At 65.3% G+C, this 110,377-nt stretch carries 114 protein-coding genes and 1 riboswitch (2 of these 115 running past the window's edge); of the genes, 52 read left to right on the top strand and 62 right to left on the bottom strand.

Annotated elements, in window-relative coordinates:
- The 3 genes from CO675_RS09555 to CO675_RS09545 form a co-directional block, all read left to right on the top strand.
- Positions 1-975: the 3' portion of an FAD-linked oxidase C-terminal domain-containing protein gene (locus tag CO675_RS09555; protein ID WP_097671660.1), read on the top strand. 519 nt of this gene lie to the left of the window's left edge; 975 of the gene's 1,494 nt are visible here — the last part of the coding sequence; its start codon lies off the left edge, out of view; its stop codon occupies positions 973-975.
- Between the two features lie 188 nt (positions 976-1,163).
- Complete coding sequence (locus CO675_RS09550) at positions 1,164-2,336, top strand: acyltransferase family protein (protein WP_245452688.1); 1,173 nt, start codon at positions 1,164-1,166, stop codon at positions 2,334-2,336.
- 129 nt (positions 2,337-2,465) lie between these two features.
- A complete protein-coding gene (locus CO675_RS09545) occupies positions 2,466-3,620 on the top strand; it encodes an acyltransferase family protein (protein ID WP_245452687.1) in 1,155 nt (384 codons plus the stop codon).
- Positions 3,621-3,674: 54 nt separating this feature from the next.
- Here the strand turns inward: CO675_RS09545 and CO675_RS09540 are convergent, their stop codons facing one another.
- Positions 3,675-4,160: a putative quinol monooxygenase gene (locus tag CO675_RS09540; RefSeq protein ID WP_245452686.1), complete on the bottom strand. Its 486-nt coding sequence runs from the start codon at positions 4,158-4,160 to the stop codon at positions 3,675-3,677.
- Positions 4,161-4,475: 315 nt separating this feature from the next.
- Here CO675_RS09540 and CO675_RS09535 point away from each other — a divergent pair, with 315 nt between their 5' ends.
- The 4 genes from CO675_RS09535 to CO675_RS09520 all read left to right on the top strand — a co-directional run bounded on the left by CO675_RS09535 (position 4,476) and on the right by CO675_RS09520 (position 9,016).
- Complete coding sequence (locus CO675_RS09535) at positions 4,476-5,714, top strand: FAD-binding protein (RefSeq protein WP_097671656.1); 1,239 nt, start codon at positions 4,476-4,478, stop codon at positions 5,712-5,714.
- On the top strand, positions 5,711-7,027 hold the full coding sequence (gene glcF, locus CO675_RS09530) for a glycolate oxidase subunit GlcF (RefSeq protein ID WP_097671655.1): 1,317 nt from the start codon (positions 5,711-5,713) through the stop codon (positions 7,025-7,027). The genes CO675_RS09535 and glcF overlap by 4 nt, the downstream gene beginning before the upstream one ends.
- Positions 7,028-7,254: 227 nt before the next feature.
- On the top strand, positions 7,255-7,644 hold the full coding sequence (locus tag CO675_RS09525; RefSeq protein ID WP_097671654.1) for a histone: 390 nt from the start codon (positions 7,255-7,257) through the stop codon (positions 7,642-7,644).
- Between the two features lie 382 nt (positions 7,645-8,026).
- Positions 8,027-9,016: a TorF family putative porin gene (locus CO675_RS09520; RefSeq protein WP_097671653.1), complete on the top strand. Its 990-nt coding sequence runs from the start codon at positions 8,027-8,029 to the stop codon at positions 9,014-9,016.
- Positions 9,017-9,164: 148 nt separating this feature from the next.
- Here the strand turns inward: CO675_RS09520 and CO675_RS09515 are convergent, their stop codons facing one another.
- The gene (locus CO675_RS09515) at positions 9,165-10,907 is read right to left on the bottom strand and encodes an ABC transporter ATP-binding protein/permease (RefSeq protein WP_097671652.1); all 1,743 of its coding nucleotides are present in this window, start codon (positions 10,905-10,907) and stop codon (positions 9,165-9,167) included.
- 309 nt (positions 10,908-11,216) lie between these two features.
- On the opposite strand from CO675_RS09515, the gene CO675_RS09510 reads away from it, so the two are divergent.
- Both CO675_RS09510 and CO675_RS09505 read left to right on the top strand, forming a co-directional pair.
- The gene (locus CO675_RS09510; RefSeq protein ID WP_097671651.1) at positions 11,217-12,887 is read left to right on the top strand and encodes an L-lactate permease; all 1,671 of its coding nucleotides are present in this window, start codon (positions 11,217-11,219) and stop codon (positions 12,885-12,887) included.
- A gap of 198 nt (positions 12,888-13,085) precedes the next feature.
- On the top strand, positions 13,086-13,502 hold the full coding sequence (locus CO675_RS09505; RefSeq protein ID WP_198964561.1) for an META domain-containing protein: 417 nt from the start codon (positions 13,086-13,088) through the stop codon (positions 13,500-13,502).
- 19 nt (positions 13,503-13,521) lie between these two features.
- Here the strand turns inward: CO675_RS09505 and CO675_RS09500 are convergent, their stop codons facing one another.
- The gene (locus CO675_RS09500) at positions 13,522-14,142 is read right to left on the bottom strand and encodes a hypothetical protein (protein WP_143278927.1); all 621 of its coding nucleotides are present in this window, start codon (positions 14,140-14,142) and stop codon (positions 13,522-13,524) included.
- Positions 14,143-14,361: 219 nt separating this feature from the next.
- Between CO675_RS09500 and CO675_RS09495 the strand changes: the two genes are divergently transcribed.
- From CO675_RS09495 to CO675_RS09485, 3 genes are all read left to right on the top strand, one after another.
- A complete protein-coding gene (locus CO675_RS09495) occupies positions 14,362-14,826 on the top strand; it encodes a GNAT family N-acetyltransferase (protein WP_097671649.1) in 465 nt (154 codons plus the stop codon).
- A gap of 76 nt (positions 14,827-14,902) precedes the next feature.
- Positions 14,903-15,481, top strand: a complete 579-nt coding sequence (locus tag CO675_RS09490) for a bifunctional transcriptional activator/DNA repair enzyme AdaA (protein WP_097671648.1) — start codon at positions 14,903-14,905, stop codon at positions 15,479-15,481.
- An 18-nt stretch (positions 15,482-15,499) separates the two neighbouring features.
- Entirely contained in the window at positions 15,500-15,967 is a 468-nt protein-coding gene (locus CO675_RS09485; protein WP_097671647.1) for a PaaI family thioesterase, read from the top strand.
- Between the two features lie 193 nt (positions 15,968-16,160).
- Here CO675_RS09485 and CO675_RS09480 read toward each other — a convergent pair whose 3' ends face one another.
- Positions 16,161-16,625, bottom strand: a complete 465-nt coding sequence (locus CO675_RS09480) for an ester cyclase (protein WP_097671646.1) — start codon at positions 16,623-16,625, stop codon at positions 16,161-16,163.
- A 247-nt stretch (positions 16,626-16,872) separates the two neighbouring features.
- On the opposite strand from CO675_RS09480, the gene CO675_RS09475 reads away from it, so the two are divergent.
- The gene (locus CO675_RS09475; protein WP_097671645.1) at positions 16,873-17,070 is read left to right on the top strand and encodes a hypothetical protein; all 198 of its coding nucleotides are present in this window, start codon (positions 16,873-16,875) and stop codon (positions 17,068-17,070) included.
- A gap of 18 nt (positions 17,071-17,088) precedes the next feature.
- Here CO675_RS09475 and CO675_RS09470 read toward each other — a convergent pair whose 3' ends face one another.
- Both CO675_RS09470 and CO675_RS09465 read right to left on the bottom strand, forming a co-directional pair.
- Complete coding sequence (locus CO675_RS09470) at positions 17,089-18,288, bottom strand: hypothetical protein (RefSeq protein WP_097671644.1); 1,200 nt, start codon at positions 18,286-18,288, stop codon at positions 17,089-17,091.
- A gap of 106 nt (positions 18,289-18,394) precedes the next feature.
- Complete coding sequence (locus CO675_RS09465; protein ID WP_097671643.1) at positions 18,395-18,871, bottom strand: MarR family winged helix-turn-helix transcriptional regulator; 477 nt, start codon at positions 18,869-18,871, stop codon at positions 18,395-18,397.
- Between the two features lie 97 nt (positions 18,872-18,968).
- On the opposite strand from CO675_RS09465, the gene CO675_RS09460 reads away from it, so the two are divergent.
- On the top strand, positions 18,969-19,337 hold the full coding sequence (locus CO675_RS09460) for an antibiotic biosynthesis monooxygenase family protein (protein ID WP_097671642.1): 369 nt from the start codon (positions 18,969-18,971) through the stop codon (positions 19,335-19,337).
- A 47-nt stretch (positions 19,338-19,384) separates the two neighbouring features.
- On the opposite strand, the gene CO675_RS09455 is transcribed toward CO675_RS09460, so the two are convergent.
- The 3 genes from CO675_RS09455 to CO675_RS09445 all read right to left on the bottom strand — a co-directional run bounded on the left by CO675_RS09455 (position 19,385) and on the right by CO675_RS09445 (position 21,948).
- Positions 19,385-19,669, bottom strand: coding sequence for a hypothetical protein (locus CO675_RS09455; protein WP_097671641.1), 285 nt, complete (start codon positions 19,667-19,669; stop codon positions 19,385-19,387).
- Between the two features lie 92 nt (positions 19,670-19,761).
- Positions 19,762-21,408, bottom strand: coding sequence for a chaperonin GroEL (groL, locus tag CO675_RS09450; protein WP_097671640.1), 1,647 nt, complete (start codon positions 21,406-21,408; stop codon positions 19,762-19,764).
- 243 nt (positions 21,409-21,651) lie between these two features.
- Complete coding sequence (locus CO675_RS09445; RefSeq protein ID WP_018269780.1) at positions 21,652-21,948, bottom strand: co-chaperone GroES; 297 nt, start codon at positions 21,946-21,948, stop codon at positions 21,652-21,654.
- A gap of 319 nt (positions 21,949-22,267) precedes the next feature.
- Between CO675_RS09445 and CO675_RS09440 the strand changes: the two genes are divergently transcribed.
- Complete coding sequence (locus tag CO675_RS09440) at positions 22,268-22,786, top strand: hypothetical protein (protein WP_198964551.1); 519 nt, start codon at positions 22,268-22,270, stop codon at positions 22,784-22,786.
- A gap of 280 nt (positions 22,787-23,066) precedes the next feature.
- On the opposite strand, the gene CO675_RS09435 is transcribed toward CO675_RS09440, so the two are convergent.
- Positions 23,067-23,843 (bottom strand): protein phosphatase CheZ, encoded by a 777-nt coding sequence (locus CO675_RS09435; protein ID WP_097671638.1) that lies wholly within the window; start codon positions 23,841-23,843, stop codon positions 23,067-23,069.
- A gap of 310 nt (positions 23,844-24,153) precedes the next feature.
- On the opposite strand from CO675_RS09435, the gene CO675_RS09430 reads away from it, so the two are divergent.
- The gene (locus CO675_RS09430; RefSeq protein ID WP_097671637.1) at positions 24,154-24,963 is read left to right on the top strand and encodes a L,D-transpeptidase; all 810 of its coding nucleotides are present in this window, start codon (positions 24,154-24,156) and stop codon (positions 24,961-24,963) included.
- Positions 24,964-25,080: 117 nt separating this feature from the next.
- Here the strand turns inward: CO675_RS09430 and CO675_RS09425 are convergent, their stop codons facing one another.
- The 6 genes from CO675_RS09425 to CO675_RS09400 all read right to left on the bottom strand — a co-directional run bounded on the left by CO675_RS09425 (position 25,081) and on the right by CO675_RS09400 (position 31,161).
- Positions 25,081-25,929, bottom strand: a complete 849-nt coding sequence (locus CO675_RS09425; protein ID WP_097671825.1) for a DUF2076 domain-containing protein — start codon at positions 25,927-25,929, stop codon at positions 25,081-25,083.
- 129 nt (positions 25,930-26,058) lie between these two features.
- Positions 26,059-26,901, bottom strand: a complete 843-nt coding sequence (locus CO675_RS09420; protein ID WP_097671636.1) for a ChbG/HpnK family deacetylase — start codon at positions 26,899-26,901, stop codon at positions 26,059-26,061.
- A complete protein-coding gene (locus tag CO675_RS09415) occupies positions 26,898-27,944 on the bottom strand; it encodes a glycosyltransferase family 2 protein (RefSeq protein ID WP_097671635.1) in 1,047 nt (348 codons plus the stop codon). Before CO675_RS09415 ends, CO675_RS09420 begins: the two co-directional genes overlap by 4 nt.
- A gap of 139 nt (positions 27,945-28,083) precedes the next feature.
- Entirely contained in the window at positions 28,084-29,061 is a 978-nt protein-coding gene (hisG, locus tag CO675_RS09410) for an ATP phosphoribosyltransferase (RefSeq protein WP_097671634.1), read from the bottom strand.
- Complete coding sequence (locus tag CO675_RS09405; protein ID WP_097671824.1) at positions 29,058-30,224, bottom strand: ATP phosphoribosyltransferase regulatory subunit; 1,167 nt, start codon at positions 30,222-30,224, stop codon at positions 29,058-29,060. The genes hisG and CO675_RS09405 overlap by 4 nt, the downstream gene beginning before the upstream one ends.
- A gap of 187 nt (positions 30,225-30,411) precedes the next feature.
- Positions 30,412-31,161 (bottom strand): 16S rRNA (uracil(1498)-N(3))-methyltransferase, encoded by a 750-nt coding sequence (locus CO675_RS09400; protein ID WP_097671633.1) that lies wholly within the window; start codon positions 31,159-31,161, stop codon positions 30,412-30,414.
- Between the two features lie 561 nt (positions 31,162-31,722).
- Here CO675_RS09400 and CO675_RS09395 point away from each other — a divergent pair.
- Positions 31,723-32,463: a hypothetical protein gene (locus tag CO675_RS09395; protein WP_097671632.1), complete on the top strand. Its 741-nt coding sequence runs from the start codon at positions 31,723-31,725 to the stop codon at positions 32,461-32,463.
- Positions 32,464-32,503: 40 nt separating this feature from the next.
- The gene (ubiA, locus tag CO675_RS09390; protein WP_097671631.1) at positions 32,504-33,436 is read left to right on the top strand and encodes a 4-hydroxybenzoate octaprenyltransferase; all 933 of its coding nucleotides are present in this window, start codon (positions 32,504-32,506) and stop codon (positions 33,434-33,436) included.
- Between the two features lie 230 nt (positions 33,437-33,666).
- On the opposite strand, the gene CO675_RS09385 is transcribed toward ubiA, so the two are convergent.
- A complete protein-coding gene (locus CO675_RS09385; RefSeq protein WP_097671630.1) occupies positions 33,667-34,191 on the bottom strand; it encodes a DUF6101 family protein in 525 nt (174 codons plus the stop codon).
- A gap of 276 nt (positions 34,192-34,467) precedes the next feature.
- Here CO675_RS09385 and CO675_RS09380 point away from each other — a divergent pair, with 276 nt between their 5' ends.
- The 6 genes from CO675_RS09380 to lpxK all read left to right on the top strand — a co-directional run bounded on the left by CO675_RS09380 (position 34,468) and on the right by lpxK (position 40,065).
- Positions 34,468-35,856: a TldD/PmbA family protein gene (locus CO675_RS09380; RefSeq protein WP_097671629.1), complete on the top strand. Its 1,389-nt coding sequence runs from the start codon at positions 34,468-34,470 to the stop codon at positions 35,854-35,856.
- Positions 35,843-36,652: a 3'(2'),5'-bisphosphate nucleotidase CysQ gene (locus tag CO675_RS09375; protein WP_097671628.1), complete on the top strand. Its 810-nt coding sequence runs from the start codon at positions 35,843-35,845 to the stop codon at positions 36,650-36,652. The genes CO675_RS09380 and CO675_RS09375 overlap by 14 nt, the downstream gene beginning before the upstream one ends.
- 142 nt (positions 36,653-36,794) lie before the next feature.
- Positions 36,795-37,043, top strand: a complete 249-nt coding sequence (locus CO675_RS09370; RefSeq protein ID WP_050403683.1) for a DUF4170 domain-containing protein — start codon at positions 36,795-36,797, stop codon at positions 37,041-37,043.
- Positions 37,040-37,753 (top strand): lysophospholipid acyltransferase family protein, encoded by a 714-nt coding sequence (locus CO675_RS09365; RefSeq protein WP_097671627.1) that lies wholly within the window; start codon positions 37,040-37,042, stop codon positions 37,751-37,753. The genes CO675_RS09370 and CO675_RS09365 overlap by 4 nt, the downstream gene beginning before the upstream one ends.
- Positions 37,716-39,050 carry a 3-deoxy-D-manno-octulosonic acid transferase gene (locus CO675_RS09360; protein ID WP_097671626.1) on the top strand — a complete coding sequence of 445 codons (1,335 nt, stop codon included), beginning with the start codon at positions 37,716-37,718 and terminating at the stop codon, positions 39,048-39,050. Before CO675_RS09365 ends, CO675_RS09360 begins: the two co-directional genes overlap by 38 nt.
- Entirely contained in the window at positions 39,043-40,065 is a 1,023-nt protein-coding gene (gene lpxK, locus CO675_RS09355; RefSeq protein ID WP_097671625.1) for a tetraacyldisaccharide 4'-kinase, read from the top strand. Before CO675_RS09360 ends, lpxK begins: the two co-directional genes overlap by 8 nt.
- Positions 40,066-40,079: 14 nt before the next feature.
- On the opposite strand, the gene CO675_RS09350 is transcribed toward lpxK, so the two are convergent.
- Positions 40,080-40,307 carry a DUF2093 domain-containing protein gene (locus CO675_RS09350; protein ID WP_016848019.1) on the bottom strand — a complete coding sequence of 76 codons (228 nt, stop codon included), beginning with the start codon at positions 40,305-40,307 and terminating at the stop codon, positions 40,080-40,082.
- Between the two features lie 186 nt (positions 40,308-40,493).
- On the opposite strand from CO675_RS09350, the gene CO675_RS09345 reads away from it, so the two are divergent.
- The gene (locus CO675_RS09345; RefSeq protein ID WP_097671624.1) at positions 40,494-41,327 is read left to right on the top strand and encodes a dienelactone hydrolase family protein; all 834 of its coding nucleotides are present in this window, start codon (positions 40,494-40,496) and stop codon (positions 41,325-41,327) included.
- Here CO675_RS09345 and xseA read toward each other — a convergent pair.
- Positions 41,324-42,946, bottom strand: coding sequence for an exodeoxyribonuclease VII large subunit (gene xseA, locus CO675_RS09340; protein ID WP_097671623.1), 1,623 nt, complete (start codon positions 42,944-42,946; stop codon positions 41,324-41,326). The genes CO675_RS09345 and xseA overlap by 4 nt on opposite strands.
- A 149-nt stretch (positions 42,947-43,095) precedes the next feature.
- Between xseA and CO675_RS09335 the strand changes: the two genes are divergently transcribed.
- From CO675_RS09335 to purD, 4 genes are all read left to right on the top strand, one after another.
- The gene (locus CO675_RS09335; RefSeq protein ID WP_097671622.1) at positions 43,096-43,638 is read left to right on the top strand and encodes a DUF2306 domain-containing protein; all 543 of its coding nucleotides are present in this window, start codon (positions 43,096-43,098) and stop codon (positions 43,636-43,638) included.
- Positions 43,635-44,186 (top strand): hypothetical protein, encoded by a 552-nt coding sequence (locus CO675_RS09330; RefSeq protein ID WP_097671621.1) that lies wholly within the window; start codon positions 43,635-43,637, stop codon positions 44,184-44,186. Before CO675_RS09335 ends, CO675_RS09330 begins: the two co-directional genes overlap by 4 nt.
- A 3-nt stretch (positions 44,187-44,189) precedes the next feature.
- Positions 44,190-44,489, top strand: a complete 300-nt coding sequence (locus CO675_RS09325; protein WP_097671620.1) for a winged helix-turn-helix domain-containing protein — start codon at positions 44,190-44,192, stop codon at positions 44,487-44,489.
- A 97-nt stretch (positions 44,490-44,586) separates the two neighbouring features.
- On the top strand, positions 44,587-45,870 hold the full coding sequence (gene purD, locus CO675_RS09320) for a phosphoribosylamine--glycine ligase (protein WP_097671619.1): 1,284 nt from the start codon (positions 44,587-44,589) through the stop codon (positions 45,868-45,870).
- Positions 45,871-45,993: 123 nt separating this feature from the next.
- Here the strand turns inward: purD and CO675_RS09315 are convergent, their stop codons facing one another.
- On the bottom strand, positions 45,994-47,226 hold the full coding sequence (locus CO675_RS09315) for an acyl-CoA dehydrogenase family protein (RefSeq protein ID WP_097671618.1): 1,233 nt from the start codon (positions 47,224-47,226) through the stop codon (positions 45,994-45,996).
- A 119-nt stretch (positions 47,227-47,345) separates the two neighbouring features.
- Between CO675_RS09315 and CO675_RS09310 the strand changes: the two genes are divergently transcribed.
- Complete coding sequence (locus tag CO675_RS09310) at positions 47,346-48,251, top strand: alpha/beta fold hydrolase (RefSeq protein WP_097671617.1); 906 nt, start codon at positions 47,346-47,348, stop codon at positions 48,249-48,251.
- A gap of 125 nt (positions 48,252-48,376) precedes the next feature.
- On the opposite strand, the gene CO675_RS09305 is transcribed toward CO675_RS09310, so the two are convergent.
- Complete coding sequence (locus CO675_RS09305) at positions 48,377-48,823, bottom strand: nucleoside deaminase (RefSeq protein ID WP_245452685.1); 447 nt, start codon at positions 48,821-48,823, stop codon at positions 48,377-48,379.
- A gap of 141 nt (positions 48,824-48,964) precedes the next feature.
- Here CO675_RS09305 and CO675_RS09300 point away from each other — a divergent pair, with 141 nt between their 5' ends.
- The 3 genes from CO675_RS09300 (at position 48,965) to CO675_RS09290 (ending at position 52,576) form a co-directional block, all read left to right on the top strand.
- Positions 48,965-51,082: a pseudouridine synthase gene (locus CO675_RS09300; RefSeq protein ID WP_097671615.1), complete on the top strand. Its 2,118-nt coding sequence runs from the start codon at positions 48,965-48,967 to the stop codon at positions 51,080-51,082.
- Between the two features lie 201 nt (positions 51,083-51,283).
- Complete coding sequence (gene rsmD, locus CO675_RS09295; RefSeq protein WP_097671614.1) at positions 51,284-51,844, top strand: 16S rRNA (guanine(966)-N(2))-methyltransferase RsmD; 561 nt, start codon at positions 51,284-51,286, stop codon at positions 51,842-51,844.
- 111 nt (positions 51,845-51,955) lie between these two features.
- Entirely contained in the window at positions 51,956-52,576 is a 621-nt protein-coding gene (locus CO675_RS09290) for a hypothetical protein (RefSeq protein ID WP_097671613.1), read from the top strand.
- 88 nt (positions 52,577-52,664) lie between these two features.
- Here the strand turns inward: CO675_RS09290 and mutL are convergent, their stop codons facing one another.
- Positions 52,665-54,482, bottom strand: a complete 1,818-nt coding sequence (mutL, locus tag CO675_RS09285; protein ID WP_097671612.1) for a DNA mismatch repair endonuclease MutL — start codon at positions 54,480-54,482, stop codon at positions 52,665-52,667.
- Positions 54,483-54,715: 233 nt separating this feature from the next.
- Between mutL and CO675_RS09280 the strand changes: the two genes are divergently transcribed.
- On the top strand, positions 54,716-55,027 hold the full coding sequence (locus tag CO675_RS09280) for a ribbon-helix-helix domain-containing protein (RefSeq protein ID WP_097671611.1): 312 nt from the start codon (positions 54,716-54,718) through the stop codon (positions 55,025-55,027).
- Between the two features lie 173 nt (positions 55,028-55,200).
- Here CO675_RS09280 and CO675_RS09275 read toward each other — a convergent pair whose 3' ends face one another.
- The 4 genes from CO675_RS09275 to CO675_RS09260 all read right to left on the bottom strand — a co-directional run bounded on the left by CO675_RS09275 (position 55,201) and on the right by CO675_RS09260 (position 58,147).
- Positions 55,201-56,769: a GMC family oxidoreductase gene (locus CO675_RS09275; RefSeq protein ID WP_097671610.1), complete on the bottom strand. Its 1,569-nt coding sequence runs from the start codon at positions 56,767-56,769 to the stop codon at positions 55,201-55,203.
- 24 nt (positions 56,770-56,793) lie between these two features.
- Complete coding sequence (locus CO675_RS09270) at positions 56,794-57,342, bottom strand: Twin-arginine translocation pathway signal (protein WP_097671609.1); 549 nt, start codon at positions 57,340-57,342, stop codon at positions 56,794-56,796.
- Positions 57,343-57,430: 88 nt separating this feature from the next.
- A complete protein-coding gene (locus CO675_RS09265; RefSeq protein ID WP_097671608.1) occupies positions 57,431-57,826 on the bottom strand; it encodes a VOC family protein in 396 nt (131 codons plus the stop codon).
- Positions 57,827-58,147: a c-type cytochrome gene (locus CO675_RS09260; RefSeq protein ID WP_245452712.1), complete on the bottom strand. Its 321-nt coding sequence runs from the start codon at positions 58,145-58,147 to the stop codon at positions 57,827-57,829. It abuts the gene before it with no gap.
- A 401-nt stretch (positions 58,148-58,548) separates the two neighbouring features.
- On the opposite strand from CO675_RS09260, the gene CO675_RS09255 reads away from it, so the two are divergent.
- Positions 58,549-58,857, top strand: coding sequence for a hypothetical protein (locus CO675_RS09255; protein ID WP_097671607.1), 309 nt, complete (start codon positions 58,549-58,551; stop codon positions 58,855-58,857).
- A gap of 52 nt (positions 58,858-58,909) precedes the next feature.
- Here the strand turns inward: CO675_RS09255 and arfB are convergent, their stop codons facing one another.
- The 8 genes from arfB to CO675_RS09215 all read right to left on the bottom strand — a co-directional run bounded on the left by arfB (position 58,910) and on the right by CO675_RS09215 (position 68,505).
- Positions 58,910-59,329, bottom strand: coding sequence for an alternative ribosome rescue aminoacyl-tRNA hydrolase ArfB (gene arfB, locus CO675_RS09250; RefSeq protein WP_097671606.1), 420 nt, complete (start codon positions 59,327-59,329; stop codon positions 58,910-58,912).
- Positions 59,330-59,537: 208 nt separating this feature from the next.
- Positions 59,538-60,848 (bottom strand): M16 family metallopeptidase, encoded by a 1,311-nt coding sequence (locus tag CO675_RS09245; protein ID WP_245452711.1) that lies wholly within the window; start codon positions 60,846-60,848, stop codon positions 59,538-59,540.
- Between the two features lie 50 nt (positions 60,849-60,898).
- Positions 60,899-62,290 carry a M16 family metallopeptidase gene (locus CO675_RS09240; protein WP_198964549.1) on the bottom strand — a complete coding sequence of 464 codons (1,392 nt, stop codon included), beginning with the start codon at positions 62,288-62,290 and terminating at the stop codon, positions 60,899-60,901.
- 149 nt (positions 62,291-62,439) lie between these two features.
- On the bottom strand, positions 62,440-63,171 hold the full coding sequence (locus CO675_RS09235; protein ID WP_097671605.1) for a hypothetical protein: 732 nt from the start codon (positions 63,169-63,171) through the stop codon (positions 62,440-62,442).
- A 100-nt stretch (positions 63,172-63,271) separates the two neighbouring features.
- Entirely contained in the window at positions 63,272-63,769 is a 498-nt protein-coding gene (lspA, locus tag CO675_RS09230; protein WP_245452684.1) for a signal peptidase II, read from the bottom strand.
- Positions 63,766-66,765 (bottom strand): isoleucine--tRNA ligase, encoded by a 3,000-nt coding sequence (ileS, locus tag CO675_RS09225; RefSeq protein WP_097671603.1) that lies wholly within the window; start codon positions 66,763-66,765, stop codon positions 63,766-63,768. The genes lspA and ileS overlap by 4 nt, the downstream gene beginning before the upstream one ends.
- Before the next feature lie 211 nt (positions 66,766-66,976).
- Positions 66,977-67,504, bottom strand: coding sequence for a sugar O-acetyltransferase (locus tag CO675_RS09220; RefSeq protein ID WP_097671602.1), 528 nt, complete (start codon positions 67,502-67,504; stop codon positions 66,977-66,979).
- Positions 67,505-67,521: 17 nt separating this feature from the next.
- Positions 67,522-68,505 carry a bifunctional riboflavin kinase/FAD synthetase gene (locus CO675_RS09215; protein WP_097671601.1) on the bottom strand — a complete coding sequence of 328 codons (984 nt, stop codon included), beginning with the start codon at positions 68,503-68,505 and terminating at the stop codon, positions 67,522-67,524.
- Between the two features lie 214 nt (positions 68,506-68,719).
- Between CO675_RS09215 and CO675_RS09210 the strand changes: the two genes are divergently transcribed.
- Positions 68,720-69,115 (top strand): response regulator, encoded by a 396-nt coding sequence (locus tag CO675_RS09210; protein ID WP_016844467.1) that lies wholly within the window; start codon positions 68,720-68,722, stop codon positions 69,113-69,115.
- 241 nt (positions 69,116-69,356) lie between these two features.
- Here CO675_RS09210 and CO675_RS09205 read toward each other — a convergent pair whose 3' ends face one another.
- The 7 genes from CO675_RS09205 to uvrC form a co-directional block, all read right to left on the bottom strand.
- Positions 69,357-70,211, bottom strand: a complete 855-nt coding sequence (locus CO675_RS09205; protein ID WP_097671600.1) for a TIGR01459 family HAD-type hydrolase — start codon at positions 70,209-70,211, stop codon at positions 69,357-69,359.
- A gap of 15 nt (positions 70,212-70,226) precedes the next feature.
- On the bottom strand, positions 70,227-71,639 hold the full coding sequence (locus CO675_RS09200; RefSeq protein WP_097671599.1) for an EAL domain-containing protein: 1,413 nt from the start codon (positions 71,637-71,639) through the stop codon (positions 70,227-70,229).
- Between the two features lie 176 nt (positions 71,640-71,815).
- Positions 71,816-72,799, bottom strand: coding sequence for a 50S ribosomal protein L3 N(5)-glutamine methyltransferase (gene prmB, locus CO675_RS09195; protein WP_097671598.1), 984 nt, complete (start codon positions 72,797-72,799; stop codon positions 71,816-71,818).
- On the bottom strand, positions 72,799-73,266 hold the full coding sequence (locus CO675_RS09190; RefSeq protein ID WP_097671597.1) for a molybdenum cofactor biosynthesis protein MoaE: 468 nt from the start codon (positions 73,264-73,266) through the stop codon (positions 72,799-72,801). Before CO675_RS09190 ends, prmB begins: the two co-directional genes overlap by 1 nt.
- Before the next feature lie 8 nt (positions 73,267-73,274).
- The gene (moaD, locus tag CO675_RS09185; RefSeq protein ID WP_097671596.1) at positions 73,275-73,526 is read right to left on the bottom strand and encodes a molybdopterin converting factor subunit 1; all 252 of its coding nucleotides are present in this window, start codon (positions 73,524-73,526) and stop codon (positions 73,275-73,277) included.
- Complete coding sequence (gene pgsA / locus CO675_RS09180) at positions 73,523-74,137, bottom strand: CDP-diacylglycerol--glycerol-3-phosphate 3-phosphatidyltransferase (protein ID WP_097671595.1); 615 nt, start codon at positions 74,135-74,137, stop codon at positions 73,523-73,525. Before pgsA ends, moaD begins: the two co-directional genes overlap by 4 nt.
- Positions 74,138-74,329: 192 nt before the next feature.
- Complete coding sequence (uvrC, locus tag CO675_RS09175; RefSeq protein ID WP_097671594.1) at positions 74,330-76,453, bottom strand: excinuclease ABC subunit UvrC; 2,124 nt, start codon at positions 76,451-76,453, stop codon at positions 74,330-74,332.
- Positions 76,454-76,717: 264 nt separating this feature from the next.
- Here uvrC and CO675_RS09170 point away from each other — a divergent pair, with 264 nt between their 5' ends.
- Positions 76,718-77,341: an outer membrane protein gene (locus CO675_RS09170; RefSeq protein WP_097671593.1), complete on the top strand. Its 624-nt coding sequence runs from the start codon at positions 76,718-76,720 to the stop codon at positions 77,339-77,341.
- 274 nt (positions 77,342-77,615) lie between these two features.
- On the opposite strand, the gene CO675_RS09165 is transcribed toward CO675_RS09170, so the two are convergent.
- From CO675_RS09165 to CO675_RS09150, 4 genes are all read right to left on the bottom strand, one after another.
- Positions 77,616-77,828, bottom strand: a complete 213-nt coding sequence (locus tag CO675_RS09165; RefSeq protein ID WP_016844477.1) for a cold-shock protein — start codon at positions 77,826-77,828, stop codon at positions 77,616-77,618.
- Positions 77,829-78,088: 260 nt separating this feature from the next.
- On the bottom strand, positions 78,089-78,949 hold the full coding sequence (locus CO675_RS09160) for a 23S rRNA (adenine(2030)-N(6))-methyltransferase RlmJ (RefSeq protein WP_097671592.1): 861 nt from the start codon (positions 78,947-78,949) through the stop codon (positions 78,089-78,091).
- Between the two features lie 159 nt (positions 78,950-79,108).
- A complete protein-coding gene (locus CO675_RS09155; protein WP_097671591.1) occupies positions 79,109-79,795 on the bottom strand; it encodes a ribonuclease T2 family protein in 687 nt (228 codons plus the stop codon).
- Positions 79,796-79,910: 115 nt separating this feature from the next.
- Complete coding sequence (locus CO675_RS09150; protein ID WP_097671590.1) at positions 79,911-80,393, bottom strand: hypothetical protein; 483 nt, start codon at positions 80,391-80,393, stop codon at positions 79,911-79,913.
- A 167-nt stretch (positions 80,394-80,560) separates the two neighbouring features.
- Between CO675_RS09150 and CO675_RS09145 the strand changes: the two genes are divergently transcribed.
- A complete protein-coding gene (locus CO675_RS09145) occupies positions 80,561-80,860 on the top strand; it encodes a hypothetical protein (RefSeq protein WP_097671820.1) in 300 nt (99 codons plus the stop codon).
- A 42-nt stretch (positions 80,861-80,902) separates the two neighbouring features.
- Positions 80,903-81,433 (top strand): DUF3617 domain-containing protein, encoded by a 531-nt coding sequence (locus tag CO675_RS09140; RefSeq protein ID WP_097671589.1) that lies wholly within the window; start codon positions 80,903-80,905, stop codon positions 81,431-81,433.
- 301 nt (positions 81,434-81,734) lie between these two features.
- Here the strand turns inward: CO675_RS09140 and CO675_RS39845 are convergent, their stop codons facing one another.
- A complete protein-coding gene (locus CO675_RS39845) occupies positions 81,735-81,932 on the bottom strand; it encodes a hypothetical protein (protein WP_143278924.1) in 198 nt (65 codons plus the stop codon).
- A 172-nt stretch (positions 81,933-82,104) separates the two neighbouring features.
- Between CO675_RS39845 and CO675_RS09135 the strand changes: the two genes are divergently transcribed.
- Positions 82,105-84,405 (top strand): TonB-dependent siderophore receptor, encoded by a 2,301-nt coding sequence (locus CO675_RS09135; RefSeq protein WP_097671588.1) that lies wholly within the window; start codon positions 82,105-82,107, stop codon positions 84,403-84,405.
- On the opposite strand, the gene CO675_RS09130 is transcribed toward CO675_RS09135, so the two are convergent.
- Genes CO675_RS09130 through CO675_RS09120 form a run of 3 tightly spaced genes read right to left on the bottom strand, consistent with a single transcriptional unit; the run spans position 84,406 to position 87,074 of the window.
- Positions 84,406-85,791, bottom strand: a complete 1,386-nt coding sequence (locus CO675_RS09130) for an ATP-binding protein (RefSeq protein WP_097671587.1) — start codon at positions 85,789-85,791, stop codon at positions 84,406-84,408.
- Positions 85,792-85,800: 9 nt separating this feature from the next.
- Complete coding sequence (locus CO675_RS09125; RefSeq protein WP_171948219.1) at positions 85,801-86,523, bottom strand: response regulator; 723 nt, start codon at positions 86,521-86,523, stop codon at positions 85,801-85,803.
- A gap of 2 nt (positions 86,524-86,525) precedes the next feature.
- A complete protein-coding gene (locus tag CO675_RS09120; protein WP_097671586.1) occupies positions 86,526-87,074 on the bottom strand; it encodes a MarR family winged helix-turn-helix transcriptional regulator in 549 nt (182 codons plus the stop codon).
- 330 nt (positions 87,075-87,404) lie between these two features.
- On the opposite strand from CO675_RS09120, the gene CO675_RS09115 reads away from it, so the two are divergent.
- The 5 genes from CO675_RS09115 to CO675_RS09095 all read left to right on the top strand — a co-directional run bounded on the left by CO675_RS09115 (position 87,405) and on the right by CO675_RS09095 (position 91,670).
- Positions 87,405-88,484: a branched-chain amino acid aminotransferase gene (locus CO675_RS09115; protein WP_097671585.1), complete on the top strand. Its 1,080-nt coding sequence runs from the start codon at positions 87,405-87,407 to the stop codon at positions 88,482-88,484.
- 243 nt (positions 88,485-88,727) lie between these two features.
- Positions 88,728-89,198: a YegJ family protein gene (locus tag CO675_RS09110; RefSeq protein WP_245452710.1), complete on the top strand. Its 471-nt coding sequence runs from the start codon at positions 88,728-88,730 to the stop codon at positions 89,196-89,198.
- A gap of 73 nt (positions 89,199-89,271) precedes the next feature.
- Complete coding sequence (gene hisS / locus CO675_RS09105) at positions 89,272-90,786, top strand: histidine--tRNA ligase (protein ID WP_097671584.1); 1,515 nt, start codon at positions 89,272-89,274, stop codon at positions 90,784-90,786.
- A gap of 112 nt (positions 90,787-90,898) precedes the next feature.
- The gene (locus CO675_RS09100) at positions 90,899-91,102 is read left to right on the top strand and encodes a tautomerase family protein (protein WP_044538952.1); all 204 of its coding nucleotides are present in this window, start codon (positions 90,899-90,901) and stop codon (positions 91,100-91,102) included.
- A gap of 157 nt (positions 91,103-91,259) precedes the next feature.
- Positions 91,260-91,670, top strand: coding sequence for a thioesterase family protein (locus CO675_RS09095; RefSeq protein WP_097671583.1), 411 nt, complete (start codon positions 91,260-91,262; stop codon positions 91,668-91,670).
- 8 nt (positions 91,671-91,678) lie between these two features.
- Here the strand turns inward: CO675_RS09095 and proC are convergent, their stop codons facing one another.
- Together proC and CO675_RS09085 are read right to left on the bottom strand one after the other, a co-directional pair.
- Positions 91,679-92,443, bottom strand: coding sequence for a pyrroline-5-carboxylate reductase (gene proC, locus CO675_RS09090; protein ID WP_245452709.1), 765 nt, complete (start codon positions 92,441-92,443; stop codon positions 91,679-91,681).
- Positions 92,444-92,677: 234 nt separating this feature from the next.
- On the bottom strand, positions 92,678-93,178 hold the full coding sequence (locus tag CO675_RS09085; RefSeq protein ID WP_016844492.1) for a type III secretion system chaperone family protein: 501 nt from the start codon (positions 93,176-93,178) through the stop codon (positions 92,678-92,680).
- Positions 93,179-93,622: 444 nt separating this feature from the next.
- A riboswitch (FMN riboswitch) is annotated at positions 93,623-93,777 on the top strand.
- A 78-nt stretch (positions 93,778-93,855) separates the two neighbouring features.
- Between CO675_RS09085 and CO675_RS09080 the strand changes: the two genes are divergently transcribed.
- A complete protein-coding gene (locus CO675_RS09080) occupies positions 93,856-94,437 on the top strand; it encodes a 6,7-dimethyl-8-ribityllumazine synthase (RefSeq protein WP_097671581.1) in 582 nt (193 codons plus the stop codon).
- Between the two features lie 108 nt (positions 94,438-94,545).
- Positions 94,546-95,352 (top strand): SDR family NAD(P)-dependent oxidoreductase, encoded by an 807-nt coding sequence (locus CO675_RS09075; RefSeq protein WP_097671818.1) that lies wholly within the window; start codon positions 94,546-94,548, stop codon positions 95,350-95,352.
- A gap of 176 nt (positions 95,353-95,528) precedes the next feature.
- Here the strand turns inward: CO675_RS09075 and CO675_RS09070 are convergent, their stop codons facing one another.
- The 8 genes from CO675_RS09070 to CO675_RS09035 all read right to left on the bottom strand — a co-directional run bounded on the left by CO675_RS09070 (position 95,529) and on the right by CO675_RS09035 (position 102,244).
- Positions 95,529-96,482 carry a ribose-phosphate pyrophosphokinase gene (locus CO675_RS09070; RefSeq protein ID WP_171948021.1) on the bottom strand — a complete coding sequence of 318 codons (954 nt, stop codon included), beginning with the start codon at positions 96,480-96,482 and terminating at the stop codon, positions 95,529-95,531.
- A gap of 178 nt (positions 96,483-96,660) precedes the next feature.
- Positions 96,661-97,281, bottom strand: coding sequence for a hypothetical protein (locus CO675_RS09065; RefSeq protein WP_198964548.1), 621 nt, complete (start codon positions 97,279-97,281; stop codon positions 96,661-96,663).
- A gap of 107 nt (positions 97,282-97,388) precedes the next feature.
- A complete protein-coding gene (locus CO675_RS09060; protein WP_097671579.1) occupies positions 97,389-98,321 on the bottom strand; it encodes a MerR family transcriptional regulator in 933 nt (310 codons plus the stop codon).
- A 74-nt stretch (positions 98,322-98,395) separates the two neighbouring features.
- Entirely contained in the window at positions 98,396-99,163 is a 768-nt protein-coding gene (pgeF, locus tag CO675_RS09055; protein WP_198964547.1) for a peptidoglycan editing factor PgeF, read from the bottom strand.
- Positions 99,160-100,278 (bottom strand): class I SAM-dependent methyltransferase, encoded by a 1,119-nt coding sequence (locus CO675_RS09050; protein ID WP_097671578.1) that lies wholly within the window; start codon positions 100,276-100,278, stop codon positions 99,160-99,162. The genes pgeF and CO675_RS09050 overlap by 4 nt, the downstream gene beginning before the upstream one ends.
- Positions 100,279-100,302: 24 nt before the next feature.
- A complete protein-coding gene (gene lgt, locus CO675_RS09045; RefSeq protein ID WP_097671577.1) occupies positions 100,303-101,145 on the bottom strand; it encodes a prolipoprotein diacylglyceryl transferase in 843 nt (280 codons plus the stop codon).
- Between the two features lie 5 nt (positions 101,146-101,150).
- Positions 101,151-101,375, bottom strand: coding sequence for a GNAT family N-acetyltransferase (locus CO675_RS09040; protein ID WP_097671576.1), 225 nt, complete (start codon positions 101,373-101,375; stop codon positions 101,151-101,153).
- A 137-nt stretch (positions 101,376-101,512) separates the two neighbouring features.
- Positions 101,513-102,244 carry a dienelactone hydrolase family protein gene (locus tag CO675_RS09035; RefSeq protein WP_097671575.1) on the bottom strand — a complete coding sequence of 244 codons (732 nt, stop codon included), beginning with the start codon at positions 102,242-102,244 and terminating at the stop codon, positions 101,513-101,515.
- A 178-nt stretch (positions 102,245-102,422) separates the two neighbouring features.
- Here CO675_RS09035 and CO675_RS09030 point away from each other — a divergent pair, with 178 nt between their 5' ends.
- From CO675_RS09030 to ychF, 4 genes are all read left to right on the top strand, one after another.
- Positions 102,423-102,683: an accessory factor UbiK family protein gene (locus tag CO675_RS09030; RefSeq protein WP_038388183.1), complete on the top strand. Its 261-nt coding sequence runs from the start codon at positions 102,423-102,425 to the stop codon at positions 102,681-102,683.
- A gap of 182 nt (positions 102,684-102,865) precedes the next feature.
- Positions 102,866-103,585 (top strand): 50S ribosomal protein L25/general stress protein Ctc, encoded by a 720-nt coding sequence (locus CO675_RS09025; RefSeq protein WP_097671574.1) that lies wholly within the window; start codon positions 102,866-102,868, stop codon positions 103,583-103,585.
- Between the two features lie 55 nt (positions 103,586-103,640).
- A complete protein-coding gene (gene pth, locus CO675_RS09020) occupies positions 103,641-104,246 on the top strand; it encodes an aminoacyl-tRNA hydrolase (protein ID WP_097671573.1) in 606 nt (201 codons plus the stop codon).
- A gap of 126 nt (positions 104,247-104,372) precedes the next feature.
- Complete coding sequence (gene ychF, locus CO675_RS09015) at positions 104,373-105,470, top strand: redox-regulated ATPase YchF (protein ID WP_097671572.1); 1,098 nt, start codon at positions 104,373-104,375, stop codon at positions 105,468-105,470.
- Between the two features lie 229 nt (positions 105,471-105,699).
- Here ychF and CO675_RS09010 read toward each other — a convergent pair whose 3' ends face one another.
- On the bottom strand, positions 105,700-105,975 hold the full coding sequence (locus tag CO675_RS09010) for a metal-sensitive transcriptional regulator (protein WP_097671571.1): 276 nt from the start codon (positions 105,973-105,975) through the stop codon (positions 105,700-105,702).
- 65 nt (positions 105,976-106,040) lie between these two features.
- Between CO675_RS09010 and CO675_RS09005 the strand changes: the two genes are divergently transcribed.
- Positions 106,041-108,434 (top strand): heavy metal translocating P-type ATPase, encoded by a 2,394-nt coding sequence (locus CO675_RS09005; RefSeq protein ID WP_097671570.1) that lies wholly within the window; start codon positions 106,041-106,043, stop codon positions 108,432-108,434.
- 187 nt (positions 108,435-108,621) lie between these two features.
- On the opposite strand, the gene CO675_RS09000 is transcribed toward CO675_RS09005, so the two are convergent.
- Together CO675_RS09000 and CO675_RS08995 are read right to left on the bottom strand one after the other, a co-directional pair.
- Positions 108,622-109,536: a 4-hydroxy-tetrahydrodipicolinate synthase family protein gene (locus CO675_RS09000; protein WP_097671569.1), complete on the bottom strand. Its 915-nt coding sequence runs from the start codon at positions 109,534-109,536 to the stop codon at positions 108,622-108,624.
- A 516-nt stretch (positions 109,537-110,052) separates the two neighbouring features.
- Positions 110,053-110,377, bottom strand: partial view of a LysR family transcriptional regulator gene (locus tag CO675_RS08995; RefSeq protein WP_029081982.1) — the end only. Its footprint extends 596 nt past the window's final position; only the last 325 of its 921 coding nucleotides appear in the window; its start codon lies off the right edge, out of view — the gene reads right to left on this strand; it ends in the stop codon at positions 110,053-110,055.

The raw sequence follows: 110,377 nt of genomic DNA, 5'->3' as shown, positions 1-110,377 counted from the left end.
ACTAACAACGTGCTGGGCTGCGAGATCGTGCTGATGTCGGGCGAGATCCTGCGCATCGGCGGCAAGTCGGCCGAGAATGCCGGCTACGATCTGATGGGCATCATCACCGGTTCGGAGGGGCTGCTCGGCGTCATCACCGAGATCACGGTGCGCATTTTGCAGAAGCCCGAGACGGCGCGCGCGCTGATGGTCGGCTTCGCCGAGGTCGAGGCGGCCGGCGAATGCGTGGCCGCCATCATCGGCGCCGGCATCATCCCGGGCGGCATGGAGATGATGGACAAGCCGGCGATCCACGCCGCGGAAGCCTTCGTCCATGCCGGCTATCCGCTCGATGTCGAGGCGCTTCTGATCATCGAGCTCGACGGGCCCCAGGTCGAGGTCGATGAATTGATCAAGCGGGTCGAGGCGATCGCGCAAGGTTGCGGCTCGACCTCCTGCCAGATTTCGACCTCGGAGGCCGAACGCAATCTGTTCTGGGCCGGCCGCAAGGCGGCATTCCCGGCGGTCGGGCGGATCTCGCCGGACTATCTCTGCATGGACGGCACCATTCCCCGTGGCGCGTTGCCGAACGCGCTGGCGCGGATCCGCGAGCTCTCGGAGAAATATGGCCTCGGCGTCGCCAACGTGTTCCACGCCGGCGACGGCAATCTGCACCCCCTGATCCTCTACGATGCCAACAAGCCGGGCGAGATCGAGAAGGCGGAAGCGTTCGGCGCCGACATCCTGCGCTGCTGCGTCGAGCTCGGCGGCGTGCTCACCGGCGAGCATGGCGTCGGCATCGAGAAGCGCGACCTGATGCCGGAAATGTTCACCGAGATCGATCTCAACCAGCAGCAGCGGCTGAAATGCGCGTTCGATGCAGGGGGCCTGCTCAACCCCGGCAAGGTGTTTCCGACGCTACATCGCTGCGCCGAACTCGGCCGCGTCCATGTCCACGCCGGCAAGCTGGCATTTCCGGATATCCCGCGGTTCTAGGGCGATCGATACATTTCGATCGATCGTCCTAGCCGGCCGATAACCTTAACCGATGCTTGCCGTGATGGCCGTGGCAGGTCGTCACGGCTGCCGTTGCGCGTCGCTGCAACTGCGGCGGCCACCCGTTTACACGGCCTTCAACTGTTGCTCGGTATTTTCCCAGGATGCATGTCTTCGGGAACAGATCGATGCCCAGCCTGGCTGATCAGCTGGCGCTTTCGCGCAATCGGCCCGCCGGTTTCGACTACATGCGGATTGCGCTGGCGGTATCGATCATCGGCCTGCACAGCCTCAACGTGACGCTCGGGCTGGGCCGGGCGCTGGAAATATTGAGCTCGTTCCGCATCGGCATCGCGATGATCCTCGCGCTGTTCTTTGCGCTCAGCGGCTTCCTGGTGACGGCGAGCCTGCAGCGGTGCAAGAGCCTGATTTCCTTCCTCGGCCTGCGCGTGCTTCGGATCGGGCCCGCGCTGGCGGTCGAGACGACGCTGTCGGCGGTCATCATCGGCTCGGTCTTCACCGAACTGCCATTGGCGCAGTACGTCGCCGACCCGAAATTCCACAGCTATTTTCTCAATATCGTCGGCGACATCCATTACGAGCTGCCGGGCGTCTTCCTGCGCAATCCGATGCCGGACGTGGTGAATGCCCAGCTCTGGACGGTGCCGTATGAATTGTGGTGCTACGTCATTCTGGCGCTGCTCGCGGTGACCACGATCTGCTTCAACAGGGTGGCGTACCTCGTGTTCCTGGCGATCGTTCAGGTCGGGCTGGTGAGCTACGACGTCTACCGCTGGGAGGAGGTGCCGATCCAGCTGCACCCGCATCTTCTGGTGTTCTGCTTCCTTGCCGGTGTCGGCTTCTACCTGTGGCGTGACAAGGTGCCGTTCAACCGCACGGCGTGCCTGGTCGCGCTGTTGCTGTGCGCCGCCGGCATGGCCACGGGACGCGGCGACGCGCTGGCGCCGGTGCCGGCGGCCTATGTCGCGTGCTATCTCGGCCTGACGAATCCGCGGCGGAGCTGGATCGTGTCGTCAGGCGATTACTCCTACGGGCTGTATCTCTATGGGTTCGTTATCCAGCAGTGCGTTGCCGTGTTCGGCCCGTCGGTTCAGCACTGGTATCTGAATATCCTGATCAGCCTGCCGCTCGCCTTCGGCGTCGCCGTCGCGTCCTGGCATCTCGTCGAGAAACATGCGCTGCGGCTCCGCTGCCACGTCGAGACGTTCGAGGCCGCGGTGTTGTCGCGGATTTCGATCGTCGGCTTCTGGCGCAAGTCGCCTGAGCAGGCCGAACGACAGGCCGTCGTCCAGCCGGGGCCGATCAATTCAGTTCGACCGATCGCCCTTTCCGGTCGATAACCATTACCGGCTGTGAATTCGGTGGCGTGCCGCCAGGATTGCGTCTGCTCTGATATGCACGTTATGCATTCATCCCTTGTTAGTTTGTTGCTGGATAGTTTTCGATGATGTCGTTGTCCCGGAAGCGCAATGCAACCTATGTTTAGCCTGGCCGATCAGTTGGCCCTTTCGCGCAACCGGCCCGCAGGCTTCGACTATCTGCGGCTCGCGCTGGCGGCGACCATCATCTGCCTGCACAGCGCGAACGTCGTCTTTGGGGTCGACCGGGCGATGGAGCTCCTGGGCCATATCCGCATCGGGTGCGCAATGGTCCTTGCGCTCTTCTTCGCCTTGAGCGGGTTTCTGGTGACGGCGAGCTTGCTGAGGTGCAAGAGCCTGATTTCATTTCTCGGCCTGCGCGTGCTTCGCATTGTGCCTGCGCTTGCGGTCGAGACGACACTCTCGGCCATCATCATCGGTCCGATCTTCACCGCGCTTCCCCTCGCGCAGTATTTCGCGGATCCGAAATTCCATGCCTATTTTCACAATATCGTCGGCGACATCCACTATGAGCTTCCGGGCGTCTTCCTGCATAATCCGGTCCCTCTTGCGGTGAATGCGCAGCTGTGGACGGTCCCGTATGAGCTGTGGTGCTACGTGATCCTGGCGCTGCTCGCCGTGACCACGATCTGCTTCAACAGGGTGCTGTATCTGGCGTTTCTGGTGTTCGCCCAGATCGGTTTCGCCTGGCACGATATCTACAATTCGGACGTGCATTATCTTCACCTTCGTCCGCCGCTGCTCGTGTTCTGCTTCCTTGCAGGTGTCGGCCTCTATCTCTGGCGCGACAAGGTCCCGTTCAACCGCACGGCGTTCCTGCTCGCGCTGACGCTTTGCGCGGCCGGGATGGCCACTAGATGCACCGATGCGCTTGTTGTTGGACCCGCCGCGTATGTCGCGTGCTATCTGGGGCTCACGAACCCGCGGCGAAGCTGGATCGTGTCATCCGGCGACTACTCGTACGGGATGTATCTCTACGGGGTCGTCGTCCAGCAGAGCGTTGCGGCGTTGGGGCCCCCGGTTCAGCATTGGTATTTGAACATCCTGATCAGCCTGCCGATTGCCTTCGGCGTCGCGTTCGTGTCCTGGCATCTGGTCGAGAAGCATGCGCTTCGGCTGAGGGCGCAGGTCGAGCAGATCGAGGCAGCGGTGCTCTCCCGGATTTCGATCGCAGGCTTCTGGCGCAGATCGCCCGAGCCGATCGAGTTGGGTGCGACGCTTGGCGGCAGCCGCGCATCGGTCTGATATTGCAGCGGAGTGGGAGGACCTGCACCACAAGCCCTCCCACGGCGCTGTCGATCACAGCAGCACGTATTGCGTCCGCTCGCGCTTGGCCAGCAGCGGCAGTGCCTGCTCCGCGATGTAGGTCTTGAAGTAGGCGCTCTCCGCATGCGCCTTGAACGCCGCCTCGTCCTGGAACAATTCGTAGAACAGGAACTGCGCCGGATTGTCCTTGCCGCGGCCGATCAGGAACAGCTTGGTGCCGGGGTCCTTCTGCGCCTCGGGCAGGAAGCCGTCGAGAATTGCCGCGACCTTGTCGGCCTGGCCCTCCTTGGCTTCCCATTGCGCCACCACCAGAAGTCCTGACGTGTTGATCGCATCGCTGATGGTTCTCGTGCTCATCGCATAGTGCTTCATTTGCATTCCTCCGTTGCTTTGCTCCGATCGAGCTTGCGATCCGGCCCAGGGCGAGACGCCGGCGATCGTCATGATCGCGGCGAACGAGCCGATGGCCGATCGTCGGGTGAGCATCATCGTCGTGGTCGTGACTTCCGAACGTTTCATGATCGCCTCCGGATGATTTGCGCCAACCGTCTTGCCGGCCGAACCGCGATGCGACAGTTAGTGGTTCGTTCGATGCACTCGGTTAGGTGATGGTCGAAATGTCGATGTCGTGAAAATGGTTCGACATTGGTCGAAGTGTTGCGTCTCCGCCTCCGCACGGCGCGCGATGTGGCCAAAACCTCGAGCTGGGTGGCCCGACCGCCGTTCCCACCGTTGTCGGGCGGCAAGCCCCGCTCCCGGGCCATTCCGTCGGCGTTGCGACGATGGGATTCGTCGCATTTGATCTCGGAGCCAAATTTCGTTACCGACTAGCCTGTGGAAACGCTGAAAGTCAGAGACGTCCAGGACGTCGAAGAGGTGGTGCGCGCCGCTATCGCGAGCGAGCAGCCGCTTGAGGTCATTGGTCACGGATCGAAACGGGCCATCGGTCATCCGATGGCGACCAATGCGGTGCTCGACGTCTCGGTGCTGAACGCGGTCAGCGCCTATGAGCCGAACGAGCTGATCATCACCGTGCAGGCCGGTGCGCCGCTCGCCGACGTGCAATCGCTGATCGACGCCAAGAGCCAGCAATTCGCGTTCGAGCCGATGGACATGTCCGTGCTGCTCGGCGGCGCGGGAGCCGGCACGATCGGCGGCATGATCGGTGCCGGCCTTGCCGGTCCGCGCCGCATCAAGGCCGGCGGCGCCCGGGATCACCTGCTCGGGGCGCATGCGGTGTCCGGGTTCGGCGACAGTTTCAAGACCGGCGGGCGGGTGGTGAAGAACGTCACCGGCTACGATCTCTGCAAGCTGCTCACCGGTTCCTGGGGCACGCTCGCGGTCATGACCGAGGTGACGCTCAAGGTGATGCCGAAGCCGGAAGCCGAGCGGACGCTGGTGCTGCGCGGGCTCGATGACGTCGCCGCCAACAAGGCGATGACGGCAGCGCTGGGTTCGCCGTTCGACGTGTCGGGCGCTGCGCATCTGCCCGGTTCGGCATTGCGGTCCGGGACCGGCGCACTCGCCGGCCTTGCAGCCTTCGGCCAGCCGGTCACGCTGGTGCGGCTGGAGGGGATTTCGGCGTCGGCGGCGCACCGGGCGGCGTCGCTGAGCCAGACATTGTCGTCCTATGGACCGGTCGACAGCCTCGCTGACGACGCTTCGGCTTTGATCTGGAGCGCGCTGCGCGACGTGGTGCCGTTCGCGGCGAACGGCGCGCTCGGGGCCTTGCCGGTGTGGCGCATCGTTTGCCCGCCGGCCTCAGGCGGCGCGCTGGGCCAGGCGCTGTCGCGGGCCACCGGCGGCGAGGTGATCTACGATTGGGGCGGCGGTCTGATCTGGGCCGCGGTGCCGCAGAGCGCTGACGCGCAGGCCGCGCTGATCCGCGGCCAGGTCGAGGCGGTCGGCGGGCACGCCACCCTGATCCGCGCCACCGAGGACGTGCGCCGTGCGATCGACGTGTTCCAGCCGCAGCCGGCCGGGCTTGCCGCGCTCGGCGAACGGGTCCGGGCGAGTTTCGATCCGAGGTCGGTGCTCAACCGCGGCCGGATGATGCGAGGCGGGGCTGCATGAAGACCGAGTTTACCCTGGCGCAGCTTGCCGATCCCGACATCAAGGAAGCCGACCAGATCCTGCGCGCCTGCGTGCATTGCGGCTTCTGCACAGCGACCTGTCCGACCTATGTGCTGCTCGGCGACGAGCTCGATAGTCCGCGCGGCCGCATCTACCTGATCAAGGAGATGCTGGAGAAGGACAAGCCGCCGACGGCGGACGTGGTCAAGCATATCGACCGCTGCCTGTCGTGCCTCGCCTGCATGACCACCTGTCCGTCGGGCGTGAACTACATGCACCTCGTCGACCAGGCCCGGGTCAGGATCGAGCGGGATTATGAGCGGCCGCTGACGGAGCGGCTGCTGCGCTCGGTGCTCGCCTACGTGCTGCCGCGGCCGGGCCTGTTCCGGATCAGCATGATCCTGGCCGGGCTGGCCCGTCCGTTCACGGCTCTGCTGCCGACGCCTTCGGTCGGTGCGGCGAACCCCGGCCTGCTGCGGCGGATCAAGGCCATGCTGGCGCTGGCGCCGCGCGGCCTGCCGCCGGCGGGGCCGGCTGCGGGAACCGTGTTTGCGGCGACCGGCCGTCGGCGTGGCCGGGTCGCGCTGCTGCAGGGCTGCGCCCAGCAGGTGCTGGCGCCACGCATCAATCAGGCCGCGATCAACGTGCTGACCCGGCACGGCGTCGAGGTGGTGCTGGTCAAGGACGAGCAATGCTGCGGCGCGTTGACCCATCACATGGGACAAGACACCGACGCGCTGGCGCGTGCACGGGCCAACGTCACGGTGTGGCAAAGGGAAGCGGACCAGAACGGGCTCGACGCCATTCTGGTGACGACCTCGGGCTGTGGGACAGTTGTCAAGGACTACGGCTACCTGCTGCGCGAGGACAAAACATTTGCCGAGCCCGCCAAGCGAATCTCCACGCTGACAAAGGATATCACCGAGTATCTCTCAGCTCTCGAGCTCGCGCCTTCAACGCAGAAAGGCGACATCACCGTCGCCTATCACTCGGCTTGTTCGTTGCAGCATGGACAGAAAATCACTCAACTTCCGAAAGAATTGCTTTCCAAGAATGGATTCGTGGTGAAAGATGTGCCTGAGAGCCATTTGTGTTGCGGTTCGGCGGGGACCTACAACATTCTCCAGCCCGACATTGCGAGCAGATTGCGCGATCGCAAGGTCGCCAATATTGCGCTTGTCAAACCGGACATGATCGCTGCGGGCAATATTGGTTGCATGGTTCAGATTGCCGGCGGTACGTCAGTTCCTGTGGTGCACACGATTGAGCTTCTCGATTGGGCGACAGGAGGTCCCCGGCCAGGATTGAATTGATCGACTGCCATTCGAGCATGATCCGGACCCCAGCCTTGCCCCGACGCAAAGTGTCTGACGCAATGTGAAGGACCGGCGCTTCCCTGCCACAGACGCGAAGCGATCGCGCGGCCATCATGCCCGACAAGCGAAGTGGAGGGTGCCTCTCCCCGAGGTGCAGCTGCTGACCGGCAGGCGATCACTTCAATACGCGGTGGACTCAAATCAGCGGCAACAGGAGGACCACGATGGCGAAGTCGAAGAAGGCGAAGAAAAGCAAGAAGGCCAAAAAGGCCAAGAAGGCGGTAGCGGCGAAGAAGAAGTCCGCGAAGAAGTCGGCCAAGAAGGCTGCGAAGAAGTCTGCAAAGAAATCGGCGAAGAAGTCAGCCAAGAAGTCAGCCAAGAAAGCTGCGAAGAAGGCTGCTCCGAAGAAGGCCGCCCCCAAGAAGGCCGCGAAGCCGGCTGCGAAGAAGACCGCCAAGAAGGCCGCTCCGAAGAAGGCTGCTGCGCCGAAGCCAGCCGCCCCGGTCGCAGCACCCCCGGCGCCCGAGCCTGCGCCGCAGCCGGCCCCGAGCTGGGCCACGCCGAGCCACGAGCCGGCGCCGAGCTGGGGCACTTCCGACAGCGAGCACCACTAACCGAACCTGCGCCGGTTCACCTGATCGAAGCCGCAGCGGATGCCGCTGCGGCTTTTTCCGTATCTGCCGTCCGTAGTTTTGCGGATACGCGATTCGCGTCGGTGCTGACCGCAGCGTGTCGAACTGTTGCTCGAATCCGGTTTTGCGTGCCGCTCAACCGGGGCGAGAGCCCTGAGTCTTGTGGTGCAAATGCAACACCCGTCGACCAACATGTGGCGAAGCTGCCAGAACGCCTAAAAAGTCGGCAGATGCATGTCTTTTCGCCTTCACGGTACCGTGCACCGGCCTCAGATTGATCCCACGCGATTTAGTTGCAGTCCGTTATCGCGCGCCCTGGGGGCCACCGGAGCTGGGCTGTCTGGAAAAGTAGATGGGGATCGTCATGAAGAAACTGGCTTTGTTAGCAACGGCGCTAGCAATGATTTCGAGCTCGGCAATGGCAGCTGACATGGCGGTGAAGGCCGTCAAGGCGCCGCCGCCGGCTCCCTTCGATCCTTGGGACATCGCCTTCGGCGCCGGCATCATGAATGACTACATCTTCCGCGGCGTCACCCAGTCGAACCACAATCCGTCGGTCACCGCCTATTTCGAGCCGCGCTACAACGTCAACAAGGACCTGCAGCTCTACATCGGCACCTCGACCGAAAGCATCTCGTTCGCCAACCGCGCTGCGGCCGAAGTCGACGTCTACGGCGGTATTCGCCCGACCTTCGGCGCCTTCGCCTTCGACATCGGTGTCTGGGGTTATCTGTATCCGGGTGGAACCTGCTACTTCGGCGCACCCACCGACACCGCAGGCAAGCCGCTCGGCGCGGAGTGCGCCACCAACTTCCTGGCGAACGGCAACGTCATGAAGAAGGACGTCTCGTTCTTCGAAGTCTACGGCAAGGCGACCTGGACCATCAACGACAACTGGGCGTTCACCATCAACGAATACTACTCGCCGAACTTCCTCAACACCGGCGCTTGGGGCAACTACTCCTCGATCATCGGCAAGTACACCGCACCCAGCACCGTGTTCGGTTCGAGCGGCGTCGGCATGTACGTGTCGGGTGAGTTCGGCCGGCAGTGGCTCGGCACCTCCGACAGCTTCTATGGCGTCCCGGCGTTCCCGAACGGCATCAAGTATGCCGACTACAACACCTGGAACATCGGCATCGGCTTCACCTACAAGGTGTTCACGCTCGATCTGCGCTACTCCGACACCGACCTGTCGAAGGGCAATTGCAGCGCCTTCACCAGCGACTTCACCGCGGGCGGAACCACCAACGTCACCCCGATCAATCCGGGCGGCACGGGCTCCAACTGGTGCGGCGCGGCGGGTATCGCCAAGCTCTCGGTCGACCTGACCGCGATGTCCAATCTGAAGTAACTTCCTCGTCCGAGGATCGCAGGGGGCGGCAGAGCAATCTGCCGCCCCCTTTGTTTTGCGGGTACTGGTCGGTGCTTGGCTGGCCGCCTTCGCCTGTGGCTGACGCCGCGAGCCGCAGGTCGTACCCGTGGCTGCCTCCGTCACGCAGTTACGACGCGGCGGCCTCGACCTTGTCGCGCAGGGTGAAGCGGTCGCCGTCGCGGACCAGCGACACGTTGCGCTGGTGGAAGGCGTCGAGCGTCGCGCGGTGACCGATCGAAACCACCGTGGTGTCGGGCAGCTTGTCGGCGATCAGTCGGTAGAGCGCGGCCTCCGACGGCTCGTCGAGCGAGGCGGTCGCCTCGTCCAGGAACAGGAATTGCGGCGCATGTAGTAGCGCACGGGCGATGCCGAGCCGCTGCTGCTCGCCGAGCGACAGCATCCGGTTCCAGTGTGCCTGTTCCTCGAGCCGCGCCGCGAGCTGCGGCAGTCCGACAGCGGCGAGGACCTCGCGGACCCGTCCCGCATCGTAGCTCGCAGCCTGGCCTGGATAGACCACCGCATCATGCAGCGAGCCGATCGGCAGATAGGGACGTTGCGGCAACATCATCAGGCTGGCACTGGCCGGGATCTCGACCGCGCCGCGGCCGAACGGCCAGATGCCGGCCACCGCGCGGAACAGCGTGGACTTGCCGGCGCCGGAGGGACCGGTGACGAGGGTGCGTTCGTTGTCGCGAAGGCTGAAGCCGTCAGCCGCGAGCAGCGGCTTGCCGTCCGGCAGGGTGACCAGGAGATCGTCGAGATCGATAGCCTCGCCGCCGGAGGGCTTGACGCGGATGATGTCCTGCCGTTGCGCGAGCGCATCGCCGCCGCGGATCGAGTTCTCGAAGCCATCGAGACGTGCGACCACAGATTGCCATTCGGCCAGCGTCCGGTAGGCCGTGACGAAGAAGGATAGTGCATCCTGCACGCTGCTGAAGGCGGACGCGGTCTGCATCATGCCGCCGAGCTGGATCTTGTTGGCAAAATAGGCCGGTGCGATCAACACGTAGGGGAAGATCACGGCGGCTTGCGAATAGGTCGCGGTGAACGCGGTCAGCTTCTTGGTTCGTTGCATGATGTCGAGCCAGTTTCCGACCACGAAACCGAAGCGGTCGAGCAATCGCGTGCGCTCGGCCGGTTCACCGCGGAGCAGTGCGATCTGCTCGGCGTTCTCGCGGGTCCGCACCAGGTTGAAGCGGAAATCGGCTTCGAACCGTTGCTGCCGGAAGTTGAGGTCGACCAGCGGCCTGCCGATCAGATGGGTCAGGACCGTTCCGAGGATCGCGTAGATCAGCGCGCCCCACACCAGATAACCTGGAAGCGCGATCTCCTTGCCGTACAGATGCAGCGGCGCCTGGTTGGAAAGGCCCCAAAGGATGAAGACGAAGGAAGCCAGCGTTACGACGGAGCTCAACAGATTGATCCCGAGCGCCAGGGTCTGTTCGACAAAACGCTGGGTGTCGTCGGCGATGCGCTGGTCCGGGTTGTCGGCGGCGTCGCCGAGCAACTGCATGCGATAGTGGTTGGCATCGTGCAGCCAGCCGCCGAGATAGCGCGTGGTCATCCAGCGCCGCCAGCGGATCTGCAGCCATTGATTGAGATAGAGCTGGTAGACTTTCAGGCCGATCCAGAATGCCGCGAGCACGCAGAAGTAACCGATCTGATAGGTGAAGACCGCCTGATCACGCTCCTGCAGCGCGTTGTAGAAAACATTGTTCCAGCGGTTGAACAGCACGGTCAGAAAGACGGCTGCGAGCTCGAGTATCACCACCGCGGCCAACAGCCCGCGGCCTGCCCATTTGTCATCGGAGTTGAAATAGGGCGAGGCGATGCGCCACACCGTTGCGAGCGTCGAGCGAATGTTTTTCACAGATTATCGTCTCCGGGGAAGCGGCCGCAACGGCCTGAAGAATCGGGACAATCGCAGTGCACCTCGACTAAAGTCGTAGGTCTGGCATGCAAGCGTTGGCTTGTCCCGGCAAGCGAGTCAACCCTAGCATGACGATAACGGCGAGGGGCGGGGGACCTTCGATTTTTCGCGAGGATGTGAGCGATCCTTACCGATCGTTCATTCGCGAGCCGGGGCTGCAAACTTTCCGACGGACTCCCGCAATCGCACCAGCGCGCCTGCCTGCAACGAGGCGAGGGCGCTGCATAAGAATGTGGGAAGGACCCCGAGATGAGCACCTGGAATCAAATCTACAATCCGCTGGGCAATGCTGGGCTGTCGACGCTAGCCGCCGCCATTCCGGTGGTCACGCTGCTGGTCTTGATCGCCAGCGGCAAGGTGAAGGCGCATATCGCAGCCATCATCGCCGTGATCGTGACCAACCTGATCACGATCTTCGTGTTCACGATGCCGGCCGGGATGTCGATCCGCGCGTCGATCCTCGGCATCGTCACCGGGTTCTTTCCGATCGGCTGGATCGTGCTCAACGTCATCTTCCTCTACCAGGTCACGGTGAGGTGCGGGAAGTTCGAGCTGTTGAAGCGCGCGGTCGGCGGCGTCACCGAGGACCGCCGTTTGCAGCTATTGCTGATCGCGTTCTCGTTCGGCGCCTTCTTCGAGGGCGCCTCGGGCTTCGGCACACCGGTCGCCATCACCGGCGCGGTGCTGATCGGGCTTGGCTTCTCGCCGCTCGCAGCCTCCGGCCTGTCGCTGATCGCCAACACCGCGCCGGTCGCCTTTGGCGCGCTGGGCACGCCGATCCAGGGCCTTGCCTCGGTCACCGGGCTCGATCCCTACATCCTCGGCGCCATGGTCGGCCGGCAGCTGCCGCTGTTCTCGCTGATCGTGCCGTTCTGGGTGGTGTGGGCGTTCGCGGGCTGGCGCGGCATGAAGGAAGTCTGGCCGGCGATCCTGGTCACCGGCGTGTCGTTTGCGGTCCCGCAATTCGTGATCTCGAACTACATCAATCCCTGGATCGTCGATATCGGCGCCTCGCTGATTTCGATGGGCGCGCTGATCCTGTTCCTCAAGATCTGGCAGCCGCGGCAGCTCTGGCTTTCGCCGGCGCTGCGCGGCCGCGATGAATCGGCGGCGACGATGGCTGCAGCACCGCCGCTCGACAAGACGCCGCTGACCCAGGGCGAATTGTGGAGCGCGCTGCTGCCATGGATCATCGTCTGCATCCTGATGCTGATCTGGGGCAATGGCGCCTTCAAGACCTGGGCGAATGCCAACTTCGTCTGGAACTATGCGGTGCCCGACCTCGACAAGCTGATCTTCAAGGTGCCGCCGGTGGCCGCCAAGCCGACGCCGGAAGGCGCCGTGTTCAGCTTCACCTATCTGTCGTTCACCGGCACCGGCATGCTGATTGCTGCGATCATCTCGGGTCTGCTGATGGGCTTCTCGCCTGTCAAGCTGATCGCCGAGTATGGCCGCACCATCCGCCTCTGCGCGATCTCGCTGATCACGATCTCGGCGATGCTGGCGATCGGCACGCTGACCCGGCTGTCCGGCGTCGACGCCACGCTCGGCCTCGCCTTCGCGGCGACCGGCGTGCTGTACCCGTTCTTCGGCACCTTGCTTGGCTGGCTCGGCGTGGCGCTGACCGGATCGGATACCGCATCGAACGTGCTGTTCGGCAATCTGCAGAAGATCACCTCCGAGCAGCTCGGCTTGCCGCCGATCCTGATGGCGGCGGCGAACTCCTCGGGCGGCGTGATGGGCAAGATGATCGACGCGCAATCGATCGTGGTCGCCTCCACCGCGACCAACTGGTACGGCCACGAAGGCTCGATCCTGCGCTACGTGTTCCTGCACTCGATCGTGCTGGCGTGTCTGGTCGGTCTGTTCGTGACCCTGCAGGCCTATGTCTACCCGTTCACCGCGATGGTCCTGAAATAACGAGGCGAGGCGTCGCCCAAACGGAGATCCCCGCGGGTGCGAGCCCGCGGGGATTTTGCTTTTCAAGCACTTTTTCTCGCGCCGCCATTCTGGCCAATCGTAGCCTCGTCCCATACAAGGGCGGCGTCAGAGCATGATCCGGAAAAGTGGAAGCCGGTTTTCCGAAAGATCATGCTCAAAAGCGACCCTGGGAATGGCATGATCTCGATGAAGCGGATTCTGAACGGCGGCATGGCCGCGTTGGCGCTGGTTGCAACGGCTGTTGGCGCGAGGCCGGTGCAGGCCCAGGAAGATTTCCCGTTCGGTTTCGTGATGACGCTCGATGCCGCGCGCATGCCCGGCTCCAAGCGGATTCCCTCGATCGAGGTCGGCGACAATGGCGAGGTGATCCTCGAGCTGTGGTGCGACGGCGGCAAGGGCCAGTTCTCAGTTGCCGGCAACACCATCGTGTTCGTTCCCGGCGCGATGGAGAACCGCACCTGCACGCCGGACCGGGCGCAGGCCGACAAGGATCTGCTCGCCGCGCTCGGCGACATGACGAGCTGGCGGCGGCAGGGTGATCAGGTCACGTTCGTCGGAAGCAAGTCGCTGCGTTTCGTGATCAACAGCAACTGACGCGCATCGCGCGGGGCGCTCAGGGCGTCGCGACCAATCCGCTTGCGGTGGCAACGATCCAGCGATTGCCCCAGCGCACGATGGAATCGACGCGGCCGAGGCCAGGGACGACGTCGCCGCGTGCAGCCATCTTGACGCCCTCCGGCCCCTCGAGCACGGCGGTGCCGTCGCGGACTTCGACGACCGACCAGCCGGGGACCGTGCTTGGCCGCGTCTCGGGGGCTGCTGCCGCGGGCTGCTTTGGGCCGAGCGCCATGGCTTGTGCGTTCAGCGTCGTCGGCGCGGCGCCGAGCACCTGCGGGCGCGGATTGGCTACCGATTTGGGGATGCTGCCGGTGACGGCGGGGTCGGCGTTGGACGCGATCCGGCGCGGACTCTCGCTCTTTCGGCTCGGTGGCGCCTCCGCGACGTGCGGGACAGGCGCTTCCTTCTGGGCCACCGGGACGGGCGCCGTAAAGTCATGCCAGTTGGCGCCGCCGGTCCATCCCAGCACGAAGCTTGCGGCCAGTGCGGTCGCTGCCAGCAGCGCGGTGCCGATCCGGTCGGCGAACGGCTCGCGCAGCAGCAAAGCGGCGTCGTGATTTTCGCCTGAGACGTCCCAGAGGTCCGCCGTCTGCGCCGGCGAATGACCCTCCGTCACATCCGTTGGCCAGATGCTCCCAGGACTGATCGGCTCGCGGTCTTGCATGGCGTGACCTGTGTTCGGTGACGCAAAGGATGATCCTCGAAACTAAATCGAGCCTTAATTTTCGGTGACCGAACTGCGGCAGCACGAAGTCTTTTGGTCGCAGGCCCCGTAAATTGACGGAGCGGCGAGCGCGGCCGACAATCGCGACGACGACCCTGCATTGGGCCAGAGATGCACAAACCTGACATCAGCATCGCCCCCGAAGACCCGCGGCAGGCGGACGTGAGGCCGCTGATCGATCTGTCGGACGCCCACATGCAGGCGCTGTATCCGCCTGATAGCAATCACCTCGCCACCGTCGAGGCGCTGGCCGCCCCGGACACGGTCTTCCTCGTCGCGCGGCGCGATGGCGAGGTGCTCGGCTCGATCGCCTTCCGTCTCATCGGGCCCGGTCATGCCGAGATGAAGCGGATGTTCGTGCGTGCCGATGCGCGCGGGCAGGGGCTCGGCCGCCGCCTGCTCGACGCGCTGGAAGACGCCGCGCGCAGCCGGAAGATCGCGCGCATCAGCCTGGAGACCGGGATCCGGCAGCCGGAGGCGATCGGGCTCTATCGCGCCGCCGGCTATCAGGAGTGCCCGCCGTTCGCCGACTACGCGCCCGATCCGCTCAGCCTGTTCATGACCAAGCATCTCTAGCGCCAAGCGGTCGTTTCCGGACGCGGTTACCGCAAAGCGGGTCGTCGCGGCGCGCGGGCGTCGCTATAGCGGTTGCATGCTCGATTTCGCCGCACAATACGCAGCCTTTCAGCGTCGCGACCCGGCCTGGGACGGCGTCGTGTTCGTCGCGGTCCGGACCACCGGCGTGTATTGCCGTCCGGTGTGCCGGGCGCGTACGCCGCTCGCCCGCAATGTGCGGTTCTATGGCAGCGCGGCGTCGGCCGAACGCGCCGGCTACCGGCCCTGCCTGCGCTGCCGCCCCGAGGCGGCGCCGTTCTGCCCGGCATGGAAAGGCACCAGGACGACAGTCGAGCGCGCGCTGGCGCTGATCGAAGCGGGCGCACTCGACCGCGGTAAGGTCGAAGTGCTGGCCGATCGGCTCGGCATCGGCGCGCGGCATCTGTCGCGGCTGTTCGCCGAGCATCTCGATACTTCGCCGCTCCAGGTCGCGCTCTCGCTGCGCGTGCAGCGCGCCAAGCGCCTGATCGACGGGAGCGATCTTCCGCTCTCCGTGGTGGCGCGGCGCGCCGGCTTCACCAGCGCACGGCGCATGAACGCCGCATTCGCAAAACTCTACGGCCGCTCGCCGGTCTCGCTGCGACGGAAGCGGCCGCGAAACGTCACGATGCAATGAGCCTGAAGGAGATCAGCAATGGCCAAGCGCTACGGCACCGTCGGTGCCGAACAGAAACTTGCGATGACCGGCCTCGAATTCGTGCAAGGGCTCGCCTCTGGCGTACTGCCGCTCAACACCATCGCGCGGACGCTCGGCTATGACGTCACCGAAGCCGAGCACGGCCGCGTCGTCGTTACGCTGCTGCCGACGGATGCGCATCTCAACCCGGCCGGCACCGTGCATGGCGGGCTCACCGCCACGCTGCTCGACAGCTGCATGGGGCTTGCCGTGCAGTCGACGCTCGATGCCGGAATGAACCAGACCACGCTCGAATTCAAGATTTCGCTGGTGCGGCCGATCACGCCGGACACCGGCCCGATCCGGGCCGAGGGCCAGGTGCTCAATTGCGGCCGCCGCATCGGCACCGCGGAGGGCAGGGTCACCGACGAGAAGGGGCGATTGCTCGCACATGGCACGACGACGTGCCTGATCTTTCCGGCTTGATGCACAATTGTTGCGGAGAGATTGCGCCGGTGCCGCATCGGAAGATGCCAAGCCGGCGCGGCAACATTGGAATGCCTCCAGCGAGCCTGTGGCTTAGAGACCTTCAAGTTCACCGCGCCGGTCGATTGCGTTACCCGAACGCGCAGCAAGCGCGTTCGGGTAGTGATGATGCGATCGTCGATACAGCGCCGGTTCACCCGGCGTAGCCACCCTGTTCAGGCAAGCGAATGAGGCCGAGCTGCAGCATGGCGGTCAGCGCATCTTCCTGTCCGAGCTCCTCGGCGATCCGTCCGTCCCGCACGCGCAGCACGGTCGTGCCGGCGAACGTCATCTTGCGGCCCGAGGCCGCCGGCAGCGAGCCGAGGCGGAAGTCGCTGAAGGCAGGCCCGGTGTGCGTACCGCCACCTTCCCAGCGGCCGACGACGAGATCACCTTCCGCGACGAGATCGCCGACGCCCCAGAAATTAAGATCCGGAAACGCTTCGCGAAACTCGGTGATGAACTGCGTGACCGCAGCGCGGCCCTTCTTCGGTTCGTGCATCGGGTAGTGCACGACAATGTCTGGTGTCGCGAGCTCATCGATGATGCGCGGATTCCATGGGTTTCCCCAAAAGCCCTCGAACCACCGGCCTACGATGCTCTTGTTTTCCTCTGACATCGGATCGTCTCCATTTGCGCGTTGCCGGTATCGCGACCGGCACTGTGTCGATGAACGCATTAGGCATCTTGAGACGGGTATCGTGCCACCCGATTCCAGATCGGGCGTGGCGTCGGCGTTCAGACGAGATTCCGCTTTGTCGATATGGCGCTTAGCGCTGCTTCTCGGATGTCACCGCGCAATCGGGAAGCGGGTGGCTCGCGCAACACGAACACGAAACCTCTTCGCGATCACACAGGAGAACATCATGTGCAACTTCGATGCGATCGCCGCGTTGCGCGGCGACGGACTTCGCCCCGAGCTGCGGGCGCTGCTCGATCGCGCTGCGATCGATCTTCGTTCCGAATTGTCCGTCAGAAGCGACGGGATGCTGCAGTCCGGTCCGGACGCAGCTCCCGAGATGATGCGCAACAACGTGGTGCCGCTGAAGATGAGGGCAGCCTGAATCAGTGTCGCGCCTACTTCAGCGCCACACCGACTTGTCGGCGTCCCAGCGCTGGCCTTTGAACTCCTTGAGTAGCGCGTCGATCGCGCCGTTGTCGTCCTTGGCCTCGCTGCCCTCTTCGTCGCTGCTGGAATCGTCGGACAGATTGAGCTTGGCGCCGGCGTTGTCGTCCGATGTCGAGACGGTGGGGCTCGAGACCCACAGCATCAGCCTGTCGGAGCTGCCGGGCTTGTCGGGCGAGACGAGCGCAGTGACTTCGTAGTTCTGGGTGAGGCCGAGCGCAGGATAGATCGCGCTGGGCCGCTTCAGCACCAGCTTGAGCTTGCCGGTGTTCGCGTTCCAGGTCGCAGAGGCGGGCTTTGCGGCAAGCGTCTTCGCCAGCACGCCCGCGATCGCAGTCGCGAGCTTGTCCTTGTTGATCTTGTCGCCGTCGCGCCAGTCGGCGGCCGCGAAACGGATGGTGCGATCCATCTCGACCACGCCGCTGGTCCAGCCGGCCGCCGTCACGCCGGGCGCTGATTTCGCCTTGGCGAGCAGCGCGCCGGCGTGCTCGGGATCGACGGTGAGGTTGAGGGTCTGCTCGCCGGAGCGCATCGCGTCGCAGGTCACCGCGAGGCTGGAGGTGCCGATCTCGGCGGCCTCGCCCTTCAGGCTCTTGAGGAAATCGGCCGCCGCGTCGAGCTTCACCCGCACCCCGATCGATTCCGGTGAGACGTCGGTAAAATCCTTCGGCTGCGGCGTGATGCCGTCCTCGGTGGCCTGGTTGTCCTGGAATTCCTTCTCGCTGAGATCGGAATTGTCCGTCGATGCCACCTCGGTGACGGTCTGGCCGATCGTGATCTGGCCGCGGAACTCAAAACTGTCGCCGGTCTGCTTGCGGTTCAGCTTGATCGTGATCGGCTGCTTGTCGGCGACGCTCGTGGTGGTGCCGTAGAGCGTCTGGCCGTTGATGGTCAGGTTGGCGACGAAGCGGTCCTTGCGGTCGGAACTCTTGTCGGCGGGATAGCAGACGTCGAGCACCGCCGCGGTCACGGTCTTGCCCTGGCGGGTTTCCTTCAGCACCACGTCGGCATTGCCGTCCATCAGGCCGTCGATCGCGGTGAAGTAGCGCGTCTCGGGGCCGCCCGTCGGCGCGGGCTTCGTTTGCAGCTTCATCTGGGCGAGGGCAGGTGCCGAGACGACGGCAAGACCGAGCAGCAGGAGCGGGAGCGCGCGCATACGATAAGTCCTCGAAGGGCAGAATCGGTTCCGTCGTAACTAGCAAACCTCCGTGTCATTGGCCAAAAAAGAAGGCCGCCTAACGGCGGCGCTTGCAGAATCGCCGTCATGCACGGTCGTCAGGTTCCTGGCTGCTCTCCAGCCTGCCGCGCAGCGTGCTCACGACGCGGCCGGTGGCTTCGAGGTCCTTGATCGACAGCCCGTCGGAAAGGCCGTTCACCCAGGGCAGCTGCAGGCGCATCGCCGCGTCGAAGCTTTGCCGCCCCTTCTCGGTCAGCACGACGAGCTGGGCGCGGCGATGATGCGGATTGGTCTCGAAGGTGACGAGCCCGTCCCGTTGCAGGTCGTTGACGATCCGCTGCACGTTCTGCCTGGCGGCGCCGAGGTCGCGCGCGAGCCACGCGACCGGCTGCGCGCGCTCAGAGGCGACGATGGCGCCGAGAATCTGCCAGCGCGCGCTGGTCAGGCCAAGTCCGGCCACCATCCGGTCGCCGGCGGTGAACAGCAGGCTGTTGAGCCTGAACAGGTCGAGAATCAGCTCGCTCAGGGCTTCGCCGGCCGGCGTTCGCTTGGTTTGCGGCATTTGTCACCATAAGTTGATATTGACATCATGATGTCAAATATCATATGTATCCATCAGATCGAAATGACATCATAGCACCATATTAACGGAGCCAGCCATGCCGCAGATGCGCCCCCTCGACCCCGCATTCCCGATCGACCGCCAGCTCGCGGTCGAGGTGACCAATGTCGTGCTCATCAACGTCTTCACGCTCGATGCGGCCGATGAGGACACCTTCCTGAAGGCCTGGCAGGCCGACGCCGCCATCATGAAGCGGCAGGCCGGCTTCATCTCGACTCAGCTGCACCGCGCACTCGGCGACAGCCCGGCCTATCTGAATTACGCGGTGTGGGAATCGACCGCGGCGTTCCGGGCTGCTTTTGCGAACCCCGAGTTCAGGGCCAAGCTTTCGGCCTATCCGGACTCGGCGGTGGCGTCGCCGCATCTGTTCCAGAAGGTGGCGGTGGCAGACATTTGCGTGGCTTAGGCGGCTGTCGGACTTATGGCCTCGTCGCAGTCAAGGGTCGCCCAACCCTAGATCACCATCAGAATGCCGAGCGTGGCAAGCGCAGTCAGAAAGGATATGTTTAGAGATCGCAACGGCGCTTTCGGACGATGGCCGGTCGAACTAGCAATGACGCAATAGAGGTAGTATCCCGCGCCTAGGACGACGGACGTTAACGTTTGCTTGGACCACAACGTCAAAATGACAGCGAAATCGTCGACCCTGTCCAACGCATAAGCGCCTAGCGCGAGGACCGTGCCGATCCCGTAGAACAGCACGAGCGTTGTCGTCAGTGATCTGGCGTCGCGGGACATGCGATGATCCTTACATCCTGATCGTCATCAAATCGCAAAAAAGAAGGCCGCCCGGAGGCGGCCTTCGATCTCGATGCGGATGTGGCGGGAGCTTAGAAGCCGCCCATGCCGCCCATTCCTCCCATGCCGCCGCCGCCCGGCATCGCCGGCGCCGCGTCCTTCGGCACTTCGGCGACCATGGCTTCGGTAGTCACCAAGAGGCCGGCCACCGAGGAGGCGTCCTGCAGCGCAGTGCGCACCACCTTGGCAGGGTCGATGATGCCCTTGTCGACCATGTCGACATAGTCCTCGGTCTGGGCGTCGAAGCCGAAGGTCTCCGACTTGTTCTCGAGGATCTTGCCGACCACGATCGAGCCCTCGACACCGGCGTTCTCCGAGATCTGGCGAACCGGAGCTTCGAGCGCCTTGAGCACGATGTTGATGCCGGCCTGGACGTCGGCATTGGGGTTGGTGAGACGGCCGACCGCCTTCTTGGCGCGCAGCAGTGCGACGCCGCCGCCGGGCACGATGCCTTCCTGCACCGCGGCGCGGGTCGCGTTCAGCGCGTCCTCGACACGGTCCTTCTTCTCCTTGACCTCGACCTCGGTCGCACCGCCGACCTTGATGACGGCAACGCCGCCAGCGAGCTTGGCAAGGCGCTCCTGCAGCTTCTCACGGTCGTAGTCCGAGGTGGTTTCCTCGATCTGCGCCTTGATCTGGCCAACGCGGGCGTCGATGTCCTTCTTCTTGCCGGCGCCCTTGACGATCGTGGTGTTCTCCTTGTCGATCACGATCTTGCCGGCGCGGCCGAGCATGTTGACCGTGACGTTCTCGAGCTTCATGCCGAGGTCGTCGGAGATCAGCTGACCGCCGGTCAGGATCGCGATGTCCTCCAGCATCGCCTTGCGGCGATCGCCGAAGCCCGGCGCCTTGACGGCGGCGACCTTGAGGCCGCCGCGCAGGCGGTTGACCACCAGCGTCGCCAGCGCCTCGCCCTCGACGTCCTCGGCGAGGATCAGGAGCGGACGGCCCGACTGCACCACGGCTTCCAGCACCGGAAGCATCGACTGCAGGCCGGTCAGCTTCTTCTCGTGCAGCAGGATGTAGGCATCCTCGAGCTCGGCGGTCATCTTCTCGGCGTTGGTGATGAAGTAGGGGCTGAGATAGCCGCGGTCGAACTTCATGCCCTCGACGATGTCGACCTCGGTCTCGAGCGACTTGTTTTCCTCGACGGTGATGACGCCCTCGTTGCCGACCTTCTGCATCGCCTGCGCGATCATCTTGCCGATCGCGGCATCGCCATTGGCCGAGATGGTGCCGACCTGGGCGACCTCGGCGGAGGAGGCGACCGGCTTGGCGCGCTTCTCGATGTCCTTGATCACGGCGGCGACCGCGGTGTCGATGCCGCGCTTGAGGTCCATCGGGTTCATGCCGGCGGCGACCGACTTGGCGCCCTCGCGGACGATGGCCTGCGCCAGCACGGTCGCGGTGGTGGTGCCGTCACCGGCGGTGTCGTTGGTCTTGGAAGCGACCTCGCGCAGCATCTGCGCGCCCATGTTCTCGAACTTGTCGTCGAGCTCGATCTCCTTGGCGACGGTGACGCCGTCCTTGGTGATGCGGGGAGCGCCGAAGCTCTTCTCGATGACGACGTTGCGGCCCTTCGGGCCGAGCGTCACCTTCACGGCGTTGGCGAGCACGTCGACACCGCGCAGCATGCGGTCGCGGGCGTCTCCGGCGAATTTTACGTCCTTGGCAGCCATTGATTTGAACTCCTGGAATGATTGGATGCGGTTGTTTGCTGCTTGATGGCCGGGTCCTCTTCTCCTCTCCCCTTGTGGGAGAGGGTGGACGCGATGCAGAAGCATCGCGGACGGGTGAGGGGTCTGTCTCCGCGGATGGAGACCCCTCATCCGGCGCGCTTTGCGCGCCACCTTCTCCCACAAGGGGAGAAGGAAAGAGGTGATTGTGCCGACGGCCGGTACAGCGGCTCTCGGGTTAGCGGATTACGCCAGCACGCCCATGATGTCGGACTCCTTCATGATCAGGAGCTCCTGGTTGTCTAGCTTGACCTCGGTGCCCGACCATTTGCCGAACAGCACGCGGTCGCCGACCTTGAGGTCGATCGGGATCAGCTTGCCGGCCTCGTCGCGGCCACCCGGGCCGACGGCGACGATCTCGCCCTGGGACGGCTTCTCCTTGGCCGAGTCCGGAATGATGATGCCGCCCTTGGACTTCTCCTCGGCATCGATACGCTTGACCACGACGCGGTCATGCAGTGGGCGGAAGGTGGATTTAGCCATGACGTTCCCTCTTGGAGGCTCGGTTTCAGGTCCGGTTCATCGAGACCGGCGTTGAATGCCGGTCCGGTCGGCGCCAGGCAGGACGCCCGGCGCATTTAGCAATCGTGGAGCAAGAGTGCTAATTGTGCGCCGGGAAATATGGCTTGGCGCAGTTTCTGTCAAGCAAACGGGTTAAGGCCTTGGTGAGGCCAATATAGGATGGTGGACCGGAAACCAAATCGTAGCGATGACGTAATTTTGTCAGACGTCATTGCTCCGCCTTAAGTTTTACGCTTGGCTGCAGGACGGGTGCGGCCGGGAGATAGTTCGGGGGATGCATATGATCAGGTCACTCAACGCGCGATTGGTCGCACGGTTCGCGGCTGTCTCGGCGCTGACGACACTTTTGGGGGCGTGCGGCAGCATGAGCCTGCCGTCGCTGTCGTCGAACCCCGAGCCGGGGCCGGTCGAGCCGGGGGTGGCTCCGGAGATGCCGGCGAGCATCCGCGCCGACGAGATCGTCGGCCGCTGGGGCCTCGCCTCGTTCCAGAATCCCGCCGACCGCGCCCGCACCGAGGCCGCCGCGCGCGGCCAGTGCAAGCAGCCTTACGTAATCGGCGCCGGCCAGAACGGCGGCGTGGTCATGCATCTGGCCGACCAGGCAACCCCGCAGGAACTGCGGCTGAAGGGGTCCCCGAGCGGCAAGAACTATATCGGCCCGCCCGGACCGGTGCCCGGCGAGCAGGACCGCGAGATCATCTCGTTCGACGGCCGGGTCATGATCACCCGCTTCGTCGACAAGGACGCCGCCACCCGCTACGGCAACATGGTCTACGTCCGCTGCGCCCCGAGGGCGTGACGGCGAAGCCTGAATTTCAGTCCACCCTCAAGCCACGTCGGCAGTACACCTCTCCCCTTGTGGGAGAGGTCGGATTGCATCGCCAGATGCAATCCGGGTGAGGGGTCTCTCTCCGCGGGTGAGTCTCTTAGACGTGTGTCCGCGGATAGAAACCCCTCATCCGGCGCGCTTTGCGCGCCACCTTCTCCCACCAGGAGAGAAGGGTAGAGAGACCATCGATGGAACAAACAAAAACGCCGGCCTTCGAGGCCGGCGTTTTGTATTCTGCCAATGCGATCGTTCAGTTGAACATCGCGTCGATGTCGTCCTGCGAGGCGTGGCCGGCGTCGCCGTCGAGCTTCGGGCCGTTGAGCAGGCGGGCATCGCCCTCGCGGGTGTCGACGATCGGCGGGACATGGGTCTTGATGGCGTCGACGCCGCCCCAGATGTTCATCATCTCGTTGATGTGCTGTTCGATGAACTTCATCGTCTGCATCACCTTGCTGATGCGCTGGCCGGTGAGGTCCTGGAAGTTGCAGGCCTCGAAGATCGAGACCACGCGCTCCTGAATATCTTCGCTGAGCCGCTTCTGCTGGTCGGGCGTCACGTTGTTGGCGAGCGCGGTCGCGGCCTGGTCGATCGCCTCCACCGCCTCGAGGATCTGCTGGGTGGCCTGTTCGGTGCCGCCGACCACGGCGCCGAGTTCGCCATTGACCTTGGCCATCTCCTCGCCGTTGAAGCTCTTGCCGTGCAGCACGGCGATCTCGCGCTTGGTGCGGCTGATCGCGTCGTGGATCAGGTCGAGCTCGACCTTGAGCTTCTCGCACTGTTCGACCTGCGCGCGGTAGGTCTCGAGCAGCGCGTGCGTCTCGGCGACTTCGCGGGCGACGGCGGCATCGACGCTGTCGCCGGTGCGCTGCGCGGGTGTCGCGGCCATCTGGGCGCGGATCGAGCGAAGCTCTGACATGATCTCCCGATGCATCGGACCGAGGTCGGCACCGCCGGCAACTTCCGGCTCCGGCATCACGACTTCGCCCATGGCCTGCTCGACACGAAAACGCTTACGCTTCACTGACATGATTTCATTCCCGCCCCTTCACTGCCGTCCGTTCTAGCGAGAGGTGATTTAACGTCAGGTTCACGCGGGAACAGTTTGCGCCGCGCGCGCGCAACCGCAGCGATACCGGCGATTAACCATGTCGCCGCGGCGTTCACGCAAAATAAACGCTGTCAGGGAAAACCGCGCTGCATTGCCGACGTGGTGAATCCAAACCGCGATTCCGTTTACCAAACCGATGCGGTTTTCATTGCTTATTGACCACGTGCAACGGGGCTTGTGCGCTCCGTCCACGTCACTCGTCACGACGAAACCAGTACAGAGTACGTCGATGTTCAGGAAAACCACGCTTGCGCTGCTCGCCGGCGCTTCTTCGCTTGTTGCCGTTCCCCATTATGCCATGGCGATCGACGCATCGGCTCAGCCCGAGCCCACCGTGATCTACGCCAATCAGGGCGCGCCGCAGCCGCCGATGCGCACCGCCTATGTGCAGCCGCAACGCTCCAACATGGGCGGCGGCTTCATCGAATTCCTGTTCGGCGATGCGCCGTCGTCGCAGGGTTATTCGCGAGAGCCGATGTATCAGCAGCAGCCTGGCTATTACGGCAACCGCCAGGGGCTGCCGCCGATGGATCCGCAGCAGCAGATGATCCGCCAGCAGGAAGAGGCCGCGGGCGATCCGACGCAGCGTCCGTTCGATCCCCGATATGAGAAGCAGCTGGTCGATTACAGCGGCAAGGAAGGCGCCGGCACCATCGTCGTCGATACGCCGAACAAGTTCCTCTATCTGGTGCAGGGCGACGGCCGCGCGCTGCGCTACGGCATCGGCGTCGGACGCCCCGGCTTCACCTGGGCCGGCGTCAAGACGATCTCGGCTAAGAAGGAATGGCCGGCCTGGACCCCGCCGCCGGAAATGCTGGCGCGCCGTCCCGATCTGCCGCGGCACATGGAAGGCGGCCCGGAGAATCCGCTCGGCGCCCGCGCGATGTATCTCGGCTCCTCGCTCTACCGCATCCACGGCTCCAACGAGCCCTGGACGATCGGCACCAACGTCTCGTCCGGCTGCATCCGGATGCGCAACGAGGACGTGATCGACCTCTACGGCCGCGTCAATGTCGGCGCCAAGGTCGTCGTGATGTAAGATTGGTTTTGAAGCAACTGCCCCAAAGACGGTGTCGTCCCGGCTTTCGCCGGGACGACGGAATCAAAACGGCCGCTCGATGGAGCGGCCGTTTGCGTTCAGGCGACATGCATACGCTTACGCGTAGTTGCTGTCGTCGCCGCCACCATCATCGAAGCCGCCGTCGTCATTGTCGAAGTCGTCGGCGTCTTGATCATCGTCACTGTCCCGGTCGGCCTGCGCCTGGTCGAACGCGCTGGCGCGCGAGCCGGAATCACTGTCGCGACCGGACGAATTGACATCGTTGATCCCGGCGTCACGGGCAAGGTTGCTCGACGACTGGTCGCCGCCCCACGGACGTGAGCCGCCCAAGCCGCCGGCGTCCGCCAGCGACTGGTGGCCGCCGCCACCCATCATGCCGCGGATGCTGGAGAGCAGCAGCCCGCCGCCGACCACGCCGGCCGCGGCTGCAGCCGCGGTGCCGAGGAACGAGCCGCCACCGCTGCCGGGCGCGCCGCCCCCGAAGGGCGGAGGCTGCTGGCCGCCGTAGGGCTGGCCGTATTGGGGCTGGCCGTATTGCTGCGGCGGCTGGCCATAGCCGCCCGCCTGCTGCATCGCCTGGCCCGAGTTCCAGACCGGGCGGCTGCCGCCAACATCCGGCGGGCGCACCGGCGGCACCGAGCCGTGCGGCTGCTGCTGGCCCTGTCCGAAGATTGCATCGCGCATCGAATCGAGGAAGCCGCCGCCCTGCTGCTGCGCACCCTGTTGCTGGCCGACCGCGGCCTCGAGCTCCTGGATCCGGTCGTGGGCGCGCTTCAGCGCCTCGTCCTGCACCAGCGCGGTTTGCACCAGCGTGTAAACCGCATTCGGCGCGCTACGTAGGCCTTGCATGATCGCGGACATGGCCTCGCCGTCGCGCGGGGCATTCTCCAGCTTGGCGAGGCGGTCGAAGAGATCGTCGATCAATTGGCGTTCTTGCGGTGTCATGGCGTTCTCCATCGCGTCGATCGAATCGGCGCGCGGCTGATGTAGGACGGGCTTTGTGGCGCAAGGAGTGGGGGCCAGAATTAAATTTATGTATGCGACAATCCGACCGGCGGTTTTTCGTGAACCTTATCAGGCCAGTGTAACTTTATTCAGGGCCAGCAGCGCGGGGAAATCGTCGCCTGCAAGATAGGCGTGCTCGGTCTCGCGCTGCGTCGTCAGCGGGTCGAGGTTCTTCAGGGTTTCATCGACGAAACCGGGATGGCACATCACGAGCCCGTCCTCGGGCAGGCCGTCGAGGAAGCCCTGCATCAGCGCGGCGAATTCGCTGCCGCGTGTAAAATCGTAGGCGCCGGCGAAGGCCGGATTGAAGCGCAGGCCCGACCGCTGGGCCTTGATCCGGAATTGGGTGCTGAGCACGTTCAGCACCAGCGCCTTCGGCGCCGCCAGCTGGCGCGCCAGCGGACCTTCGCGTCCGCACTGCCGCACCCAGGCGTTTGGCGCGCGCTCCTTCACGGCGCGCAGGAAGCCGTCGCGCACCTGCGGGAACAGCTGCGCATGTTGGTGGCCGTCGACGAAATCGGGCACGCGGCCGAACAGATCGTGGAAGGCGTCGAGCTGCGCCAGCACTTCGGCATGGACCAGATCGGCATCGAGCCGGTGCATCAGCCCGGCGCGGAGCAGTTTTGGGAAGGGCAGGAACATGTCGCCGTCGAGCGGACGGAAATGCATCGTCAGCGGGCGGAACGGCGCGGTCAGCGTCACATGCAGCCCGATCGCGCAGCGCGGGCTTTTCGCCACCGAGGCCTGGAGCGCGGACGCAGCCTCGCGGCCGATCGCCGGCGTCACCATCATCACCGACGTCGCATTGAGACGGCCGCGCTCGATCAGGTCGCGGATCGCGCGGTTGACGCCATCGCTCAAGCCATAATCGTCAGCACACAGCCAGATCCGGCGCGGCGAAACTTCGCTCATTCGGCGGCGGTCCGCTCGGTGGCGCTCTGCGCCGTTCCGCCGTCGGCGTGCTTCTCGGTATGCTCGGCGACGAAGTAGATCGGCCGTGCCTTCAATTCGGAGAGGATCTTGCCGATATATTCGCCGACGATGCCGATCATGATCAGCTGGACGCCGCCGATCGTCATCACGCCGATCATCAGCGACGGATAGCCGGGCACCTGCTTGCCGGTGGTCAGGACTTCCCACAGGATCGAGAGACCGAACAGGAACGCCGCGCCGGCGAGCAGCGCGCCGAGCAGGCTGGCGAAGCGCAGCGGCGCCACCGAGAACGAGGTCAGGCCCTCGATCGACAGGCCGATCAGCCGGCCGGCGTTGAAGGTGGTGACGCCATGCGCGCGCGGCGCCGGCTCGTAGTCGACGCGGATCTGCTTGAAGCCGATCCAGCTGGCGAGGCCCTTGAAGAAGCGGTTGCGCTCCGGCAGTTGCCGCAAGGCGGCGGCCGCACGCGGCGACAGCAGGCGGAAGTCGCCGGCATCCTCGGGTATCTGCTGCCGCGCGCCCCAGTTGATCAGCGCGTAGAAGCCGCGCACCGCAAGCCGCCGGAAAGCCGATTCATTGTCGCGATGCGCCTTCGCCGTGTAGACCACGTCGTAGCCGTCATCGATCCAGTGCGCGACCAGCTGCTCCACCAATGTCGGCGGATGCTGGCCATCGCCGTCCATGAACAGCACCGCGCCGCGGCGGGCGTGGTCGAGGCCCGCCATCAGCGCCGCCTCCTTGCCGAAATTGCGCGACAGCGACACCACCTGGAGGTCGAGCCCGTCGGCGGGCAGGCCGCGCGCGATCGCCAGCGTGTTGTCCGCGCTGCCGTCGTCGACATAGACCACTTCGCAATTGAGCCCGTAGCGGGCGCGCAACGAGCCGGCGAGGTCGATCAGCCGTTGGTGCAGCGCCGCAAGCCCGGCCGCCTCGTTGTAGACGGGCACGACGATGGACAGACCCTGCGCGGCGGCGGTCTTGGCGGTCGTGGTCAGGCTGGAAACGTCAGAGCCCAGCATCATCGGTCAGGTTCCAGAACTAGAGCGTTTTCCAGCGAAATCGGGTTCGCCTTCGCGTGAGGAAAACGCGTCACGACGAGAGATCATGAACACAATATGGTACCGGCGGCCGGCTGTCGCCAACATGAACGGCGACACCGGCTCATTGTCGCAGGAACGCCTCGAGCTTGGCGAACAGCGGGTTCTCGCGGTCGAACACATAGTCCAGCGACACCACCGACACGGTTTCGGCGCCGTGCTCGCGCAGGAAGCTGCCGAGCGCGTAGAGCTTGCCCGGTGGGCAGTGCAGCGTAAGCATGCCTGATGAGGTCGGCCCGCCGAACGGGGCGACCACGCCGAAACGGGTATGCGCCTCGGACAGCAGGGCGTCGTTGCAGCCGGCGAAGCGGGTGCGGACCTCGCGGTACTTGGCTGCGCGGGCGCGCGCGGCGATGTGGTCGAGGATGACGCGGGCGGTCTCGCGGGCGCCGGTCGACCAGTCGGCATCGCGGGAGGCGACGAGGTTGGCCTGGCTGCGCAGCATCACGCCGTCGTCGAGCACCTTGAGCCCGTTGGCGGCGAGCGTCGCGCCCGTGGTCGTGATGTCGACGATCAGCTCGGCGGTGCCGGCCGCGGGCGCGCCCTCGGTGGCGCCGGCGCTTTCGACGATGCGGTAGTCACCGACGCCGTGCTTGGCAAAGAAGCCTCGCGTCAGGTTGATGTATTTGGTCGCAACCCGCATGCGGTGATTGTGCTGCTCGCGGAAGCCGCTCGCGACGTCGTCGAGGTCGGCCATGGTGCGGACGTCGATCCAGGCCTGCGGCACCGCGACCACGACATTGGCATAGCCGAAGCCGAGGCCCTCGATCATCAGCACGCGCTTGTCGGCATCGGGAATGCTCTCGCGCACCAGATCCTCGCCGGTGACGCCGAGATGCACCGAGCCGCGCGCCAGGTGGGCCGCGATCTCGCTCGCCGACAGATAGGCGATCTCGACATTGTCGACGCCGGCGATGGTGCCGCGATAGTCGCGCGCGCCGCCGGCCTTCGACAAGGTCAGCCCGGCGCGGGCGAAGAAGCTTTCCGCGTTTTCCTGCAAGCGTCCCTTGGAGGGAACGGCGACGACGAACGGCGTGCTCATTGGGCGCCTCCGGTAGCGCCGGCCTTGCCATGCCGGTTCATCGCCTCGATCCAGACCGAGAAGCCGACTGCGGGGATCGGACTGGTCGAGCCGAGCTGCGACATCAGCCCGTCATAGCGGCCGCCCGCGACCAGCGGCTCGGCGCCGTTGCCCTTGGCGTGGAGCTCGAACTCGAAGCCGGTGTAGTAGTCGAGGCCGCGGCCGAACGCGGTCGCGAACCGCGTCTTCCTGATGTCGATGCCGCGCGCGGCCATGAAGCCGACCCGGCTCTCGAACTGGTCGATCGCCGCGGCAAGATCCAGCCTGGCGTCGACGGCGAGCGCGCGCAGCTGCGCGACCGCGTCGTCGGGATCGCCCGATATCGCGAGGAAGCGCTTGATGGTGGCGAGCGCATCGCGCGGCAGCGCGCCACCCTTCAGCGTCGATTGCTCGAGGAAGCGGTCGGCGATCTCGGCGACCGTGCGTCCGCCGACATTGGTGGTGCCGGCGATCGACATCAGGTCGGTAACCAGCGCCAGCGCCGCCTTGCGGTCGGAGCCGGCCAGCGCCGCGAGCACGCCTTCATATTCGTTGCGGCCCGGCGCGGTCGCCAAGGTCAGCTGCTCGATGTCGTCGGTCAGCGAAACCTTGCGGTTGAAATCCTTGATCAGCCGGCGCCGCCACACCGGGTAAAGCTCCAGTGCATCGATCAGCGCGTTGAACAGCGCGACGTCGCCGGTGCGGATCTCGACATCCTTCAACCCGAACGCCGTGGTCGCCTCCAGCGCCAGCGCCAGCATCTCGGCGTCGGCCGCGGCGCGGTCCTGCCGCCCGAACGATTCGATGCCGGCCTGCAGGAACTGGCTTGGCTGGCCGTCGCGATAGCGGAACACGGGCCCGAGATAGCTGAAGCCGGCCGGCTGGCCGGCGCGGGGCGAGGCGAGGTAGTCGCGCGCCACCGGGATCGTGAGATCCGGGCGCAGGCAGAGCTCCTCGCCGCTCGGGTCGGTGGTCAGATACAGGCTTTTGCGGATGTCTTCGCCGGACAGGTCGAGGAACGGCTCGGCCGGCTGCAGGATCGCGGGCTCGGACCTCAGATAACCGGCCTGCGCGAACGAGGCCAGCAGCGCATCCGCCCATAAGGCGGATCCGGCGGCGGTTCGTGGTGCGGCAGCTTCGGTCATCTCGACGTCCAATTCGCTCCGAAATCGCGCTTCAGAGCGGGTTCCGTGGGTGGTGTTGGCGGAGCCCTTAGCATGGCCGTATCAGGGTTTCGACAGGGATCAGCCAAGTGGCTTAATGATTGGGTTCGTTAACGATTTTGCGACGGCTTGGCTAGGGGAAGATGTTTCCCACAGCCGGGCTACGCGCTCACCTGGTCCCCCAATCCCCCAGCGCCGCCTGCACCAGCGCGAGCGCCGCGACGGCGGCGGTGTCGGCGCGCAGGATGCGCGGGCCGAGTGCGAGGCGGAGGATGGCGGGCTGGCGCAGCAGCAGCGTGCGCTCCTCCTCGGCAAAGCCGCCCTCGGGGCCGATCAACACGTCGATCCCGCCGTTTGCGGCAGTCGCCGCCTGCAGCGCCTGCACCGGGCTCGCCACTTCGGCCGCCTCGTCGCAGAACACCAGAAGCCGCGCCGGATCGCGTCCCGCCAGAAAACGTTCGAGCGGGAGGGGATCGGCGACCTCGGCGAGCGAGATGATGCCGCATTGCTCGGCGGCTTCGACCACGTTGGCGCGCATCCGCTCGCTGTTGACCCGCGACACCTGGGTGAAGCGGGTCAGCACCGGCACGAGCCTTGCCGCGCCCATCTCGACCGCCTTCTGCACCATGTAGTCGAGCCGCGCATGTTTCAGCGGCGCGAAAACGTAGGTGACATCGGGCAGGCGGTCCTGCGGGCGGGTCTGCGCCGTGATCGTCAGCGTGTCGGCCCGCTTGCGGCCGGAAATCTCGGCGCGCCATTCGCCGTCGCGGCCGTTGAACACCAGCACGGTGTCGCCGGCACCCAGCCGCAGCACGTTGCCGAGATAGTTGCTCTGATCGCGTTCGAGCGAAACGGTCGCGCCGGCACCGAGCGGGGCATCGACAAACAGGCGGGGGCTGCGAAAATCGAGTTCAGGCATGTCCTAGGTTCCTGAGCCGCGTTCTAGCCCAAAGGTGCTGCCAAGTATCGCCCGCTGCTGTTGATTGCGATCGGAGGGGATCGTCAGATTCCGTGACCGGCATCGTGTGCGCCGGCGTGAGAAGGCTTCCATGCGGCGGGGCAAGTTAACCAAGCCGGGCGACACCGTAGTCCCGCGGACTCGTCAGGAACGCTCCGGCCAACTAGTACAGGGGTGTCGATATATTGCTTCTGTCACCAAGTCATTTTTGAAGTCCGAGGGGTCGCTTGCACGCGGCCCCTTTTGTCGTTCGGACAGCGCGCGGAAGCCGCGGATTCAAACCGAGGCGTGACCGAAAATCCCGTTCAGGCACATTTGATGCCCCGGTTTTACCGCCGTTCGCAGCCTAAAGGCTTCAAATCGGGGAACAATTTAATGTGGCCGGTGTGGCCCTACGCCGCGCTGTCGCCCAAATCCACGGGTTGTTAAGGGCTCACAGGAATCGTAAAACGCCCCCAAATTTCGTTGCTTCGTTTTGTTGCGCTGGGGTTGCCTGGACCTTTTGCCGGAGAAACACCCTCGATGATCCGCCGTCTGATCGTGCTGACCGTTGCCGCGACCGCCCTGTCTGCTGGGCACGCCGCGGCCCAGAGCGCCTTTCCGGCGCCGCTGCCCAATCAAGGCCAGGCCGGCACCGCGTCGGATCCCGCGTTCCCGCCGGTGAACGGCACGCGTGCAAGCCCAAGCCGGGCAGGCACCGCTTCAGATCCTGCGTTCCCGCCGGTCAACGGCGCGCCGGCGGCCAGGGTCGGCGCCACGCCGTCGGCATTTCCGTCCAATGGAGCAGCTCCGATTGCCGGCGGCGGCCTGTCGTCTCCCCCGCCCCCGCCCAGCGCCGGTGGTGGCGCTGCCGGTGATGCCTGCATGAAGGATTTCGTTCCGCTGCGCGAGGAGACCGAGAAGCGCGGCAAGGCGATCAAGGCGGCGAGCGACCGGCACGCCAGCCCCCAGGAGGCCTGCAAGCTGATCGGCAATTACAGCCAGGCCGAAGTCAGGATGATCAAATACGTCGACACCAACGCGGCGAAATGCGGAATCCCGCCGCAGATCTCCGATCAGCTCAAGACCGGTCACAAGAATACCGAAGCGCTGCTGAAGAAGGTCTGCAACGTCGCGGAGCAGGCGGCGGCGCAGCCGCGCGGGCCCGCGGGACCGTCGCTGAGCGACGTGCTCGGCTCGTCCGCCTCGCTGCCGGAAGCGACGCCGACCAAGAAGGGCGGCAGCACCTTCGACACGCTGAACGGCAACGTTCTGACCCGATGATCGGGCGTCCGATGATTGACCAACCAATGATTGCGCATTCATGAGCGATGTCTCCGCCCGCGTTGCCGACTCCACAGGCAACTGGGTGGATACCCACGCGCCGGTCTGGTCGCGGCCCTATCTGCGGCTTGCGCGCTACGACCGGCCGATCGGCTCCTGGCTGCTATTGATGCCGTGCTGGTGGTCGGCGGCGCTCGCCGCCGGCGTCGCACATGATGTTCGCTCGCTCCCGCTCGTCGTCCTGCTGTTCTTCATCGGCGCCTTCGTGATGCGCGGCGCAGGCTGCACCTGGAACGACATCACCGATCGCGATCTCGACGCCAAGGTCGAGCGCACCCGGTCGCGGCCGATCCCGGCCGGGCAGGTCACGGTGGCGCAAGCCGTGGTCTTCATGGTCCTGCAGGCGCTGATCGGGCTCGCGGTGCTGCTGCAGTTCAACCGCTTTGCGATCATGACCGGCATTGCCTCGCTGGTGATCGTTGCGATCTACCCGTTCATGAAGCGGATCACCTGGTGGCCGCAGGTCGTGCTCGGCCTCGCCTTTTCCTACGGCGCCCTGATGGGATTTGCGGTGACGCTCGAGCGCATCGACGCGGCTGCAATCGCGCTTTACGCCGGCTCGATCGCCTGGGTGATCGCCTACGACACCATTTACGCCCATCAGGACGCCGAGGATGATGCGCTGATCGGCGTCAAATCCACCGCGCGCCTGTTCGGCGCACGCACCCGTCGCGCACTCGTGATCTTCTATGGGCTCGCCGTGCTACTGATCGGCATGGCGTTCGCGCTTGCGGACGCGCGCTGGCCGGCCTGGATTGGGCTAGCGGCGTTCGCGCTGCATCTCGCCTGGCAGGTCCGCCGGCTCGATACCAGCGATCCCGCGCTCTGCCTGCGCATCTTCAAATCCAACCGCGACGCCGGCTTCATCCTGTTCGCAAGCCTCGTCGTCGATGCGGTGCTGCGGGCGGCTTAGGTCGCGAGAATGCGAAGCTGCGTCCTCGTTCTCGGCTGTCATCGCCCGGCTTGAATCGAGAACCATCCTCATCGTCGTCCTGGCGAAAGCCAGGACCCATTGCCCCAAGTCTCGATTGTTGCGCGACGCTGGGGCCGCGATCCCGTTCATCACCGAATGCGGTGGTTATGGGTCCTGGCTTTCGCCAGGACGACCAAGAGGTGAGAGGCGTGGAATGCGACGAAGCGAACTCAGTCCCGCGCGATGATCTCGCGCTCGTCGCGATGCACGCTGGTGCCGTTCAGGCTGACGCCGGCGCGGCGGCGGACCAGGAATTTCGGGCGGCGCGCGCGGATCGCGTTGCGGCGGCGGCGGCGCGCGGCAGGCTGGCGCGGCGCCGGCTCGGTCAGTTGCGGGAGACGGAAGATGTCGCTCCAGATCTGCCAGGCGGAGGCGATCTCTTCGACATCCGAACTGGTGCCGAGCGGAATGGTGAGCGCGGGATCGCGGTGAACCAGCACCAGCATCTGCGCGTCGTCGATGCCGCGCAGCGCGACGCCGAGAAAATCGCTGACGCGAACATTGACCGCCATCCGCATGCCGAGAACGGCGCGGCGCAGCACGACATGTTCGCGATGAAGCTCGACCTGCCGCATGCCGCCATCCGCGCGCGCATCCTGCGCGTGGAAGCTGAGCGGAAGGGAAAGTGGGTCGAGCCGCAGTGCGCGGCTCGACCCGGCGGAATTGATTCCGCTTGTTGGTGTTTGACGCCTCAAAGCCTTAGTCTCCCCGCCGGGATTATGTTCCCGGTCGATGTGTGAGAGCCTAGCCGAGCGATGGCCGTTTCGGCTTAAAAAGCCTGGTTAACCGCTCCTCACCTGGCGCCATGATTGACAAGAGGTTGGCCCGCATGATTGACGAAGCCTTGCGCCGATCACTCAAATCTTTGTTGCCCGCCGGTGCAAAGTGCTTGAATTCCCTGTGAATCCGGCACATCTGGTTAGGTCTGTCGACGCCATTCCGGGCCCCCCTCAATCCGCAGGAATTCGTTCGTGAACTCTTCACCATCTGCATCGCGACACGGCGATACCTCCGATCTGTTCGATCAGTCCGGCCTGAGCGACCTTGCGCAGCGTCTGGTCGAAGCCGCAAAGCGCGCCGGCGCCGATGCTGCCGACGCCATCGCGGTGCGCGGCGTCTCGCAAGGCGTCGAAGTCCGCGACGGCCGCGTCGAGGAAACCGAACGCTCTGAAGGCGATGATGTCGGACTTCGGGTGTTCGTCGGCCAGCGCCAGGCGGTGGTCTCGACCAACGACGTCAGCGGCGACGGGGTTGCAAAGCTCGCCGAGCGTGCGGTCGCGATGGCGCGCGTGGCGCCCGACGACAAATATGTCGGTCTGGCCGATCCCGCGCTCCATGCGCATGATTTCCCCGATCTCGATCTGCTCGACCGCAATGTCCCGACCACGGCCGAGCTCGAGCAGCGCGCCATCGAAGCAGAGGCTGCAGCGCTCGCGGTCAAGGGTGTCACCAAGTCCGGTGGTGCGTCGGCCTCGACCGGGATCGGCGGCATGGTGCTGGTGACCTCGACCGGCTTCCACGGTTCGTATCTGCGCTCCAGCCACGGCATCTCGACGACGGCGATTTCCGGTGAGGGTACCGGCATGGAGCGCGACTATGATTTCACCAGCGCGCCGCATGCGTCCGATCTCGACTCGCCCACGGCCGTTGGCCGCAAGGCCGGCGAGCGCGCGGTGGCGCGGGGAAATCCGCGCAAGGTCGAGACCTGCAAGGTGCCTGTGGTGTTCGACCCGCGGGTTGCCGGCTCGATCGTCGGCCATCTGGTCGGCGCGATCAATGGTGCTTCGATCGCGCGCAAGACCAGCTTCCTGAAGGACAAGCTCGGCGAGCAGCTGTTCTCCCGGGATATCCGCATCATCGATGATCCTTTGCGCGTGCGCGGCCTGCGCTCGCAGACCTTCGATGCCGAGGGCGTCAAGGTGAAGAAGATCGCACTGATCGACGAAGGCGTGCTGACCAGTTGGGTGCTGGACTCCGCGACCGCGCGCGAGCTCGGCCTGGTCACGACCGGGCATGCGCATCGCGGCGTGTCGTCCTCGCCGTCGCCCGGAACCTATAATCTGCATCTCGAGCCGGGTGCGGTGACGCCGAAGGAACTGATCTCCGACATCAAGCAGGGCTTCTATGTCACCGACCTGATCGGCTCCGGCGTCAACGGCGTCACCGGCGATTACAGCCGCGGCGCCTCCGGCTTCTGGATCGAGAATGGCGAGATCACTTATCCGGTCAGCGAAGTGACCATCGCCGGACACCTGCTGCCGATGTTCAAGTCGCTGGTTGCCGCCAACGATCTGGAATTCCGCTACGGCGTCAATTCGCCGACATTGCGCATCGAGGGCCTGACGCTTGGCGGACGCTGATACGGACGACTGGACCAAGGCGCGCGACGCCGCCTTGCTGACCAGATCGGTGCAGGAAGCAGGCCGGCTCGCATCGTCGCTGTTCCGCACCGAGTTGAAGAACTGGATCAAGGGCGCGTCCTCGCCGGTCTCCGAGGCCGACATCGCCGTCAACGACCTGCTGGAGCAGCAGCTGCGCTCGGCGACGCCGGGTTACGGCTGGCTGTCGGAGGAGAGCGCCGACAACGCGACCCGGCTCGACAGGCGTTTCACCTGGATCGTCGATCCGATCGACGGCACCCGCGCCTATCTCTCCGGCCGCGAGGATTGGTGCGTCAGTGTGGCGCTGGTTGAAAATGCATCGCCGGTGCTCGCGGCGGTGTATGCGCCGGTGACCGAGGAATTCTTCTTCGCCGCCCGCGGCCAGGGCGCCACGCTGAACGACAGCGGCGTGCATGCGACCGCGGGCACCGAGTTCGATTTTCCCCGCATGGCCGGACCGAAACCGCTGGTGCAGCGGCTGAGCCCGACGCCCGATGAGATCACGCTGTTTCCGCGGATCGGATCGCTCGCCCTGCGATTGTGCCGTGTAGCACAAGGTCGACTTGACGCCGCTTTTGCCGGCGGGCAAAGCCGCGACTGGGATCTTGCCGCCGCGAATTTGATCGTGCAGGAAGCGGGTGGTAAGATGACCGCGCTCTCGGGGGAAGCGATTGAGTACAATCGCCGGGAGGTAACGCATGGGGTGCTGGTGGCAGCAGGACGCGAACGTCATGCACGCATTGTCGAGCATTTTCGCAACCGTCCATTGCCGTGAGGCCCCGCCGATCCGCACCGCGCTTCCGATTGTGACGAACTGACTTGTTACGACAGACTTGTGACGACCAGACTTGTAGCGACCAGACCTGTGACGACCACGACTTCATTTGCTTGCCGGGCATCTCGTTAGGAAAACCATCATGTCAGACAATGCCCAGCCACAGCTGCTCCACCTCGTGATCGGCGGCGAGTTGACCGATCTCGAGCACAACACCTTCAAGAATCTGGACGAAGTCGAGATCGTCGGCGTCTACCCGAACTATGCGACCGCCTATGCGGCCTGGAAGGCGAAGGCGCAAGCGACCGTGGACAACGCCCAGATGCGCTATTTCGTCGTTCACCTCCACCGGTTGCTCGATCCCGAGCAGGACGCAAAGCACTCCCATTGAAACGACTATTTCGCGATCTGCTGCGCAGCGGCTTCGTGCAGCGCGCGCTGGGTGTGCTTGCGGCCGAGTATCTGCGGCTGGTGTGGTACACCAACCGCTTCATCTATCAGCCGCATGACGTATACGGGATCGTCGAGCCCTTGATGCCGGCGATCTTCGTGTTCTGGCACGGCCAGCACTTCATGACGCCGTTCATCAAGACCAAGGACAGCTACCGCGCCAAGGTCTTGATCTCCCGCCACCGCGACGGCGAGTTCAATGCCCTGGCGGTCGAGCGGCTCGGCATCGGCACGATCAGGGGTTCCGGCGATCATTCCGGCGCGTTCCATCGCAAGGGCGGCGTCGGCGCTTTCCTGGAGATGGTCCGGACGCTGGAAGACGGCTGCAACATGGCCACCACGGCCGATGTGCCGAAGCGGGCGCGGGTGGCGGGCCTCGGGGCCATCATGCTGGCGCGGGAAACCGGCCGGCCGATTATTCCCTTTGCGATGGTCACCAGCCGATTCATCCGGTTGAAAAACTGGGATTCCACGACCATCAATTTGCCATTCGGGCGCGGCGCAGTGGTAGGTATTGAGCCGGTCTATGTGCCGCCGGACGCCGATGCCGCGACGATGGAAAAGCTTCGGCAGCACGTGGAGAATCTGCTCAACGAAGCGACCCGGCGCGCCTATGCAGCCGTCGGGCGGCCGGAGGCAACGCTTGGCTAGCTCGCTACCGATGACGTTGCGTGTCTATCGCAAGCTGTCGTCCGCGATGGTGCCGCTTGCGCCTGCGCTGATCAAGCGGCGGCTCAAGCTCGGCAAGGAAGACCCCGAACGGGTCGGCGAACGGCGCGGCGTCAGCGCCGATACCAGGCCGCAGGGGCCGCTGGTGTGGATTCACGGCGCGAGCGTCGGCGAGGTGCTGGCGGCGGTGGGGCTGATCGAACGGCTGCGCGCGCTCAATCTGCGCATCCTGCTCACCTCGGGCACGGTGACCTCGGCCGCGATCGTCGCCAAGCGCTTTCCGCCCGACGTGATCCATCAATACGTGCCGTATGACTCGCCGCGCTATGTCGCGCGCTTTCTCGACCACTGGCATCCGTCGCTGGCGCTGTTCATCGAGTCCGACCTGTGGCCGAACCTGATCCTGTCGAGCGCCGCGCGGCGGCTGCCGATGGTCTTGATCAACGGGCGGATGTCGCAGCGCTCGTTCCCGCGCTGGCGCCGGGTCTCCAACACCATCGGGGCGCTGCTCGGACGGTTCGACATCTGCCTCGCGCAGTCGAAGACCGATGCCGAACGCTTTGCCGCGCTCGGCAGCCAGAATGTCATGGTCACCGGCAACCTCAAGCTCGACGTCGCGGCGCCGCCGGCTGATCCCGCCAAGCTGGAGCGGCTGATGTCGGTGACGCGCGGCCGCGCGATTGTGGTCGCCGCGTCCACCCATCCCGGCGAGGAAGAGATCCTGATCGAGGCGCACAAAGCGCTTGCCGGATACTTCCCGGGGTTGCTCACGGTGATCGTGCCGCGGCACGCCGCGCGCGGCGAGGCCGTGGCGCGGCTCGTGACGGAACGGGGCCTGCGCCCCGGGCTGCGCTCGCACGAGGATCTGCCGGTCGCGACAACGGATATCTATGTCGCCGACACGATGGGCGAGCTCGGCCTGTTCTATCGGTTGGCACCGATCGTGTTCATGGGCGGTTCGCTGGTCGCGCATGGCGGCCAGAACCCGATCGAGGCGATCAAGCTCGGCGCTGCGATCGTGCACGGCCCGCACGTCTTCAATTTCACCGAAGTCTATGAGGCGCTCGATCGCGCAGGCGGCGCGCGGCGCACCGACGATCTGGACGCGCTGGTCAAGCAGCTCGGCCAGTTCCTCGCCGATCCCGCGGCGCGCGATACGTCGCTTGCGGCCTCCGAGCGCGTCGTCGAACAGCTCGGTGGTGCGCTGGAGCGCACCGTGACCGCTCTCGAGCCCTATCTGTTGCAGCTGCAGCTCGAGATGGGAGCCGCCAATGCGTGAGCCGGCCTTCTGGCACCGGCCATCGTCTTGGACATCGCAACTGCTCCGACCGCTTGCCGTGCTCTATGGCGCGGTGGCCGCACGGCGGATGCGGCAAGCCGGCATCGATGCCGGCATTCCCGTGATCTGCGTCGGCAATTACCATGTCGGCGGCGCCGGCAAGACGCCGACGGTGCTGGCGCTGGCGAAACTGTTGCGCGAGCTCGACGAGCGGCCGGTGGTGATCAGCCGTGGCTATGGCGGCCGGCTTGCCGGGCCGGTCAAGGTCGATCCGGAATTGCACGATGCCGCCGATGTCGGTGACGAACCGCTGATGATGGCCGCGACCTTGCCGGTCGTGGTCTCGCGTGACCGTGCCGCCGGCCTGGCGCTGGCGCGCGCGCAGAACGCAAGCGTGATCCTGATGGATGACGGCTTCCAGAATCCATCCGTGCTCAAGGACGCCTGCCTGATCGTGATCGACGGTACGCGCGGCATCGGCAATGGCCGCGTCATTCCGGCAGGACCGTTGCGCGCACCGCTGTTGCCGCAGCTGGAACGCACCGATGCGCTGATCGTGGTCGGCGAGGGGAGTGGCGCGAAGAACATTGCCGCCGACCTGGCGTCCCGCGGCAAGCCGATATTGTCGGCGCATCTGAGGCCCGATGAGGCCTCATTGAGTGCGTTGCGCGGTCGGCGCGTACTCGCCTTCGCCGGCATCGGCGATCCCGCGCGCTTCTTCAACACGCTGCGCGCAAGCGGCGTCGACGTCGTGCGCAACATGGCTTTCCCCGATCATCATGCCTTCACCAAGGATGAGATCGCGCAGCTCGTCGCTGACGCGAGAGGTGACGGCTTGACGCTGGTGACGACGGAAAAGGATCTGGCGCGGTTGCGTGGTCCGGCCGGGATGCCGGCCTGGGCACAGGCGATCGCACCGTTCGCGGTGACGCTGCAATTCGAGGATGCTGCCGCGCTGCGGCGTCTGGTGAGCGATCAACTGTTCAGGGCGCGGAACAGGAGGCTGGGCGCATGAGCCCGGTCTTGAGCCTAAGCCTGCGGCTTGAGCACGCCGGGATGATGGCGCTGCAGCACGGCGGTCGGGGTGGCGTAGGCCTCCTGCAGGTCGACGCTCCAGTATTTCAGCTCGTCGAGCGGGATCCGGACGTCGGTGATGGCACAACGCACAAAGGTGCCGGGCGAGATCACGCGAAAATCGCCGTCGAGATATTGCACCTGCGCTTCGCCATGGCCCGAGGGACCGAACTTGTTCAGCACGTTTGAGCTCTCCGCCTTGCCCCCGATGAGGCAGCCTTAATGTTCATGAAGCCGTCTATCACAGATAGGGGGTCATGTCCGCCCGTTAAACCACCGACTTGTGATGATTTGGCGGCAGACGCGCATGGTAGCGTTGCAGGCGTGGTCCGCTGTGTTTACAGCGCCATAACGAGCCGGCCGGATCGGATGCGCCTCAAGTCAGTCTTCATGTGCCTCGCCATGCTTGCCGTGCCGGCCGCAGCTGCGGCGCCGCTTCCGGCGCCGCGTCAGGTCGAAATTCCCGAAGGCAACGTCACGCTGCACGCGCAGCTCTACCGGCCCGATGGCGATGGCCCGTTCCCGACGGTGATCGCGCTGCATGGCTGCGGCGGTCTTGCCGGCCGCTCCGAGCCAGTCCTGCCGCGCTATCGCGACTGGGCGGAGCAACTGCTCACGTCAGGCCATGCGGTGCTGCTGCCCGACAGCTACGGCTCGCGCGAGCTCGGGCCCCAGTGCCGCATCAGGGAGCATCAGGTCCAGACCCGCCGTGCGCGGGTCGCCGACATCAATGCCGCGCGGCAATGGCTGGTGCAGCAGAAATGGGTGGCGAAGAACCGCATCAGCCTGATCGGCTGGGGCAACGGCGCGGCCGCGTTGCTGTGGGCGGTGCGGCCGCAGATGTGGTCGCGCAACGTCGAGCCGGACTTCCGCTCGGCGGTCGCGTTCTATCCGGATTGCCGCACCTCGTCCGGCCTTGGCTGGAGCGCGCGGGTGCCGACGCTGGTCCTGATCGGCGCGCGCGACGATGTGACGTCGTCGTCGGCCTGCCACCAGATGGTCGACGGCGCGCGCGGCCGCAGCGCGCTGGCGCGGATCGTGGTCTATCCCGAGGCCTATCACGATTTCGATCGCGCCAACCTGCCGCTGCATGCGGTTGCAACCTTGTCCGATGTCGACATCACCGAGCCCGGACACATCGGCACCGATGCGAGCGCACGCAAGGACGCGCAGAAGCAAGTCGCCGAGTGGCTGTCGCGCTAAAACAAACTGCCCTGATCGACCGGCTTGGTGACGCGCTTCGGCGCTGCCGGTTTCGCATCGCGCTGCGGCTTCGGCTGGCTCTCGGGCGTTGCCGTCGCCGCGGGCTGATCGGCATTCGTGGTGGCGGAGACGCGGCCGTCGGCGAACTCGATCGACAAATTGGCGTTGGGGCCGACCGCCGCGGCTGAATGCAGTGCGTGTCCGTGCGCGTCGCGGACCAGGGCAAAGCCGCGCGCCAGCACGCCGCGATAGGACAGCGCCGACAGCAGCTGGCTGCGATGGGCGACCCGTGCCTCGAGCCGCTGCAGCGTCGTCAGCAGCGCGCGGCGGGCGCGCTCGGCGAGGCGGTGGGTGCGCTCGAGATCGCGCGCGATCGCGTTGCGCTGGGCCTTGGCGTTGGCGAGCTTGGAGGCCTTGAGCCGGATCTCGAGCCCGCTGAAGCGCTCCTGCCGGCGATGCAGCAGCGCCCGCGCCGACAGCGTGATGCGCTCGCCGGATGCGGTGAGCCGCTGCCGCGCATGCGCGACCTGGCCGCGCAGCACGCCGATGGTGAGGCGCGAGCTCGACGCGGCAAAGCGGCGGAAGTGCGCGTGCGTATTGGCCTTCAGCCCGCGCGGCAGCCCGGCTGCGAGATGATCGAGCCGCTGCCGCGGGATCGCCAGCAGTTCGTTCGCCGCCGGCAGCGCCCGCGCCGCGGCACGCAGCTCGTTGCGGCGGGCCTCCTGGCTGCGCTGCCAGCACACCATGGTACGGCGGGCGAGCCCCTGAACCTCGACGAACAGCTCGCTGCGCACTGGCACGGCCATCTCGGCGGCCGCCGTCGGTGTCGGCGCGCGCTTGTCGGCGACGAAGTCGATCAGCGTGATGTCGGTCTCGTGGCCCACCGCCGAGATCAGCGGGATGTGGCTCTCGGCCGCGGCGCGGACCACGATCTCCTCGTTGAACGACCACAAATCCTCCAGCGAGCCGCCGCCGCGCGCGACGATCAACAGATCGGGCCGCGGGATCCGGCCGCCCTCCGGCAGCGCGTTGAAGCCGCGGATCGCGGCTGCGACCTGCTCGGCCGAGCCGTCGCCCTGCACCTTGACCGGCCAGACCAGCACGCGGCGGGGAAAGCGGTCTTCGAGCCGATGCAGGATGTCGCGGATCACCGCACCGGTCGGCGAGGTGACGACGCCGATTACCTCGGGCAGCCAGGGCAACAGCTGCTTGCGGGCCTCGTCGAACAGGCCCTCGGCCGCGAGCTTCTTCTTGCGCTCCTCCATCAGCGCCATCAGCGCGCCGACGCCGGCCGGCTCCAGCGAGTCGATGACGATCTGGTACTTCGAGGAGTTCGGATAGGTGGTCAGCTTGCCCGTGGCGATGACCTCGAGCCCTTCCTGCGGCTTGAAGCGCATGCGGGCGTGGGCGAACTTCCAGATCACCGCCTCGATCTTGGCGCTCTCGTCCTTGAGGGCGAAATAGCAGTGGCCGGAGGAGTGCGGGCCGCGGAAGCCGGAGATCTCGCCGCGAACGCGGACATGGCCGAACCGATCCTCCACCGTCCGCTTCAGGGCGGAGGAGAGCTCCGAGACGGTGAATTCGGGCGCGTTGACGAGATTCGGCGCGGCAGCGGTCATTTGCAGGTGATTCGGCTGTTTGTGAGCTTCAGCGCAACGTAGGGACTTTTGCCCGCCATCGCCAATGCGTGGGCTTGTTTGTCCATATACTCTGTGATACAGAGTTCTCTGTACTATCGCTGATGGTGACCTGGCTGGAGGGCTGACCAATGATCCCGCAGTTGACCTTGGCAAGTTTCGTCCATTCCGCGGCGGGCGCGGTCCATGCCGTCGTGGCTGTCCTGTGCATCGGGATCGGGCTGATCCAGTTCCTGCGTCCGAAGCGCGGCGCCGGCCACCGGGCGCGCGGCTATTTCTTCGTCTATGCCATGCTGGTCGCCGACGGGACCGCGATGCTGGTCTATCGGTTTACCGGCGCCCTCAACCTGTTCCATGTCGGTGCGATGGTGAACTTCGCCTGCATCGTGGCGGCGATCGTTCCGCTGCTGCGCAGCCCGCGACCGGCGAACTGGCGATTGACCCACTACTATTTCATCTCGTGGTCCTACGTGTCGCTGATGTCGGCGGCGGCGACCGAAATCATGGTGCGCGTGCTGCCGCTGGCGACGCGCGGGCAGGTCGGGCTGCTGGCATTGGCGCTGTCGATCACCACCATGACGATCGCCTATGTCCTGATCGGGAAACATCGCCCGCCGGCCGACGCCCCACCGGTTTCTTCCAGGCTCGCCGAGCAAAATGGAGTGACGTCATGATCGACAGCCAACAGGCCAGCGCGGCGCTGAACGACATCAACGACGTCGTGCATCGCGTCCGCCAGTCGCGAATCTATCAGAACGCCAGTCTCATCATCGTCATGTGGGGCGCATTGGTGTTCGTGGGCTACCTCGCCAATTACACCTGGCCGCCGCAGGGCTATACGATCTGGGCCGTCGTCGATCTCATCGGAATCGCAGGCTCGATCGCAATTGCAGCGTTCAGTGGTATCGGTCCGGGGGCCGGCGCCTACGCGCTCCGGCTGCTGGTGGCGTTCCTGCTGTTCATCGCATTCGGCATTTTCTGTTCGGCGGTGCTCGGCCATTTCGGGCCGCGCCAGATGCTGGTGTTTTGGCCGCTATTCACGATGCTGTTCTATGCGCTCGCCGGCCTGTGGTTCGGCTACGCCTTCATCGTGATCGCGCTGTGCAGCAGCGCCTTGATCGTGACCGCCTACTTCTACGCCGGTCCGGCGCTGCTGTTGTGGATGGCAGTGGTGCACGGTGGCGCACTCATCCTCGGTGGGCTCTGGATGCGCCGGATCTGATCGATGGCCGAACTCGACGAGATCATCCACCAGCCGCTGCGGTTGCGGATCATGGCGGCGCTCCATGCGCTGCCGGCTTCGACCGGGCTCGAATTCGCCCGGCTGAAGAAGCTGACGGGCGCCACCGACGGCAATCTGGGCGCCCATATCGAGACCCTGGCCAGGGCCGGCTATGTCGCGGTCGACAAGGCCTTCGTCGGCAAGAAACCGCAGACCACCGTGACCGCCACCGCGGCCGGCCGCGGCGCCTTCGCCCGCCATGTCGCGACCTTGCAGGAGATCATCGCCGGCAAGCAGCCGTAAGCCGGAATGACGGGGGAAGCGGCCCGGTCGCCCCTTGCGGGCGAGCGGGGATTCGTGCGACCGACACAGCTCTTGGACCCTTTTGAGCCTGTGTCTGATGAACATCCTCCTGCTCGGTTCCGGCGGCCGTGAACATGCGCTGGCGTGGAAGATCGCGGCATCCCCGCTGGTGACCAAACTCTGGTGCGCGCCGGGCAATGCCGGGATCGCGCGCGAGGCCGAATGCGTCGCGCTCGATGTCGCCGACCATGCCGCAGTGATCGAATTCTGCCGGCGCAATGCGGTCGACCTGGTGGTGGTCGGGCCGGAGACGCCGCTCGCCGCAGGGATCGTCGATGATCTCACCGCCGTCGGCATCAAGGCGTTCGGGCCGAGCAAGCAGGCCGCGCAGCTCGAAGGCTCCAAGGGCTTCACGAAAGACCTCTGCAGCGAGTTCGACATTCCGACCGGCGCCTATCGCCGCTTCGACAATGCGAAGGACGCGGTGACCTATGTCCGCGCCCAGGGCGCGCCGATCGTGGTCAAGGCCGACGGGCTTGCCGCCGGCAAGGGCGTCGTGGTGGCGCAGACGCTGTCTGAAGCGGAAGCCGCGATTGCCATGATGTTCGAGGGCGCGTTCGGCTCGGCCGGCGCCGAGGTCGTGATCGAGGAATTTCTCTCGGGCCGCGAGATCAGCTTCTTCGCGTTGTGCGACGGCGAGACCGCGATCCCGCTGGCGACCGCGCAGGACCACAAGCGGGTGTTCGATCACGACAAGGGACCGAACACCGGCGGTATGGGCGCCTATTCGCCGACGCCGTTCGTGACACCTGAGATTCACGACCGGATCATGGCGCACATCATCCTGCCGACGGTGGCGGGGATGAAGAGCCGCGGCATTCCGTTCAAGGGCGTGCTCTATGCCGGCGTGATGCTGACCGCACAGGGCCCAAAATTGTTCGAATACAATGTCCGCTTCGGCGATCCCGAGTGCCAGGTGCTGATGCTGCGGATGATGTCGGACATCGTGCCGGCGTTGCTCGCCTCGATCGACGGGCAGTTGAAGAATTTCGACCTGCGCTGGTATCCGGAACCGGCGCTGACGGTGGTGATGGCGGCCAAGGGTTATCCCGGCGACTACATCAAGGGCACGCCGATCGACGGCCTCGATGACGCCGCCAAGGTCGACGGCGTCGAGATCTTCCACGCCGGCACGGTGGCCAAGGACGGCGCCGTTCTGGCCAACGGAGGCCGCGTGCTGAACGTCTGCGCGATGGGCAAGACGGTGACCGAGGCGCGCGACCGCGCCTATCAGGCCGTCGATCGCATCAAATGGCCGGAGGGTTTCTGCCGCCGCGACATCGCCTGGCAGGCGGTGGAAGCGGAAAAGCCGACGGGCTAGCTCGCCACGTCATTGCGAGGAGCTCGCGACAAAAAGCAATTTTGCGCTGGAGCGACGAAGCAATCCACGTCTCCGCTTGCGGCGAGATGGATTGCTTCGCTTCGTTCGCAATGACGGTGGACGTTACAGCAAATCCCCGCCCGCAGCGCTCGCGGTGGTGCCGTGCTCGCGGAACGCCTTGATGACGTTCTTGCCGATCTTCCACTTGTGCACCTCGTCGGGACCATCCACCAGCCGCTGCGAGCGCACCTGGGTGTACCACTTCGCCAGCGGCGTATCCTGGCTGAAGCCGAGCGCGCCGTGCAGCTGGATCGCGGTGTCGATCACCTTGTGCACCATGTGGGCGTGGAAGATCTTGGCGATCGAGTTCTCCTGGCGGATGTCGAGGCCCTTCTCCGCCTTGTAGGCGATGTGCAGCAGCATCAGCCGGCCGATATAGAGCTCGCTCGCGCAGTCGGCGAGCATGAACTGCACCGCCTGGCGGTCGGCCAGCAACTGCCCGAAGGTTGAGCGCTTGGTGACGTGGGCGGCCGCCATGTCGAGTGCGCGCTGCGCCTTGGCGACGTTGTGCATGCCGTGGCGCAGCCGGCCATAGGCGAGGCGGTGCTGGCCCATGTTGAAGCCGTTGCCTTCGCCGCCGAGCAGGTTATCGGCGGGCACCTTGAGGTCCTTGATCTCGATCTCGGAATGGCCACCGTGGATCACGTCATCGTGCGGTCCTTCGATCGCCATGTTGGCGACGTTGCGCTTGATGCGGTAGCCGGGATTGGGCAGCTCGACGATGAAGGTCGAATACTGCTTGTGGCGCGGCGCGTTCGGATCGGTCTTCGCCATGACCAGCGCCATGTCGGCAACGCTCGCCGACGAGGAGAACCATTTCTCGCCGTTGAGGATGTAGTTCTCGTTGCCGTCCTTGACCGCGGTGGTCTGCATGCCGGTGGCGTCGGCGCCGGCGGCCTTCTCGGTCATCGAGAAGCAGATCCGCTTCTCGCCGTTCAAGAGGGGCTTGAGGAATTTCTCCTTCTGGTACTCGGTGCCGTGCGCCAGGATCGTCATCATCGAGGCGTCGTCCGGCCCCTGCGTGTTCATCGAGAGCGCGCCGAGCATGCTCTCGCCGAGCTCCATCTGCACCAGCGCGTTGGCGAGCGGGCCGAGGCCCATACCGCCATACTCCTTCGGCACGAACGGGCACCACAGGCCCTGCGCGCGGGCCTTCTTGCGCAGCGGCGCCAGTACCTCGGCAAGCGGCTTGGTGTCGAGTTCCTTTTCCGCCGGGATGCACTCGTCGTGGACGAATTTGCGGACCTTCTCGCGGATCGCCTTGGCCTCGGCCGGAATCTCGAAATCGATCGACATGGCACTTCCTCGTTTCGTGTTGTTGTTGGTTGGGCTTGAGAATGGCATAAACCCCGCTTGGGCCAGCGGCAACGCCGAACAAAGTTTGAAGCACGGCGCACGCGACCGGGGAGCCACCGATGCCTGATCTCGCTGATCTTTTTCCCGGCTATGAGTCGAAATGGATCAACTCCGCGCAGGGCCGCATCTTCGCCCGCGTCGGCGGCAAGGGCCCGCCCTTGCTGTTGCTGCACGGCTTCTCCTCGACCCATGTGATGTGGCACACGGTCGCGCCGAAGCTCGACGACGCATTCACGCTGATCATCGCCGACCTGCCGGGCTACGGCTGGTCCGACATGCCTGACAGCGACAAGGACCACACGCCCTACACCAAGCGGGCCTGGGCCAAAACCATGGTCGAGGTGATGGAGCAGCTCGGCCATGTCCATTTCGCACTCGCCGGCCACGACCGCGGCGGCCGCGTCTCATACCGGCTCGCACTCGATCATCCCGGCCGGCTGTCGAAGCTCGCAGTGCTCGATATCGCGCCGACCTATGACTACTGGCAGAAGCTCAATCGCCTCTCGGCGCTGAAGATCTACCACTGGGCGTTCCTGGCTCAGCCCTATCCGCTGCCGGAGACGCTGATCACGAGCAATGGCGAATTCTTCCTCAAGGAGAAGATGGCGAGCCAGATCAGGACCAAGACGCTGGACGCCATCGATCCGCGCGCGCTCGCGCATTATATTGCGCCGTTCCGCGATCCCGCCCGCATCCACGCCATGTGCGAGGACTACCGCGCCGGCGCCTATGCCGACTACGAGATCGACAAGGCCGACGTCGATGCCGGCAACAAGATCACGATCCCGATGCTGGCGCTGTGGGGCGATGCCGGCGTTGCCAGCGCCGCAACCACGCCGCTCGATACCTGGAAGAACTGGGCGACCAATGTCAGCGGCGCGCCGGTGGCATCGGGGCATTTTTTGCCCGAGGAGAATCCGGACGCAACGGCGAAGCTGCTGCGGGAGTTTTTCCTGGCGGGGTGACTCCGTCATCCGAAGAGACCGTGAAGCATGACTCTCGACGATGCAACACACTCGATGTCGTCCCGGCTTTCGCCGGGACGACGAGGGGAGAGATTGCGCTGCGCTTCGTCCGCGTTACGGATGCATCACCGCCGCTCCCTGAAGAACTCGCGCAAGAGCCGCGCGGACTCGGTCTCGCCGACTGCGCCGTAGATCTCCGGGACGTGGTGGCAGGTCGGCTGTGCGAAGAACCGCACGCCTGACTCGACCGCGCCGCCCTTGGGGTCGGCGGCGCCGTAGTACAGCCGGCGGATCCGGGCAAAGGAGATCGCGCCGGCGCACATGGTGCAGGGCTCCAGCGTCACGTAGAGGTCGCAATCCACCAGCCGCTCGGTGCCGATGGCCTCGGCAGCCTGCCGGATCGCCAAAATCTCGGCATGGGCCGTTGGGTCGCGGTCGGTCAAGGTGCGGTTGCCGGCGGTGGCAATGACCTCGTAACCCCGGACAATCACGCATCCGATCGGAACTTCGCCGGCTTTTCCGGCGTTTTCGGCCGTTTTCAGCGCCAAATCCATGAAAGAAGGGGCTGACATGCCTCGTATCATCGGAAGAAACCTGCTAGTAGCTTCGCCTTCAGCAAAAGTGGATGCCGGTTTTGCGTCAAATGCGCTGCCAACAGGCGCGTACGGCCGGCTGCCCTTGCACCCCAATTGAACGCCCAGGCGAGATTATTCATGCCCCGCGATAGCGACAAACACAACGATTCCCGCGGCCGGCGTGATCGGCCCGGCGGCGGCAAGGGCCGCTCCGGCGCCGCCCGTGGACCGGACAAGAAATTTGCCAAGCGCGGCTTCGGCGACAAGACGTTTGCCGGCAAGCGCGATGGCGAGAAGCGGCCCTACCGCGGCGATCGCGAGGACCGTCCGCCGCGCCGCGAGTTCGGCGACAAGCCGAGGTTCAACCGCGATGATGCCCGTGGCGATCGGCCATTCCGCGATCGCCCGGCCCGCGACGGCGATGGCGAGAAGCGCACGTTCAAGCCGCGTGGCGACCGGCCGAGATTTGATCGCGGCGGGGATGGCGAGAAGCGTTCGTTCAAGCCGCGCGAAGACCGCGGCGGCGAAAAGCGCCCCTACACGCCCCGTGGCGACCGCCCGAACTACAATCGCGACGACCGCGCGCCGCGACGTGATCGCGATGACGCCCGTCCGGCGGGGCGGTCTTCGGATCGGAAGTTCGGTGACAGGAAGCCTTACGCGCCGCGCGAACGTGACGGCGAGAAGCGGCCCTATACGCCGCGTGGCGAGCGATCGTTCGGCGATCGTCCGTCGCGCGATGGCGACCGGCCCGCACGGAAATTCGGCGGCGACAGCAAGTTCAAGCGCGGTGGCGATCGTGATCGCGGCGATCGCGGCCCGCGCAAGGATTTTGGCGACCGGCCGCCGCGCGGCGAATCCAAGCCGTGGCAGAAGCGCGAGGGCGGCTCCGATCGTCCGGAGCGTGGTTCGCGTCCGTTCCGCGACGGCCCGCGCAATTTCGACAGGCCGCGCGATGATCGCGGCGGCGGCGAGCGGCCGCGGTTCTCGCGTTCCCGCGACGATCGCGAGCAGGGCGATCGCCACGAGCGGCCGAAGTTCAGTCGGCCGCGCTGGAATCGCGATGAAGATGGTGGCGACAATCGCCGCCGTGAGCGTCCGGAAGGACGCGCCGACTGGCAGGAGCATCCGCGCAGCGAGGGCCGCTTCTCGGATCGGCCGCGCCGCGACAATGAAGACGACAGCAAAGTGTTTGCCAAGCGCCCGGCCTTCGGCGGCCGCGGCGCCTATCGCGAGCGTTCCTACGACGATCGCCGCGAGCGTCCCGAGCCGAAGCCGAAGAAGTCCGGCGAACGCATTGCCAAGGTGCTGGCGCGCGCCGGTCTTGCCTCGCGCCGCGATGCCGAGGAGATCGTCACCCAGGGCCGTGTCACGGTCAACGGACGCGTGATCAACTCGCCGGCGCTCGATATCACCGACAACGATGTCGTGGCGGTCGACGGCAAGCCGTTGCCGCCGCGCGAGCGGACCCGGCTGTTCATGTATCACAAGCCGCGCGGGCTGATGACGACGCATGCCGACCCGGAGGGCCGGCCCACCGTGTTCGACAATCTGCCCGAGGGCCTGCCGCGGCTGATCTCGATCGGCCGGCTCGATTTCAACACCGAGGGCCTGTTGCTGCTGACCAATGACGGCGGGCTGGCGCGGACGCTGGAGCATCCCGACACCGGCTGGCTGCGTCGCTACCGCGTGCGCGCGCATGGCGAGGTGACGCAGGGCCAGCTCGACCAACTCAAGGACGGCGTCGAGGTGGACGGCGTCAAATACGGGCCGATCGATGCGACGCTGGAACGCGACCAGAGCTCCAACGTCTGGGTGGTGTTCGCGATCCGCGAGGGCAAGAACCGTGAGGTGCGCAACGTGATGGCGCATCTCGGGCTCGAGGTGAACCGGCTGATCCGGATCTCCTACGGCCCGTTCCAGCTCGGCGAGCTCGAGGAGGGCAAGGTCGAGGAGGTCAAGACGCGGGTGCTGCGCGAGCAGCTCGGCGAGAAGATCGCCAAGGTCGCAGGCGCCGACTTCACGCGGCCGGAGCAGCGTGATGCCGCCGACGGCGACGATGCGCCCGCCAGGAAGCCGAAGCCCAGCAAGCGCGAGACCATCAACGATCGCAAGGGCCGCCGCGTGCTGGTGCAGCGCACCGGCAGCGAGGAAGCCCGCGCCCGCAACGAGGACGAGGCCAACGGCTACGGCCCGCCGCGCCGTCCCAAGCGCGGCTACCACGGCAAGCGCGATCTCACGCCGAAGGACGAGTAGGGCGGTCGCGACGATGGATGTGTCGTCCTTACGCGCTGTGACGCGATCAACGCTCTCTCCGTTCCCTCCCCCCTTGTGGGGGAGGGCAAGGGAGGGGGGTGCCACACGGGTGGTCTGCCCGTGGGGCACCCCCTTCCCCAACCCTTCCCCACAAGGGGGAAGGGAGCGCACCGGCCGCGCGGCCAATATCGGGGCATTCTAATGCGCGTTGTCGGGGGCAGGCTGAAGGGCCGCAATCTCGCGTCACCGTCGGGCCGCGAGATCCGCCCGACCGCGGACCGCCTGCGCGAGTCCGTGTTCAATATCCTGATCCACGCCTACGACAATCCGATTGAGGACGCGCGCGTACTCGATCTGTTTGCCGGTACCGGTGCGCTCGGCATCGAGGCGATCTCGCGCGGCGCGAAGTTCACGCTGTTCGTCGACAATGGCGCCGAGGCGCGGGCGCTGCTGCGCAACAATGTCGAGGCGCTCGGCCTTGGCGGGACCACCAAGGTCTATCGCCGCGATGCCACCGATCTGGGTCCGGCGCATCCGGTCGAGCCGTTCTCGCTGGTGTTTCTCGATCCGCCCTACGGGAAGGGTCTCGCCGACAAGGCGCTCGCCTCGCTGCGCAACGGCGGCTGGCTGACGCCGGGCGCGCTGCTCGTGGTCGAGGAGGCGAAGGCCGCGGCATTCTCCGCGCCCGAAGGCTTCGAGGAGCTCGAGCGGCGCGCCTATGACGACACCGAGTTCGTGTTCCTGAAGATTTTGAATCCGTAGGATGGGTAGAGCGCAGCGAAACCCATCACTTCCGCGGCACCATGATGGGTTTCGCTTCGCTCTACCCATCCTACGCGATACTGCTTCATCACCGTTTGCGGAGCGCGAACCATGGCCGACACTCTCGCCGGGCTGGCCGGCCAGCTGGAGACCCGTGTCAAGGCGTTGCGCGGCGCGGATGATGACGCGGCACTGCTTGCGGCCGCGCGCGATGCCGCCGACCAGATCGAGCGCCGTTGCGGCGCGCAGGATGCTGACGCGCGTGAAGCGCTGATGATGGTTCAGCGCTGGACCTTCAACGCGGCGGCCGATTGCTGGCCGGGCTGGAGCGTTTCCGACAAGCCGATCAACCCGGACAATCTGCTCGCCGCGCGCGAGCTTGCAGAGCGCTCGCTTCGGCTGGTTCGGGTCCTGGAGCTCGGACCGCTGCGCGAGGCAACGGGCGTCTGGATGGTGGGGGCGTTCGATCTGGCGCTCGGCCGCTACGACGACGCGTCGCAGTTGCTCCGCGAAGCGCGCGAGCAATATCTCGCAGCGAGCGCGCCGGGTCTGGTGCTGCTGACGGACGGCTATATCGCGATTGCGCGGCGGGTCGGCAAACACGCAGCCGATGGCGATGATCTCGATCAGATCTGCGCCCGCATTGCGGCTGGAGGTTTCAAGGACGGCGATGAATGGGTCGCACAGCTTCGCACGGCGTTGCAGGTGTTCGCGCGGGAAGTGAGTTCGTAGGATGGGTAGAGCGAAGCGAAACCCATCATGTCTCCGCGCGGAAGAAAGTTGATGGGTTTCGCTTCGCTCTACCCATCCTACGGGATCTTCACCGCCGCCCGAACAGCTTCTCGATATCGCTCAGCTTCAATTCGACATAGGTCGGCCGGCCGTGGTTGCACTGGCCTGAGTTCGGCGTGTCTTCCATCTCGCGCAGCAGGGCGTTCATCTCTTCCGGCTTGAGGCGTCTGCCGGCGCGGACCGAGCCGTGGCAGGCCATGGTAGCGGCGACGTGCATCAGCCGACGCTCCAGCGGCAGCGCCTCGTCCCACTCGGCCATGTGTTCGGCGAGGTCGCGGAGCAACCCGGCCGCATTGGCCTTGCCGAGCAGCGAGGGCGTCTCGCGCACGGCGACCGCGCCGGGGCCGAAGGATTCGATCGCGAGCCCGAACGAGGCCAGCTCTTCGGCGCGATCGAGCAGCTTCTCGACGGTCGCCTCATCGAGCTCGACGATCTCCGGGATCAAGAGGATCTGCCGCTGCACGCCGTTCTTCGCCAATGACGCCTTCAGTCTCTCATAGACGATGCGTTCATGCGCCGCGTGCTGGTCCACCACGATCAGGCCATCGCGGGTCTGCGAGACGATGTAGGTCTCGTGGATCTGGGTGCGTGCGGCGCCGAGCGGCCGGTCGAGCAGATCGGGGGCGGGTGCAGCCTCGAAGCGGACATCGGCGGTCGGTGCGCCGACGTCGAAGGCGGCCTGTCCGGGCTCGGCGAAGGCGGGCGCCGCTGCGCCGTCGAACGTGCGCATCGGATTGACCGGATATGACGGCGAACTGCGCCAGTCCCAATTGCCCGGGCGCGGTGGCGTGAAGGCGGGGCGGAACGCCTGTAACGTCGCGCCGTCGGCGGTGTTGGCCGCGGTGCGTCTGCCCTCGCGCGCCAGGCCCTCCTTCAGCGCGTGCACGATCAGCGCGCGCACCAGTCCGGCGTTGCGGAAGCGCACCTCGGTCTTGGCCGGATGCACGTTGGCGTCGACCTCTTGCGGGTCGCAGGTCACGAACAGCGCCACCACAGGATGGCGGTCGCGCGGCAGATAGTCGGAATAGGCCGCGCGCACCGCACCTAAGATCAGCTTGTCGCGCACAGGGCGGCCGTTGACGAACAGATACTGCCCGAGCGCATTGGCACGGGTCAGCGACGGCGCGGCGGCAAAGCCCTCGACCGTGACGCCCTCGCGTTCGGCGCGCACCTCGATTGCGCTGGCGCGAAAGTCCGCGCCCAGGATATCGCCGAGCCGCGTCAGGCGGCCGGCTGCGCCGGGCAGCGCCGCGGCCCAGGTGACGGGCGCGCGCTCTTCGCCGGCCAGGGTGAAGGCGATGTCGGGCCGCGCCATGCCGAGGCGCCGCACCACTTCGCGAATCGCCTCCGCCTCGGTGCGGTCGGTCTTGAGGAATTTCAGCCGCGCCGGCGTTGCATAGAAGAGTTCGTTGACCTCGACGCGGGTGCCCTGGCCGAGCGCGGCCGGCATGACCTCCGACTTCTCGCCGCCCTCGACCGACAGCGACCACGCATGCGGTTCACTGGCATGACGCGTGGTGATGCCGAGCTTTGCGACCGCGCCGATCGACGGCAGCGCCTCGCCGCGGAACCCGAGCGTGCGGATGCGCAAGAGGTCTTCGTCGTCGAGCTTGGAGGTGGCGTGACGGTCGACCGCAAGCGCGAGATCAGTGCGCGTCATGCCGCCGCCGTCGTCGGTGATGCCGATCCGGCGCCGGCCGCCGCCGTCGGTGAAGACGTCGATCCGGCTCGCGCCGGCGTCGATCGCGTTCTCGACCAGTTCCTTGACCACGCTCGCAGGACGTTCGACCACCTCGCCGGCGGCGATGCGGTTGACGAGCTGTTCGGGAAGTTGGCGGACGGGCATGGATTTGCGCGATCGGACAGGGATTCGAGGTTCGGCGGCATTCTAGTCGGCTCGCCGGCCAAATGCATGGGGCGGCCCGCGAATGGCTGCCTTTAGCTGGGGATGGAGCAGGCCTATCGCCTTGAAGACACTCACCTTCGCGTGTGGAGCGGCTACGCCCTACGTGGCGATTGTGACGCCGCACGCGCGGGTATATCGTTTAGAAAAATTATAATCCGATCGGGAGGATAGCCATGTGCCATTTGTTCTCGCACCAGCCGCAGCGCAATTATGAATCGCAGACCCGGTCGCTGCGGATCGGCGGTCATTGCACCTCGATCCGGCTGGAGATGTCGTTCTGGGACACGCTGGAGGAGATCGCCGCCAAGGAGGGCATGAGCGTCGCCAAGTTCGTCACCACGCTCTATGGCGAAGTCCTCGATCACCACGGCGAGGTCAATAATTTCGCGTCGCTGTTGCGTTGCTGTTGCTTGATCTATCGCTCGCAGAGCGCAGCTCCGGCCGCCGAATTCCAGCGCCAGCCCATCCTCGACGCCGCGGAATAGGCTTCTTTCACCTCTCCCGCTTGCGGGGGAGGTCGCTGCGCGTAGCGCAGCGGGTGGGGGCTCTCTCCACGATGTGACTCGCGGAGAGAGCCCCCACCCCAGCCCTCCCCCGCAAGCGGGAGAGGGTGGGCAGTTTCCTTGGGGTTGCTATTCAATCCGATCGCATCAATCTCTCAGATCTCCTTGCGCTGCATCGCGCCCGCGATCGTGTCGGCCTGCCGGATCGCCAGCGACACGATCGTCAGCGTCGGGTTGCACGCCGCGCCTGACGTGAACTGGCTGCCGTCGGAGACGAACAGGTTCTTGATGTCGTGGCTCTGGCCGAACTTGTTGACCACGCCGTCGCGCGGCTTCTCGCTCATCCGGTTGGTGCCCATGTTGTGGGTCGAGGGATAGGGCGGCGTCGGATAGGTCACGGTGGCGCCGACCGCCTCATAGACCGCGGCACCCTGCTTGTAGGCGTGATCGCGCATCGCGACGTCGTTCGGGTGATCGTCGAAATGCACGCTCGCGACCGGCATGCCGAACTTGTCCTTGATGGTCGGATCCAGCGTGACGCGGTTGGTCTCCTGCGGCAGGTCCTCGCCGACCAGCCACATGCCGGCCATCCGCGGATAGCCTTCCATGGCGCTGGTGAAGCTGCGGCCCCAGGCCCCGGGATTGAGAAACGCCGCCATGAAGGGCAGGCCGAGCGACAGCGTCTCCATCTCGTAGCCGCCGACGAAGCCGCGCTTCGGATCGTTCTTCGCCTCGTCGCGGATGATGCCGGCCATCGTGGTGCCGCGATACATGTGCACCGACTTCTCGAAGGTCGCATACACGCTGCCGGTCATGTGCCGCAAATAATTGCGGCCGACCTGGCCCGATGAATTGGCGAGGCCATCCGGGAACATGCTGGAGGCGCTGTTGAGCAGCAGCCGCGGACTTTCGATCGAGTTGCCGGCGACCGCGACGACGCGCGCCTTCTGGCGCTGCATCGCGCCGCTCTCATCCGCATAGACCACGCCGGTCACCTTGCCGGATGGGTCGTGCTCGATCTTGATCACCATGCTGCCGGGGCGCACCTCGAGATTGCCGGTGGCTTCGCCCTTCGGGATCTCGGTGTAGAGCGTCGACCATTTGGCGCCCGACTTGCAGCCCTGGAAGCAGAAGCCGATCTGCTGGCACGAGCCGCGGCCGTCGCGCGGCTCGCTGTTGATCGCCATCCGCCCGGTGTGCACCTCCTTGTAGCCGAGCTTCCTGGCGCCGGCTTCCAGCACCTTGAAGTTATTGTTGCCGGGCAGTCCGGCAATGCCGTTGGTGCGGGTGACGCCCATCTTGTTCTCGGCCTTGGCGTAATAGGGCTCCATCTCGGCGAGCGTGATCGGCCAGTCCAACAGGTTGGCGCCGGGGATGTTGCCGTAGGCCGACTTGATCTTGAATTCGTGCTCATCGAAGCGCAGCGAGGCGCCGGCCCAGTGCACGGTGGATCCGCCGACCGCCTTCACGATCCAGGCCGGAATGTTCGGGAAATCCTTGTGGACGCGCCAGCTTCCCGACGTCGTGCGCATGTCCGACCAGGCGAGCTGGCCGAAGCTGTCCCATTCATCGTTGATGAAGTCCTGGTTCTCGATGCGCGGGCCGGCTTCGAGGATCACGACCTTGATGCCCTTCTGCGCCAGTTCGTTGCCGAGCGTGCCGCCGCCGGCGCCGGAGCCGACGATCACGACAACGCCGCTGTCATTCAGATCGAATTTTGCCATTGTTTCCTCCCGACGTTGTCCGGTTCAAGCCTTCGGCAGCCAGTCGATATCGGCGAAGCCGCGCTTGATGTAGCCGCCATGCTCGGCGGAGGAGCCCTCGTAGCCGAACCGCGGCCACACCTCCTTGTTGTTGTAGAGCGATGCGATGAGATCGCCGCGGATCTTCTGGAAGAACGCGCTTTGCTCGATCTGCTGCAGCAGCGCGACGCGATCGTTCTCCCAGGCGATCTGGGCATAGGGCACCTTGTGGCGGTCGTTGGCCGCCTGATCGAGTCTCGCGACGCCCTCATTGATCAGCGATTTGACCGCCGGATCCTTGGCGGCCTTGTCATCCCACGGCTTCACTGCGGTGATGTAGTAGCTGTCGCCGAGGAAATCGTGCGGATAGATGTCGCGCGCCACCTTCAGCAATGTCTTCATGGTGGCCGGTGTCAGCGTGCCAGCCTCATCGGCCCACGCATCGGTGATGCCAAGCCCGGTCGATGTCGCGATCGCGACGGCGGGTGCGGTGACGGCCGCGCCTTTGAGAAACACACGCCGGTCATATTTGCTGCGTCGATCGATTTCTCTCATGGGTTTCCTCCGTAGATTATTTTCTGATGCTTTGTTATTTGAGCATGATCTTTTCGGAAAACCGGTTCCCACTTTTCCGGATCATGCTCTAGCCGAAGCGCCCGCCGCGCTGGATCACCTCGATCTTGTAGCCGTCGGGATCGGAGACGAAGAAGAAGCGCGCCAGCGTCTTGCCGTCATGCTTGAAGTCGCGCAGCGGCCCGGGCGACAGTTTCTCCTTCTCGAAGCGCGCGTGCTCGGCATCGAGGTCATCGACGACGACAGCGAGATGGCCATAGCCGTCGCCGATCACGTAGGGCTCCTTGCGGTCGAAATTGACCGTGAGCTCGACCTCGAACGGCGAGGAGGGATGGCGCAGATAGACCAGCGCGAAATCGCCAAATCGCAGATTGTCCGCGATCTCGAGCCCGAACGCGCGCTGATAGAAGTCGAGCGCCTTGGCCTCGTCGAGCACGCGGATCATCGAATGCACGGGTTTCGCCATTCAGTTCAGCTCCTTCAGATAGGCGATGATCATGGCGCGGGTTTCCGGCTTGGCCTGCCGATAAGCCATCACGGCGCCGGGGATCACCTGTTGTGGATTGGTCAGCCAGGCATCGAGCCTGGTGTCGTCCCAGACGAAATCCGCGTTGGCGAAGCCTGCGGAATATTTGAAGCCGTCGGCCTTGCCGGCATGGCGGCCGACGATCTTGTAGAGCGACGGTCCTTGCCGGACGGGGTCCGAGGTGTTTGACGTGTGGCAGGTCGCGCATTGCTGCTTGAACAGTGTCGCCCCGTCGGGCGGCTTGGCGGCAGGCAAGGGCATTTGCGCAGCCGTCATTTGCACTGCAAACATCGCGCTGCAAAATCCCAGCGCCAACGTCCACTTTGCCGTCCATCTGGCGCGCAGCTTTGTCATATACATCACCGCCTCTGTGCGGTGACTGTAGGAGGCTGAAATCGGCCGTTGGTAGTAGCGGGCTGTTTCACGGCAGAACAAAGCTGGGCGTTGATCTGGCGCGGAACCGATCCTTGCCGCATATGCGGACGACAAATCCGCAAAATGACCGCGAAATCCCTGCACGATCACCACACCACGAAGCTTGCATGGCGCGTGCGCCGTTTGCGGAAAATTCAGTCTCGCGCGATGGGGTTCAGGGTCGGCGCTGCAAACGGCGCACACCTGCGCCGCTCCGTCCATCGTCAATCAAAGTCCTGGAGAAATGGATGACGTTTGCAAGAACCAGCGTGCTCGCCCTTGCCATCTCGGCCGTGATGGCCGGCCCCGTCCTGGCGCAGGGGGCGGCTACGCCGAATACCCAGCTTCGCGGCGGTGCAGCGGGCAGCGGGACCGTGCAGCAGGGCGGCGGCATGTCCGGCAGCGGCGATGAGGAAATGGCAGCGCAACCGACTTCGCCGACGCAAAAAAGCGGCACCAGCGCCAAGTCGGGCAGCAAGGGAACGGTCGGCAGCGGCCACGCCACACCGAAATCGGGCGGCGGTTCCGAGATGGCGCCTGCGACCAAGAAGTACTGATCCGCGATGGATCCCGGATACAGCGTCGCGTGTGCGCTGTGTCCGGTATTCCCTAATCGTCGAAACGTTGACTGCCGCGACCGGCCTTGATGTCGCTGCGGCGTTTCTTGCCTTCGAGCCGGCGTTGCTTGGAGCCGAGCGTCGGCCTGGTCGGGCGCCGCGGTGTCGGCCGCACCATCGCTTCCTTCAGCATCTCGAACAGCCGCTCGATCGCATCCGCGCGATTGCGCTCCTGGGTGCGGAAGCGGAACGCCTGGATCACGATCACGCCGTCCTTGGTCATGCGGCTGCCGGCGAGCCGCGCCAGCCGCTGCGCCGCATCCGGCGGCAGCGCGATCTTGTTCGTGTCGAAACGCAGCTGGGCCGCAGTCGAGACCTTGTTGACATTCTGCCCTCCCGGACCGGAGGCGCGGACAAAGACGATCTCAATGTCGTTCTCGTCGATCGTAAGGTCGCGGGACAGCCGCAGCATGACATCACCCGTGGAGGGAAGAATCGGCGGCCGCAGGATAGCGGGTTTGCGATGGGCGTGGTTGGGCGGTGTTGATGCAGTGTTCGTTACGTCAACGCTCGGAGTGCGCGGCCACCCCTCTCCCCACCCCCCCCCCTTTGCGGGGGAGGGTGGGGAGAGGGGTGGCCATAACGGTGGTGTGGATGAAGGAGCCGCGCGCCGAACCGTGTCAGTTCGCCTTCGGCGGCGCCGAGACCGGCTGCGCTGCGGCTTGCGGGGCGCGGCCGACGATCACGGTGAGCAGGCCGTTGCCCCACAGCCTCTTGGAAACCCGCTTGACGTCGTCGAGCGTCACCGCATCGACGATGGCGCTGCGCTTCTCGATGTAGTCGATCGGCAGCTTGTCGAGCTGGTATTGCAGCATCGCCTGCGCGAGCTTGGAGGAGGTGTCGAGCGCCAGCATCTGCGAGCCCTTCAGATAGGACTTCGCCTCGTCGAGCTCCTGCTGCGTCGGACCTTGCTCGGCGATGCGGCGGATCTCCGCCTCGATCGCATCGACGGTCTCGCCGGCGCGGTCGGCCCGGGTGCCGGTGTTGCCGATGAACAGCGCGGAATGATCCATCCAGAGCAGCGCTTCATAGATCGAATAGGCCAGCCCGCGCTTCTCGCGCACTTCCTTGTACAGCCGCGACGACAGCCCGCCGCCGCCGAGAATGTGGTTCATCACATAGCCGGCCATGAAGTCCGGGTCGTGCCTGTTGATGCCGGGGCCGCCGAAGGTGACGACGGTCTGCGGCACGTCGAGCGGGACGAAGGCGCGCTGCGGCGGCTTGGTCGCCACGACGTCGGGAATCGGCGTCAATTCGGCCTTGGCCGGCAGGCCGCCGAAGGTCTTGTCCAGCAGCTTGCCGAGCGTATCGGGATCGACATCGCCGACCACGGCGATCCGCAGCGTGTCCTTGGCGATGATGCGGCGGACATAGTCCTTCAGGTCGGCGATCTCGATGGTCGGCACGCTCTCGAGGGTACCGGTCGCCGTCCTGCCATAGGGATGATCGCCGAAGGCGAGCTCGAGGAACTTGCGGCCCGACAGCGAGGACGGGTTGGTCGATTCGCGGCGCAGGTTCGAGATCACCTGGGCGCGGATGCGTTCGACGTCCTTCGGCTCGAAGTGCGGCGAGGTCAGCGCCATCCGCAACAGGTCGTAGGCCTCGTCCTTGTTGTCCTTGAGCATGCGCAGCGAGCCGCGGAACTGATCGCGGTTGGACTGGAAGCTGAGCTCGATGGCGCGGCGCTCCAGCCGCTCATGATAGGTCTTGGAATCGAGATCGCCGGAGCCCTCGTCGAGCAGGTCGGCGACCAGATTGCCGACGCCGGGCTTGCCGGACGGATCCTGGCTGGCGCCGCCGCCGAAGGAATATTCCATCGCGATCAGCGGCACGGTGGCGTCCTGCACGAACCACGCCTCGATGCCGCCGGGCGACACCAGCCGCTGGATCTTGGCCGCGGCCTGCGAGGGCACTGACGTCAGCGTCAGCATTGCGGCGCAGGCGCCGCCGATCAGCGCCGCGCGGCGGGTGATGGAATAGCTCACGAGCGCTTCTCCTCGCGTTTCGGCGCAGTATCCTTGATCAGATAGCCGGTCACCGACCGCTTCTTGTCGAGCCAGGTGGCGGCAGCAGCGCGCACCTGCTCGGCGGTGACGGCGCGAATGCGGTCCGGCCAACTCCTGATGTCGTCGATGCTGAGCCCGGTGGTCAGCGCGCCGCCATACCAGCGCGCCAGCGTCGCCTGGTTGTCCTGGGCGTAGATCGCCTCCGCGATCAGCTGGGTCTTGACCCGTTCGAGATCCTCGGCGCGCGCGGGGTTCTGCGCGAGATCGGCGATCACCTTGTCGATCGCGTCCTCGATCTGCGCGAACTCGACGCCGGCCTTGGGCGTCACCGCGATCGAGAATTGCGACGGATCGAGCGCGGTGCCCTGATAGCCGGCACCGGCCGAGATCGCGATGCCCTTGTCGATCACCAGCGAGCGATAGAGGTAGGAGTTGGCGCCGCCGCCCATCAATTGCGCGAGCACGTCGAGCGCCTGGCTCTCGCCGGCCGCCGCCGTGGTCGCCGACGGCACCAGATAGTAGCGGCGCAGGTTCGGCTGTTCGACGCGGGGGTCCGACAACGTCACGGTGCGCGGCGCGGCCGGGGTCGGCTCCTGCGGCCGGACCCGCTTCTCGGGGATCACACGTTGCGCCGGGATCGGGCCGAAATTCTTCTCGACCAGCGGGCGGATGTCCTTGACGTCGACATCGCCGGCGATGACCAGGATCGCGTTGTTCGGCGCATAGAAGCGGCGGTAGAAGGCGAGCGCATCCTCGCGGTCGAGCTTCTCGATCTCCTGGTGCCAGCCGATCACCGGCCGGCCGTAGGGATGGTTGAGATAGAGCGCGGCCATGATCTGCTCGGTGAGCCTTGCATCCGGGTTGTTGGCAACCCGCATGTTGAACTCCTCGAGCACGACATCGCGCTCGGGCAGCACATTCTCATCCTTCAGGATCAGGCCGGTCATGCGGTCGGCCTCGAACTCCATCATGGTGGGCAGTTGCTCGCGCGGCACGCGCTGGAAATAGCCGGTGTAGTCGTTGGAGGTGAAGGCGTTCTCGTTGCCGCCGACGCGCAGCACGGTCTGCGAGAACTCGCCGGCCGGGTGCTTGGCGGTGCCCTTGAACATCAGGTGTTCGAGGAAATGTGCGAGGCCCGATTTGCCCGGCGTCTCGTCGGCGGAGCCGACCTTGTACCAGATCATCTGCGTCACGACCGGCGTGCGGTGATCGGGAATCACCACGACCTGCAGGCCGTTGTCGAGCGTGAAGCTCGCAGGGCGTTCCGAGGTGACGGTGGTCTGGGCGCGGAGGCTGGTGCCCGACAGCGGGATGGTTGAAACGAAGGCGGCAGCGAACAGGGCAATCGATCGGCGTGAGGGCATCATCGTCCTTGTGGAAGCCTGAACAGACGGCCGGGCATGAAAGACGCCATCGTACACGGTGCAGTCCGTGCCAGTCGTCACGAAGCGGAGAGACGGATGTCCCTCCGCATTAAGCTTTGCTCATGTCAGCCTTCGCCCAAACAGGCCAAGCGTCACTGGAGCGGTTTTCCGGTCATGACGTCGTATTGGCCTTCCAGCCCCTTCGGCTTCATCGGGCCTGTGCCATAGTCAAAGCCCGCGGATGGCGTCTGGTAGCCCGGAGGGGGCTCGGTGAGGGATTCGCGCGTCGGCTCGCCCGGGAACGGCTTGGACTCGCTGCTGTTCCCCTTGAAGATGCCGAGCAGGCCACCATTGTAGCCGAGCTGGCTCGGCATCAGCGACGGATTGGTGTTGGTGCCCGGCTCAAGCGGCTCCCTGCGGCCCTCGGTGGCCGTCTGCTGCTTGCGGCCCGCCTCGATCTCGGCCGGCGTCAACGCCACCGCTGACTGCCACGGCTCCTTCTTGACTTCCTTCTTGCGCGCCGCGATCGCGGCCTTGCGCGCGGCGATGTCGGGGTCCTTCGGCCAGTTCGGCGCGTTGACCTGGGCGGCTGTGGCAGGCGGCGGCAGGTCGAGCTTCGGCGGCACCACCAGCGGCGAGCGCTCGCGATAGTCGATGCCCTTGCTGGCGGCGCTCTTGGCGCCGAGCCCGGTCATCAGATTGTCGATGATCCGCTCTTCGAAGGTCAGGCCGTCATCGCCGTCATCGTCATCGTCGCCGGCACGCACCGGGCCGGCCGTCATGACGAGGCCGATCCCGGCCGCAACGAACGCCAGCCGCAGGCCGCGCAGCAGCGACAGGGAGGACGTCTCGATCAGGTAACCGCGGACTTTGGTGTTGCGCATCGCGCTATTCCCATCTCAAAATTCGCCAAAGCGATCACTGGCTTAGCGCTCAGTTCCGCTAGCTGCAGGTCGGCCGCCGACCGGCTCGTATCGGCCGGGATCAGGGCGCTTTTACGGCGGGGGTCCCCATGACGGAATCATACAATAGGGCCGCCACGCCAGCAACGATCGCCACATCGGCGAGGTTGAATACGTACCAATTGAAGGTTTTTCCCCCGATCTCGACATGAAACAGGGCAAAATCGACCACCGCGCCATAGGCGAAGCGGTCGATCCCGTTGCCGATCGCACCGCCGATGATCAGGCCGAGCGACATCGTCGAGAGCCAGGTCCGCGACCGCGCCATCCAGATCGCCAGCGCGATCACGGCGGCGGCCTTGATGACCATCAGCAGGATCTGGGCCGCCGGGGTCTCGCTTTGAAACCAGCCGAAGCTGATGCCGGGATTCCAGGCCAGCACCAGGTCGAAGAACGGCGTCACCTCGACCGCGCCGCGGTGGGCGATGCCAAAGACGAACAGCAGCCAGAGCTTGGAGGCCTGGTCGGCGATCAGGGTGATGACCGCCGCCAGCACACCGGCGCGAACGGGAGAGGTCAAGCCGTGACCCCCAGCGCCTTCCACTCGCGCAGCGCTTGCGCGTCGCGCGGCGAGACGTCGGGATATTCGGGGTCTTCGCCGATCGTTGGCAGGATCTTCCACGAGCGCGCGCATTTGGTGCCGACCGCCTTCTCGACCACGACCGCAACGCCGGGCACGGCATCGAGGCGGAAGGCGCCCGCCGGCGCCTCGCCCTCGCGCACCTCGTAGTTCGAGGTGATGCAGACCTCGGCGAGATCGATGTCGAACAACGTGGCCAGCATCTGCCGGTCAGCGATGTAGATCACCGGCGAGGCCTCGAGCGACGAGCCGATCCGCTTGGCGGCGCGTTCGAGCTCGAGCGCACCGGTGACGACGCGGCGAACGTTGCGGATCGTCTCCCACTTCGCGGCGAGGGCATTGTCGCGGAACTGCTCGAGACCTTCGGGGAACAGGGTGAGATGCACCGAAGGTTCGGCGTTCGGCCGGTACATCCGCCAGGCTTCGTCGGTGGTGAAGCTCAGGATCGGCGCCAGCCATTTCAGGATCGCGTCGCAGAGCAGGTCGATCGTGGTCAGCGCCGCCTTGCGCGCCACTGAGGACGGCGGGTCGCAATACAGCGTGTCCTTGCGGATGTCGAAGTAGAACGCCGACAGCTCGGAGTTCATGAAGGCCGCGAGCGTTGCGACCACGGTCTTGTAGTCGAACGCGGCATAGGCCTTGCGGATGGTCTCGGTGTGGCCGGCCAGTTCGTGCAGCATCAGCCGCTCGAGCTCGGGCATCTCGGCGAAGGCGACCTTCTCGCTCGGCTTGAAGTGATGCAGCGTGCCGAGCATCCAGCGGATCGAGTTGCGCAGCTTGCGGTAGGTCTCGATGGTGTTCTTCAGGATCTCCGGGCCGATGCGCTGGTCGTCGGCGTAATCGGTGGCGCAGACCCACAGGCGCAGGATATCCGCGCCGGAATCCTTGATCACCTTCTGCGGCTCGACGGTGTTGCCGAGCGACTTCGACATCTTGCGGCCGTTCTCGTCGAGCGTGAAGCCGTGGGTCAGCACGATGTCGTACGGCGCGCGCCCGCGCGTGCCGGCGCTTTCCAGCAGCGACGAGTGGAACCAGCCGCGGTGCTGATCGCTGCCTTCGAGATACATCACGGTGTCGTTGCCGCCGTCGATCTTGCGGACGATGTTGCCGAGCTGCGGGAAGTTCTGGCGGTCTTCCAGCACGAAGGCGTGCGTGGAGCCGGAATCGAACCAGACGTCGCAGATGTCGTCGACCTTCTTCCAGTTCTCCGATGCGCGGTTCCCGAGGAAGCGCTCGCGGGCGCCGTCCATGTACCAGGCGTCGGCGCCTTCCTCCATGAACGCCTCGGTGATGCGCTGGTTGACGACCTCGTCCTGCAGGATCTCGGCCGAGCCGTCGCTGTTCTCGCGCACGAACACGGCGATCGGCACGCCCCAGGCGCGCTGCCGCGAGATCACCCAGTCCGGGCGGTTGGCGATCATGCCGTTGATGCGGTTCTCGCCGGCCGGCGGCACCCATTGCGTGACCGAGATCGCCTGCAGCGCGCGGGCGCGCAGCGTGTCGCCCTTCCTGGCATGGCCATCCTCCGCGATGTCCTTGTCCATCGCGATGAACCATTGCGGCGTATTGCGGAAGATCACCGGCTTCTTGGAGCGCCAGGAGTGCGGATACTGATGCTTGAGGCGGCCGCGCGCCAGCAGCTTGCCGGCCTCGATCAGCGCCTTGATCACGGCCTCGTTGGCATCGCCCTTCTCGCCCTTGTCGTTGAGCACGCGCTTGCCGGTAAAGCCCGGCGCCTGCGCGGTGTAGGCGCCGTTCTCGTCGACCGTGTAGGGGATCGCCGTCGGGATGCCGCGCGCGTCGAGCTCGCGGGTATTGGCGGTCCAGACGTCGAAGTCCTCGCGGCCGTGGCTCGGCGCGGTGTGCACGAAGCCGGTGCCGGTGTCGTCGGTAACGTGCTCGCCGGCGAGCAGCGGCACGGTGAATTCGTAGCCGCCGCCAAAGCCGCGCAACGGATGGGCGCATTCGACCGCGTCCAGCGTGTCGCCGGGAATATCGCGGACCTTCTCATAGGATGCGACGCGGGCCTGCTTGAACACTTCCGCGGCGAGCGCATCGGCCAGGATCAGGAGATCGCCGGTCTTCGCCCAATTATCGGCGGGCGCATCGGTCACCTTGTAAAGGCCGTAGGCGATCTTCGGCGAGAACGAGATCGCGCGGTTGCCGGGCAGCGTCCACGGCGTGGTGGTCCAGATCACCACCGAGGCATTGGCCAGCACGCCATGCGCCGGCGAGGTGACCGGGAATTTCACCCACACCATGTCGGAGGTGTAGTCCTCGTACTCGACCTCGGCTTCGGCCAGCGCGGTCTTCTCGACCACGCTCCACATCACCGGCTTGGAGCCGCGATACAGGGTGCCGTTGGCGGCGAACTTCATCAGCTCGCGGGCGATCTGCGCCTCGGCCGGATAGCTCATGGTCTGATAGGGATGATCCCAGTCGCCGATGATGCCAAGCCGCTTGAACTCCTCGCGCTGCACGTTGATCCAGTGCGTCGCATAGGCGCGGCATTCCCTGCGGAACGCGACCATCGCGGCGGAGTCGCGGAAGTCGGGCTTCTGCTTGCCTTTGGAGCGGTAGTTCTCCTCCTCGATCTTCCATTCGATCGGCAGGCCGTGGCAGTCCCAGCCCGGCACGTAGTTGGAGTCGAAGCCGAGCATCTGCTGGCTCTTGGTCACGACGTCCTTGAGGATCTTGTTCAGCGCATGCCCGATATGGATGTTGCCGTTGGCGTAGGGCGGGCCGTCATGCAGCACGAATTTGGCGCGGCCCTCGGCTTCCCGGCGCAGCCTGTCGTAGAGGCCGATGTCGTTCCAGTATTTCAGGATTTCCGGCTCGCGCTGGGGCAGGCCGGCGCGCATCGGGAATTCCGTCTGCGGCAGGTAAAGGGTCTTGGAATAGTCGTTAGCGTCGGTCTTTTGCGGCTTGTCGGACATAAAAGCTCTGATTTGGCAGGTGCGGGCGCGGAAACGCGATCAATCGCGGGTGAAACGACGAAGTCCCGGTCTTGCGCCGAGCCTTCAAGCTCAGGCGGAAGCCGGGCCGCTAATCCGTATGATGCGCCGCGAAAACATGGGTTTTCCATAGCAGCCAAGCGGAGAAATCGCAAAGCCCCCCGCCGCTAGCAAATCCGCCCCGCCGGGTGCCCTAAGCCTGCCGCGGACGGGCCGGATTTCCGGCCACGGTCGCACCTCGGGCGACGTCCCGCGTCACCACGCTGCCGGCCCCGACCAGGGCGCCGTCGCCGATTGTGACGCCAGGCAGGATGATGGCACCGCCGCCGATCCAGACGTCGCTGCCGATCCGGATCGGGCGGCCGAATTCGAGCCCGGCGCGCCGGGTCGCGGCGTCGCGCGGATGGTCGGCGGTATAGATCTGCACCGCCGGTCCGATCTGGGTGCGATCGCCGATTGTGACCTCGACGACGTCGAGGATGACGCAATTGAAGTTGAGGAACACGCCGTCGCCAAGGCTGATATTGGTGCCGTAATCGCAGAAGAACGGCGGGCGGATCACGGCGTCCTTGCCGACCTTGCGGAAGCGCGCGGAGAGCTGGGCGTGCAACTCGGCTGCGGACGATGCGCCCGAGGCGTTGTAGCGTGTCATCCAGTGTTCCGCCGCGGTATGGTCGGCGGCGAGTTCGGCATCCGGGCGATAGAGCTCGCCCGCCAGCATTTTCTCTTTCTCTGTCTTCAACCAATCACTCCGAGCTGCGGAAACGCGCCCGGCGCTGCGGCCAATGCCGCGCGCGCCTTGGCGCTGTCGTCATCCATCTGGCGTATCAACGCGTCGATGGTGTCGAATTTCAGCTCTTCGCGAATGAAACTGATGAAGGCGACGTCGAGCACCGTGTCGTAGAGATCGCCCTTGAAGTCGAACAGGAACACTTCGAGCAACGGTGCGCCGTTGTCGAAGGTCGGGCGGCGTCCGAAGCTTGCGACACCGTCGAACCGCACTTTGTCGTTTCCGTGAGCCTTGCCGACCCGCACCGCATAGATGCCGTGCTTCAGGCCGCAATGCTTGTCGAGGCGGATGTTGGCCGTGGGGTAGCCGAGGTCGCGGCCGCGCTTCTCGCCGTGGACCACCTTGCCGGTGGCAAACCACGGCCCGCCCAGCATCGTGGTCGCATCGTCGACCTGGCCTTCGGCGAGCGCCATGCGGATCGCGCTGGAGGAGACCGGGCGCTCCTCGATGTCGACATGGGCCTGCACATCGACCTCGATGCCGAGCCGCGGCGCTTCGCTGACCAAGAGGCTCGGCGAGCCGACCCGGCCCTTGCCGAAATGGAAGTCGTAGCCGACTGCGATGCCGCTGATGCCGAGCCGGCCGATCAGGTCATGGTGAATGAAGTCCTGTGCCGTGGTCCCGGCGCGCGCCTTGTCGAAGGTCATGACGACGGCGCCGGCGAGGCCGGTGGCCGCGAGCAGCCGCAGCTTGTTGGTCTCGTCCGTGAGACGGAATTGCGGGGTGTTCGGGCTGAAGAAACTGCGCGGATGCGGTTCGAAGGTCACGGCCAGCGCGGGCACGCCGTGCGTCTTGCCCATTGCCAGCGCCGCGCCGATCACGGCGCGGTGACCGAGATGGACGCCGTCGAAATTTCCCATCGCGACCACGGCGCCCTTCGGAATGACGCTTTCGGGCGTGTTGTCGCGGATAACGGTAAAGCCGGTGCTCATGTCAGGTATTCTTCAAGGATTCTTAAGCATGATTGGTGCGGGCCGGACCGTGACGCGGCGGCGGCGTGGAAGTCAAGCATAGCGAAAATCGCGTCAAATCCGTAACAATCCGGATTCAGCCGGTTAACGCGCTGTTTAACGCCTGCTGTTAGTCGTTGGCGGAAAGCTGCGTTCGTGCAGAAGCCAAGTTGCGTCAGGCGTTTTGGGGGAAAAGATGGCGGTTGATTTGTCCATGCCGGTTCTGGTGGTTGATGATTACAGCACCATGATCCGCATCATCCGGAATCTTCTCAAGCAGCTTGGATTCGAGAATATCGACGATGCCTCCGACGGCTCCGCGGCGCTGAACAAGATGCGCGGCAAGAAGTATGGCCTCGTGATTTCCGACTGGAACATGGAGCCGATGACCGGCTACGACCTGCTCAAGGAAGTCCGCGCCGATCCCAATCTCGCGACCACGCCCTTCATCATGATCACGGCGGAATCCAAGACCGAGAACGTGATCGCGGCCAAGAAGGCCGGCGTGAACAACTACATCGTCAAGCCGTTCAACGCGGCGACGCTGAAGACCAAGATCGAGGCGGTCTTCCCGGACATGGCGACCGCGTAAGCGCCGTTCATCTCGTTGGAAATTCTCGTCATGCCCGGGCTTGTCCCGGGCATTTGCGTTTGATCGCGTTTCCCTTCACCTGGCCCCGCTTGCGGGACGAAGGGAATGGCGCTTGCACGATTTCGGAATATTAGAAGAATATTCCTGAGTTGCCCGACGTGTCAAGTCGGCAGGTCGACCGTCGGCCGTCGCCGGCTACTGTGCATGGGGTTGTTTTCGATATTTTGTCTGCGAAGCGCCGCTACCACTTCAGCTCGCGCATCAGCGCGCGCGGCGGATGGCCGAACAATTCCTTGATCGAGGCCGCATCGAGCTGCTCGATGCCCTCGAACTGTTCGGAATGGATGCCGCGGGTGACGAACAGGAGATCGATGCCGAAGCCGTGTGCGCCGGTGAGGTCGGTGCGCACGGAATCGCCGATCGCGAGCACGCGGCTGAGTTCGGTCGGACGCCCGCGACGTTCCGCGGCCAGCGCCATCGCGCGCTCGTAGATCGGTCGGTGCGGCTTGCCGTAGAACACCGACTCGCCGCCGAGCTCGCGATAGAGTTCGGCAACCGCGCCGGCGCAATAGATCAGCCGGTCGCCGCGCTCGACCACGATGTCCGGATTGGCGCAAACCAGCGTCAACTTGCGCTCGAGCGCCTTGAGCAGCGTGTCGCGATAATCCTCGGCGGATTCGGTCTCGTCGTCGAACAGGCCGGTGCAGATGATGTAGTCGGCCTGCTCCAGCGGCACCAAGGTGGCGTCGAGGCCGCGATGGATCGAGCTGTCGCGCTCCGGGCCGATCCAGAATATCTTCTGGCCGGGATGATCGGCGACGAAATGGCGCGTCAGGTCGCCCGAGGAGACGATCGCATCATAGGTCTCGTCGGCGACGCCGAGCTTGCGCAGCTGGCGCTGCACCGAATCGGCCGGACGCGGCGCGTTGGTGATCAGGATGACGGTGCCGCCCTGCTGGCGGAAGGTGTGCAGCGCCTCGCAGGCCTCCGGAAAGGATTCGAGCCCGTTGTGCACGACACCCCAGATGTCCGACAGCACGACGTCGACGTTGTCAGTGAGGTCGCGCAGCCGCTCCACGAAACGCAGCGATGTCATGATGCGAACCGCCGGTCAGTTGGGCCCGAGCGCACGGCGCGCCAGCGCGGCGCTGCCGGTTGCGCGCGGTGGCGCTGCGGGGTTGGAGACGGGTGCGGAAGTGCCGGCGCCATTGAGGTCCTGGGGCTTGGTCTGCGGAGCCTCGGCGGTAGCAGATGCCCCTTCCGGCCGCAACGGCCGCGGCGGGGCGAACAGGAAGCCCTGGCCGAACCGGACATCGTAATCGAGCAGGTCGACCACCGAGCGCTCTCCCTCGATCCGTTCGGCGATCAGGTCGATGCCGTAGCGGCCGAGCAGGTCGGACAGATCGGAGGGATCGATATCTGACGTCGCGCTCTGCCTGGCGTCGAGCAGCAGGGCGGCCGGCACCTTGATGAAGCGGACGCCGCGATCGGCGAGCTCGCGCGGCTCGAGGCGGAGGTCGCTGACGTGGTCGATCGAGAACCGGTAGCCGCGCTGCGACAGCGCCGCGAGATTCTCGCTTTCGACCGGGCCGAGATTACGGAAGGTCGCCTGCTTGAACTCGAGCACGAAGGAGGGCGCCAGCGCGCGGTTGGCCTCGAGGAAGTCGAGACACTGGGTGAAGTGCTGCGGGCTCGACAGCGTCGCCGCCGAGACGTTGCAGAACACGCCGACATCCTTGCTGCGGATCATCAGGCGGCGCAGCACCTGGACGCAGCGAAGCATCACCATGTGGTCGATGCGGCCGATCAGGCCGCCGACCTCGGCCGCCTCGATGAAATCGTCGGCGGCAAGCACCTGGTCGCGCTCGTCGCGCAGCCGCGTCACCGCCTCGTAGTAGCGCACCTTGCGCTGCGGCAGCGTCACCATCGGCTGCAGGTAGATGTCGAGGCGGTTCTCGTCGATGGCGTGCCTGATCGCGCCGATGAGCTGGGTCTGGCTGCGCGAGATCGCGGGTGGAGGCGCAACCGGCGGCGGGGGCGCAAACACGACGGTTGGCGCCGGCGGCACCGGTTGCAGCAGATCGTCGCGCGGCGGGGCGACCGGCGGCGCTACGGGAGCCGCCGCCAGCAAGTCTTCATGATGGGCAACCGACGCCGCAAGCTGCCGCACCAGGCCGCCAAGCTCGTTGATCTCGCCGGCCATGCCCTGGATCCGGTCGGCGCCGGTGGAGTTCGCCGAGGCGACGCGGCCTTCGACCGCGGCCAGTCGGCGGCCGAATTCGGCGACCTGGCGGGCGAGGTCGGCGGTGCCGCGCGACAGATCCGCGATCTGGCCGCCGACATCGCTGCGGTCGCGCAGCCGCATCGAGACCGCGTTGTAGAGGATCAGGCAGGTGAGGGCGGTGAGCGCGACGATCGCCGATTCCGATCCGCTGATGCCCGCCACCGAATACAGGACGAAGCCCAGCGAGGCTGCGACCAGCACCATGCAGATGGCGATGAAGATCGTCGAAATGCGAATCATGTCGCGCGCCCGCGCCCTCTCTCCGAACGTCCCCGGAGCGCAAGCTTAGCACCATTGTTGATTCGACGGGCCAGCGATCTTCCGAACCGGCTGGAACTGCACACGATTTTCGCTTCGTCTTGGTCGGCCTCGAAGTCGGACTCCGTAATAGACCGGTGCCGGCCGTGGCGCGCCGGTCAGAGGTCGGCGGCAGCGATCCAGAACACCTCGCCCTCGGAATCCTCGGTGTCGAGCCAGAGCAGCGGCAGGTTGGGATAGGCGGCCTCGAGATTGTCGCGGCCGCGGCCGATCTCGCACAGCAGCCCGCCATGCGGGGTCAGGTGCCGCTTGGCCTCGTCGAGCAGGCGGCGGACGATGTCGAGCCCGTCGGCGCCGCCGTCGAATGCGATCTTGGGCTCGGCGCGGCACTCGCGCGGCAGCGCGGCCATGCCCTCGGCATCGACATAAGGCGGGTTCGAAATGATGAGATCGTAGCTGACGTCGCCGAGCGGCTCGAACAGGTCGCCGCGATGGAGTGTGAGGCGATCGCCGAGGCCGTGATCGGCGACGTTGCGCGCGGCGACCTCGAGCGCATCCTTCGAAATGTCCACCGCGTCGACCGCGGCGTTGGCGAAATGCCGGGCGGCCAGGATCGCAAGGCAGCCGGAGCCGGTGCAGAGGTCGAGCACGCGTTCGACGTCGGCGGGATCGCCGATCAGCGAGGTGCCGTCCTCGTCGCCGCCGAAATGCGAATCCAGCAACTCACCGATGAAGGAGCGCGGCACGATGGTGCGCTCGTCGACATAGAACGGCAGGCCACGCATATAGACCTTGTTGACGAGATACGCGGCCGGCTTTCGCGTTGCGATCCGGCGCTCGATCAGGTCGAGGATCTGCTTGCCTTCGGCGACCGTGACGCGCGCGTTCGCGAAGCTCTCGAACTGGTCGGGATGCAGATGCAGCGTCTCGCAGATCAGGAACGCCGCCTCGGCCACCGGATCGGTGGTGCCGTGCGCGAACACGAGCTTGGCTGCGTTGAAGCGGCTGACCGCATAGCGCAGGAAATCGAGCAGGGTGTGAAGCTCGCCGGCGCCGACCTTCGGCGCTTTCTCGGGCGCGTTCTTGGGCGCTTTCGACGCGGCGGGGCTGCGCCTGGCCGGCACTTTGCTGCGCTTCGCCATCAGGATTTGGTCCAGCGCGCGGCGGCCGCGTCGTCGTGGTCCTGCGCCTCGATCCAGTTCGTGCCGCGCGCGCTTTCCTCACGCTTCCAGAACGGGGCGTTGGTCTTGAGATAGTCCATCAGGAACTCGGCCGCCTCGAACGCGGCCTGCCGGTGCGCCGAGGCGGTCACGACCAGCACGATGTTCTCGCCCGGCGCGATGCGACCGAAGCGATGGATGATGGTGAGGCCCTGCAACGGCCAGCGCGCCAGCGCATCGTCGGCGTGGCGCGCAATCTCGGCTTCCGCCATGCCCGGATAATGTTCGAGCGTCAGCGCGGCGATCGGCTCGCCCTGTTCGCTGCCGCGGCAGATGCCGCTGAAGCTGACGACCGCGCCGACATCGGTGCGGCCCTTGCTCAAGGCTGCGATCTCCTGCGCGACGTCGAAGTCGGCTTGCTGGATCCGGATGGTCGCTGTCACCGTCATGACGAGACTTAGCCGCCGGTCATCGGCGGAAAGAACGCGATCTCGCGCGCGCCGGAGATCACGGCGTCCGGCTTGACATGGGCGTGGTCGATCGCGGCGCGGATCACCGTCGGCTTCTCGAAGGCATGGGCGTAGCCGTCGTCGCGCGCGGCGAGCCAGCGGATCAGCTCGCCGACGGTGCGCACCTCGGCCGGCGGCTCGACGATCTCCTCGGCCTTGCCGATCCGCTCGCGCACCCAGGCGAAATATTTCAGCTTCATCCCTCATCCTCCTTGATGAGGTGATGGATGCCGGCGCGGAAGTAATCCCAGCCGGTATAGATCGTGAAGATCGCCGACATCCAGAGCAGCACAATGCCGATCAGGGTGGTCGCCGGAAACACCTGCTCGCCGGCTTCGCCGGCAATCAGGAAGCCGATCGCCACCAGCTGGATCGTGGTCTTCCATTTCGCAAGCTTGGTGACGGGTACGCTGACCCGCAGGCCTGCGAGATATTCGCGCAGGCCCGAGACCAGGATCTCGCGGCACAGGATCACGATCGCCGCCCACAGCGTCCAGCCGTGGATCGAATTGTCGGCGGCCAGCATCAGCAGGCTGGAGGCCACCAAGAGCTTGTCGGCGATCGGATCGAGCATCCGGCCGAAAGCGGACTGCTGGTCCCACATCCGCGCGTAATAGCCGTCGAGATAGTCGGTGATCCCGGCCGCAATGAACACGGCCAGCGCCACCCAGCGCAGCCACAACGGGCCGTCCAGGATCGACTGCCAGTAGACGCAGCCGATCACCACCGGGATCGCGGCGATCCGGGCGTAGGTCAGGATATTCGGGAGGGACATAGTCTTGCCCTGTCCCCGGGTCGTCGCGATGTTCATCCGTTCTACCAATACCGCTGAAGCGAGAAGGTCAACCGTGCGGGCGCCAGCGCGCGGCGAGATTAGGCTGAATCGTCACGGCGCCTTAGCCCCTTGTTTATGCATGATCTTTTCAGAACGTTGCTTGCCACTTTTCCGCATCATGCCCTAGATGCCCTGTCGCAGGCGACGCCCTGATGACTCGCCTTTGGTTTAACCCGGCTGGGCGTGGAAAAACTCGAAAATCTTGCGGGCACTCTCCGCGCTGACGCCGGGAACCTTGCCGAGGTCGGCGATCGAGGCCCGCTCGATCTCCTTGAGCGTTCCGAAGTGATGCAGCAAGGCACGTTTGCGCGACGGGCCGATGCCCGGGATTTCCTGCAATCCGGCCTCGCGGATGTCCTTCTTGCGCAGCTTGCGGTGCGAGCCGATCACGAAGCGGTGGGCCTCGTCGCGCAGCCGCTGGATGAAGTAGAGCACCGGGTCGCGCGGCTCAAGCTTGATGGCCTCGCGGTCCGGCATGAACAGGGTTTCCCGCCCTGCATCGCGCTCCGGCCCCTTCGCCACCGCCATCAGCGAGACCTGGGTCAGCCCGAGGTTCTCGAAAATCTGCCGGACCGCGTTGAGCTGGCCGCGGCCGCCGTCGATGATGACGAGGTCGGGCCATTGCGGGAACGAATCATCGTCCGCCTTGTCGCTTGCCTTTGCAGTGTCCTTGCCGGCCTCGCCTTCCGGCGGCTTCAGCAGCCGCTTGAAGCGGCGCTCCAGCACCTCGCGCATCATCCCGTAATCGTCGCCGGGCGTCAGCCCCTCGGACTTGATGTTGAACTTGCGGTACTGGTTCTTCATGAACCCGTCGGGTCCGGCCACGATCATCGCGCCGACCGCGTTGGTGCCCTGGATGTGGCTGTTGTCGTAGACCTCGATGCGCTTCGGCGTGTGCGGCAGGCCGAGCGTCGTGACCATGCCCTCCAGCAGCCGGCTTTGCGTCGCGGTATCGGCGAGCTTGCGGCCGAGCGCCTCGCGCGCGTTGGTGAGCGCGTGGCCGATCAATTCCTTCTTCTCGCCGCGCTTGGGCACGGAGACCTCGACCTTGGATCCGGCCTTCACCGACAGCGCGTCGGCGAGCAACGCGCTTTCCTCGATCTCGTGCGACAGCAGGATCAGCTTCGGCGGCGGCTTGTCGTCGTAGAATTGCGCGAGGAACGAGGACAGCACCTCCTCTGGCGTGAAGGTCTTCTCCGCGCGCGGGAAATAGGCGCGATTGCCCCAGTTCTGGCCGGTGCGGAAGAAGAACACCTCGACGCAGGAATAGCCGCCCTCCTGGTGGATCGCGAACACATCGGCCTCTTCGACGGTGCGCGGGTTGATGCCCTGCTGCGACTGGATCGCCGACAGTGCCGCGAGGCGGTCGCGGTACAGCGCCGCGGTCTCGAATTCGAGCTCGCCGGAGGCCTTCTCCATCTCGGCCGCGAGCAGTTGCTTCACGGCGTGGCTGCGGCCGGAGAGGAATTCGGTCGCTTCGCGCACCAGCTCGCTATAGCCGGGGAAATCGATCTCGCGCGTGCACGGGCCGGCGCAGCGCTTGATCTGGTAGAGCAGGCAGGGCCGGCTGCGGCTTTCGAAGAAGCCGTCGGTGCAGGAGCGGATCAGGAACGCGCGCTGCAGCGCCGTGATGGTGCGGTTGACCGCGCCGGCGTTGGCGAACGGGCCGAAATAGCGCCCGGGCCGCGACTGCGCGCCGCGATGCTTGAGGATCTGCGGCGCCCAGTGATCGCCCGATATCAAGATATATGGAAACGACTTGTCATCGCGCAGCTGCACGTTGAAGCGTGGGCGGAGCTGCTTGATCAGATTGGCTTCGAGCAGCAGCGCTTCGGTCTCGGTCATTGTCGAGACGATCTCGACATGCGTGGTCGCCGCGATCATGCGCAGGATGCGCGCCGGCAGCGGTGCGTTGGCCCGCGCATAGGACGACAGCCGCTTTTTGACGTTCTTCGCCTTGCCGACATAGAGCACGTCGTTGGCGGCGTTGAGCATGCGGTACACGCCGGGCGAGGTCGGGGCGAGGCGGACCGCGTTCTCGATCGCCTCATGCCCGATCGAAAGCGTCCCCTCGGCGACCGGCTCGGTGGCATCCTCCGACACCTCGGGCAGACGCGCCTCGTCGTCCTCCTCGGTGGCGGAGCTTTCGGGATCGACGTCGCTCGTGTCGAGCGTCAGGTCGTCCTGCGGCAGATCGGACTTTGAGCTGCGCCGTGGCTTGAGGGCCGCCTTGGGATCCTTGAGATCAGGCTTGGGGGCCGGCGTCGGGCGTTCGGGAGAATCGTGAACCATGGGCCGTAAATTAAGCGCTTGGGGGACCGGTCGCCAGCGCCGGCGGCGCAGGAAAAACAACCCGATTGCAGCAGGTTATTGGCCCTGCACGGTCGCCGGGCCGAGGCGCTAACGCTTTGTTAAGACTGATGAGCGGGCCGGTAACCGGGCTTAACAACCCTTTAACTTAAAACTCTCGATAAACCTTAGCGAAAAAAGTGGAATTCCGTAACCACGCCGGCCCTGGGCCTGCGGGCTGCGGCAGTTGCGTGGTGGAGAGTACCCATGACCCGGTTTGTTGCGCGTGCGCTGGCACTGATCGTCGCAGGCTGGACGACGTCATCGGCGGCGGCCGATCTCAACTATGGCTCGCCCTACACCGTCTATCAGCCGCTCAATGCCTATAGCTGGGCCGGTCCCTATCTCGGCGGCAACGTCGGCTATGGCTGGGGTTCGGTCGAGAACAACCCGACCAAGCCGTCCGGCTTCGTCGGCGGCGTGCAGGCCGGCTACAATTTCCAGAACGGCTCTCCGTGGGTGTTCGGCATCGAGGCCGATATCCAGGGCACCACCGCCGACGATCGGTTCGCGCCCTGGAAGTTCTCCAACCCGTGGTTCGGCACGGTGCGCGGCCGCGCCGGCTATGCGGTCAACAACGTGCTGTTCTACGCGACCGGTGGTCTCGCCTTCGGCGAACTGCGCGGCGAGACCTTCGGCATCTCGGAGTCGCATACCAATGCGGGCTTCACCGTCGGCGCCGGCGCCGAAATGGGCTTTGCCCCGAACTGGAGCGCCAAGATCGAGTATCTCTACGTCGATCTCGCCAACAGCAACTTCACGATCACCGGCGGCGCGTCGAACGGCTACAGCTTCAGCCTGGTGCGTGCCGGCATCAACTATCACTTCTGAGAACAAGAAAACGTCCAACATCAACTCCCGGCCGCGCCTTGCGCGGCCGGGTTTTTCTTTGGTGCTGATCGCCTGGACATGACGCATGCAGCGTGCGCGCGGCAGCGTTTGCGAATCCAGTCGGTGAGCCGCACGCACCGGATATGCGGCACCGCCAATCGCGTCCGCATCATGCAGAAGATCATGCAGCGGGCGCGAGCCACGCGCCCGGCAATCAACTCACACGCAACGCTTCATTCGCCGTTCACGACAAGCCGCGCACTGCGCGCGCTCGTTATGAAACCACCAGGTTGACCGCTTTCGGGCCCTTGCCCTTCTTGTCGGGTTCAACCTCGAACGTAATGCGCTGTCCTTCAGTCAGGTCCTTCAACCCTGCACGCTCGACAGCCGTGATGTGAACGAACACATCGCGGCCGCCATCGTCAGGCTTGATGAAGCCATAGCCACGCTCTCCGTTGAAGAACTTGACTGTCCCAGTCATGGCCATCGGGAAACTCCTCCCCCGTATTGCTCCACCGCTACGCGCACGCCGCGTAGCGGTTGACCGACATTCGCTTGTCGGAAGCTTGGCCACCTGAACAGGCCGGCGTCACGCCGCCGGTCTGCCTGGATTTTATTTCGGCCTTGTCACTCCGCCGCAACCATTCGCGGAAGCGGAACGTAAAGCCAGTCGTAACAGGATGAGCATAATACGGTTCCGCGCGCGTTGCCTATGCTCAAATAGAACTTTTCAGTGGGTGCTACCGATCAAGGTTTAGGCGTTTCGAGTCTGAAGCGTCCGGCGGCGCCTTGACCAAGCGGTCTCTCGAGTTCGGGCAGGATGATCTTCAGCTCGGCCGCCAGCGTCCACGGCGGATTCACTATCAAAAGGCCGGTGGAAACGAGGCCGGCGTCCGCTTCTTGCGGCGCCACACTGAATTCCAAGCGCAAGCATTTGCCTGCAGGCCGGCTGGTCGCGGCTGCTGCTGCCACGCTGCGCGCGAGCTCGTCGGAGGCTCTCCGGGATTTTACGGGGTACCACAAAAGGTAGGCGCCGGTCGGCCACTTCGCGAACGCCGCCGTGAAGGCGCTGGCCAGTCGCTCGAACTCGTCCTTCGCTTCGAATGGCGGATCGATCAGCACCAGGCCGCGCCGCTCGTTCGGCGGCACGAATGCGGGCAGTGCCATCCAGCCGTCGAGATCGACGACGCGCGCCTGCGCATCGCGTCGCAATGCATCGATCAATTGCTTGCGTGCCGCGGGCTCGATCTCGCAGGCCGTCAGACGGTCCTGCGGACGCAGCAGCGCCCGCGCGATCAACGGCGAGCCGGGATAGGCTTTCAGTTCGCCTCTCGGATTGAATGCCCTGACGATGTCGAGATAGGGCGCGATCAGCGGCAGCGCCTTGTCGGTGAGTCGCGCCTGCATCAGCCGCGCGATGCCGGTCAGCCATTCACCGCCACGCTGCGCTTCGCTCGACGTCAAATCATAGAGGCCGGCGCCGGCATGGGTGTCGATGACGCGGAACGGCGCCTGCTTTTCCTGCAGGTAGGTGAGCATGCGCACCAGCACGATGTGCTTGATGACGTCGGCAAAGCTGCCGGCATGAAAGGCGTGACGATAGTTCATGCGATGACGCTGCGCTCCAGAGGGTGCGCATGTTGTACTGCGTCATGCCCGGCCTGTCCCGGGCATCATGTCTTATCTCGCTAGTTTCGTGATCGCGTCGATGGCCGGGACACTCGGCGCGACGACGCGCGTCTGCCCGGCCCCGGTGTGGACGAGACTTCAGCTGCCGCGAACCGGCGGCATCAGCACCTGATCGCGGCGGCAGGCGCGGCGATCGATTTCCTCGCAGGAACGGAATTGCAGATCCTTGCTGAGGCAGATCCGCACCTCGCTGAGCCGCTTGCTGTCGCAGGTCACCGAGATCGCGGAGTTGCTGAGCCCCGGATTGGCCTTGATGAATGCCGTCTCCAGCTCATCGGGCGCGATCGTCTTCGGCTCCGTCAATTGCAGGAATTCCTCGGGGATCTTCACCGCGGCGCGGGCCTTGCGGATGGCTTCGAAATAGGCCCGTTCGCCGAGGCCGGAGCAGGTGCCGTGCTTGTCCCATTCGTTGTAGATCAGCCCGGGCGCCGGCATCAGGTCGAGCATTGAGGTCATGATGTTGCGGGCGAGTCGGGGCGAAGGCCGCTGGCAGTATTCCGGAAAGCCCCGCTCATATTGCGGCCACAGCCCGTGCACCACGAAGGAATAGGGCCGTCCGCCGCACTGTGCCTGCGTGCCGCGGCCATTGTTGCCGCGCTCGCTCGCCGCCTCGCAGAACGAGGGCGACCACGACAGCGACAGCACATAGAAATCGAACTCGCCAGGCGCATTCTGCCGGCGATCCTGGGCCGAGGCCCCGATCGCACCACACAGGACAAAGGCAATCGAAATCAGAAATCGGGAAATTGTGACCAACCGAGGCATCAAACGCTCCCCTCACGCGACCATTCAGAGCCTAGCAGCACGTCAGAACATTTCAAGAACAAAAGCCGCCGTCTGGATGGCGGCGGCTTCCGTTTTAAACGAAACTGGTCGGAGATCAGGGCCGGGCGGCCTTGCAGGACGGGTTATAGGCCCAGTTGCGGTCCAGCCCGGCGACGCACCATTCGACGCCCTGGTTGGTGCCGGCAAAGCCGCCATCCTCGATGATCGAATAGTGCACCTTGCGCACCTTGCCGTCGCTCAACACTGCGTCCCCCGAGCAATAGCGGCGCGGAATGTTGTCGGACTGCCAGGGGCGGAACGCGGTTTCGTGGATCCGGCTGAAGCCGGTGATGACGAGCGGCGAATTCCAGAAGGTGGCTTCTTTCTCATGGAATTGATCACTGATGGCCGCCAGGGCCTTCTCGCACGGCGCCACATTGCCGTCATAGCGCGGGCCGGACAGCCAGAAATTCAATTCGAACGGATTGGCGGCCTGAGCCGTGCTCCCGAACGCCAGAAGGCCGACCACGAGCGCGGCGCCGAGGCCGAGGCCGAGCTTATGGCTGAGTTTATTGGGGGAGTTGAACAGGTTGCGCATGGGAATCCACCCGGCTGATCCGATGCGGCGGACGGTGCCGTGAAGCCCCGGCAAGGTCAAGTGCAGCGCGGCAACACCTGCGGAGAAGTCCACCTCCAGTGGCAGGCTCGTTCTTTCCATGGTCGCCGGCGCACTCTATGTTGGTCTCAAGCGAAATGGAGTCTGCGATGCGAAGGAAATTGGCCGCGTGCCTGGTTGCCGTTTGCGGGATACTGGCCGTTGGTCCGGCGCAAGCCGACTGGATGCAGCCGGTGCCGCCGTTCAAGGGCAATGATACCGGCGGTATCATCGCCTATTCGCTGGCGGCCCAGACCGACGCGCGGCAACTCGCCGTCGATCACTGCGCTTCCTACGGCAAGGTGGTCAAGTTTCTTGCGATGCAGCGCTACCCAGGTGGCTACATCTCGTTCGCCTGCCGCTGGGTGCCCTACGGTTCGGCCCAGAGGCCGGTGCGCACGCTCTACTGAGCGCACTCCAATCCTTCGATCGTTCAGCCGGGAGCTCACCGCATGACCCGACAGCTTGCCTTGCTTGGTTCTGCTGTTTGCCTTGTCCTGTCCACCGGTGCCGCGAGCGCCGTCGACCTGCCGATCCGCAAGGCGGGTCTGTGGGAGATGAAGATGGTGCGTACCGGCGGGCCGATGCCGGAAATCACCATGCAGCATTGCACCGACGAGACCACCGACAAGGAGATGAGCGCGGCGGCCTCGCCGATGGCCAAGGAAGTCTGCTCCAAGCAGGACATCCAGAAGACCGCGACCGGCTATGTCAGCGACAGCGTCTGCAGCGTCGCCGGGATGTCGATGAAGAGCCATGCCGAGATCGTCGGCGATTTCAATTCCGCCTATACGGTCAAGAGCACCTCGCACGCGGAGGGCGGCGCGGCGGGCTCCCGCGACACCACGATGACCATCGAGGCGAAATGGCTCGGCGCCTGCAAGAGCGACCAGAAGCCCGGCGACATCATCATGCCCGGCGGCATGAAGATGAACGTCAAGGACATGGAAAAGCTGAAGGGCCTGCTGCCCAAGCAGAAGTAGGCGCAGCGCGTTCGATCGCCGCCGCGCGCCCGAGCACGTCCTCTCTCATGTTGAGAGGATGTGATGTTTTGCAACACCATCATTGCGGGCAGCCCGCGACAAGATTGCCAAGCGGTTTTGCGCTGCCTGTCTTCGGGCGTGCGTTCGCGCGACCGCGTCAGTTTGCAATGATGCCGTTGGATCGTGTGCGCCGACTCCGTCACGTCGGCGCATTCGCTTTACCGTTGTCGCTGAAGGCTGACGCCAAGCGCGCCGCGACGCACGGCGGTCACCGGTCTTTCACCTTTCAATAGATCTGATGTCAAACATGATGTCCGGTGTTGGTCGGGGCCACGCGCAATGCGCGACGGCATTGCAAGGCGACATCAACATCGTTGAATGATCGCTGCGTGCCGCGCACGCGAGACTCTCCGAGAGAGTGAGGACGTGCAGCGAATTCCTCGCGCTGAAAGGCTTGCTGCGACAACATGTCTTTTTGAATCGCTCCAGTGTTGCGCATCTTGAATCGTTCCAGTGTCGTGCATCGCGCGCTTCAACGGATTCTAGTTTGCGCGTGTGGAATTTCGCGCATCCCGCCGATAGAAGTCCGCCCCAATCGATGTCCGCTCAATGAAGAACACGCGGCTCGATCAAGATCGGCCTTGCGGAAGTGTGGGGATTGCTTGGTGGGAATGGCTTCGTCGCGGAGCAAGCGCAGCTTGCTTGCATCAACGGCTGCGATCAACGCAGCGTTTCTCGGTTCGGTCATGCTGCTGCCGACGGGTACGAATGTCGCCAGCGCTCAGGCGCAAACCAGTTCTGCACAGAACGATGCCAGCGTGCTTCCCGCAGTTACGGTGGATGAACCCAGCGCTGCAAGCAAGCGCAGTGCCGTCGCTTCAAGTCGGAATGCCAGGTCTTCGCGCGCCACCGTATCGAACCGACGCCGCACTGCTGCGGCGCCCACTCAGAACCAGGCTCCTCGATCGCAAGGCGCTTTAGGTGCGATCGGTACGACGACCGGCTACGTCGCGACCGGCAGCACGGCCGGCACCAAGACCAACACGGCGCTGATCGAGACGCCGCAGTCGCTTTCGGTGGTCACGCAGAAGGAGCTCAGGGATCGTAACGTTCAGACGCTCAAGGACGCCGTCAATTACACGCCCGGCGTCACGACCACGGCGTTCGGCTATGATCCCCGGTTCGATAGTTTCTACATCCGTGGCTTCGACGCGACCTATACCGGGATCTATCGCGACGGCCTGCGCCAGGGCGGCGGCAATTTCGCCATTCCCAAGATCGAACCTTACGGTCTCGACAGCGTGTCGATCCTCCGCGGACCGGCCTCGGGGCTCTACGGCCTCGGCTCTCCGGGCGGCATCGTCGACGTCACCACGAAGCGGCCGACCATGACGCCGTTCGGCGAGGTGCAGCTGCAGACCGGCAATTATGATCGTTACCAGGGCAGTTTCGATATCGGCGGCCCGGTGCCCGGCAGCGACCAATTGTACTATCGCCTGACGGGTCTGCTCCGTGACGCGAAGACCTGGTATCCCGGCAACGACGACGATCGCGCCTATATCGCGCCTGCGCTGACCTGGCGGCCCGATGTCGATACGTCCTTCACGATCCTCAGCGAATATCAAAGCAGCCGAACCGCCGCGAGCATCGGCAACTTCCGCACGCCCGACGGACAATTGACCAACATCTATTCGAATGATCCGGCCTTCAGCGCCATGGATCAGAAGCAGTATCGCATCGGCTACTCGTTCGAGCACAATGTCGACGACGTCTGGACGGTGCGGCAGAACTTCCGCTTCTATCAGGTCGACACCGACGCGAAATACACCCAGATCGATTCCATCGACAGCAGCACCAATCTCGCGTCGCGCTCCGCCTGGCGAATCCTGGATAGCTTCAATACGGTGACGCTCGACAACCAGGCCGAGGCCAAGTTCATGCTTGGCGCGATCAAGAACACGGCGCTGTTCGGCGTCGATTACGGGCACTCCTACTACAACGACAAGATCGGCTACGGGGCGGCTCCCGATCTCAATCTCCTGACGATGAACTACGGTGCCCAGGCGATCGCGTCGCCGGCATTCTCGATCTTCAACAAGCAGTCGACCGACGAGGTCGGGGTTTATGCGCAGGAGCAGGCCAAGCTCGGCGGCTTCGTCCTGACGCTCAATGGCCGCCAGAGCTGGGTCTCGCAGACGACGACCGCAGGTCTCGACGGCGTGCCGTCAACGCAGAAGGCCACCGCCTTCACGGGCCGCGCGGGGCTCGCTTACGTCTTCGACAATGGCATTGCGCCTTATGTCAGCTACGCAACGGCATTCGCTCCGCAGGTCGGCGTCGACGCATCGGGATCGCCGTTCAAGCCGACCACCGGCGAGCAGAAGGAAATCGGCATCAAGTACCAGATGCCGCAGGTGCCGGTGCTGTTGACGGCGGCGGTGTTCGACATCACCCAGGACAATGTGCTGCGCACCGATCCGAGCAACATGGCGTTCCAGGCGGCAACCGGGCAGGTCGAATCGAAGGGCGTGGAGCTCGAGGCGAAGCTGGCGCTGAAGCAGGGATTTGATCTCACCGCGGCCTACACCCATCTCAACGTCGTGATCACGCAGGGCAATCCGGATACGACCGGCAATGAGCTCTCCGGCATTCCGCGGAATTCCTTCGCCGCCTTCGGCAAATACACCTTCCAGTCCGGCGTTCCGGTCGAAGGGCTCGGGCTTGGCCTCGGTGTCCGTTACATCGGGTCCAACTTCGGCAACGACCAGAACACGTTCCAGAACGCGGCGAGAACGTTGTTCGATGCCGTGATCGACTACGATCTCGGCAAGCTCGACAGGCGCTTGCTCGGCGCCACCGCGCGCGTGAACGCGACCAATCTGTTCGACACGCGCTACCAGACCTGTCAGTCCGGCTACTGCTATGCCGGCGAACGGCGTCAGGTGATCGGCACCTTGTCCTACCGCTGGTAGCTACACCGGAATCCGCACCGCGGCGCGCAGGCCGCCCATCGGGCTTTCGCCGAGCATGATGTCGCCGCCGTGCGAGCGGGCGATGTCGCGGGCGATCGCAAGTCCGAGGCCGCTGCCGCCTTCGTCCTGGTTGCGGGCGTCGTCGAGCCGCAGGAAGGGCTTGAATACTTCCTCGCGCATGGCGGCGGGGATGCCGGGGCCGTCGTCGTCGACCGTGATGTTGAGATAGCGATGGTCGCGCTGGCCGGTGATCGAGATCGTGTTGGCGTGGCGCGCCGCGTTGGAGACGAGGTTGGCGAGGCAGCGCTTGAACGAGGCCGGTTTCACCGTGACGACGGGCAGGCCGTGGAACGCGACGGTCGCAGTGTGGCCGTGGCGTTCGGCGTCGCTGCGCAACTCCTCCAGCGCCATTGCCATGTCGGTCGGCTGCGCGACCTCGCCGGAATCGCCGCGCGCGAAGGCAAGATAGTCCTCCAGCATCATCGACATCTCGTCGACGTCCTTGCGCATCGCGTCGATCTCGGGGCCTTCGCCGATCAGGGCGAGTTCGAGCTTGAAGCGGGTCAGGATGGTGCGCAGATCGTGCGACACGCCGGCGAGCATCGCGGTGCGCTGCTCGATCGAACGCTCGACGCGCGCCTTCATCTCGATGAAGGCCTGCGCTGCGCGCCGCACCTCGCGCGCGCCGCGCGGCCGGAAGTTCGGCGCCTCGCGGCCCTTGCCGAAGCTTTCGGCGGCATCGGCCAGCCTGAGGATCGGCTTGATCTGGTTGCGCAGGAACAGCACGGCGACGATCAGCAGGATCGACGAGGTGCCGACCATCCAGAAGATGAATATCTCCGAATTGGAGGCGTAGGCCGCGCTGCGCTGGGCGAAGATCCGCATCACGGAATCGTCGAGCTGGACGCGGATCTCGACCAGGTTGGATTTGCCGACGGTGTCGATCCAGAACGGACGGCTGATCTGGCGGCCGAGCTGCACCGACAGGGTCTGGTCGAGCAGCGAGAAGAACGGCTTCGGTCCCGGCGGCGGCATGTCGCCGGCGGGGAGGAAGTCGACCACCAGCTGCAGCTTCTGGGCGATGCCGCGCAGCTGCGCGCGGTCCTTGTCCTGCGGATAGATCTTGTAGACGTCGATCAGCGCGGCGATGTCGGAGACCACCGCGGCCGACAGGCGGCGCGTCACAGTGTTCCAGTGCCGCTCCATGAACACGAACGCGACCACGGTCTGCAGGATCACCATCGGCACGATCATGATCAGCAGCGCGCGCGCATAGAGGCCGGTCGGCATCCAGCTCTTGAACGCATTGCCCATCCAGCCGTTCGCCTTCGAGACGCGCTGCGAGGCGTTCTTGATCAGGGTCAGGCCGGTGTCGAGCGTGCTCATGGCTGCATCTTACGGCGAGGCGACCAGGCGATAGCCGATGCCGCGTACCGCCTGCAGGAACAGCGGATTGGCGGGATCGTGCTCGATCTTGCGGCGCAGGCGGTTGATCTGCACGTCGACCGCGCGCTCATTGACGGTGCCGCCGCTGGTCAGTTCGCCGCGCGGCACGGTCTCGCCGGGCGCGCTTGCGAGGATGCGCAGCATCTCGCGCTCGCGGTCGGTGAGATGGATGATCTCCTCGCCCTGGCGCAGCTCGCTGCGCTCGATGTGGAAGATGTAGGGGCCGAACGCGATCTGCTCGACCACCGTGACTTGCGGCGGCGCAGTGCGCTTGAGGATATTGCCGATGCGCAGCACCAGCTCGCGCGGTTCGAACGGCTTGGCGACATAGTCGTCGGCGCCGATCTGCAGGCCCTCGATGCGGGCTTCCGCCTCATGGCGGGCGGTCAGCATGATGATCGGCACGGTCGAGGAGGTGCGGATGAAGCGGGCGAGGTCGAAGCCGTTCTCGCCGGGCATCATCACGTCGAGGATGAGCAGGTCGAAATGCAGCCCGAGCAGCTTGGCGCGCGCGTCGGTGGCGCTCATGGCCGTGGTGACGCGATAGCCCTCGCCGGAGAGAAAGCGCGACAACAGGTCGCGAATGCGCCGGTCGTCGTCGACCAGCAGGAGATGCGGCGCATCGTCGGCCGGCTCGACCGGCGTGCGCACCAGGGTTGCAGCCTGCACCAGGTTCACTCCCTTGTTTTTCTGCCGCCGCCGAAGATCGCTTCGAGCACCTTGTCGGGATCGTCGCGGTCGATCATCGCGCGGAGGAATTGGCGAACCGTCTCGACGCCGGCCGGATCGATGCCGGCGATGGCGCGGTTGATGCGGTCGGTCTGCAGCCCCGCGAGCTTGGCGACCAGCGCCTCGCCCTTCGGCGTTGCGTAGAGCAGGCGCTGCCGGCGGTCGTTGTTGCCGGTCTTCTGCACGATGTAGCCTTCGTCCAGCAGCTGCTTGAGCACGCGTCCGAGCGACTGCTTGGTGATGCGCAGGACGTCGAGCAGGTCGGCGACCTTCAGGCCGGGATAGCGGGTGACGAAGTGGATGACGCGGTGGTGGGCGCGGCCGAAGCCGAACGCCTCCAGCTCCTGGTCGGCATCGCCGACAAAGTCGCGGTAGGCGAAGAACAACAGCTCGATGATGTCCCAGCGCAGGTCGCGGCCACCCGCCGCAGGAGCGTGATCATCTCCCTGCGAATCGGGCTTGGCAGCCATGCCTGAGAAATTTATGTCAGCCATATTGACGTATCTTGGGTTCAATGTTACAAAACTGCCAGTCACGACGAAACATTAGGTCGTTTCGTCCCCGACAGCGTTTGAGGCGGCCTGAAAGAGCCTGTGTGGCGGTTTGGGCCGCAAATTGGACTACCGTGCGATTGTCGAGCGGCATTTCGGCAAACATACTGGACTTCAGCACTCGGCAAAAGCATGTCTAACCGGCATGTTGGCGATGGAAACCGGCCGGGTTGCCGGCGGTGGTGAAGTTCGCACCAGCCGAGCCGGATGGCTCCGGAGGAAACAGGCCGTCGCCCGGTATGGCGCCGGTTCCGATAGCGGAAAGCAAGAAAAATGACTTTGAAATTCGACATCCAGCCCTCGCCGAACGCCACATCCGACAAGGATCGTGCAGCGAAGCTCGTGGACCCGGGCTTCGGCCGCGTCTTCACCGACCACATGGCGATCGTCCGCTACAGCCAGGGCAAGGGCTGGCACAGCGCCCGCGTCGAGGCCCGCGCGAATTTCCCGCTCGATCCGGCCGGCGCGGTGCTGCACTACGCCCAGGAGATTTTCGAAGGCCTCAAGGCCTACCGGCGCGACGACGGCGGCGTGAACCTGTTCCGTCCCGACGCCAATGCCCGGCGCTTCCACGATTCGGCCGAGCGCATGGCGATGGCGCCGCTACCCGAGGAGGTGTTTATCGAGGCGGTCGAGCAGCTGGTGCGGATCGATCGCGCCTGGATCCCGGGCGGCGAGGGCAGCCTCTATCTGCGGCCGTTCATGATCGCCAGCGAGGTCTTCCTCGGCGTCAAGCCGTCGGCGGAATACATCTTCTCGGTCATCGCTTCTCCGGTCGGCTCCTACTTCAAGGGCGGTCCCGCGCCGGTGTCGATCTGGGTGTCGGAGAATTACACGCGGGCAGCGATCGGCGGCACCGGCGCCGTCAAGTGCGGCGGCAATTATGCCGCAAGCCTGCGCGCGCAGGCGGAGGCGATCGAGCGCGGCTGCGACCAGGTCGTGTTCCTCGATGCGGTCGAGCGCCGCTACATCGAGGAGCTCGGCGGCATGAACATCTTCTTCGCCTTCGACGACGGCTCGCTGCTGACGCCGCCGCTCGGCACCATCCTGCCCGGCATCACCCGCGACTCGATCATCGCGCTTGCCAAGGATGCCGGCACGCGCGTGCGCGAGGAGCCCTACACGATCCAGCAGTGGCGCACTGATGCCGCCAGCGGCAAGCTGAAGGAAGCTTTCGCCTGCGGCACCGCGGCCGTCATCTCGCCGATCGGCAAGGTGTGCTCGGCGAGCGGCGACTTCCAGATCAGCGGCGGCGTGGCCGGCCCGGTCGCGATGGGCCTGCGCAAGAAGCTGGTCGACATCCAGTACGGTCGCACCAACGACCCGCATAACTGGATCAGGAACGTCGCCTGACGCAGCGGTTCCACAGCTGACTTCGATTTGGCGCCTCTCCTTTGCAAAGGGAGAGGCGCTTTCGCTTTGGAACTCCAGCAGCATGCCGACGCTTCGCTTCGGCCGTCATTTTTCCGTGTGATCGGCCGTCATCGCATGAACGGCCTGCCGCGAGCGCGCGACAAAGTCTCGCTTCCCGCTTCAATCAATCCCCATTCGCGTGATGATATGACCAAAACTCCCGTAACTCGCCTGACCTGTGCCATGCTGATCGCGGCTGCGTTCGCGCTCACCGGAGCCAGCACGGCGCGCGCCGAGGACCGCTCGCCTGTGATCGATGTCCGCACCGCCGACCCCGAGATGAACGCCGCGATCGGCCATGCGCGCGAAACGCTCCCGGCGTTCTGGGCCTCCTATGAGGCGCCCAAGCCGTCGGAGACCCAGCACTCGCTCAAGGTCCGCTTTCCGACCCATCGCAACGAGGGCGAGCACATCTGGATGCGCGAGGTGAAGAAGCTGCCGAGCGGCGGCTATTCCGGCCGGTTCGCCAACCAGCCGCGCGATCTGCCGGGCAAACGGGCCGGCGACCTCGCCGAGTTCAAGGAGGCCGACATCTCCGACTGGATGTTCATGCGCAACGGCAAGATCGTCGGCGGCGAGACCATCAAGCCGCTGCTGAAATCGATGCCGAAGGCCGACGCCGCCGCGCTTCGCGCGCGGATGGAGCAGCCCTGAGGACCGGTGTTCGGCCGCGGCGGCGGCGCAGTGCCGGGTTGCCGCCTTGCGCGTCCGCTGGTAAACGCCGCCAATGGCCGAGAAACCCAAAAAACCCCAGAAGCTGAAGGCGCGCCTGCCGCGCGGGCTGGAAGATCGCGGCCCGGCCGCGATCAATGCCACGCGGGCGATGGTCGAGAAGATCCGCGCCGTCTACGAGCTCTACGGCTTCGAGCCGGTGGAGACGCCGGCGATGGAATATACCGACGCGCTCGGCAAATTCCTGCCCGACCAGGACCGCCCCAACGAAGGCGTGTTCTCGTTCCAGGACGATGACGAGCAGTGGATCTCGCTGCGCTACGACCTGACCGCGCCGCTGGCGCGCTATGTCGCGGAAAACTTCGACGCGCTGCCGAAGCCGTATCGGTCGTATCGGTTCGGCTATGTCTTCCGCAACGAGAAGCCCGGTCCTGGCCGCTTCCGCCAGTTCATGCAGTTCGATGCCGACACCGTCGGCTCGGCGACGCCCGCGGCCGACGCCGAGATTTGCATGATGGCCGCCGACACGATGGAAGCGCTCGGGATTCCGCGCGGCTCCTATGTCGTGAAGGTGAACAACCGCAAGGTGCTCGACGGCGTGCTCGAGGCGATCGGCCTCGGCGGCGACGACAATGCAGGTCGCAGGCTCACGGTGCTGCGCGCGATCGACAAGCTCGACAAGTTTCCCGCCGACGAGGTTCGCAAGCTGCTCGGCCCCGGACGATGGGATGGCGGCGAAGAAGGCAAGGGCGATTTCACCAAGGGCGCCGAGTTGAGCCCGGCGGATGCCGATATCGTGCTGGCCGTCACGCAGCAGCGCGCGGATTGGCGAGAGGCCATCGCTGCGGCCGAGACCTACCTGGCGAAGAGTGAAGTCGGTCGGGCCGGGGTGAGCGAGCTGGAAGAGATCGCGAAACTGGTCGCAGCGTCCGGCTATGGCGCGGATCGCATCCGTATCGATCCCACCGTCGTTCGCGGTCTCGAATACTACACCGGCCCGGTCTACGAGGTTGAGCTGCTGCTCGACACCAAGGACGAGAAGGGCCGCCCGGTGCGGTTCGGCTCGGTCGGTGGCGGCGGCCGCTATGACGGCCTCGTCTCGCGCTTCCGCGGCGAGCCGGTGCCGGCGACCGGCTTCTCGATCGGCGTCTCGCGCCTGCAGGCTGCGCTGACGATGCTCGGCCAGCTCGACACCAAGGCCGAATTCGGGCCCGTCGTCGTCACCGTGTTCGATCGCGACCGCGTCGCCGACTACCAGAAGATGGCCACTCAGCTGCGCCAGGCGGGCATTCGCGCCGAGCTCTATCTCGGCAATCCGAAGAACATGGGCAACCAGCTCAAATATGCCGACCGCCGCAACTCGCCCTGCGTGATCATTCAAGGCTCCGATGAGAAGGCGCGCGGCGAGGTGCAGATCAAGGATTTGATCGAGGGCGCCAAGGCGGCGGCCGCGATCGCCTCCAATCAGGAATGGCGCGAAACGCGCCCCGCCCAGTTCTCCTGCGCAGAGGCCGATCTGGTCGCCAAGGTTCGCGAGGTGCTCGCGCGCCACGACGTGAACTGGGGATAGCTGGTTTGTCATGCGCGGGCTTGACCCGCGCATCCATCTTCAAAAAGATGGCGCGCCAGCAAGAACCGGCAGACGACGCGGTTTGCGCAACAACAACAAGGGAGTTATTCCGATGCCCGAGATCACCGTGAGCATGGCCGCCGGCCGCACCGACGAGCAGAAGGCCGGCATGATGCGCGACATCACTCAGGCGCTGGTGAAGAACCTCGGCGTCGACGCCGATGCCGTCGTGATCCAGATCAACGAAGCGCCGCTGCATCACAAGATGAAGGGTGGCAAGACCTTCGTCGAGCGCGCTGCCGCGGCGAAGAAATAGCGCTAACCCTTCCGCGGGTGGTCCCGGCGAAAGCCGGGACCCATAACCACAGGGGTGAGTTGCTGCAGCGAGCTGCGGCCCCGGCATCGCGCAGCAAAAGTCTTCGGTGGTTATGGGTCCCGGCCTACGCCGGGACGACAGTCTTTCTGAGGCGCCAATGGACGCACGCGACTTCATCAAGATCGGCATGAGCGGCGAACGCATGCTGGTGGTGCCGCCGGAGCGCACGGTCGGGCATTTCGTGCCGGGCATGCCGATGGTCTATGCGACGCCGATGATGATCCTCGAAATGGAGATGGCGTCGGGCGATGCCATCCGCGGTGCGTTGCAGCCCGGCTGGGTCACGGTCGGGACCGAGGTCGATATCCGCCATCTCGCTGCCGCGCTCGTCGGCGCCACGGTGCGGACCACCGCAAAGGTGATCGCGGTCGAGCGCCGCGTGATCCGCTTCGGCGTCGAGGCTTTTGAGGGCACGCGCAAGCTCGGCGAAGGCCGCCACGCTCGCGGCCTGATCAATGTCGAGAGCTTCAACAAGCGGCTCGCCGGGACCTCGGGCCAGGCGCAGTAGGCGAGAGGCTACTTCGCCAATTCCTTCGAGCGCCGCGTTGCCGCTGCGATCGCGCGGGTCATCAGCGGCTGCATGCCGTCGCTCGCCATCAGCACCTCGAGCGCGGCGGCGGTGGTGCCGCCGGGCGAGGTGACATTCTGCCGCAGCGTCGCCGACGGCAGATCCGAGCGATGCAACAATTCGCCGGAGCCGGCGACGGTCGCGCGCGCCAGCGTGGTCGCGAGCTGCTCGGGCAGGCCGGCTGCGACGCCGGCGCGGGCGAGCTCCTCGGCGAGCAGGAAGACATAGGCCGGGCCGGAGCCGGAGACGGCAGTCACTGCGTCCATCAGGTTCTCATCGTCGACCCATTCGACCAGCCCGGTCGCCTTCAGCAGCGCATCGGTCATGGCGCGCTGCGCGGCGGTGACGCGCTTTGACGGCACCGCGACCGTGATGCCGCGGCCGATCGCCGCCGGCGTGTTCGGCATCGCGCGCACCACCGCGCCGCCGACCACCTCTTCCAGCGCTGCCATCGTCGTGCCGGCCATGATCGAGACCACGAGCGTCGACGGACCGACCAGCGCCTTCAGCGCGGCGCCGGCGTCGCGGAACGATTGCGGCTTCACCGCGACGACCAGCGTGTCGACCGTGCCGAGCTCCGTCGCCTGCGGATTGAGCCGCACGCCCTTGGCGGCGAGCGCGGATATCTCCGGCGAAAGATGCGGATCGATCACCGCGACATGCTTCGGCGAGAGGCCCTGCGCGAGCCAGCCGGTCAGCATCGCGCCGCCCATCTTGCCCGCGCCCGCAAGCGCGATGGTGCCGGTGGTATCAGTCAATGCGCTGCTTGTGTTCACAGGTGTCACCGCTCGTCGTCCCGGCGAAGGCCGGGACCCATAACCACAGGTGGTTCTAGTAAAGCGAGGCGGGAGCCACAAGCAGTTTGCTCAAGCCTAGGGGCCGCGGAGTATGGGTCCCGGCCCCCGTGCGCAATTGCGCACTAGGCCGCGACGACACTGAGGACGCGCTTACGCTTCGCCCTCGGTATCGAACATCGCGGCCGCCATCGCCTCGGCGGTCGACTTGCCGGCCCACACCACGAACTGGAACGCCGGATAGTAGCGCTCGCAGGCGTGGATCGCGTTGACCACCATGGCCTCGCATTGCGCGGTTGAGGCGGTGAGGCCGCCGGGCAGCACCAGCGCCTGACGATGCATCACCATGCCGGTGTGGGTCCACAGATCGAAATGGCCGACCCACAATTGTTCGTTGATGGCGGCGACCAGCCGCTGCACCTCGGCGCGCCGCGCTTGCGGCATCTTCATGTCGAAGGCGCATGCGAGATGCAGCGCCTCGATCTCTCCCATCCAGGTGAAGGAGAGCTGATAGTCGATCCAGTCTCCCTTGGAGACGATCGTCACCTCGTCTTCGCCGGAACGCTCGAACGCCCAGTTGTTGTCGGTGGCGATATCCTCGACCACCGCAAGCGGGTTGTTCCGGGAATCGATAATGCTTTCGAGGAGGGACATGCCGTCTCGGACCTTGTTCTTATGATCGCTTGATACGCACACGGAAGCCGGCACTTGCGACATACTGCGTCGTGGCCGAGTGCAGTTCCTGATGCGGGCTTCCGGATGCCCCTGGACCTGACGCCGATGAAGTGATGTGATTTGCGGAATCCGCGCAACCGCACGCCGAGTCCGTCCACAGCCAAAGCGCGCATCGTCCACAGCTGATCTCCGCCACACTTGTGATTTTGCGAACAAATCGGAATCTAGGCGTTCGCGTAACGGTTTATTAACCATTTGCCGGCGCCTTGCCGCGCGCGTGAATCAGCCTTTCGAGCGCTCACATCTCTGTGCAAGAGCCGCGGCGCGCTCATGGGGACATGCCGTTTCCCCATGCCAAAGGTGCTTGCCCCGCTGTCGCGGTTTGGTCATATTTCGCCTCAGGCACGTCCATCCCGGGCGTGCCGATGTTCTCAGGGCGGGGTGAAAATCCCCACCGGCGGTAAAGGGCGATGAGCCCAAGCCCGCGAGCGCCTTCTTCCGTGAAGCCGGGAGAAGGGTCAGCAGATTCGGTGCAATTCCGAAGCCGACGGTTACAGTCCGGATGAAAGAGAACGGTTGCGGCAGCCAACGCGATTTTCGCGTGGGCTCGTGTCGTTGTCCGTGTGCCCTGATTCTGGTCCTGAAAGAGGAAAGCCATGAATCAGATGTTGCAAGACCAAGACGTTCAAGCTTCTCAAGTCCAAACCTCCGAAGCAGCAAGCGCTCCCGATACGCCGGCTCATCCGCCGACGCCGGAGCATCCGCACTTTGCGAAGCCGCAGCGCGTTGCGTTCGTGCAATCGTCCTGGCATCGCGATGTGGTGGAAGAGTGCCGCATCTCCTTCCTGAAGGAGATCGAGGCGCGCCACATCACCAATGTCGACGTGTTCGAGGTGCCGGGCTCGTTCGAGATCCCGCTGCACGCGCAGCTGCTGGCGAAGACCCGCCGCTACACCGCGATCGTCGCGGCCGGGCTGGTCGTCGATGGCGGCATCTACCGCCATGAATTCGTCGCCGATACCGTGATCAAGGCGCTCATGGATGTGCAGTTGCGCACCGAGGTGCCGGTGTTCTCGGCGGTGCTGACGCCGCAGCAATTCCACGAGACCGAGGTGCATTACGACTTCTTCCGCAAGCACTTCGTGATCAAGGGGATCGAGGTCGCGGAAGCCTGCGCCAACACGCTGCTCAGCCTGGAACGGCTGCGCGGTCAGGTCGCGGCGGGAATACCTGGCTAGTTCAAGGCCCGGCGCAAAAGCGATTCCGGCATGCGTGCCGGGATCGCTCTCGCAGCCCGCGCGTTCGGTTATGCTTGCCGGCATAATCAGAACGCGCGGGAGGCGCCCATGACCGAACAACAATCTTCCGACTGGCTTGGCCTGTCGGGCCGCGTTGCCGTCGTCACCGGCGGAGGCGGCGGCATCGGCCGCGCCACCGCAATCAGTTTCGCGCGCGCCGGCGTCAGGGTCGCAGCCCTCGATCGCGACGAGCGTGGGCTGGCCGAGACCAAGGCAAAGCTGCGCGAGTTCGGCGACGGTCATCTCGTCGCAAGCTGCGACACGACCAGCGAGGACAACGTCGCGGCGGCCGCCGCCGCCGTCGCGCACACGCTTGGTTCTTGCGACATCCTCGTCAACACCGCAGCGGTGCTGCGCCCCGGCGGGCTCGACACGTTGCCGCTCGCCGAATGGAACGCGGTGCTGGCGGTCAACCTCACCGGCTATTTCATCTGCGCCCAGGCGTTCGGTCGCCAGATGCGCAAGGCCGGACGCGGCAGTCTCATCCATGTCGCCTCGATCGCCGCCAGCAATGCGCAGGGACAGAGCGGCGCCTACAGCGTCAGCAAGGCCGCGGTCGTGATGCTCTCGCAGCAGCTTGCCGCCGAATGGGGGCCGCACGGCATTCGCAGCAATGTGGTCAGCCCCGGCCTCGTCGTCACGCCGATGAGCCAGGCGTTCTACGATACGCCCGGGGTTACCGAGCGGCGCACCGCCGTGGTGCCGGTGCGCCGGATCGGCGCGCCGCAGGACATGGCGGACGCAACCCTGTTCCTGGCGAGCGACCGCGCGTCCTACATCAATGGTGAGGAGATCATCGTCGATGGCGGCTATGCGCGCACGCTGATGAGCCACGTGCCGCGGCCGGGGTTTTGAGGTGGTGGCCGCCGCGGCATATACAGTGTCGTCCCGGCCTAGTGCGCAATTGCGCACGGGGGGCCGGGACCCATAACCACCGCTCCAGGGAGTGAAAGAGATTATCGCCCCAGCGGAGCAAAACAAGTTCCGGTTGGGGTAATGGGTCCCGGCCTTCGCCGGGACGACAGCAAGCTCTAGTCGAACAGGCTGGAGACCGACTCTTCCGCCGCGGTGCGGCCGATCGCTTCGGCGATCAGGCCGGCGATCGAGATCTGGCGGATGTTCGGCGCCTTGTTGACAGCTTCGGTCGGCAGGATCGAGTCGGTGATGACCAATTCCTTCAGCCGCGACGAGGCAATCCGCGCGGCGGCGCCGCCGGACAGCACGCCGTGGGTGATGTAGGCCGAGACTTCCTTGGCGCCGTGGGCGATCAGCGCCTCGGCTGCATTCACCAGCGTGCCGCCGGAGTCCACGATGTCGTCGACCAGAATGCAGTTGTAGCCGGCGACGTCGCCGATCACGTTCATCACCTCGGACTCACCGGGGCGCTCGCGGCGTTTGTCGACGATCGCAAGCGGAGTGTTGATGCGCTTGGCGAGGCCGCGGGCGCGCGCCACGCCGCCGACGTCGGGCGACACCACCATCACCTTGGCGAGGTCGAACTTCTCCCTGATGTCGCGCACCATCAGGGGCGCTGCGAACAGATTGTCGGTCGGGATGTCGAAGAAGCCCTGGATCTGGCCGGCGTGCAGGTCGAGCGTCATGACGCGGTCGACGCCGGAGTGCGAGATCAGGTTGGCGACGAGCTTGGCCGAGATCGGGGTACGCGAGCCGGACCTGCGGTCCTGCCTGGCGTAGCCGAAATAGGGCACCACCGCCGTGATGCGGCGCGCCGAGGAACGGCGCAACGCGTCGGTGATGATCAAAAGCTCCATCAGATTGTCGTTGGCCGGATACGACGTCGACTGAATGATGAACATGTCCGAACCGCGGACGTTCTCCTGGATCTCGACGAAGATCTCCATGTCGGCGAAGCGCCGGACCACGGCCTTGGTCAGTTCGATGCCAAGTCCCTTGGCGATGTCCTGCGCCAGCGCAGGATTGGAGTTGCCGGCGACGAGCTTGATTGATCCGTTCTTTGCCGACATCGATGCTTCCCCCCGCGCCTTGCTGGATACGACGTTCAGCATCTCAAGTCCTTACAGAACCGGCGGGTTTTCGGTGCGCGAGGGAATATCAGGCAGGCGGCGCCGCTGGCAACCCATTAGGCGCTTCGGCCCACCTTTTCCTGGGCAAAAAACGCCCTTCCCCGGGAGATTCCGGGGGTTAGTTGGCGGAATAGCTGAGTGCCACGGTCTCTGGCGCGGCGGAGGCCGGGGCGCTGACCATCGCCGGCCCTCGGAGCTCCGGTGCCGGGGCGGGCGCCGGACCATCCGCCGGGCCGCCATTGATCATGCTGGACAGGCCGCTGAGGCCGGCCTGGGCGATCCTGCGCAGCACCAGATCGTCGGCGGCGGCCCAGGCGTCGCGGCCGGCCTTGCCGGCGGGCTCTTCGCCGGACAGCCGGAGCGCGCGTTGCTGGTTGCTGTCGTAGACGTCCCACACCCACGCTATCATGGTGCGGCCGCGCACCACCTGCGCTGAGAGATAGCTGCGCACGCGATAGGCCGCGGTGCCCTGGCGCGACACGATCGACAGGCTGCGCAGCTTGGATTCGCTGTCGAGCACGCCGACCATGCGGTCGAACACCTGGGGCGGCGGACCGTCGATCGATTCGAACGCGACGGTTGCGCCGCCGCTCGCCGGCGTCGCCATTGCATAGGAGTCGGCCACGTTGCCGCCGGCCGCGCATCCGCCGAGTGCGGACGCAATCGCCAGCCATGTGGTTGCGATCGCGACACGCACGACTGTCCCAGTTTGAAACTGGTGGTTTGACGCTTCCCTCATTGCGTCCTGCGATATCGTTAAAACGGCTTAACGTCTAGGGCAGGACGGCCACAGCGCTTAACAGTCGACCGGTCAAGCGCCGCGCGGGGGCAGGATCGAATTCCTCGTCAGTCAGCGAGATGATGCCGCATGGCATCGACGATCCAGGCCCATTCCCGGTTTGGGCTGCTGTCGGGCCGCTGCCCCCGCATGATCGCGACCAACTCCCAATAGCGTGCGGCGCGGTCGTCATGCTGGGCGTATTTGGCGCGAAGCCAGTTGCGGAAATCCAGGTCGGGCTGCCGGCCCATTAATCGGGCCGAGGCTTCCAACCATTGTCGCGCGATCGCGCTGCCGGCGTCAGACGCTGGTTCGAGCCCGTCGTCGATCGCCTGCTTTGCCTCGCGCACAATCGCGTCGCTTGCAGCCTTGCAGGCCTCCATATCGAACGCGTCGCGATCCCAGGCGTCGCTGGCGTTCGCGCGCATTTGGGCGATGAAGGAGGGATCGTTGAGGATCGACGACAGTTCGATCCAGGCATCGCATTGCTCGGGTGTCGGCTCGTCGGGCAATTCGGGCACCGTCGTCTCGATCATCTGCCGGACCCATTTCCGGTCGATGTTGATGCCGTCGGACACTCTCTCGAAAAAACTTTCGACGACGTTGCGGCGCTCGGTGCGGGACAGCTGCGTCATGGTCAGGAATCTCCGTAAGTCTGCTTCGGTGAGTTGCGGTGAACGCAACGCAGCCCTGAGGGCCGAGGCGACGCGGCGCTGTGCCGCGATCTCCGCTTCCAGCGTCTCGAGACGGAGCTTCAGCGCCTCGACCAGCGAGAGTTCCTTGCTCAGGACCTCACGGATGGCGTCCAGACCGAGCCCCGCATCGCGCAGGCAGCGGATCAGGTCGAGGCGAACCAGTTCGTCGTCGGTGAAGACGCGATAGCCGCTCGCGGTGCGGCCGGCCGGCGGCAGCAACCCCTGGTCCGCATAGAAGCGGAGCCTGCGGACGGAAATTCCGCTGAGCCGCGCCGCCTCGCCGATGCTGTAGGTGCGTTGTGTCATGCGCCGCTTGTCCGGTCTCCAGCAGGTGGAGAGTCAAGACGCTTGTCGCATAAAAACGAAGATGTCGCCCGGCGTCAGCCTTCCAGCGCGATCGCGTGAACGAGCCGGCCGTAATCGGCTTCCTTGCGGTGCAGCGAGCGGCGATAGCTGAAGCAGCGCTCGTCGGAATAGGTGTCGATGCCGAGATCGTCGATCATCAGCACGCCGGCATTTTCCAGCCGCATCCGGATGAAGGCAGGGAGATCGAACATCGCGTGGCCGTCGCGTTCGGCAGGCGTGAAGAACATCCCGTTCTCCGCATCGGTCTCGATGAAGCGTTCGACGAATTCGCGTCCGACCTCGTAGGATTCCTTGCGGATCAGCGGGCCGATGGCGGCGACGATGCCGCCGCGCTCGGCACCGAGTCTCTCCATCGCATCGATGGTCGATTCCAGCACGCCGGTCAGCGCGCCCTTCCAGCCCGCATGCGCCGCGCCGATTACCCGCGCATGGGGATCGACGAACAGGATCGGGCCGCAGTCGGCTGTCGTGACTGATATGGCAAGCCCGTCGGTGCGCGTGACCAGCGCGTCCGCCTTCGGGCGCGCGGCGCCATTCCATGGTCCGGTTACGGCCACGACGTCGGGCGAATGAACCTGATGCACGCTGATCAGGTGGTCGGACGGCACGCCCAACTGCTCCGCCATCCTGCGCCGGTTCTCCGCGACCTTGGCCGGATCGTCGCGCGAGCCGAGCCCGCCATTGAGGCCGGCATAGATGCCCTCGGAGACGCCGCCCTCGCGCGAGAAGAAGGCGTGGCGCAGGCCCGGTATGGCCGACAGCAGCGGTGATCCCAATGTCATTGTTCGGTCTCGTCAGGCTGATCGCTGAGGCCGGCGATCGAGGTGAGGCGCGGGTCGGAGATGGCCATGACCTTGAACATCGAGCCCATCCCGCCGCGCCCGGAATCGGTCAGGCGCTTCAGCGCGCCGGCAATGTCGGCGGAGACCTCGGGTGAGGCTTTCGCCATCAATCCCGCGGCACGCGCCTCGACGCCGAGGCGCTTGAGGAAGTCACCCTGCGTCGCCGGCCCATGGACGCGCGCGCCGACATCCTCGGCGGCGCGCGCCAGGGCCTGGAAATCGACATGCGCCGTGATGTCGGCCTGTCCCGGATTCTTCAGCGGGTCGGCGAAGCTATGGCGCGCGATCGCCTGGAAGGTGTCGCCAGCATCGCTGCGCAGATGGCCGTAATCGATGATCAGCGCGGCGCCGTCCTGGTCGCGCAGGCGCGTTGCGAGCTTCATGATCTCGCTGTCGGGCCGCCATTCGAACACCGCACCTAACGGGGCGGCGCGCACCAGCGGCGGCAGCAGCACCTCGAAATGCGGCGTCGGCTCGGCGGCGGGCGCGAAATACAGGCTGCCATTGGCGTCCATCCCGACCGTGCGCTCGTGCCAACCGGTCTCGCGTCGGACCATCTGGTGGATCGGCAGCACGTCGAAATATTCGTTGGCGAGGATCACCGCCGGTCCCTCCGGCACGTCGTCGATGCTGTCGTGCCAGGTGATGTTGCGCACGCCGGTCAGCGCGGCGTGCTGCTTCTCGCGCAGCACCGGATTGACCTCGACGAGGTGGATGCTGAGCGACTGGTAGAGCGGCGGCAGCACGCGCAGCGCACGCAGCGCATCCGACATCATGGTGCCGCGGCCGGGCCCGAGCTCGATCAGGCGGAGCGTGTCCGGCGAGCCGATCGCGCGCCAGATCGAGGCGCTCCACAGCCCGAGCAGTTCGCCGAACATCTGGCTGACCTCGGGCGCCGTGGTGAAATCGCCCTCGCGGCCGAGCGGGTCGCGCGACAGATAGTAGCCGTAGCGCGGATGCATCAGGCACAATTCCATGTAGCGCCAGACCGGTATCGGCCCGGACAGCTTGATCAGCTTCCTGATCTCATCCAGCAGTGGGGAGGGTTCGCTCACGGCCTTCCTTGGATTGCACTTGCTCTACATTGAAGTCGGCGCGGGCCCGTTCGCCCTGCGGCGAACGGCGGCCGTGATGATGATAGCGCCCACGATGATCATTGGCACCGACAGCAGCATTCCCATGGTTAATCCGCCCCACAGGAATCCGAGCTGCGGATCGGGCTCCCTGAAATGCTCGCCGATGATCCGGGCAATGCCGTAGATCGTGATGAAGCTGCCGAGGATCAGGCCGGGTCGCTTGAGCGCGCCCATCCGGATCATGATCGCCAGCGCCGTGAACAGCACGATGCCCTCGAGCCCGGCCTCGTAGAGCTGGCTCGGATGGCGCGGCAGCGGTCCGCCATTGGGGAAGATCATGGCCCAGGGCAAGCTCGGATCGGCGTAACGACCCCACAATTCGCTGTTGATGAAATTGGCCAGCCGGCCGAGGAACAGCCCGATCGGCGCGACCGCGGTGGTGATGTCGCCGAGCGACAGGATCGGGATGTTGTTGCGGCGGGCAAACAGCATCACGGCGGCGACGCAGCCGAGGAAGCCGCCGTGGAACGACATGCCGCCCTTCCACAATTCCAGGATCTCGGACGGGTGCGCGATGAAGAAGGGCAGGTTGTAGAACAGCACATAGCCGGTGCGGCCGCCGACGATGATGCCGATGGTGACCCAGAGGATGAAATCGTCGAGCTGCGGCAGCGTGATCGGCGCCGGGCCGCCCCACAGCCGCTCCTTCTTGATCAGCGAGCGGGCGTAGATCCAGCCCAGCACGATGCCGACGATGTAGGCCAGCGCATACCAGCGGATCACGATCGGCCCGAGCGCAAGCGCGACGGGGTTGAACACCGGAAAGTCGATCAGCAGGAACGGCATCGGGATCAGAGCGCTTTCGTGTAGACGGCGTAGGGCACGCCATGAATGGGCGGAGCGTCATGCACCTTGCTGAAGCCCATCCTGAGATACATCGGCAAGGCGACCGTCATGATGGGGATCGTGTGAAGCGCAATGGTCCGGCACCGGTCATGCCGCGCCCTGGCGAGGCATTCCGACGTCAACGCATGCCCGAGTCCCGTCCCCCTGTCGACAGGGTCGACGACCAGCATGCGAATGACCGGCCATGCCTGATCGAAGAATGCGGCCTTTTTGACGCCGGGCCGAAAATAGCGCCGGCCGGCCGGTCGCCGAGCCCGGCGACGAAGATCTCGCCGCCGGCGCTCAGCTCGGAGGTTTTCTTCGGGCCTCAGACCAGGTTGCGGCGATAGAGTGCGAGCAGCCGCTCCCAATGCCTTTCGGCGGCGTCGCGGTCGTAGACCGGGCGCTTCGGGAAAGCGAACCCATGATGCGTGCCGGGGTAGATCTCGACCTCGTTGTTCGAGCCCTTCATGCCCGCCTTCACCTGCTCGATGATCTCCGCCGGGGCGTAGATGTCGGTCTCGGCGCAGGCGAAATAGAGCTCGGCCCTGGTCTTCTGCGCGGCGAGATGCGGGCTGTCCGGCTGATCGGTCGCCAGATGCGTGCCGTAGACCGAGGCGGCGGCCCTGACGCGATCGCCGAAATGCGTCGCCGCGTTCACCGCATAGCGGCCGCTCATGCAATAGCCGACGGTGCCGATGATCCCGGTGTTGGCGGCCTTCTGCGTCTCGGCGTAGGCGAGCAGGCCCTTGGTGTCTTCCATCACCAGCGGGATGTTGAGCGAATGCATCAGCTCGAACATGCGCTTGCGCTCGGGCGATTCCGGATCGGGATTGATCGGGCCGAGCTCCATCACGCCGGCGCGGTAATACATGTTGGGCAGCATCACATAGTAGCCCGAGGTGCCGAGCCGGCGCGCCATGTCGCGCAGCTCTTCGCGGATCGCCGGCGCATCCATGTAGAAGATGACGACAGGGAAGGGGCCGCCGCGCTCGGGATGGGTGATGAAGGTGGTGGTCTTGCCGTCCTTGGTCGGGATCTCGACGGTCTGCTCGATCATGGCGTTTCTGCTCGCGTTATGTGTGCGATTTCTGTTGTGAGTTCATACGATTGCAAGGAAACCGGAGCATGACAAGGCAAGCCCGCGCGAGGTCTGCCATTCGCGGCGGACTTGAACCGGATGGCCGACATCGCCATTGTCTTTTGCGCAAGCCAGTGAACGCGGAGAGTTTTGCCAGATGACCCAGACCAGCAACCGGTTTTTCGACGAGATCGGCCGTCTGATGAACGATGCCGCGGGCGCAGCCCAGGGCGTCAAGCGCGAGGTCGACACGGTCATGCGCAACCAGGCCGAGCGGATCCTGCGCGACCTCGATGTGGTCAAGCGCGAGGAATTCGACGCGGTCAAGGACATGGCCCGCCTGGCGCGCGAGGAGAACGAGGCGCTGAAGGCGAGGATCGCCGCACTGGAAGCCAAGCTGGGTGGTTCGGCGGGCTAGGCTCACCCTCCCCTGGAGGGGAGGGTGAAGAAAGAAAAATCCCTTCATTTCCTTGTCATTTCGGCCCTTTGGGGCTAAAAGCCCGCCACGTCCGCGGCCCCCGCACCCCTGGAGGCTTGCTGTGGACTTGAGCATGGGCCGCGCTGCGGCCTTTAACTTTTTAAATACAAGGACTTAACGCTATGGCGACCGTCAAGGAATTGAAGGCGACCGCGCGTCCGAAGAGCGGCAAGGGGGCCGCCCGGGCAGAGCGTCGCGCCGGGAGAGTTCCCGGAGTGATCTACGGAGACAACCAGCCCCCCGTCACCATCTCGGTCGACGATCGTGAACTGCGTCAGCGCATCCTGGCCGGCCGGTTCCTGACCACGATCTATGACATCGACCTCGAGGGCAAGAAGCACCGCGTGATTCCGCGCGACTTCCACCTCGATCCGGTGAAGGACTTCCCGATCCATGTCGACTTCATGCGGCTCGGCGAAGGCGCGACCATCCGCGTCAGCGTGCCGCTGCACGTCGTGAACGCGGAAACCGCCCCCGGCATCAAGCGCGGCGGCACCGTGAACATCGTCACCCACGCGCTCGACCTCGAGTGCGCGGTCGACAACATTCCGCAATACATCGAAGTCGACGTCGGCGGCCTCGAGATCAGCTACTCGCTGCATCTCTCCGAGGTCACGCTGCCCAAGGGCGTGAAGTCGCTGACCCGCGAGGACGCGACGCTGGTCACCATCGTGCCGCCGTCCGGCTACGCCGAAGAGCAGAAGGCCGCAGCTGCGGCGGCTGCTGGTGGCGCTGCTCCGGCCGCGGGTGCTGCGGCTCCTGCGGCGGCTCCGGCTGCCGGTGCTGCGGCTCCGGCCGCGGGTGCCAAGGCTCCCGCCGGCGGTGGCGACAAGAAGAAGTAATCGATCAGGTCGGCGCGCGATCGTCTGATGGCGCGCCGACGTGGGATGCCGCGCCATGCGCCTTTTTGTCGGTCTCGGTAATCCTGGCGCGAAATACGCCAGCAACCGGCACAATATCGGTTTTCTGGCGGTCGACGAGATTGCACGGCGTCATGGTTTCGCACCATGGCGCCGTCGCTTTCAGGGCGAGAGCTCCGAAGGCGTGGTCGATCGTGAGAAGGTCGTGCTGCTGAAGCCGACCACTTTCATGAACGAGTCGGGGCGCGCGGTGCAGGAGGCGGCGAACTTCTTCAAGCTCGCCCCCGCCGACATCACCGTGTTCCAGGACGAGCTCGAACTGCCGCCCGCCAAGGTGCGGGTCAAGATCGGCGGCGGGATCGCCGGCCATAACGGGCTGCGCTCGATCTCCGCGCATATCGGCAATGAATATCGGCGGGTGCGGCTCGGGATCGGTCATCCCGGCGTCAAGGAGCTCGTGCACAGCCACGTGCTGTCGGACTTCGCCAAGGGCGACCGGTCGTGGGTGGAGGCCTTGTGCCAGGCCGTCGCCGACAATGCCGGCCTGCTGGCTGCGGGCCAAGACGCCTCGTTCGCCAACAAGGTGCATCTGACGATGCAGGCCAAGGGATTTTTCGACACCAAGGACGAGGGCACGAAATAGACCCTCGTCATCGCCGGGCTCGACCCGGCTATCCATTCAAGTGGGATGGATACGCGGGTCAAGCCCGCGTATGACGACTTCACTCAGTTCAGCCGCGCTGCGTGAGCGCGAGAGATCGGGACGAACATGGGATTCAAATGCGGGATCGTCGGGCTGCCGAACGTCGGCAAATCGACGCTGTTCAATGCACTGACCGAGACGGCGGCCGCCCAGGCGGCGAACTATCCGTTTTGCACCATCGAGCCGAATGTCGGCGAGGTGGCGGTGCCCGATCCGCGGCTTGAGAAGCTGTCGGCGATTGCGAAGTCCGCGCAGATCATCCCGACCCGGCTGACCTTCGTCGACATCGCAGGTCTGGTGCGCGGCGCCTCGCAGGGCGAAGGCCTCGGCAACCAGTTCCTTGCCAACATCCGCGAGGTCGACGCCATAGCCCATGTGGTGCGCTGCTTCGAGGACTCCGACATCACCCATGTCGAAGGCAAGATCGCGCCGCTCGCCGACATCGAGACCATCGAGACCGAGCTGATGCTGTCCGACCTCGACAGCCTGGAGAAGCGCGTCGACAATCTGTCGAAGAAGGCCAAGGGCAACGACAAGGAAGCCAAGGAGCAGCTCGAGCTCGTCAACCGCGCGCTGGTGCTGCTGCGCGACGGCAAGCCGGCGCGTGCGCTGGAACGCAAGCCGGAGGAGGAGCGTGCCTTCCGCATGCTCGGGCTCCTGACCTCTAAGCCCGTGCTCTATGTCTGCAACGTCGAGGAAGGCTCGGCCAAGGACGGCAACAATTTCTCCAAGGCGGTATTCGAGCGCGCGAAGGAAGAGGGCGCGGTCGCGGTCGTGATCTCGGCCAAGATCGAATCCGAGATCGCAACGCTGTCGCGCGAGGAGCGTGTCGACTTCCTGGAGACGTTGGGCCTCGAAGAGGCCGGGCTCGACCGGCTGATCCGCGCCGGCTACCGGCTGCTCGACCTCATCACCTATTTCACCGTCGGCCCGAAGGAAGCGCGCGCCTGGACCATCGACCGCGGCACCAAGGCGCCTGCCGCCGCCGGCGTGATCCATACCGATTTCGAGAAGGGCTTCATCCGCGCCGAGACCATCGCGTATGAGGATTACATCGCCGGCAACGGCGAAGCTGGCGCGCGCGATGCCGGCAAGCTGCGGCTCGAAGGCAAGGACTACGTCGTCGCCGACGGCGACGTCATGCACTTCAGGTTCAATACCTGATCACCTTGTTCAGCCGCGCATAAGCACCGCTCTCTCCCCACGTCGTTCCGGCGAAGCCGGGACCCATAACCACCGGCCCTGGTTATGAAGCACGCCGGGGCCCCAGCCCGCACGAACAACCACTCCCTGTGGTAATGGGTCCCGGCCTTCGCCGGGACGACACTGAATATGCGGCAAGGCCGCTGATCATCCTGTAAGAGCGAGCGGAAGAAGCGAGACTGTGCTCGCTTCACCTATCCGCGCGGCCGATCACATCCATCAGCTCGGCGATCTTGCGCCGCTGGTCGGCCTTGTCGCCGGACGAGATCGCATGCTCGACGCAATGGGCGACATGATCGCGCAGGACCTCTTCCTCGACGCGGCGGAGCGCCGCGCGCGCCGCGGCGATCTGCGTCACCACGTCGATGCAATAGCGGTCTTCCTCGACCATGGCGGCCAATCCGCGGATCTGACCCTCGATCCGTTTGAGCCGTTTTAAACAGGATGTCTTGACGTCGTCTCTCATAGGTCTCATATACCCCCCTAGGGTATACAAATCAAGAGGCCGGATCCCGGCCGGGAAGAGTCTTCGTGGCAGACGCAAAACACGACCATTCGCACGCCGATCATCACGATCACGGCGCGGCCGCGCATTCCTGCTGCGGCGGCAAGCATGATCACCACACGACGCCGGCCGAGGCGACGTTTGCGATCGATCCGGTCTGCGGCATGAAGGTCAACCCGGCGACCGCCAAGCACCGCTTCAGCTACAAGGGCGAGGAGTACCTGTTCTGCAGCGGCCGTTGCCGCGAGCGTTTCGAGGCCGAGCCGGAGAAGTATCTCAAGCCGCGCGAGGCGGAGCCGCCGATGCCGGCCGGCACCATCTACACCTGCCCGATGCATCCTGAGGTGCGCCAGGTCGGACCCGGCAGCTGCCCGATCTGCGGCATGGCGCTGGAGCCGGAGCAGATCTCGCTCGACGATGGGCCGGATCCTGAACTGATCGATATGGTCAGGCGCTTCTGGATCGCGCTGGCGCTGACGCTGCCGGTGTTCGTGCTCGAAATGGGCAGCCATCTCGGGCTGATGCATCTGGTGCCGCAGACCTGGTCGAACTGGATTTCGTTCGTGCTGGCGACGCCCGTCGTGCTGTGGGCCGGCGCCCCGTTCTTCGTGCGCGGTTGGCAGTCGGTGGTCACGCGCAACCTCAACATGTTCACGCTGATCGCGATGGGCGTTGGCGTCGCCTATCTCTACAGCGTGGTCGCGACATTGGCGCCGCAGCTGTTCCCGCCGGCGTTCCGCGACATGCATGGTGCAGTCGCGGTGTATTTCGAGGCGGCGGCCGTGATCACGGTGCTGGTGCTGCTCGGCCAGGTGCTGGAATTGCGTGCTCGCGCGCAGACCTCGGGTGCGATCCGCGCGCTGCTCGGCCTTGCGCCCAAGACCGCGCGGCGCGTCACCGATCACGGTGACGAGGATATCGACATCGACGCGATCAAGGTCGGCGACCGCCTGCGCGTGCGCCCCGGCGAGAAGGTGCCGGTCGACGGCGTCGTCATCGAGGGCAGCGCGGTCATCGACGAATCCATGGTCACGGGTGAATCGATGCCGGTCACGAAGGCCGAAGGCGCGAGCGTGATCGGCGGCACCGTCAACCAAAGCGGCGGCCTTGTGATGCGCGCCGAGAAGGTCGGCCGCGACACCATGCTGTCGCGCATCGTCGACATGGTGGCGAAGGCGCAGCGCTCGCGCGCGCCGATCCAGCGGCTTGCCGACCGCGTCGCCGGCTGGTTCGTGCCGGCGGTGATCGCCGCGGCCGCGCTCGCCTTCATCGCCTGGACGGTGTTCGGTCCCGAGCCACGCCTGACCTTCGCGCTGGTCGCCGCCGTCACGGTGCTGATCATCGCCTGTCCCTGTGCGTTAGGGCTGGCAACGCCGATGTCGATCATGGTCGGTGTCGGCCGCGGCGCGCATTCCGGCATCCTGATCCGCGACGCGCAGGCGCTGGAGCGGATGGAAGCGATCGATACGCTGGTGATCGACAAGACCGGCACGCTGACCGAGGGCAAGCCGAAGGTCGTGCGCATCATTGCCTCCGAAGCGGTCGACGAGAACGATTTGCTGCGCCTTGCCGCCAGCGTCGAGCAGGGCAGCGAGCATCCGCTAGCGCAGGCGATCATCGCGTCCGCGAGGGAGCGCAAGCTGGCATCGGCGGCCGTCAGCAATTTTGCCTCGCCCTCCGGCAAGGGCGCGACCGGCACTGTCGAGGGCAAGCAGGTCGCGCTCGGCAATGCCGTGCTCATGGACGAGTTGAAGATCGCAACGTCAGCGCTGGACCAGGCCGCGGAAGCTGCACGGCGGGATGGCGCGACGGCGATCTATGTCGCGGTCGATGGCCGCGTCGCCGGCGTGATCGCGATTGCCGATCCGGTCAAGCCGTCGGCAGCCGGCGCGCTGCAGGCGCTGCGCGCCGAGGGCCTGCGCATCGTGATGCTCACCGGCGACAATGAGACCACCGCGCGCGCGGTGGCGGAGACACTCGGCATCGACGAGGTCGAGGCCGGCGTGCTGCCGGAGCGCAAGAGCGAGGTCGTGCAGCGGCTGCGCGGCGAGGGCCGTGTCGTCGCGATGGCGGGCGATGGCGTCAACGATGCGCCGGCACTCGCCGCGGCCGATGTCGGCATTGCGATGGGCGGCGGCACCGATGTCGCGATCGAGAGCGCCGGCATCACGCTGCTCACCGGCGACCTGACGGGCCTGGTCCGGGCGCGGCGATTGTCGGTCGCAACCATGCGCAACATCCGCCAGAACCTGGCGTTCGCCTTCGTCTACAACGCCGCCGGCGTGCCGATCGCGGCCGGCGTGCTGTATCCGCTGTTCGGCATCCTGCTGTCGCCGATGGTCGGCGCCGCCGCGATGGCGCTGTCCTCGGTCAGTGTGATCGGCAATGCGCTCAGGCTTTCGAGGGTGAAGCTGGATTAGGCGTTTCTGACCTCGCCCCGCGTGCGGGGAGAGGTCGGATCGCATCGCAAGATGCGATCCGGGTGAGGGGACTCTCCGCGAGTCTGTCTCTCACCTATGTTTGCGGAAGCAGCCCCTCACCCCAGCCCTCTAAGAGCAAGCTTCGCTTGTCTCGCCCCCGCAAGAGCGGGGCGAGGGAGCAGAGCGATCACGCCGGCAGCAGAAGCTGGGCGCGGCGCTCCATCTCGGCATCGAGCCAGGTTGCGAGATCCTCGCTCACCTCGACCATCGGCAGCCGCACCTCGGGGCTGTCGATCAGCCCCTGCCGCCACAGCCAGTGCTTGGCCGGCGCGGGGCTCGGTTCCGCGAACAACAGCCGGGTCAGGCCGACGACGCTCTGCCAGGCGGCGAGTGCCGCGTCGCGCTTGCCCTGCTTCAGCAGCGTGCGGATCGAAGCGAACGTGTCCGTTTGCAGATGCGCGGACAGCAGGATCGCGCCGTCGGCGCCGTCCGAGAGCGCATCGAAGGTCTGTGCGTCCTCGCCGGTCAGCACGCGGAAGCCGGTGGGCCGGCGGTTGAGGAAGTCGATCGACTGCGCGCGGTCGGCACAGCAATCCTTCATGCCGGCCATGTTGGGATGTTCCGCGAGTGCCAGCAGCGTCTCGTTGGTCAGGTTCACCGCCGTGCGATACGGAATGTTGTAGAGCACCACCGGCCACGAGGCGTGATCGGCCAGTGCATTGAAGTGCTGCACGAGCCCGCGTTGCGAGGGCCTGATGTAATAGGGGCTCGCGATCAAATAGCCGTTAATCGGCCAGTCGGCCGTATCATCCAGCGCATCCTTCATCCTGGCCGTTGAGGCGCCGGAGAGCCCGAGGCAGACTGGCAGATGGCGGGAGTTGGCACTGAGCTCGTCGAGCACGACGCTGACCAGCCCCTCCAGCTCATCGGTGCTGAGCGCCATGCCTTCGCCGGAGGTTGCACCGAGGATGAAGCCGTCGACGGGGCCGCCGGCATAGTGCCGCACGAGGCGTCGCAGCGATGTGACGTCGAGTTCGCCGTCGCGGAACGGCGTGATCAGGGGCAGCCAGAGGCCCTGCAATTGCTGGTGTAGCTCAGTCATGTTCCATCTCCTTGAGGGGGCAAAGCCGGAGACGGGACCAACAAAAAACCCCGTCCAGGCGGCGGGGTTTCGGGATCGGTAGGATGCGAAAGTGATCTTATCGCGCGCGATCTCGTGTCCCCGGGAGGGGAGCTTTTTTCGACGACAGAACGGCGCACGAAGTCGTGATCATCGGATAATGATGCTGCGCTGCGAGGTTGTTGTCAATCCACATGCCGACCGTGACGTGCAAGGTGAAAAGACAAGCGGATGAAAAAAAGCCGGGCTCGAGTGAGCCCGGCTTAAGGTATTGGCCACGTGAGGCCGACACAATCACCTTCCAAGAGGGATTACTGAACTTCCGCGCCACTGGAGGAGGGGGACATATGCGCGACGCGACCGCTCAGCGTGCAAGCACTATGATCCCCAAGGACGCCTTGCAGCAACTATCCAGCTCGCATGTCAGTCATGCGGAGATTCAGGGGCCTCTACGGGCAGCGCGGAAAGCCTATAACCCAGCCCATAAGGCTGGCTTAATCAGGACGGCCAGCGCTGCGCCTTGCTGACCACGAAGTCGCGGAACACCTGCACCCGGGCCACTGTCTTCAGCTCTTCCGGATAGACGAAGTAGGTGTCGAGCGCGATCGAGTCGGACTCGCCGAACAGCTGCACGAGGTTGTTCTGTTCGACCAGATAGTCCGGCAGCGCGGCGATGCCGAGGCCCTGCTGGCAGGCGCGCACCAGGCCAAGGATGTTGTTGACCTTGAAGTAGGGTTCGCGCGGCCCGGAGCCGTTGCGGCCGGCATCGATCAGCCAGCTGCGGTTCTGCAGATGCGGCGGCACCTGCGAGTCGCCGAGCATG

The organism is Bradyrhizobium sp. C9, from assembly GCF_002532045.1.
Taxonomy (GTDB): domain Bacteria; phylum Pseudomonadota; class Alphaproteobacteria; order Rhizobiales; family Xanthobacteraceae; genus Bradyrhizobium.
The sequence above is the reverse complement of the archived record's forward strand: the minus strand, read 5'-3'. Positions and strand labels throughout refer to the sequence as shown.

Coding starts and splice junctions, on each gene's coding strand:
- CO675_RS09550 (WP_245452688.1), top strand. CDS start 1,164: ATGCCCAGCCTGGCTGATCAGCTGGCGCTTTCGCGCAATCGGCCCGCC.
- CO675_RS09545 (WP_245452687.1), top strand. CDS start 2,466: ATGCAACCTATGTTTAGCCTGGCCGATCAGTTGGCCCTTTCGCGCAAC.
- CO675_RS09540 (WP_245452686.1), bottom strand. CDS start 4,160: ATGAAACGTTCGGAAGTCACGACCACGACGATGATGCTCACCCGACGA.
- glcF (WP_097671655.1), top strand. CDS start 5,711: ATGAAGACCGAGTTTACCCTGGCGCAGCTTGCCGATCCCGACATCAAG.
- CO675_RS09525 (WP_097671654.1), top strand. CDS start 7,255: ATGGCGAAGTCGAAGAAGGCGAAGAAAAGCAAGAAGGCCAAAAAGGCC.
- CO675_RS09520 (WP_097671653.1), top strand. CDS start 8,027: ATGAAGAAACTGGCTTTGTTAGCAACGGCGCTAGCAATGATTTCGAGC.
- CO675_RS09510 (WP_097671651.1), top strand. CDS start 11,217: ATGAGCACCTGGAATCAAATCTACAATCCGCTGGGCAATGCTGGGCTG.
- CO675_RS09505 (WP_198964561.1), top strand. CDS start 13,086: ATGATCTCGATGAAGCGGATTCTGAACGGCGGCATGGCCGCGTTGGCG.
- CO675_RS09495 (WP_097671649.1), top strand. CDS start 14,362: ATGCACAAACCTGACATCAGCATCGCCCCCGAAGACCCGCGGCAGGCG.
- CO675_RS09490 (WP_097671648.1), top strand. CDS start 14,903: ATGCTCGATTTCGCCGCACAATACGCAGCCTTTCAGCGTCGCGACCCG.
- CO675_RS09485 (WP_097671647.1), top strand. CDS start 15,500: ATGGCCAAGCGCTACGGCACCGTCGGTGCCGAACAGAAACTTGCGATG.
- CO675_RS09480 (WP_097671646.1), bottom strand. CDS start 16,625: ATGTCAGAGGAAAACAAGAGCATCGTAGGCCGGTGGTTCGAGGGCTTT.
- CO675_RS09475 (WP_097671645.1), top strand. CDS start 16,873: ATGTGCAACTTCGATGCGATCGCCGCGTTGCGCGGCGACGGACTTCGC.
- CO675_RS09470 (WP_097671644.1), bottom strand. CDS start 18,288: ATGCGCGCGCTCCCGCTCCTGCTGCTCGGTCTTGCCGTCGTCTCGGCA.
- CO675_RS09465 (WP_097671643.1), bottom strand. CDS start 18,871: ATGCCGCAAACCAAGCGAACGCCGGCCGGCGAAGCCCTGAGCGAGCTG.
- CO675_RS09460 (WP_097671642.1), top strand. CDS start 18,969: ATGCCGCAGATGCGCCCCCTCGACCCCGCATTCCCGATCGACCGCCAG.
- CO675_RS09455 (WP_097671641.1), bottom strand. CDS start 19,669: ATGTCCCGCGACGCCAGATCACTGACGACAACGCTCGTGCTGTTCTAC.
- groL (WP_097671640.1), bottom strand. CDS start 21,408: ATGGCTGCCAAGGACGTAAAATTCGCCGGAGACGCCCGCGACCGCATG.
- CO675_RS09445 (WP_018269780.1), bottom strand. CDS start 21,948: ATGGCTAAATCCACCTTCCGCCCACTGCATGACCGCGTCGTGGTCAAG.
- CO675_RS09440 (WP_198964551.1), top strand. CDS start 22,268: ATGATCAGGTCACTCAACGCGCGATTGGTCGCACGGTTCGCGGCTGTC.
- CO675_RS09435 (WP_097671638.1), bottom strand. CDS start 23,843: ATGTCAGTGAAGCGTAAGCGTTTTCGTGTCGAGCAGGCCATGGGCGAA.
- CO675_RS09430 (WP_097671637.1), top strand. CDS start 24,154: ATGTTCAGGAAAACCACGCTTGCGCTGCTCGCCGGCGCTTCTTCGCTT.
- CO675_RS09425 (WP_097671825.1), bottom strand. CDS start 25,929: ATGACACCGCAAGAACGCCAATTGATCGACGATCTCTTCGACCGCCTC.
- CO675_RS09420 (WP_097671636.1), bottom strand. CDS start 26,901: ATGAGCGAAGTTTCGCCGCGCCGGATCTGGCTGTGTGCTGACGATTAT.
- CO675_RS09415 (WP_097671635.1), bottom strand. CDS start 27,944: ATGATGCTGGGCTCTGACGTTTCCAGCCTGACCACGACCGCCAAGACC.
- hisG (WP_097671634.1), bottom strand. CDS start 29,061: ATGAGCACGCCGTTCGTCGTCGCCGTTCCCTCCAAGGGACGCTTGCAG.
- CO675_RS09405 (WP_097671824.1), bottom strand. CDS start 30,224: ATGACCGAAGCTGCCGCACCACGAACCGCCGCCGGATCCGCCTTATGG.
- CO675_RS09400 (WP_097671633.1), bottom strand. CDS start 31,161: ATGCCTGAACTCGATTTTCGCAGCCCCCGCCTGTTTGTCGATGCCCCG.
- CO675_RS09395 (WP_097671632.1), top strand. CDS start 31,723: ATGATCCGCCGTCTGATCGTGCTGACCGTTGCCGCGACCGCCCTGTCT.
- ubiA (WP_097671631.1), top strand. CDS start 32,504: ATGAGCGATGTCTCCGCCCGCGTTGCCGACTCCACAGGCAACTGGGTG.
- CO675_RS09370 (WP_050403683.1), top strand. CDS start 36,795: ATGTCAGACAATGCCCAGCCACAGCTGCTCCACCTCGTGATCGGCGGC.
- CO675_RS09360 (WP_097671626.1), top strand. CDS start 37,716: ATGCAGCCGTCGGGCGGCCGGAGGCAACGCTTGGCTAGCTCGCTACCG.
- lpxK (WP_097671625.1), top strand. CDS start 39,043: ATGCGTGAGCCGGCCTTCTGGCACCGGCCATCGTCTTGGACATCGCAA.
- CO675_RS09345 (WP_097671624.1), top strand. CDS start 40,494: ATGCGCCTCAAGTCAGTCTTCATGTGCCTCGCCATGCTTGCCGTGCCG.
- xseA (WP_097671623.1), bottom strand. CDS start 42,946: ATGACCGCTGCCGCGCCGAATCTCGTCAACGCGCCCGAATTCACCGTC.
- CO675_RS09335 (WP_097671622.1), top strand. CDS start 43,096: ATGATCCCGCAGTTGACCTTGGCAAGTTTCGTCCATTCCGCGGCGGGC.
- CO675_RS09330 (WP_097671621.1), top strand. CDS start 43,635: ATGATCGACAGCCAACAGGCCAGCGCGGCGCTGAACGACATCAACGAC.
- CO675_RS09325 (WP_097671620.1), top strand. CDS start 44,190: ATGGCCGAACTCGACGAGATCATCCACCAGCCGCTGCGGTTGCGGATC.
- purD (WP_097671619.1), top strand. CDS start 44,587: ATGAACATCCTCCTGCTCGGTTCCGGCGGCCGTGAACATGCGCTGGCG.
- CO675_RS09315 (WP_097671618.1), bottom strand. CDS start 47,226: ATGTCGATCGATTTCGAGATTCCGGCCGAGGCCAAGGCGATCCGCGAG.
- CO675_RS09310 (WP_097671617.1), top strand. CDS start 47,346: ATGCCTGATCTCGCTGATCTTTTTCCCGGCTATGAGTCGAAATGGATC.
- CO675_RS09305 (WP_245452685.1), bottom strand. CDS start 48,823: ATGTCAGCCCCTTCTTTCATGGATTTGGCGCTGAAAACGGCCGAAAAC.
- CO675_RS09300 (WP_097671615.1), top strand. CDS start 48,965: ATGCCCCGCGATAGCGACAAACACAACGATTCCCGCGGCCGGCGTGAT.
- rsmD (WP_097671614.1), top strand. CDS start 51,284: ATGCGCGTTGTCGGGGGCAGGCTGAAGGGCCGCAATCTCGCGTCACCG.
- CO675_RS09290 (WP_097671613.1), top strand. CDS start 51,956: ATGGCCGACACTCTCGCCGGGCTGGCCGGCCAGCTGGAGACCCGTGTC.
- mutL (WP_097671612.1), bottom strand. CDS start 54,482: ATGCCCGTCCGCCAACTTCCCGAACAGCTCGTCAACCGCATCGCCGCC.
- CO675_RS09280 (WP_097671611.1), top strand. CDS start 54,716: ATGTGCCATTTGTTCTCGCACCAGCCGCAGCGCAATTATGAATCGCAG.
- CO675_RS09275 (WP_097671610.1), bottom strand. CDS start 56,769: ATGGCAAAATTCGATCTGAATGACAGCGGCGTTGTCGTGATCGTCGGC.
- CO675_RS09270 (WP_097671609.1), bottom strand. CDS start 57,342: ATGAGAGAAATCGATCGACGCAGCAAATATGACCGGCGTGTGTTTCTC.
- CO675_RS09265 (WP_097671608.1), bottom strand. CDS start 57,826: ATGGCGAAACCCGTGCATTCGATGATCCGCGTGCTCGACGAGGCCAAG.
- CO675_RS09260 (WP_245452712.1), bottom strand. CDS start 58,147: ATGCCCTTGCCTGCCGCCAAGCCGCCCGACGGGGCGACACTGTTCAAG.
- CO675_RS09255 (WP_097671607.1), top strand. CDS start 58,549: ATGACGTTTGCAAGAACCAGCGTGCTCGCCCTTGCCATCTCGGCCGTG.
- arfB (WP_097671606.1), bottom strand. CDS start 59,329: ATGCTGCGGCTGTCCCGCGACCTTACGATCGACGAGAACGACATTGAG.
- CO675_RS09245 (WP_245452711.1), bottom strand. CDS start 60,848: ATGCTGACGCTGACGTCAGTGCCCTCGCAGGCCGCGGCCAAGATCCAG.
- CO675_RS09240 (WP_198964549.1), bottom strand. CDS start 62,290: ATGATGCCCTCACGCCGATCGATTGCCCTGTTCGCTGCCGCCTTCGTT.
- CO675_RS09235 (WP_097671605.1), bottom strand. CDS start 63,171: ATGCGCAACACCAAAGTCCGCGGTTACCTGATCGAGACGTCCTCCCTG.
- ileS (WP_097671603.1), bottom strand. CDS start 66,765: ATGTCCGACAAGCCGCAAAAGACCGACGCTAACGACTATTCCAAGACC.
- CO675_RS09220 (WP_097671602.1), bottom strand. CDS start 67,504: ATGCTGGCGGGCGAGCTCTATCGCCCGGATGCCGAACTCGCCGCCGAC.
- CO675_RS09215 (WP_097671601.1), bottom strand. CDS start 68,505: ATGAGCACCGGCTTTACCGTTATCCGCGACAACACGCCCGAAAGCGTC.
- CO675_RS09210 (WP_016844467.1), top strand. CDS start 68,720: ATGGCGGTTGATTTGTCCATGCCGGTTCTGGTGGTTGATGATTACAGC.
- CO675_RS09205 (WP_097671600.1), bottom strand. CDS start 70,211: ATGACATCGCTGCGTTTCGTGGAGCGGCTGCGCGACCTCACTGACAAC.
- CO675_RS09200 (WP_097671599.1), bottom strand. CDS start 71,639: ATGATTCGCATTTCGACGATCTTCATCGCCATCTGCATGGTGCTGGTC.
- prmB (WP_097671598.1), bottom strand. CDS start 72,799: ATGGCGAAGCGCAGCAAAGTGCCGGCCAGGCGCAGCCCCGCCGCGTCG.
- CO675_RS09190 (WP_097671597.1), bottom strand. CDS start 73,266: ATGACGGTGACAGCGACCATCCGGATCCAGCAAGCCGACTTCGACGTC.
- moaD (WP_097671596.1), bottom strand. CDS start 73,526: ATGAAGCTGAAATATTTCGCCTGGGTGCGCGAGCGGATCGGCAAGGCC.
- pgsA (WP_097671595.1), bottom strand. CDS start 74,137: ATGAACATCGCGACGACCCGGGGACAGGGCAAGACTATGTCCCTCCCG.
- uvrC (WP_097671594.1), bottom strand. CDS start 76,453: ATGGTTCACGATTCTCCCGAACGCCCGACGCCGGCCCCCAAGCCTGAT.
- CO675_RS09170 (WP_097671593.1), top strand. CDS start 76,718: ATGACCCGGTTTGTTGCGCGTGCGCTGGCACTGATCGTCGCAGGCTGG.
- CO675_RS09165 (WP_016844477.1), bottom strand. CDS start 77,828: ATGGCCATGACTGGGACAGTCAAGTTCTTCAACGGAGAGCGTGGCTAT.
- CO675_RS09160 (WP_097671592.1), bottom strand. CDS start 78,949: ATGAACTATCGTCACGCCTTTCATGCCGGCAGCTTTGCCGACGTCATC.
- CO675_RS09155 (WP_097671591.1), bottom strand. CDS start 79,795: ATGCCTCGGTTGGTCACAATTTCCCGATTTCTGATTTCGATTGCCTTT.
- CO675_RS09150 (WP_097671590.1), bottom strand. CDS start 80,393: ATGCGCAACCTGTTCAACTCCCCCAATAAACTCAGCCATAAGCTCGGC.
- CO675_RS09145 (WP_097671820.1), top strand. CDS start 80,561: ATGCGAAGGAAATTGGCCGCGTGCCTGGTTGCCGTTTGCGGGATACTG.
- CO675_RS09140 (WP_097671589.1), top strand. CDS start 80,903: ATGACCCGACAGCTTGCCTTGCTTGGTTCTGCTGTTTGCCTTGTCCTG.
- CO675_RS39845 (WP_143278924.1), bottom strand. CDS start 81,932: ATGCGCAACACTGGAGCGATTCAAAAAGACATGTTGTCGCAGCAAGCC.
- CO675_RS09135 (WP_097671588.1), top strand. CDS start 82,105: ATGGCTTCGTCGCGGAGCAAGCGCAGCTTGCTTGCATCAACGGCTGCG.
- CO675_RS09130 (WP_097671587.1), bottom strand. CDS start 85,791: ATGAGCACGCTCGACACCGGCCTGACCCTGATCAAGAACGCCTCGCAG.
- CO675_RS09120 (WP_097671586.1), bottom strand. CDS start 87,074: ATGGCTGACATAAATTTCTCAGGCATGGCTGCCAAGCCCGATTCGCAG.
- CO675_RS09115 (WP_097671585.1), top strand. CDS start 87,405: ATGACTTTGAAATTCGACATCCAGCCCTCGCCGAACGCCACATCCGAC.
- CO675_RS09110 (WP_245452710.1), top strand. CDS start 88,728: ATGCTGATCGCGGCTGCGTTCGCGCTCACCGGAGCCAGCACGGCGCGC.
- hisS (WP_097671584.1), top strand. CDS start 89,272: ATGGCCGAGAAACCCAAAAAACCCCAGAAGCTGAAGGCGCGCCTGCCG.
- CO675_RS09100 (WP_044538952.1), top strand. CDS start 90,899: ATGCCCGAGATCACCGTGAGCATGGCCGCCGGCCGCACCGACGAGCAG.
- CO675_RS09095 (WP_097671583.1), top strand. CDS start 91,260: ATGGACGCACGCGACTTCATCAAGATCGGCATGAGCGGCGAACGCATG.
- proC (WP_245452709.1), bottom strand. CDS start 92,443: ATGGGCGGCGCGATGCTGACCGGCTGGCTCGCGCAGGGCCTCTCGCCG.
- CO675_RS09085 (WP_016844492.1), bottom strand. CDS start 93,178: ATGTCCCTCCTCGAAAGCATTATCGATTCCCGGAACAACCCGCTTGCG.
- CO675_RS09080 (WP_097671581.1), top strand. CDS start 93,856: ATGAATCAGATGTTGCAAGACCAAGACGTTCAAGCTTCTCAAGTCCAA.
- CO675_RS09075 (WP_097671818.1), top strand. CDS start 94,546: ATGACCGAACAACAATCTTCCGACTGGCTTGGCCTGTCGGGCCGCGTT.
- CO675_RS09070 (WP_171948021.1), bottom strand. CDS start 96,482: ATGTCGGCAAAGAACGGATCAATCAAGCTCGTCGCCGGCAACTCCAAT.
- CO675_RS09065 (WP_198964548.1), bottom strand. CDS start 97,281: ATGAGGGAAGCGTCAAACCACCAGTTTCAAACTGGGACAGTCGTGCGT.
- CO675_RS09060 (WP_097671579.1), bottom strand. CDS start 98,321: ATGACACAACGCACCTACAGCATCGGCGAGGCGGCGCGGCTCAGCGGA.
- pgeF (WP_198964547.1), bottom strand. CDS start 99,163: ATGACATTGGGATCACCGCTGCTGTCGGCCATACCGGGCCTGCGCCAC.
- lgt (WP_097671577.1), bottom strand. CDS start 101,145: ATGCCGTTCCTGCTGATCGACTTTCCGGTGTTCAACCCCGTCGCGCTT.
- CO675_RS09040 (WP_097671576.1), bottom strand. CDS start 101,375: ATGCTGGTCGTCGACCCTGTCGACAGGGGGACGGGACTCGGGCATGCG.
- CO675_RS09035 (WP_097671575.1), bottom strand. CDS start 102,244: ATGATCGAGCAGACCGTCGAGATCCCGACCAAGGACGGCAAGACCACC.
- CO675_RS09030 (WP_038388183.1), top strand. CDS start 102,423: ATGACCCAGACCAGCAACCGGTTTTTCGACGAGATCGGCCGTCTGATG.
- CO675_RS09025 (WP_097671574.1), top strand. CDS start 102,866: ATGGCGACCGTCAAGGAATTGAAGGCGACCGCGCGTCCGAAGAGCGGC.
- pth (WP_097671573.1), top strand. CDS start 103,641: ATGCGCCTTTTTGTCGGTCTCGGTAATCCTGGCGCGAAATACGCCAGC.
- ychF (WP_097671572.1), top strand. CDS start 104,373: ATGGGATTCAAATGCGGGATCGTCGGGCTGCCGAACGTCGGCAAATCG.
- CO675_RS09010 (WP_097671571.1), bottom strand. CDS start 105,975: ATGAGAGACGACGTCAAGACATCCTGTTTAAAACGGCTCAAACGGATC.
- CO675_RS09000 (WP_097671569.1), bottom strand. CDS start 109,536: ATGACTGAGCTACACCAGCAATTGCAGGGCCTCTGGCTGCCCCTGATC.